A 100,472-nucleotide genomic window follows, 5' to 3' on the forward strand; every position below is an offset into this window, starting at 1 on the left:
GCCGTGGGCGGGTTTCCCGACTTGAGGCGACTGTCGTCGGGTTTCCCGACTTGTAGCAAGTGGCGTGGATTTAGGGGGATCTCAAAATATTTGATACATCACTAAGGACTTTTCAAACATCCTCTTAAGTGTCCCAATGCATTTGGGACTTCTTTTGACGAAATGTTAACAGAAAATATGCTAAAACTTAAAAATCAAATTAATTTTTGGCTTGTGATAACAACATCATAAATTAATGTCCCTATAAAAAAGCTGGTACTATTTATATGTAAGCCTGTATAGAATAGTACCTTCATCTAGCAAGGATTTCAGGCAGATGATTCTGTGCATTTTCATACAGAATTTGTATGAGGACATTGATTTATGTTTATGTTCAGTATAAACAACTGTTAAATTCGCTTTATAGCAGAACTATATCCTGCAAAAACAGTTTTCAAGTAATATACTGACATCCTTTATCAAACACCGTATTACGCGCTTTTATATATTAAGCGTTGTTGCAAGAGAAGGTATGGACAGTTTGGTTTCTGCCTACAAAAAGAACAGTCAAATTATTGGTGTCTTGCCCAGGGAAGTACCTCTTACAATGTAATTTTGTACCCCCAAAATCTATATTTGCAGTTTGTTCTTCATCATTTATAGCTTGTCCCCCAGATAGAAGCTGCTGCTCTTTTGGAGATAACACCATAAGCAATTCAGTTGCAATACATTGGTCTGACATAGTTGCTTACCCTTTTAAGCTAGGTATCAGTGGGCTTAGAGCGTTCTAAACATTCGATCTAGTCGCTCTAAACTGCCCAACATGTGATTGAGATAACTTGATAATGAGTTATCTCTATTATTTAGAACGAATACTTCAAACAAAATATTCCAGAACTAGTCAATAATTTCGGACATTATTAAACAGCATCTAAAGTCTTATTCAGCTACCATCGCTTGCTCTTTCATCGCCGAGGAAACATTAAAACCTCACACGGTAATTAATTCTCCTCGCAGGACGGTGACTGCTTGTCCAGCAAGAAAGACGCGATCGCCCCCCGAATAGTTCACCTTCACTACACCACCACGGCTAGATGCTTGATAAGCTAAAAACTCATCTTTGTGCAGGCGATCACGCCAAAAGGGAGCAAGACAGCAATGGGCGGCTCCTGTAACTGGGTCTTCGTTAATGCCTAATCCTGGTGCAAAAAAGCGCGAGATGAAATCGTAATCTGAATCAGACTTGGCAAGGCTTGTAACTATAACATCAGAAATAGGTAAATTTTTTAATTGCTGGAAATTGGGCTGCATTTGCCGCACCAATTCTTCAGACTCTACTTCCACCAAATAGCCTAGGGAATTCTGCGAGACAGATTTGTAAGATACACCCAAGGCTTCGCTGAGTTCTGGCGGGGCGACTGTTGCTTGTGAGCGATTTGCAGGAAAATCCAGCTCAATCCATTCACCTTGCAGCTTGGCAATCAGTATTCCACTTTTAGTGTAGAAACGGGCAGCTTCATCAGATGATAGATGCCCCTCTGACCAAAGTACATGAGCACTAGCTAAGGTTGCGTGACCACAAAGCGGCACTTCCACCGTTGGCGTAAACCAACGCAGATTAAAGCCATCATCGTGTTTGACTAGAAAAGCAGTCTCAGATAAATTCATCTCCTGCGCCACGTTCTGCATCCAGCCATCATCTTGAGGTTCAGGCAAAACACATACAGCAGCAGGATTACCTGTGAAGTGTGTATTTGTGAAGGCATCAACCTGAGTAATAATTCGTCTCATAGGGGCACCCTGGAAGTTGAGGCAGCAAATTGGCGGCTTTGTATACTTATCATGAGTGCTTTAGAAATTTACACACGCAAAAGCAAATATTTACATACAGCCTTGCGGCTTAGTTGTTTGTATTGCCATGCCATCTTGCAACCTCCTGCATTAATGCATCGGCATACAATGCGATCGCATCGGCATACAATACGATTGCATCGACTTTTAGTCAAGCTTAAAAGTTAGTAATACATATTTTCCAGGTCTAGGTTCAATGTTAAGTACAAAAGAGAACTTGAGGATAAAAATTATCGGGGGCGTCTTAGCAGCTATTAACTTAGCGTTAATTTCTGGAGGATTAGTGAGTTGCGGTGTTAGAGAACAGCAGCCATTAGCTCCAATTGAGCGACAAAAACCAGAACAACAGCTTAACCAGAACGATAATGATGACGACGATGATGGCGATCGCAATGAACGCAACAATCGCAATGATGATGACAATGATGACGACGATAAAGACTAAATAACCTTTATTTTTTTGTTTGAGTTTCTATTTATGCTGATCCAAAACACCACTAATTCTTTCATCGATACCCTGCGTCACCGACGGCAACGACTAGCCAACCTCATTGATTTTCCAGCAATTATTTGGTCGGGAGGCAGCAGCCCGCGCAACTTTCCAGCAAATCGTTTTCCTTTGCGTGCTAGCAGTCATTTCCTCTATTTTGCGGGACTACCATTGTCAAATGTAGCCATTCGCTTAGAAGCGGGCAAGCTAGAACTATTCATGGATGATCCCCAGCCCAGCAGCGCCCTTTGGCATGGAGAAATGCCAACGCGTGACGAAATAGCCCAAAAGATGGGGGCAGATGGTGCTAGACCAATGGCAGAATTAGAATTGTGGCTAGAAGGTACAGCTACAATTGCCGTGCAGGAATCTGCTACTTGGACGCAGCAGTCGCAGCTATTAAATAGATGGGTTTTACCGCAAAGTCCTCCCCAAGGAATTGACTTGGAGTTAGCTAAGGCGATCACTTCTCTACGCCTCACCCACGATGATGCTGCTTTAGCTGAGTTGCGAAAAGCCGCTGCTGTTACTGTTGCAGCACACAAAGCCGGCATGGCAGCAACACCAAAAGCCAAACTAGAAGCAGAAGTTCGTGCAGCGATGGAAAGCGTCTTCATCGCTCAGAATATGACTACCTCCTACAACAGTATTGTCACTGTTCACGGCGAAGTTTTGCACAACGAGCATTATCACCACTCTCTGCAACCAGGTGACTTGCTACTTGCCGATGTTGGCGCTGAAACCGAGACAGGTTGGGCTGCTGATGTCACCCGTACTTGGCCTGTTTCTGGCAAGTTTTCATCTACCCAAAGAGAAATTTATAATGTTGTGTTGGCAGCTCACGATGCTTGTATTGCCAAGATATACCCCGGCGTGGAGTATGAGGATATTCATCTCTTGGCTGCCACAGTCATAGCCGAAGGTTTAATTGATTTAGGAATCTTACAAGGAAACGCTGAAGATTTGGTACAAATGGATGCCCACGCGCTGTTTTTCCCTCATGGTATCGGCCATCTACTGGGTTTAGATGTCCACGATATGGAAGATTTGGGCGATTTAGCAGGATATGAAGAAGGCCGTGAAAGGAGCGATCGCTTTGGCTTAGGCTACCTACGTTTAAATCGTCCCCTACGTCCGGGAATGTTAGTCACAATTGAGCCTGGTTATTATCAAGTACCAGCAATTTTAAATGATCCTAAACTGCGCTCAAAATATCAGAATGTAGTCAATTGGCAACGTTTATCTCAATTTGCCGACGTGCGCGGCATCCGCATCGAAGATGATGTTTTAGTTACTACAGAAGGGAGCGAAGTTTTAACAGCTGCATTACCGAATGATGCCAATACTATAGAAAATCTATCTAAAATCTAAAATCTAAAATTGGCGCGGTCAAAGGTGCGTACAGGACGACTCAAAAAGTTTATGAGTCTAAAAACTAATGATTAAGCATTTATTAAATGTTTGCTTAACTGTCTTAAGTGTCTTAACTGTCCTTGCATCTTTGCCATAATTATATGAAAATATCTGAGTGGAAAAAGCGCAGTAATTTTGCTGTTAAGCAACTGGGCTTCTAATCTATCTTTGCATTAAGTATTAAATAGTTAACAGTTTCAGTAAACAGTGAACAGTAAACAGTAAACAGTTGGGGATTTAAACCCGTCAGATAGTGCCTGCTACTAATCTACTTTGGGTTATTAGTTTTAAGTTAGAAGTTAGCGTCCCTTAGTGGTTTTCCTTAAACCCAATTATTTTGACTGATTACTGTTTACCGTTTACTGATAACTGTTAATTATGTGTATAAGGAAGTAAAAAAATGGATATTGATAACCTAGCTCAAATTTCCAAACGAGATTTGGAAATCATTCAACTACATCAGTTTCAACAACCCATCTTCTGTTGCAATGTCACTGCAATTGCCTATGCCTTTACCGCATTGGGGTATCTGACAACTGTTGATGAGATTTTTTATGCCACCCAACTGCCGATCGCATCGGTTTTAGATGATGGCATGACGTTAGCAGAAACCTATGACACCTGTCGAACTTACATTGAAAAAAAAGAATTACCGGTGTCCATTCGGGTGGAGCATTTTGATAAACCGAGTATGACGCTCGAAGCATTCATCCGTGAAGTTGAAGCCGCCGTTTGTGATGAAAATGATGTCCACATTCTTAACTTCAATACCCGTATTGCCCATGAAAATCCAAGTTTAGAAGGTGGTCACTTTTCTTTATTAGCAGACTATGACCCAGACACTCAAGAAATCACCATTGCAGATACAAATCCCAAACGGTATACCCGGTTTTGGAAGTGCCCAATTCAGCGTTTATATGCCGCTTGCGTCGATAAGGATTCTTCATCGAATCGCTCTCGTGGCATGATTGTGCTTCGCAGGCAGGAGAAAGCCAATCTAGCAGGTAACGGAGTAGTTCATCCAGCACAAATCGCCTTGAACACTCTCCATTCTGAAAACAGTTGAGCTTTCTCTACTATTAACTTTTGGATTTCTTGCTCTGCCAAAGTTTTTAGCTGATTATAAATAATAAAATATTCTGCACTCAATTCAGACTTATCAGTTAATGGTAGAGTTTTCGCAGGAAGTAAAAACTTATCTTCACCCCTTACTTCCATCCCGACAATCCGCAAATCTGCTTCAGGGTAATTCTCTGCTAATTGCTTAAATGAAATAGCGATCGCACGAGGGTCAACACCTTGGTTATGGTAGAGGTAGAGTGTATCGAAAATTGGCTTAATAAAATCACCAAACTCCCCGTCTGCAAACACCTCTTGGCGATTATTCGGTTTGCTGTATAGGTCAGGGTTTTCTCTATATGTTCATGCAACAATTAACCCAGATGGCGAAGTTAATTTACTTGTGGGCGAATCAATTAGCAAGTAATTAACTCCACAATATACTTCAATTTTATATTTACCAAAGCGTAGGCGTAGCCCGTACTTCTCTACGAGACCAAGGCGTAGCCTAGCTTCTTCGTAGGAGTACGACTTGGCTCAGTGACCATCGTAGACATTGCTCTTTTTCAACTCATTGCGGACTAATCAAGACAAACTCATCTAAAACTAAAGACACTACAATATTAGGCGAGTCCACATCCTCTACTTGAATCAGCCAGCGCTGACTTGCTTGGTTATCTGAGCGTGATTCTCGACTAAGAACTACGCCATATTTTCCAGCTACATAAGAAGGACTTAAAATCAATACTCTATCTCCTACTTGAATATCCTCTGAGTTTTGCAAGATGCCCCTGAAACTATAGGTTTTGATAAAGATGAAGCTTGCTGCTGTACTGCTAATTTTAAACAAAAATGAGCTGGTTAATAATCTTTTCTTAATCTACTTAAGTTAAAGACTTTTGCTGCAAGGGCTTCTGCGCCAAAGCACGAAGAATCGTTGGTGTTCTTCCAGCCCATGCATCCCTCGGTTTAGATAATTTATTTAGATAGGCTAAGAGCTAGCTATAATATATGAGTAATTTTTGTTGATATCCCGGTATAAGTCCCTGCAACTTGAGGCTTGTCATTACCCAAATTATTATCACAGTCCCAGAATGGTATCTACCGACATTACGCTTAGAACTTAAGTTCTAGGCTAATAGCAAAAGTCCACGTATGGACTGAAGTTTTTGCTGAGTTTACTTGAGCTATTAGCCTTGGAATTGATTCCAAGGCGGCATGTCATGGTAGCTCTATTAGGAGGGAGAAATTGGCAAAGCCAACGCAAATTCTGTTCCTCTATTCAACTCAGACTGACAAGTAATCTTGCCCCGATGTTTTTCTACTACAATTTGATAAGTAATTGCTAGACCCAAACCTGTACCAATACCTCTTGGTTTAGTTGTGAAAAACGATTCAAATATCTTGTTTTGATTCTCTGGTGTAATACCAAGACCATTATCTGCAATTCGCACCACCACCCAATCGTCGTTCCAGCGTTCTGTGGTGATGGTGATTTCGGGTAAAAATTGCGAATCGCCAGCAGACTTTTCCTCCATAGCATCGATCGCATTGCTCAACAAATTCATAAATACTTGGTAGAGTAAACCTGCATAGCCTGGAATCGCTGGAATATCCCCATATTTGCGAACAATGCTGATTCCTTTTTTCAAGCGATTGTTCAAAATTAGCAGTGTAGTATTGATACAAGCGTGTAGTTCTACCGGCTGGACTTCGCCCTCATTTAAACGCGAAAAATCTTTCAAGCTTCGGACAATCTCTCGCGTCCGGTCAGCGCCAACTGTCATTGAGTTAATGAGTTTTGGCAAATCAACTTCTAGAAACTCCAAATCAATTTCCTCAGCTAGAGTTTGCACAGCAGTGGGAGGCTGAGAAACTTCGGTTTTGTATGTTTGCAATAGTGCTAACAAGTCGTCAATATATATTTTTGCGTGTACGAGGTTCCCAGAAATAAAATTTACAGGATTATTAATTTCATGAGCGACGCCAGCAAGCATCCGTCCCAAACTGGACATTTTTTCACTTTGAATGAGTCGCGCTTGGGTTTCGGATTTTTGTTCTTCTAAAAGACGCTTTACTTGTTGAATTAGCTGGTTCAGAGAGCTAGCTAAAACGCCAATTTCATCTGTTGTGATTATAGGCGCTTGCAAATCAAAATTAGCTTCTTGGGTAACTCTTTGGGCAATATTTGTGACTGCATTAATAGGGCGAGCAATCATTTTACTGATATAAAAAGCCAGGATGGCAGCGATCGCCACTGACAACAGGATACTAATGATAATAATCCGAGCTTGCATTACCGCAGCCTGATTTTGGGCTGCATCAGCCTCTTCTTGGCGTTCTCGAACTGTTCTTGCAAGATCGGTTAATTCATGGGCAAAGTCATAAAACTTCAGTGCATCCTGACTTTGACTAAATTTCGAGATTAATTGCTGTGCTTTTGGCACTCCCTGCGGCTGTAAAATTAGTGGTGAAACTTGCTGATTCAGTACCCTGAGTTGTTGAAAATACACAGCTATTGTGCGATCGTGCTTGTTGAGTAGCGCTTGCAAATCCTTTTGCGAATTGATTTTACTAAATTCCAACGCCTGAGAAAGCAACGTTTCCGCTTCTACCAAATTATCCAGAGAATGAGAAGTTTTCTGCTGCAACACTTGCGGCTGCTGTAAAAAAGGCACTATTTCTTGCTGATGGATCTGTATTTCCAACAATTTACCTTGCAAATTACTTAACAAAGCCCCTTCTTCATCTGCGAGTATCATCTGTTGTCTGGCTCGTTGGAAATAGCGATCGCCAATTGCCAACCCTACTGTTGTTCCCAAAACTGCAATTCCCAAGGCAATAGTATACCCACAAACAATTTTTTGCCGAATACTAAGTTGATAGAACACTCGTTTAACCCAGTGAAAGTATCTTAATTTGAGTGTCGCAGTCATAGTAGGACTCGCAGTTCAACTTTTTCAGGAGGCAGGTTTTGATCAAAAACGAGAAATCCAGCCGAACGAGTTCAATAGTAAATTTTATACCAAGCGTGTTATCAGTTGATCAAAAATTGCTTGTGGCTACTCTGGTGAAAAACACTGAAGCTATTAAGATTAGAAGCATCTGCCCACTGAATACTCATTTATATTTGCTATCCATGCCTCTGTCGCGCATAGTAACGCTGGTTGTTGGTCTGATCCTCATTTTGGGGCTAAGTCTATGGCTGATTGATTCTCTCTCACGCCTCTACTGGCAGTTGTCCTATTCTCCACTGCTAGGCAATTTACTGCTGTTATTGCTGATTTTGCTCATAGGAGCCTTGGTTGCGGCTTTTGTGTATTATGTACTGGTGATTCAGGCTGGCGAAAAGCGATCGCGCCGCAACTCAAGACGAGTAACACCAGCGCAAATTCCCGCAGCCAAATCTGATGCGGCTTCTTCAACTCTTCAAGCTGTACGGCAACAAGTAGCGCAAATTCAAGATGAAGTAGCACGCCAAGCTTTATTAAGTCGATCACGGGAGATTGAAGTCAACTTAGCACGCGGTGAGATTCAAGTAGTGGTATTCGGTACGGGAAGTGCTGGCAAAACTTCCTTAGTCAATGCCGTTATGGGACGCATGGTAGGCCAAGTTGATGCACCAATGGGAACAACTCAAGCGGGAGAAACCTATTGTCTGCGGTTGAAGGGATTGGAACGCAAGATTTTAATTACGGATACGCCAGGGATTTTGGAAGCGGGGGTAGCGGGAACGGAACGGGAACAGCTAGCGCGGGAATTGGCAACGGAAGCAGATTTATTGTTATTTGTGGTGGATAATGACTTGCGACGATCAGAATATGAGCCGCTGCGGGGATTAGCGGAAATAGGTAAGCGATCGCTACTTGTGCTTAACAAAACGGACTTATACACAGATGAGGACAAAGAAGCTATCCTTGCTAGATTGCGTCAGCGGGTGCGGGGATTTATTGCCCCAAATGATGTAGTTGCGATCGCTGCTAATCCCCAATCTGCACAACTAGAAACTGGCGAAACCTTCCAACCAGAACCGGATATTGTCCCCATGCTGCGACGGATGGCGGCTATTTTACGCGCTGAGGGTGAAGATTTGGTTGCAGATAACATCCTGCTGCAATCTCTGCGGCTAGGAGACGAAGCGCGAAAACTCATTGATGGCCAGCGCCGCCGTCAAGCTGACAAAATTGTCGAGCGATTTCAGTGGATTGGTGCTGGTGTGGTATCAGTCACGCCTGTTCCTGTAGTAGATTTACTGGCTACTGCCGCCGTCAATGCTCAAATGGTTGTAGAAATTGGTAGAGTTTATGGCTGTGAGTTGAACATGGAACGGGGACGAGAATTAGCCCTTTCTTTAGCAAAAACCATTGCCAGTCTAGGGATAGTTAAGGGAGCAATTCAATTATTATCTACGGCTTTACAACTCAATGTTGCCACTTTTATTATTGGTAGAGCAATTCAAGGTGTAACGGCAGCTTATCTAACAAGAATTGCCGGGAAAAGTTTTATTGAATATTTTCGTCATGACCAAGATTGGGGCGATGGTGGGATGACAGAAGTAGTGCAACGACAGTTTCAAATTAATCGCAGAGATGAATTTATTAAAGCTTTTGTTCAGGAAGCGATCGCACGGGTAGTTAAGCCGTTAACAGATAGATCTGAGGTGATTGAACATGAAGAAGAAACCGAGAGTTAAGATATTATTATGTACATAGGTAAGAAGGTAAAAAGAAAACCGCTAAAAAATCATAGTTTTTGATATGACTCAAGCCTTAGCAAAACTAGTAACCTTTGATGAATTTATCCAATGGTATCCAGAGAATTCTGAGGTACATTACGAACTGCATGATGGGATAATTATTGAAATGCCAAAACCTACAGGTGAACACTCTGACATAGCTGGTTTTCTTATAGATGAATTTAACATAGCTATTAAAGAGTTGGGTAAACGTGGCGTTTGGAACATCCCTAAAGAATGTGTTGTGAAGCCTAATAGTGATAAATCTGGTTATGAACCAGACATTATTATTTTAAATCGTGAAAATATTCTTCAAGAGACTCGCTGGAAAACTGAATCAGTCATAGAGCACGGTAGCACTGTTAAATTAATTGTTGAAATTGCTAGTCAAAATTGGCGAGATGACTACTACAAAAAATACAGTGATTATGAGGAGATGGGCATAGCCGAGTATTGGATTGTTGACCACAGCGCAAAAGCAACTAAAAAACTTATTGGTAATCCTAAATTACCAACTATTTCAGTTTACCAACTAATTGAAGGGGAATATCAACTCACTCAATTCAGGGGAAATGAGCGCATTGTATCGCTAACATTCCCTAATTTTAATTTGACTGCTGAAGAGGTTTTTCAAGCTGGCTTGTAATCAAAAATAAAGTCTAATATTTTCGTAAGCGAGGCTCAACATCAGTTACAAAAACTCATCGAGCAATTTATCAAATCTCACAAGCCTGTCTCACTAGAGGTGAACATAGTAATGCTATTCTGATTACTGGAAAATATTGGTTTGCAATTTACTTATTATGTAAAAAAAGTTAAACATTGTGAGGTTACTTATGACTCAAACTCAAACAGCAACAAAAGTAGTAACCTTTGAGGAATTTATTCAATGGTATCCAGACAATTCCCCAGTACGTTACGAACTGCATAATGGAGTAATTATTGAGATGACGCCACCAGTCGGGAAACATGAAGAGATAAAAGGATTTTTGACTACTAAATTAGTCATTGAATACAGTGGATTAAACCTCCCTTACTTCATCCCGAACCAAGCAATAGTAAAACCTCCTGAAGGTGAATCAGGTTATTTACCAGATGTTTTAATCTTGAATCGTCCCTGTTTAACTTCAGAATCATTATGGACGAAATCTTCAACTATTACTCAAGGTAGTTCAATTCCTTTAGTGATTGAAGTTGTTAGCCAAAATTGGCGCGATGATTACTACAAAAAGCTTGCTGACTATGAGGAGATGGGGATTCCAGAATATTGGATTGTCGATTATGCCGCATTCGGTGCTAGAAAATTTATCGGCGATCCAAAAGTTCCTACTTTTTCACTTTATGAATTAATAGATGGAGAGTTTCAGGTTAGCCAATTTCGAGGTAATGACTGTATCGTATCTCCAACTTTCCCTGATTTGAAAATGACAGCTAACCAAATTTTTCAAGCAGGTGAAGTTATTGAAGATTAACTACTGACGCAGCTATAAAATGAGATGATAAGTATTTTTGCCTGTCTCTGGCAGTGTAATCAGCCGTCGATTAATCACATCGGGTTGTAATCCCAGTTCTTCAAGGGAAATTAAGCCCAGAAGCGAGTCTTCTCCTCCTGGTAACTCTGTGCAGGTGAATTCTCCGTGCCGTCCTCCTACTGTTAAACTTACTCGTTTAAAAAGTCTTGTTTTGCAAATTCCCGCAGCAGTTTTAACATCAATTTCACTGGCAAATGGTAAGCCTAACTGAGTAATAATATTCGCAGGTAGACAAAGACGAGTTGCTCCTGTATCAACTAAAACATTATTGAGAGTTATGGAGCGAATCTGTTCACTCTTAATAAATCCTCGTTCTGCTAAAATTTCATCAACTAAATTTGAGACAGTGATTGTAGTCGTGACAATTCCCATTTCTTGAGTAGATGTTATGGTCATGGTAAACTCCTGACTAATGGAGATTTGATAATGCGATCGCGCAGAGCACCTGCGGTAAGCGATCGCACCTTGTAATTCTAATCTTTACCCTAACCCACTCACTCGGATTGTACAGGCGATCGCCCAGATAAAATAATGAAACCCACAGAATCAAGTTTCATCTGAGGCTGACGAATTCCTTCTAAAATAGCTTCATTCAACCCACTCTCTAAATTCAATTCTTCAGCAACCGCATAATCCCAAGTTTGTCGGTTCAAACGCAGGCGTAATTGTTCGGCTCTGTTACCTAACTTCTTCTCAGCAACCTTAGCGCGTTGTTCGCACAAATCAATAAAATCAGGACGCTGGGAGAGCAATTCTAAAGATGTGCTACGCGCTTGATAGCAAAAATTTTGCCATTTACTAGCATCAACAAAATCATCAATAATTTTCAAGCGTCCCTTTGCTAAATTGTAATCCCAGTATTGACTACTGCTTCTATCTTTATAAGGAAGTTGCAGGATTTTCAAAAGATTTTCATCTTCAACAATGTACATTGGTTCATTGCGAGCATCAATAAAAATAGTTTCGACAATTGGTGGAAATAAAGCATCAGTACGTCGCTTCAAAATCTTAAATTTCGTATCATCTAGCTTTGACTTTGTTAAAATTTGCCTTGCAATTTCTAAATTTGCCTCGACTACATAATTGAATCGGAAACCAAACCACTCCATCCCTTCCCCAGAATCCCAAGATGTGTCAGTACGCCACATAGCAAAAGCTCTACCTCGGTCATCCCAATCTATATAGCTAAACAGCGCTTCTACCAATCCTTCTCCAATACGGAAGAGTTTGATATTAGAGTTCTGATTTGCCACGCGACGGTTATAAGTACCAAATTGCTCTGTATGATTAGCAAAACGACTTCTCAATTCATCCACTGGTAGCAAGGTACGTTTATTCGGTTGATAACGCCATGCTTCTGCTAAATTTGAGTTATCAACTGCCTGAAAATGCAAGGCGTCTTCAATCCAGCCTTCAATTGCTCGTTTAATTTCTAAATGACGAGCGTCATAATTATCTAATTCTTGAAAATATTGAGTAGCGTTTTCCTCTTGAGTATCAATTTCATCTAACGCATTTTGTTCGCTAATTTTTACTTGTTCTTCAGCGATTTCTTGTTGGATTTTTTCTATTATTTTTGATAGTCCAGTAGCACCTGATTGAAACATGGCTGCTTCTAATTCTGCCAATTTTGCATCAATATAAAACTGGAGACTAGCAATCGATTGATTGAAAATTCGCAACCCGTCTTTTAATAATCGATACCAAGCATCGTGGGGGCTATCGCTTATGTCTGCACCAACTAATACTGTAAACTCAACGTTTATAGTTCGACCAATTCGGTCAATTCTACCAATTCTTTGTTCTAAACGATTTGGCGACCAGGGAAGGTCAAAATGAATCATCCAATCAACAAATTGAAAGTTACGACCTTCTTCTCCAGAAGCATCACAAACGAGAATAAAGCAATTAGGGTTACTCTTAAACTGATTTAAGCTACTTTCAACTTGAGCGGGAGTTTGTTCTGATTTATGGCTAGCGATAGTTGCTGCACCAAAAGTATCAGATAAAGAGCGAATAATTTCTGCTCCAGTTTGCTCAAAACTAGTAAAGATGACAATTTTGGGCAAATAATCACCGGGAATAGGTCTTTGAATTCTCTGTTTTACCCGCTCGGACAATTGCTTAATATTACTGCGGAAAGATTGAAGTCCTAAAATTTCTGATAGGCGATAGAGGAGTATAATTTTTAGTAGCTCAATGCGATCGCCATCTTCCGAAGGCTGTTTAATAATCCCTAGCAACGATTCTAGAATTTTTTCTTCTTCTGGAAATTTCGCGGTTGTAGTCAAGGTACGGATATCATCTTCGCCAAACTCCCGAATCAAGCCAGTATGGCAAATACTGCTTAAACGGGCATTAATTAACTGTTCTAGAATACCTGACCAAGTACCAGAAGCTAAAAATAATAATCGGAAAATTCGTTGATACTGCTCTTGATTAGGAGCAGTGGTACGCCATTGTTCTATCAGTTCGTAAATATCAGGCGATCGCTCATCTAAATCATATTCTTCTTTGAGTGTAACATTGCGATCAAATATGACATCTTCCACAGAAGCCCTACGGTTACGAAGCATTCGACGATGAAGCCGATAGGTATCGCTGATGTGGGTGCGAATCTCTCGAACAATTTTATCTCGTTCAGTAGGAGGTGTTGCTGATGTTTGTAAACAATTTTGCAAATCTTGTATAAGATTTAACAAATATTGATCTTCTGCAAACAGATTTTGCAGTTGTTGAAGGTTAGTTTTTAAAACTGAAGGATTCGCGCCTTCCCTAAAAGAAAGGAGAACCTTACCAATTTCCTGGCGGCTTTCAACTCTAGCGCGAAAACCTGCTAAGTCTTCAAGTTTATAGGTTGTCGGGTCGAGCAGGTGCAGCATTGCCAAAAAATCTTGTTCGTGGTTGAGAACAGGCGTGGCGGATAATAAGAGTAAGCGATCGCTTCTATGAGCAAGATTTTTGTAAGTCTCAAAACGCTGGCGCACTGCTGCATCTTTAGAGGTTGCCATTGCCGCGATGTGGTGGGCTTCATCTAAAATTAAGAAGCCTACTTTGGCTTTCGGGTTGATTCTATGGACATCTTCAACCGGAAGCACTACCACCCGTTCGGGAAAATGGGACAGATAAAACTTATTTTCTAACTCAATCCGCCATTGTTGGAGCAAATGTTGCGGAACCAATACCACCGCACGTTTTTTTGGTTCATCGAGGAGGTATTGACGCAAAATCGCACCCGCTTCGATGGTTTTTCCTAGTCCCACCTCATCTGCTAGCAAATAGCGTTGAATTGGGTCTTCTAGGACGCGCCGCACAACTTCAACTTGGTGAGGATAAAGATTAATATTTGCCGAAATCAGTCCCGTCATTCCGCGACTAACAGCGCGTTGCTTAATTAAGCATTTGACAAAAGCCAATCTTCTATCGTGGAAATAGGGCGTTTCGTGACCCTTCATTGCTAAAGTTTCGATTGGGTCTACGATGGGTAGATTACAACGAACGTAAATTTCCTGCTCAACTGCGATCGCAGTTTTCTTATCAGGCAGGTCAATTTGATACTTTCTTCGATCTTCATCCCAATCGAAGACTCTGCCAATTATCCATGTGTCTTGAGTTCCCAAATTAATATAGCATCGAGTCTGAGCCTGAAGCCTGACTTTAAAGAGCGAATTTAAAGGTAAAGTTTTTTGTAGGCGTTGTCCTACTGAGCAGAAATACTCAATGATCGCATTATCATCAGATATTCCAGTAACTTTTCCTATCCCCAAATCGTTATTCTGGGACTGCACCAATGAACCAAGCTCAATCATAGATCCAGTCCTCTGAACACACTAATAAACATCATTACAGCAATAGCTACAGCCTTTCAGACTAGCTTGCTATGGAAATTTTGTAAATATATATAGATGATTAACTTACATCGCACTGAAAGTGGTAGCAAGCCCCTAGAAGCAGATAAGTATATTGGTTAATAGTACTTTTGATTATGATGATGATAATTTTGCTTCGGGTCAATAAAAAATCAACAAATAATATAGATATTTTCCACAGGCTCCAATCCCTAAACTCTAAAGGTTTACCGTTAAAACACTAACACTTATTGAAAGGCATTGCAGTTTTAGCTATTTGTTCTCCTAACAAATGCATTAATAGATTATCAACACTAAGAGATTTTTCAGTATTCCTTGCTTACTATCACCGATTGCTACAACCGTCTGAGGTTGTATAGAACAATAATTTTAGAATTTATTACTCAGCTACCAGCAACAGGTTTGGCATCTAGTACAATGTGATATGGCAAACCTACTTGTTTTTCTTGTCTAAATAACCTTTTAAACCGAAGCCACTTCCTAAACCACCTGCAAATATAATAAGTAACTTTAGTAACTCTTTATAAGTTTCTAAATCCTTATTTACTAAAAAAACAGTTAAAAATCCTAAAAATCCTAAAAAAATGACTATATTAATAAGAGTATATTTACGAGATGCTTGAGTATCAGCAAAAGCTCTTTCATCATCTTTCTCGACAATCTCAAGTATTTTTGAGATGTGAGATTCATTAATTTTTTCTTGAATTGGTGATATGAAAGATGTAGGCGATATCCGTTGCATTGAAAGAGTTGTCTGCACTATTCTCTTTAATTCTGGAGGTAAGGTTTCTAATTCATCAGGAGGATTTTGTAAATCTCCAGCTCGATCTGATTTTTTATTTTTATCATCTAAGCTTTCATTAGATTCAGAATTAGCACTAGACATTCTATCTGCTCCTTATCAGTCTAGCTGCTTTCAAAGCATAACTAATTTGTTCTATATCAGAATTATCTTCATCTATTAAAGACAACTTAGTTTGCAAAAACTGTACTAGCTTGCGTTCTAAAGTTTCTTGAACTATTTCTTCTACTTCATTTTCAATGAAAATAGAACAGGCATAGCAGACTAAATTTTCAAATGCCTTGTCGCTAATTTCTCCATTAGCGTGTAGATAAGAAAAGTAAGACAAAACACCTTTTAGCTTTTCTACATTCAAGGTAGTAAAGGTGGCTCTCTTGAATGATCCGCTTCCTTTTAACACTGAATTTGTTATTTTTGAAATTCCTCTACCTGCTGAAGACATAGTAACATTCTTTAACTCACAGAAGAATTTAGTGTATTACTATTAAAAGTACAATTATAATTATGTAAAATTTTGAACGTTGAAAATTAATTAATAAAACAATACTTATGTTTTAGTCAACTTTAAAATAAAACTATCACTACGAATATTATCACTAAGGTAGATTTTTGTCAATTCTTTGTCATGTGATTACTTAAATAATAACATTTATTAAAGCACGAATAGTTAATTTTGATATTTTTGTAAAGTTGCAGAAATTTTGTAATCGATAGCACAGGAAGTATCAATTGGTATAATGCATAAGTTAAAAACAGTGCCAAATATTGAAAAATTTTATACCTATGCCTAATTAATATTCAGCGTTTTAAAAATAATAAAATACTATTCTTGCTAAAGAAAAATACTTAAGAAACAAAGTTTGCATTCAAGGAGTCCATACTCTAGTACGTCACAGCGGAAATCAACATAGCATCTGACAAAATATCAAAAGCCCAAGATACAAGGTTTTTTGACATTTTGACATTTAAACTTAGAATTCCGCGTTTGGAAAGCATCTCGTAAGAGAAGCGACACCTAGTATTTTATTTCTAAGGTATTCCGGAAACACGGAGTAATGCTAGGAAAACTAATATAAAGGCTTACTAAGTAACCAGCTCATGAACCACCACATGATCGGTAAAGTATTACAAGGGCGTTATCAAATTGTTCAAAACCTAGGTGCAGGGGTATTTGGACAAACATATATTGCCATAGACATAGATTACCCAGGAAACCCTAAATGCGTTGTTAAACAGCTCAAGGTTAGCAGTTCCCATTCCAGCTATTTAGATACTCTGAGATTACGGTTTCTGACTGAAACTGAAACTCTCAAGCGTCTGGGAAGTCATCACCAAATTCCTGAATTCATCGCTTGCTTTGAAGAACACGAACGATTCTACTTAGTGCAAGAGTGTATTGAAGGACATGCGTTAACTGCGGAATTACCCATTAAGCAAGGGTGGGGAAGTTTGTGGGATGAGAGCGAAGTTATTAAATTTTTAAAAGATGTTTTAACTATTCTAGAATTTGTTCACTCTCAAGGTGTCATCCATTGCGATATCAAACCAGAAAACTTGGTCAGACGTGCTTGTGACGGAAAGTTAGTTTTAATTGATTTTGGCTCAATCCAGCCAATTGATTTTGGCATTGATGCAGAATTACCTATTTACAAGATTCCTGTTACCTCATTGGGTTACATACCGCCAGAGCAATTTATTGGTCAAACACAGCCAAACAGTGATATTTATGCTTTGGGTATGATTGCTATCCAGGCTTTAACGGGTATGGAACCGCTGCAATTAAAAATAGACCCCTATACTAATGAGATGGTCTGGCGTTCTCAAAACACACCAATCGGTGATTATCTAGCTGCTGTTCTCAGCCAAATGATTCGCTACGATTGGCAAAACCGTTTCCAATCTGTGGGTGAAGTACTACGGGTACTCAAGCACATGGAATGGGAAAAGCCACAACAAATAGTAGAAGTACCGTATCAACTTTCTTTAGAAGTAACTGTTGAGGATGATAATTCTCACCAATATCCCGTATCTGGGAAATCTTCACCGTTATTAACAGGAATGAAAGTCGGACTTGCAGCTAATTCTTTGTTGATGGGATTTAGTGTATATTCCTTAGTTAATAGCTCGCCAGCATATTCAGAAACAGAAACTTTATATAAAGCCACAGAAGAATATCAATCGGGGGATTTGCAAGAGGCGATCGCACTGGTAAAATCAATCTCATCTCAAAGTAATGTTTATCCAGAAGCTCAAGCCACAATCGAAGAATGGCAGCAGCAATGGCAACTAGCTGCACAGCAATACCAATTAGCTGAAACAGCCTCAAATGAAGGTAGATGGTCAGATGTACTTCGTGTTGCTCCTAAAGTTCCAGATATTTTATATTGGCAATCCAAAACAGATAAACTAGTGCAGCAAGCACACGCCAAAATTGAAGCTCAGACACAAGATTTATTAGCAAAAGCGTATGAAAGTGCTGGGGGAAGAGATTTTTCCACTGCATTAGCATATCTGCGTCAAATTCCTCAAGAAAGTTCTGCTGGCGCTTTAGTTCAAAAAAAGTTGGCTGAGTATCATGAGAAACGGCAGATTAGAGCAGCTTATTTTTTACATAGAGCCTATAAGCAAGCATCTATTAGTGATTTTAATGGTGCTGTGCAATTTTTAGGAAAGATTCCTAAAGATACTCCAGTTTATGCTCAAGCTCAAGTCAAATTAAATGAGTATACTCAAAAGCAACGCTTGTTAGCTAAGAGTGAAAAGATGGGATTAAGAACTGTATCTTCTACACAAAGAAAAAGTTCTTTAGTTTCTAACAATTCAGCTACTAGGATGGAAAAACTTCGGGTAGGAAGTAATCTGCAAGAAGTAAATATCCGGTAGTTGTAGAGACGTTGCATTGCAACGTCTCTACAGTGGTAATTATGGTGGATTGGTAGGATTAGGACTGGGTACAGTTGGTACGATCGCAGGCTGTGATTTATCGGCTTGTTGTTGACTTTGGGTTTTATTGCGAGCGTCTATTGCTTGTTGGTAATCAGGCTTGTATTTAATTGCTTGGTCATAAGATGCGATCGCATCTTGATATCGGTTTAAAATAAATAAGGCATTGCCTCTACTATACCAGCTTTCGTAATGGTCTGGTTTATAACGAACTGCCCGATTATAAGATGCGATCGCATCTTCGTATTTCTGTAAATTGTATTGTGAATTCCCCAGATTGTACCAAAGTTGATAATCGTTTCGTTTGATTGCTGCTGCTTTATTATAAGCTTCCACTGCTGCTTGATAGCGTTGGGTTTGATGTAGCGACCAACCAATATTATACCACGCTTGATAATTTCTCGGATTGTATTTAATTACTTGATTAAACGATTCAATTGCTTCTGGATAACGTTGCAAGTTTAATAGTATATTACCTCGCGACAGCCAAGCTTGATAATAATTTGGTTTGTATTGCACTGCTTTATCATAAGCCGTAAAAGCATCTTGATAACGCTGTAAATTAACTAGGGAATTCCCAAGATTATACCAGGCTTGATCGTAGTCTGGTTTTAATTCCACGACTTTATCATAGGCAGCGATCGCATCTTTATATCGCTTTAAATTTTGCAAAGCTAATCCTTTTTTGTACCAAGCTTCGTAATCATCTGGATTCAGCTCAATCGCTTGATCATAAGATTTAATTGCTTCGTCATATTGGTTTAAATTACTTAAAGCTTCACCTTTAGCATTCCAAATTTCTGAGTTGTCATCTTTAAGTTGTATTGCTCTATCAAAAGAGGCGATCGCTTCTTGATATCGCTGTAACATACCCAATACATAGCCTCGCCCTATCCAAGCTTCTAAATAATCAGGCTGAATTTGAATCGCTTTATCGTATGCTGCTAGAGCTTCTTTGTATTGTTTTAATTTATAAAGCGTTTTACCTTGACCATTCCATCCTTGAGCATAATCTGGTCTGACATTAACTGCTTTTTCATATACTGTTAGCGCGTCTTGATAGCGTTGCAAATCAAAAAGCGTATTGCCTTGATTAGATAATGCTATAGCGTTGTTTGAATTGATATGATTAAAAATAAAGATTGATGCTATACCGCTGACGCCGATTAAACATATTGATAATAAAAACTTCGCCAATACACCTTTTTGAGGTTTATAGTTTTTGATATTTTTTGCTGGAGAGATAGGGGTCAATGCTATTGTCCCTAGAGGTGGTTGTGCTAACTCTTTCAGCGCTTGTAATGCCACTTTTGCTGAAGGGTAGCGTTGTCGAAAATCGTAGCACACCATTTTATCTAAAAATTGAGCAAATTCTGGTGTGACTGTGGTCTGATTGTGCCAGATAAATTCATTAGTATCAGGATCTTTTGCTATTTCTTCGGGAGCTAATCCTGTGAGAGCTTGAATAGCAATTATCCCCACAGCATAGATATCACTGCTAAATTTTGGCGAACCCTGAGCTTGTTCTCCAGGAATATATCCAGGAGTACCTATAGCAACAGTAGATTTGGGTTGTCCTTGGGGAGTAATTACTTGGGTAGTAATTTGTTTAACTGCACCAAAATCAATTAAAATCAATTTGCCATCTAACTGGCGTCTAAGAATATTTCGCGGATTAACATCGCGGTGAATTACGTTTTGTTGATGAACAAATTCTAAGATTGTCAAAATCTCTTGTAAAAATGAAATTACCTCGTCTGAATTTAGACTTTTTCCTGGCGTTAATTCTTGACTTAAATCATGGCCTTCAATGAATTCTTGAACGAGGTAAAATTCTGCATCTTCCTCAAAGTAAGCTAAAAGTTGGGGAATGCGATCGTGAATACCTAATCTGTATAAAACTTGCGCTTCTGTATCAAATAAACGCCTAGCTGTCTCCAAAGTCACTGGATCACTTGCTTGAGGCTTGAGTTTCTTCACAACACATTGAGGTGAACCAGGCAATTGAGTATCATAAGCGACAAAAGTTTCACCAAAACCCCCACCTCCCAAGTGACTAATAATTTGGTATCTTCCAACAAGTGTGTTTCCCAGCATCTCGTTTGCCTAGTTAAGTGCGATGCGATCTGATTCCGATCTTGCCACACGTTAGGCAGAAGAGGAGGAAGGAAGAGGGGGGAGCGAATATATTAGTGAAAGATTGTCATAAAGGCACTTATTTCGCCGCGCTACTTATATCAAATGCTGATAAATAGTTGAGTGAGGCGATCGCACCCAACTTCCCAAATCTTCAACTGTGCGTAGGCTGTAACCACCGCAAGCATCGCCCCCTAACTTAATCACAGTGTCGCCACAAGTTCCTTTAAGCGATCGTGTCCATCTCGGAATACTGGCCAACCATCTCCCACCAGCACCGCTTCCACCTGACTTAGTTGGGCCAACCTGCGAACAGAAGCAACTGCCTCTTCTCGATTCAGCAACTTGTCATCTGGCAAAATCGTTAAGCTACCTGCTTTGCGTGCTCGCACTAAATCCCCCGTAATCAAGGTTGTTTCCTCCAGCAGTAGAGCTAGTTCACCGGGAGTTTTAGAACCTTGGAGTTCAATTACCTGGAGTCCTGGTACTAATTCTTCACCATCAGAGAGCCAGCGATCGCAAAATACAGGGAAACAATCTTTTTCTCCCACAGGGCCAGCTATCTTAGCATAAGTTTGATCGGCAATTTCTTTAGCTGCTCTGACATGCTCGGAGTTAGTTAGTACAATCCAAACCACACCACCGAGGGATTTCAGGTGGTTCCAATCATGGTTTGATAGGGCTACTGGATCAATCAAGATGTTGCCATCGGGACGAATCCAGGCAATGCCATTGAAATCAATATTTCTTGCCGGATTGAAATTAGACCAGCCATAGAGATCGGGACGGTGCAGAGATTTCATGATGATTTGGGATTAGTACTTTCATAGTTGACTATTAATCTCAATAATTCAGTATATAGACTAACGGTTACATTCCGTCTAAATCTGGAATTTGAGTATACTACGATAAATCTATCGATATTAGAGTTATTATCAAAATTACGTAAATTCTCAGATAACACTGACTTAAACTACAGTCAAACCTGTAACCGTCTTAACCTCACTCTCTTCTCTTTGTGCCTTTGCGCCTCTGCGCCTCTGCATGAAACATCATCCCAATTTATCCAACATGAAACACCCATAAACACATATCTTCTACAACTGACAAGGAGAAACTATGGCAACTTACAACAACATTTTGCAAGCAATTGGCAGAACTCCATTAGTCAGACTTAACAAAATTACCGAAGACATACACTCAACTATTTACGCCAAAGTAGAATATCTCAATCCTGGCGGGAGTACCAAAGACAGAATTGCCCTAACCATGATTGAAGCCGCAGAAAAAACAGGTCAACTGCAACCAGGTGGCACAATTATTGAAGCTACCGCAGGCAACACAGGTGTAGGACTCGCATTAATTGCAGCCGTCAAAAAATATCGCTGCATTTTTGTAATGCCTGATAAAATGAGCCAAGATAAAATCAACCTGCTCAAAGCTTATGGTGCAGAAGTAGTTGTTACCCCTACATCTGTAGCGCCTGACTCACCAGAAAGTTATAACGGTGTAGCAGAAAGACTTGCCAAAGAAATACCAGGAGCTTATAGACCAAATCAATTTGAAAATCCGCATAATCCTTTAGCCCATTATTTAACAACAGGCCCAGAAATCTGGTCAGATAGTAATGGTGAAATTGATGTTTTTGTTGCAGGTATGGGAACAGGCGGCACAATTTCAGGAGTTGCCAAATATCTCAAAGAGCAAAATCCAAATATAGTAATTGTTGGTGCAGATCCAGAAGGTTCAATTCTTTCTGGTGACGCTCCAAAATCTTACAAAGTTGAGGGGATTGGTGAAGACTTTATTCCTAAAACTTTTAATCGGCAAATAGTCGATGAAATGGTTCGGGTTAGTGATAAAGAGTCTTTTAATATGGCTCGTCGTCTTGCACGAGAAGAAGGCTTATTAGTGGGAGGTTCCTGTGGTACAGCAGTAGCCGCCGCCTTAAAATATGCAGCCCGATTATCTCAGCCCAAGTATATTGTAGTGTTATTACCAGATACAGGAAGAAACTACATTAATAAAATCTACTCCGATGTTTGGATGCAGGAAAATGGTTTTTGGGAAGGAAAAACAGTAAGAGCCATAAAGATTGGCGAAATTTTGGCTCAGAAAACTGATTTTCCCTCTATTGTTGCTGTTAGTCCCCGTGACACTTTGACCAAAGCCACAAGTTATCTGCAAAAGCTGAATATATCCCAGTTACCTGTAATTGATAACAACCACGTAGTCGGAAGTCTCAATGAAGCTTCTTTGATGAAATTCCTCCATGATGGTATCAATTTTTCTAATCAGGAAGTTTCCGCAGTTATGGGTAAACCGCTACCAATTCTTGATGAAGAAGTCGAGGTTTCCGAAGCTTATCGAGTGCTTTTGTCGGGAACAACAGCGATTATTATTACACGGTATAGTGTCCCAATTGGATTAATTACTAGAGCCGATTTAATTAGATATTGGATTATTCAAACCCAAGAAGAAGTAAGAGAAAACAATGGAATTTGAAACTAGAGCAATTCATGAAGGGCAGCAACCAGATCCCCAGACAGGTGCAGTAATTGTTCCCATTTATTTAACTTCTACATACCAGCAAGATGCCATAGGCCAGCATAAAGGATATGAATATTCTCGCACTGGAAACCCTACTCGCACAGCTTTAGAAGAGGCTTTAGCCTCAATTGAAAATGGTAAATTTGGCTTAGCATTTGCTTCTGGTTTAGCTGCTACCACAACTGTATTAAGTCTACTGAAAAGTGGCGACCATATTGTGGCTGGTGATGACTTATATGGTGGTACTTATCGTTTACTAGAGCGGGTTGTGAAAAACTGGGGAGTGAATACTACTTATGTAGATATTGATCACATTGCTGATTTTGAAACTGCTATTCAGCCAAATACCAAGTTGATTTGGATTGAAACTCCCACCAACCCACTATTAAAAATTATCGACATTGCAGCACTGACAAATATTGCCCGTAAACACAATATCATTTTAGTAGTTGATAATACCTTTGCTAGCCCTTACTTTCAAAGACCGTTAGATTTAGGCGCTGATATTGTAGTTCACAGTACGACTAAATATCTTGGCGGACACAGCGATATTATTGGTGGTGCAGTTGTCACCTCTAACGAGCAACTATACACTGAACTAAAGTTTTATCAAAACGCGATCGGAGCAATTCCCAGTCCCTTCGATAGCTGGTTAGTACTGCGAGGTATTAAAACTTTAGCTATAAGAATGCGCGAACATGAAAAAAATGCTTTATTTCTAGCTAAATTTTTAGAAAAGCATCCAAAAGTTGAAAGAATTTATTATCCAGGTTTGCCCAGTCATGAACAACATCAACTAGCACAAGAGCAAATGTCTGGCTTTGGGGGGATGATAAGTTTGGAATTAAAAGGTGGTTTTGCTGAGGTGGAAAGATTCGCTTCCCGACTCAAGTTATTTTTGCTGGCTGAAAGTTTAGGAGGGGTAGAATCGCTGCTTTGCTATCCGGCAAAAATGACCCACGGTTCTCTACCAGAAGCGGAAAGGCTCAAACGTGGAATTAAGGATAATTTAGTCCGTCTTTCAGTGGGAATTGAGAATTCGCTCGATTTACAAACTGATTTAGAAAATGCTCTATCTTCAAGTTAATAGAAGTTCATAAATTATTATGTCTAGCAATCCTTTGTTAAAAAAATAAGACATAATTCCTGAGTAAGAAATAAGCCTAAATTTTGCTCCCCAAGTTAAAAGCTTACCATCTGAAAAAATCCCTACTTCATTAGGGGAGTTTGTAAGCCTTAATGTGTAAGAATTTCCGCTAAAAAGGGACTAAGTTTATGTGAGATTAGTTCTAATTTCCGGTAAATATATCGGGATAGTAGGCTTATAAATCTGGGATAAAAAATACTATTGACTCCTTAAAAAGATAGGACTAGTGTTGTAAGTAGTCCTTCCAAGGACACTCTTTATGCATCAAAAAATCAGGAGGTATTTCCTATGATGATGATGATGACCGAATCCATGACTACCGAAATGCAAACTTGCATGAATGCTTGCATGGAATGTCACAAAATGTGCATGGAAACTATGGCTTACTGCATGAGTAAAGGCGGTAAGTATATGGACATGAGCATGATGAGCATGATGCGCGATTGTTCAGAAATGTGCATGATGTGTATGAACATGATGATGGGTGGTTCTGAGTTCATGGGACGCACTTGTATGCTTTGTGCAGAAATGTGCGATCGCTGTGCAATGGTTTGTGAAAAAATGAGCGATGACCCCAAGATGATGGAATGCGCCGCCGCTTGCCGTAAGTGTGCAGAATCTTGCAAATCTATGCAAATGATGCCTGCTTAATTCCACTACTACCCAGCAGAAGTTTCTCTGCAACCTAATATTCAAGCGCTCAGGCTCATCGGGTCTGGGCGCTTGAAGTTTATAGCCATTGGTTCCAAGCCAAAGCGCTAAGAAAAAATTCTAATTCATACTCAAATTTAGCAAGAGTGCGATCGCTTTTAGTTTTTCGCTCAATTTTTGCACAAGTGACATCTACAGAAGTGCATAACTTGCACTGACACAAAGCAGGCATCTATGAAATACTAATCCTGCTGATGTCTTATGGCTAAAGACAGATGAAACACCTAAAATCCCGTTCCCAAGACCTGCGGAGTTTGTTTGAAAACAATATCACAATTGAATATGTGGCAGAACCCTTGAAAGCTGTGCCAGATGATGCTGAAGTGTCAGAAGTGCTGTATTGGATGCGCGTACAGGATTTTGATGTTATTGGTCTGGAGACGGGAGATACTATTAGTGGCTATGTTGAACGCTCCAGTTTAATGCAAGCCAAATCTGGCAAGTGTAGAGATTATCAACGGGTGTTTCATCCCAAAGAACTCATTGCTATTTCCACTCCATTAATGAAATTGCTACCCATCCTACAACAAACTCCTCGATTGTTTGTCTTGGATTGTAATCAGGTGAGTGGGATTGTTACCTGTGGCGACTTGCAAAAAGCACCCGCGCGGATGCTGCTGTTTGGCTTAGTAACCTTGCTAGAGATGAATTTGCTGCGGCTAGTGCGGCTTTATTATCCCCAAGATTCTTGGCAGCAAGTCCTGAAACCTGAGCGGTTAAGAGTAGCCCAACGCCTATGGCAAGAGAGTCAGGAAAGAAACGAAGCAACAGATTTGTTAGATTACTTACAATTTTGCGATAAGAGAGAGTTGGTTTTAAATCAACCAGAACTTCTCCAGCAACTTGGGTTGAAGTCTAAGAGGTTTGGCGAACGCTTTCTCAAATCTGCCGAACAGTTGCGAAACCGATTGGCTCATGCTCAAAGTTTAGTTAGTGGTTCTTCTTGGATAGAGTTGATTTCCTTAGCAGAGGCAATGGAAACACTGTTAATCCGCTGTGAAGAAATTGAGTGAATGGTTGGTGACTGCAACTATTGATGCTTCTATAACCAAGTTACCAAGTTCGCTGCTGTAAAAATCAAATTGAATAAATATTCTGGCATAACTAGCTTTTTGAATAATGTATAGATAAAAGCTGGAAAATTATTCTGTTTAATCTCTTTTTTTAGTTGACATAATTTTCAAAGTTAGAATTTTTGAATTTTCCTACATGTATTCTACTTGTACTACTGCTTGAAGTTTTGAACATGAGTTAAATTATCTAACTAATCAAAGTAATATATTTTCTTCAACTAAAGAATGAATCTGATGTAAGTCAAAAGCTAGAAATTTAGTATATTTGTTTCTAACTTTAGGAGAGTTTAATCTCTAGAAAATATGTATAGAACTAAAAGCATAGGTATTACACATCTATCTGTTTTCCAAGCGTGTGTGTAACACCTGTGTTGTGAAATTGAGGAAACGATTATGTCAGATCAAGTCATCAAATCAGACTTACTTGTGGAGTTATCCGCAGACGAACAGCAGGTTGTAGCTGGAGGAAAATATTACGGCGGTTTTTATGGCGGTCGTGGATTCTATGGCGGTCGTGGATTCTATGGTCGTGGATTCTATGGCGGTCGTGGATTCTATGGCGGTCGTGGATTCTATGGCGGTCGTGGTTTTTACTAAGTTAATACAGTTCGCAAACTAGTAGCCTTGTAGTTCAAAGTCTAAAATTAGCAAGGCAACGAGAAGACTGATATAACTCGCTCAAGCTAAATTAGTCTTGGGCAAGTTTATCAGTCTTCTATGTTCTCTTAAAGCATCAAATGAAAGGTCTGTAGACAATAAAGTAAACCGCTACTGATAGCACTTATTTTTCTGCATTACTTTACTTCAAATACAAATAGTTTTGACTAACTGACAAGCAGCTATCTTACAGTTTAACTAAAGACGATCGCAGTAATTTTATATCCATCAAGTTATTTCTCAAGATGGAAATGCTATTTATAGTAATCCTATTCTATTTGTGAAAGTTGCAAGACTTCAAAAACTCAGTTTTTTTAGTTTCAATGAACCATTTTATCGAAAAATTACATTAAATTTAAATTTACAGGCTTATATAAAGCTCTTTACTAGTAAATACTTGAGCAAGCTATCACCAGTAAGAGTTTGTAAACAAGCGTAAAATATTTAAACAATAAAAATACGATTGCTCATTATATTCAAGAAAATATTTCATTCAACTTAAGATAGTATTCGGCATCAACCAAAAGCTAGAGATTTAGCATATTTGTTTCTAACTTTAGGAGAGTTTAATCTCTAGGAAATATGTCTAGAACTAAAAGCGTAGGTATTGCACACCTCAACTAAATTAGTTGTACAGATGTGTGTAACATCTATGTACTGAATTGAGGTCAATAATTATGTCAGATCAAGTCATCAAATCCGATTTGCTTGTAGACTTACCCACAGAAGAACAGCAGCTTCTATCTGGAGGTCGCTGGGGCGGCTGGCGCGGTGGCTGGCGCGGCGGCTGGCGCGGACGCCGTTGGGGTGGCGGCTGGCGCGGACGCCGTTGGGGCCGCCGCGGCTGGTGGTAAGACACCAAAGCCTACAGATTAGCTAGTCTTGTAGTTTCAATGTTGTAATTAGCGGGGGAGGAGATGACTTGCATAACTCGCTTAATACAAATCAAGTTTTGAGAGAGTTTGTACAGTCTTCTTTGTTTTCTCAAGACGTTTAATAAACTAACGACTGAGAAACAAGAAAGGAAACCTATATAATTAGTGCCTACCTTTCTACTTCGCCCGCATTAATGAGAAAATGACTTTAGTTAATTGAAAAATAAATTTTCTACGTCAGACTTTAAAAGTGTAAACATACTATAGAATCATTCTTGAAATGCGTAACCCCCAAAGCTTCAAGCATGGGGATTAATGATGAAAAATTATGCCTATAGTTTTTCCGAGTTTATTACTGCTAATCGCTCCCAAATCCAATCTTGTAAAATCGGATTTACCAACTCAGGAGCTTCATCTTGGGGGCAATGCCCCACTCCTTCTAGGGGAATAAACTTGAGTACTTGCGGAAAATTGGCTAATTCTCTCCCTAACTCAACTGGTTCCCAAGGGTCAGCTGTTCCCCACAAGAGAATCGCGGGACAAGATAGCTGTGGTAAAAGGTCTTCTGGTAATGGCCCTGTAGAATAACCAGTAAAAGCAAGAAACACAGCCACAGCACCGGGATCACTTGCTGGTGACATGAGAATATCTACCAACTCATCTGTTACTACTTCAGCATTAGCATAGGCTTTTAGTAGAATCTTCCGTACTGTTTTCGGTTTAGCAACTTGATTGAAAAAGAACTTGCCAAGTGGTTTGATAGATAACAGACGTTGCAACAAAGGTGCTCCAACACGACGATACCAAGGTAGAGTTGCTCGTTTGCGATCGTGTAATAGCCGTAGAGAACAGTTGAGCAAAGCAATTCCTAAAGCAATATCAGGATTGGTTACTGCGGCTTGCATGACTACAATACAGCCAATAGAGTTTCCCACTAAAAAAGCTGGCTCACCCACGACTTCGCGGCAAAAATCTGCTACTTGCTGTCCCCAAGTTTCCAGTGTGTAGGTAATTTCTTCACCCGGTTGAGGTTTAGCTGAAGCACCAAAACCAATCAAATCAATAGAATAAACACGGCAGTTTTCTGCTAATACAGGTATATTTTTCCGCCAATGCCACCAACAAGCACCAAAGCCATGCACCAGAACAACAGCTGGCCCAGTAGTTCCTTGGGTTTGATAGCAGATAGGGAAATCTTGCCAAATCCAGGTGTTTGTGGAAGCAAGTGTCGTTTTTGAACTAGAGGTTGTCATGAGGAATTTGATGAATACAATGTTATGAATAAGAGGCTTAGACTTGAGTGACTTGCTTTAAGTATCACTATTTTTATTTTGATGAAATTTTTTAAAACTTTAAAATCATAAGTAGTGCACTCTCTGGATCTTATTAGACATGCTCCCCGATAGTATCTAGGCGGTTAGCACCAGCATCAGCTAACAGTTTAATCCACTATGGATTTTCATCCATTCTCTGAGATGATGTCAATATTAGGAATCACAATTCCTGTAATCTGAACCAGATTTATGCCATGTTGGCACAAATTTATAATCTTGTGATGTCATTCATAGGCTTAAATATTGCTGCTAATGATAATACTTCATATATGGTAATTTTATTTATTATTATGTAGCAATAACTGCCTATATCAGTTCTAAAAAAGCAGTCTAAATACTATTTTTGACACATCCTTATACGTAGAAGTTACAATAAAGACCTAGGCTCGGAAAGTGGTTGCCAGATTCGTTTTTGCAGCCATTAGCTGATTGTGGACACTTGTCAAAGCCGCAGTATCTTAAAGCTCAAAATATTCAAAGATACTCAACAAACATTAAATAAGTGAATTAATAATAGCAAGTTTGTGATTGTTGGAGATTGGCAATACAGTATTATTACGGCAATTCATGAAAAATATTGTAAAGGCGACATAAATAAATATTTACAGTTGGGCAAACCGATGCTGTCAGTAACTTACCTATGAGAATGAAATCTCAATTTGTAACCAGTTTTGTGTAATACAGCGAATTATAGATATAGGTTTATTAACGCTACAAATTGATGCTCATGCGATTTGTCAATAACAACTGGTTTAATTAAATAAAAATAACTAGCGACGTTGCGATCAAAGACAATTACCCAACCGCATCATCAAAAATATGATGAATTTGTACCAGTAGTAGATTCAGTAGTTTCACAATTTACGGTAGCCAAATTGATTTATAAAATTATTATATCAAGCATCGGCAAAGGGATGGTTTGCATCTGGAAACTGACGCTAAATTTGACAATAAGCTAAAACACATCTAAATTACACAATTACTCATGGGGCTGTCTTTTGTCATTGGTCATTTGTCTCTAAATTACAAATGACTAATGACAGTTTCAACCAAAGAATGTGCAACTTGGACGCACATTAGCTTATTTTGTTTGTCCCTAGTTCCTTCGAGCCAGAGAAGATGACTATACTAGAAGCAATTGGTACTCCTGTTGGGGGCTACGCACCAGATTTTGAATTGCCAGGAATTGACAATCAAGTACATCATCTCAGCCGTTATCTCAACAAGTTCCGTGCAATTGGCGTTGTTTTCATGTGCAACCACTGTCCTTATGTACAGTTGTATCTAGACAGCCTAAAAAATATTCAAGCGGAATTTGCTCAAAGTGGTTTCACACTAATTGGCATGAATGGTAGTGATGGTAATCATGACCCTAGAGAAAGCTTTGAAAATATGAAAGCTTTTGCCGAGCGTTATCAATTGAATTTCCCTTACCTGTGGGATTCAACTCAAGATGTGACTCGCAGCTTTGGTGCTACAAAAACACCAATGGCATTCTTAATAGATAGTGATGGTATAGTTCGCTACAAAGGTCAAATTGCCGCTCATCGTCAAAATGCTTCAGCTCAGGCAGAGGATTATCTGAGAACCGCGATCGCCTCTCTGTTTCAAGGTCAAGAAATACATCTACCACAGACAGAACCTAATGGTTCTGTATTGATCTGGCGTAACTAGACATAGATAGTCCCTGTAACTGCTATCTTAAATTGGAGGCAATTGCAACTTTTTTGATAAAGCGTAACTTCATGGGAACGAATTACCGACGGGTTTTACTCAAACTGAGCGGTGAAGCCTTAATGGGCAACATGGGCTATGGCATTGATCCAGAAGTGGTGAAAGAAATAGCCCAAGAAGTGGAAGAGGTGGTAGCCACTGGCGTTCAGATCGCCATCGTCGTTGGCGGCGGCAATATTTTTCGTGGCGTCAAAGCGGCGTCGGCGGGGATGGACAGGGCAACCGCTGACTACATTGGGATGATTGCCACGGTAATGAATGCCATGACGCTGCAAGATTCGCTGGAACGAATAGGAGTACAGACGCGGGTACAAACCGCGATCGCTATGCAAGAATTAGCGGAACCGTACATACGTCGTCGTGCCATCCGTCATCTTGAAAAAGGACGGGTGGTAATTTTTGGTGCTGGATCTGGAAATCCCTTCTTTACTACAGACACCACTGCTGCCTTAAGAGCAGCAGAAATTGATGCCGAAGTGATTTTTAAAGCCACCAAGGTGGACGGTGTGTACGATGCTGACCCCCATATTCATCCTGATGCCAAACGTTTTACCAGCCTCACCTACGCGCACGTTTTGGCTAAAGATTTGCGGGTAATGGATAGTACTGCGATTGCCTTATGTAAAGAAAATAATATCCCAATTCTTGTATTTGACTTAACGGTGCGAGGTAATATCCACCGTGCAGTCATGGGAGAATCCATCGGCACTCTTGTGGGAGGTTCTTGTGAAATTAGCTGAAGCTGAAAGTACGATGCAAAAGACCGTTGAGGCAACTCAGCGAGCTTTTAATACAATTCGCACTGGTCGCGCCAATGCGAGTCTACTAGATAAAGTATTGGTGGACTACTACGGTTCGCCTACACCCCTGAAGTCACTGGCAAATATTAGCACGCCAGATGCCACGACAATCTTGATTCAGCCCTATGATCGCAGCAGCTTGAATCTGGTCGAAAAGGCTATTTCTCTTTCGGATGTGGGATTAACCCCTAGCAATGACGGTTCTGTAATTCGGCTGAATATTCCGCCCTTAACCAGCGATCGCCGTAAAGAATTTGTCAAAATGGCTGCTAAGTATGCTGAAGAGGGTCGTGTTGCTATTCGCAACATCCGTCGTGATGCTATAGACGCCATTCGCAAACAGGAAAAAAATGCTGAAATTCCTGAAGATGAAGCACGAGACTTGCAGGACAAACTGCAAAAACTAACAAACAAGTACACCGCCAGAATAGACGAATTGCTGGCAGAAAAAGAAAAAGACATTACAACAGTCTAAAATGTGTAGATTTCTATACAAAGGATAGTAGAAGTTATGAGGGCTGAAATACTACATATTTCAGCCCTCATGCTTTCTGAAGATATTTACTAAAAATTTATAAAAGTCGCAAACATTTACTTAAAAATTTGTAAACAGTCGAAGTAAGGAATTGTATTGTGGTAGCGATCGCATAAGATAAATGATGGAAATGAAATTAACGAATATATTGAAATTCAGCTCAATAAAAAGCAAATTTGCAGCAAAAAAGCCTAAATAATCCAGTTAAATTAAATCTCATTTAATTAAAGCAGAGGTTTTACATCCAAATATTTACTATAAAAATAGCTAAATATTTAACCAAGTAAAACAGAATGCTATAGAATTTTCAGCAGTAAATTTTAAAATCAGTTAAAGTCTGGTCAGGATACATCTTTGTAGAGTACAGAGATACACTGGAAGATCAACTCATTCAGGAGCAAAAATTCAGCCCTATGTACGACTGCATCATCATCGGTGCTGGGCCCTCTGGTGGAACAGCTGCATATCATTTAGCCAAACAGGGTCGTTCAGTATTAGTTTTAGAAAAAGAATCCCTACCAAGATACAAACCTTGTGGTGGTGGTGTATCGCCAGCGATCGCCCAATGGTTTGACTTTGACTTTAGTCCAGCGATTTCTTTGAAAGCAGACTCCCTGCGCTTTACCTGGAAATTGGGCGACCCCGTAGAAGCGAAAATCGCCACTAAAGAACCAGTTTGGATGGTGCGACGAGATGTTTTTGACCATTTCCTAGTGCAGCAAGCGCAGAAGCAAGGGGCCCAATTACAAGATAATACGGAAGTCACTGGCATTGAGTTTAAAAGCGATTATTGGCAAGTTAATACAGCCAATGGCCCGGTTACAGGACGCTACTTAATTGCTGCTGATGGAGCCAAGGGGCCAATGGCAAAATGGCTAGGCTTCAAAGAACGTAAACGCCGCCTAGCAGGAGCTTTAGAAGCAGAAGTTCCTGCGGCTGTGCAAGACAAATCTACAATTCACTTTGAGTTTGGCTTGGTGAAAAACGGCTACATCTGGAATTTCCCGAAAGCTGAAGGTTATTCAATTGGTGTCGGTACTTTCATCGGCGGCGAACCCCAGGACTTCAAAAAGATTTTAGATGAGTACGCCCGATCATTTAATGTAGATGTCAAAACTAGTAAGCAGTACGGTCATCCGATTTGCCTGTGGGATGGCAATCAAAAGTTGCATACTCAAAATGCAGTCTTAGCAGGGGAAGCTGCTTGCGTAGTTGACCCCATGACAGCAGAAGGCATTCGCCCTTCAATTTTTAGTGGTTTGCTTGCAGCCGGAGCCATTAATGAGGCTCTTTCTGGTGATATTAACGCTTTAGAAAAATACAGCGATGCTATTAATGAACAATGGGGCAGTGAAATGGCTTGGGCACAAAAATTAGCTGGAGCATTCTATCGCTTTCCTGGCATTGGCTACAAAGTTGGTGTCAAGCGCCCCTCCGGTGCTCAGATTATGGGTAAGATCCTGTGTGGTGAACTGCGCTACGGCGATGTTGCGGGTCGCGCCTTGAAGCGTTTAATTCCTGGTTTTGGGGGCTAGGCTAGCACCGTTACCTTGCAAGGAACAGGGAATTAAAAATTACCAAAGTTCAGATGTCAGGTGACAAGCAGCTCTAACTTCTATCAATATCCAAAAACCTTTGATTCCAGGCTTTTAGGCTGTTTTGAATAGTAACTTTCTTTCCGCCATACTCTACTAATCATTAGTTGTAAATAAATCTAAGGTGCGTCAAGTAATCACTAACGCACCCTTACCTTTATAACTTAAAAGAAGTGGTAGGCTCAACACGAAGTCTTTAAATAAATGCCCTCAACCCAAATTATTTAATTTTGTACAAATCTAAAACCCACTTTATAGTTTGTCCTCTAACTCGCATAACACGGAAATTAGGAGGCAGAAGTTAAGACAAATTTTTGGAGGGGTTTCAGAAAAATACCTAAAATTTTATCAACTTCCTTAATGTAGTATTCAACTGAGTCGATGTAAACTACATTCTGTTCTAGTGTTAGAAACCTCCAGTTGGTTCCACTAGTTACCACTCCGTAGATTAGTTCAATATTATTTCCGGCTCTTTGATTAAATATCTGAGCAGCAAGCATTGTTGCAGTGCATTGTCCTAGCCCTGCAACAATATTCTCGTTTTTTGCTTCAATTATTGTTACCACCGGAACACTAATAAAATACTGCTCTCCAGATGCGCTGAGGATGAAGTCACAAAAACCAGAGAGTCCTTGAGCAGGATCAACATTGAACTCTGTACCGGAGAATAAGCTGATCCGGTAATTCAACTGTCGCCTTACCTCAGACAAAATAGGAGCGATCAAGAACTCAGAACGGGCTTTTTCGCTGTTGATAGCAGTTGCCAAAGTGAGGTTTTCATCCAGCAACCGCTTCAGCAATTCAGAAGGTTGCACCCCAGCTACAGTAACAAATAAATTGCGTGTTTCTTCCAGAGTTAAGCCAAATGCATTTCTTACTTTGGCGAGACTAAAATCACTGTATGCCATAGACTTATGCTCCTGCTCTATGTTAATTGGGTATTGCTTCTCTATCCTTGCAATCAATCTATTTCTATTACCAATACAGTTCGGTTAAAAATCGCCATCATCCTTAAGGGTGCAGATAACTGCGTGAACAAAGCCTACGCCTGTTTGACACCTATTTCCATAACCTGACGTCTATGTACCAACTCAAATTAAATACAACCAAAGAATTACTCCAGTTCCCAGTACACAAATAATTCCTGCCAAGCCGGCTAGAGGTTTTTTGTTCTTACCTGTGAACCACTCGGAGACTTTAGCCGTGTAAGTAACCAGTTCTGCTGTGTCTATGGTAGCGATCGCCCATACCCATCCAGCGTGCAACCCCCAAGCTAAGCCCAAATTGCCGCGATCAACAAACCGTGCTAACACCAACACCATTCCCATCAACCACAATCCAGGAACTTGAGGTATGGTTTCACTTCGCTCCCAAATCAGGTGTAGAACAGCAAAAATTAAGCTAGAAATTGTTGCTGCTATCCAAATTGAGTAATCCTGCGCTAATTCACTAAACAGGAAACCACGAAAAATCAACTCTTCAATACCACCGACTAACAAAGCTATCAATAAAATCGGTAGCAAGATGGGTGGTACTAACTTGATATTCGACCATTGAAAAGAACACCAACCCAGCCCAAATTGTCCACTAAACACAATAACTAGGCTTAGTACCCCCAAACCAAAACCTAGTACTAAAGAACCTAGCATTGAAAAATTGGCAACACCGTAATTTGAGAAAGACGTATTAGTTAGCCAACTAATTCCCCAGAGAATCAGGGGAGCTAATAAATAGAGTGACACAAGGAACGGCAACTTTTGCTCTGGCTGTAAAGGTTTGGTGGGTTGCCAATTGAGCTTAAATGCTGAAACTACTGCTATTGGCAACCAACACCCTACCCAGAAAGTGAAAAATACCATTACTACAACTAGTGCTGGTGCATTTTCCATAAATGCCAGTAAGGTATTGACTAAAGGTTCAAAAAGCGTTATCAAAACAGACAAAAAAAACACGATAGACTTCTTGCAAAATAGATTTCTTGGTTATTAATCAAGAATCTACTAAAATTTGTGAATTCCGCAAGGGGTCTAATCGTATTTTCTGCTAAAGCAAAATTTTTAAAAGAGAACTATCCATTTCCTGTAAAGGTCAGGATAAGTTATCAAGCATTCACCTTCAACTTATCCTTACCATCAGAAAAATTTACTCCTCCTCTTCAAAATCTTCATCGTCTGATTCATCGGAGTCTATATCCAGTGACGTTTCTTTTTTATCACTTTCACCAAGTTGAATCAAGTGAATATGCTTGTATCCTAGTCTAATTTCAAACTCATCTCCAGGCTTTAAGCCCATTGCTTTGGTATAGGTGGCACCAATAACAATTTGACCGTTTTGATGAACGCTAACCCGATATGTCGGTTCACGACCCCGACCATCTTTAGGTGCTTCTGGACTCAGAGGAATTCCTCTAGCCGATAGTAAAGCGTCATAAAAATCTGTGAGATTGACGCGAACCTGGTTATTCTTAGTAACAGTGTAATAGCCGCACTGCTTTGCTCTTTCTCGTCGTGGTAAAGTGGAAAGTTCTTTTACTTTAGCAAGTAGTGCTTTTCCGGTTAATGGCGCAGTTGCAGTTTCAGTCATTATGCTCAAATTTTCCTTACTCTCTCCAAACTGATAAACAATGTCGTTTCATGCCAGTAGTTGGCTTTTTAGCATCTGCATAGAGCTTATCGAAACCCTAGGGTGAAGGGTTAATTCCTGCTGATAGAAGACACAAGCACCTCTATTATGGTTGTCCACAATAGATTAGAAGTCACAGTTATCACAGATATTTATTTCGGTGATTTTACGGCACTTTTAACCATCATTCGCCATCGGAAATTAAATTATTTTCTCTTTTGGCGCTACTGTAGCGGCGTAACTTGAAGCCACCTTTACGAATTGGATGAGTTCTACTACAAATAAGTCGTAGACCCAAGCAATTGCAGGTTTTTCACTTTTAGTGCTTGCCTTTCTTGCCCTCAAATTGTAGATTTTTCCCTACTCGTCCTCTCAAGCTTAGGACAGCATAGTGTTTGAATAGGGTACTACGGGCATACACCCTTTTGTTCTGCCAGTAGAGACATGAATTTACTTGTCTCTACACTACGAATAAACAAAGCAGTAGTAGCCGCATAAGCGCGGCTATTGATTCTGGTTTTGCTACTTCGTAATTTTATATTAAATACTAGCATGGACTAATAATAGCAAAATTGTTGTTTAATTTTGAATTAAAGTTGCAGATAAACTTTTATATAAATCCCTGGACTTAAGAAGGGAAAAAGTGGTGAGGATTTTCCTCCCGCTGCATTGCCTAGTGAGTATTGTAGGATGGCTTTTATAAAAGTTCATCTAATTTAGAGGAGTAGTTTTGTCCAATGAGTTAAATCCAAGATTTTCTTGATTGAGAGTAGACAAAAAGCGAAAAGTCTCACACATCCGGGGTTCCCAGCGCAAGAACTTTTCTTTGAAAGCAGTCAGACAATTCTGAACGTCCATCTATAGGAAGAATAAATCTTCCTATATCTACTTGGTGCTTTATTGCCACCACTAGATGTTAATATCCGCTTTAACACTTCTATATAACCAAAAAATTCCTGATTCGCCACAGCTTAAGAGATTTTTCCTGCCAGGGCTGCTAAACTCAAGTTGACATCAAGATGCAGTGATAACCTAATATGTATGTATTTAATTTAAATATTTTCGCTAATTCGGGGATGAATCCAAGTCTGGCTACAGATGAAGTCTCTCTTCGATACACTCCTAAATATGTAAATTAAATGCGAAACCACAATAACCTCTTTAGTTTTTGGGTGTAGAGCTTGAGATAAATGTTGCCTACTGGGCTATTACAACTAAAATTTTAATGGTTATCCTTAAATTAGAATCAGTAGCCTTTTCATCATCAGCCTATTAACACCTGGCATTGAATAAAGGGCAACACAGAGTAAAGTATCACTCATTTTTTCACCATCACCTGCCTTTACTCATGATCTCTAGGGCAGATGAGGAAATTTTAAGACTTTGGCTGGTAGCAATGGAAGTTATTTTTAAAGTCATTCGGCAACAAGAAAATTCCTCTCCTGTTGTGCAAACTTACCTTTTAGATGCCGAATCTGGCAATACAATCCTAGATTGTCTCAATCGGATTAAGTGGGAGCAAGATGGAACATTAGCGTTTCGCAAAAATTGTCGCAATACGATTTGTGGTAGCTGTGCTATGCGAATCAATGGACGTTCAGCTTTAGCTTGCAAAGAAAATATTGGTAGTGAACTTGCTAGATTACAACAGATATTATCATTAGCAAGTAAAGCAAGTACCATTCCAGAAATCACGGTGGCTCCTTTAGGTAATATGCCCGTGATTAAAGATTTGGTTGTGGATATGAGCAGTTTTTGGAATAATTTAGAAGCAGTAGCTCCTTATGTGAGTACAGCCGCGCGACAAGTGCCAGAAAGGGAGTTTTTGCAAACACCACTAGAGCGATCGCAACTCGATCAAACTGGCAACTGTATTATGTGCGGTGCTTGCTACTCTGAGTGCAATGCCCGTGAAGTAAATCCAGATTTCGTTGGGCCCCACGCCCTAGCTAAAGCTTACCGGATGGTAGCAGATTCCCGCGATAGTGACACTGAAAATCGCTTAGAAAGCTACAACGAAGGCACTAAAGGAGTGTGGGGTTGCACTCGTTGTTTGTACTGCGACTCAGTTTGTCCAATGGAAGTCGCACCTCTAGAACAAATCACTAAAATTAAACAAGAAATCCTCACACATAAACAAGCCGACGACAGTCGCTCAATTCGCCACCGTAAAGTATTAATAGACTTAGTTAAAGAAGGTGGTTGGATTGATGAACGTCAGTTTGGTTTACAAGTTGTCGGTAACTACTTTCGAGATCTCAAAGGATTACTTAGTCTTGCACCCCTGGGTTTCAGGATGTTATGTCGAGGTAAATTTCCCATGTCATTTGAACCTTCCCAAGGAACGCAACAAGTGCGGTTGCTAATCGAATCTGTGCAGCAAGAAGAGAGACTAGAGACAAAGAATTAGGGATTGGGTATTGGGGACTGGGTATTAGGTATTGTATTGTTTGCTGGGGATTTAAGTATTGGGTATTGAGTCTTAAAGATTAGATATTTTAGGTATTGGTAAACTCTTCCCCAATCACTAGTACCCAATTCCCAGTCCCCAGCCCCCAATCACTAACTTCAACGCGGTTCTTGAGGAACATTTAACGGTTGTCCAGAACGGTTATACACTAAAATATCCCACTGCCCGTTATTGCTAGATTCAAAAGCAATCCTACTACCATCAGCGCTAATTGTAGGGTTGCGAACTTCTGATTGCAGGTTAGTAGTTAAATTACGTGATTGGCGTGTTTCCTGGTCGTAGAGAAAAATAGCTGATCGCCCTTGACGACTAGCAGCAAACACAATATAACGACCATTTTCAGAAACACTCGGATGAGTTGCGATCGTATCCAAGGAGTTTAAACCTGGCAAATCAACCAAATTACGAGTTACCGTATCAAACATATAAACATCTTGACTACCACGTCGGTCGGAAATAAAAACAATGTATCTCCTAGAAATTTGAGGTTCTAACTCCGAAGCTAGACTGTTAAGACCCCTACCCCCCGGATCAAAGGAATAATTCAACAGGCGAGGGTAGCCAAAACATCCACTCAGCAAACCTGAGCATATAAATGTAGGAATAAAAATAAAGGGTTTCATATATCAATCATCAGTCAAGAGTCAAAAGTCAAGGGTCAAGAGTCATTAGTCATTAGTCATTGGTCAATTGTAATTTTTCTTCTCCTGCTTCCCCTGCTTCCCCTGCTTCCCCTGCTTCCCCTGCTTCCCCTGCTCCCCCTGCTCCCCGGTCACTGAGCGGAGCCGTAAAGCCTGCGGCATAGCTACGCTTAGGGCGCAGCCTCAAAGTAGAGAAGTGCTGCTTCCCCTGCTCCCCCTCTCCTACGGCGGCGAACTAACAGTTGCACCGTTAGGAATATCTAACTCTATATTCGGCCCCCGGTCTAGTACTTCAATATCCCACTGACCACGGCTGGCGGTTTCAAAGACAACATAACGTCCATCTGGGCTGATATTAGGTTTTCTTACCCAGCCGCGATAAGTTGGGGTGAGGATTTGCGACTGTTGCGTAGCGCGATCATAAAGCGCCACTACTGGTCTACCTTGGTCACTAGTAATATAAGCAATGTAACGCCCGGTATAGCTCAAACTTGGACTTTCAGCAATTGTTTCTGGTCGGTTTAAGCCCGGTATGCGAATCAACCTTTGCTCCTCCAAGTTGTACAGCAGCAGTTGATGATTACCATTTCGATTAGATACAAACGCTAAAAAGCGCCCATTTCCACTCAAACCAGGTTGCTCCTCGGTGTAGCGACTGTTGAGGGAAGTAGGCCCTACAGGAATATTATTAGAATTACAAGCTATAAGTAAACTTATCAAGCTAAAAACCAGGCTCCAATGAATTGGTCTTTGGAGCCAAAATGTAGACGTAAATTTTTTCACCTCAACTGTGTTCCGTCGTCTCTCAGTCTCCCTGCACCCTGGCTATTTTAGACATTATCAAAATCGGTTGAATTATCTGGCTCCTCATTTGGCTTTTCAATCGGGTTGTAGGGTACATACTCAGTTGGTATCGCCTCATCATCTTCGCGCCCTCTTCGAGAAGACGAGTCAGTTGGCGGACGACGCCTTTTTGGTCTGGTAGGAGCAACATCGTCTTCGCGACTTTCTGGTCGCTGGGGCCCGTTATTGCTACGACGAGAAGGTTTTCTAACTTCCCCGCCTGAACTGTCCCAATCATCAACTTCCCTAGAAGAACCCCAATTCTCCTCTTCAAAGCTATCAGAAGTACGATTTACTGGACGCCCAGAATTACGCCGACGCCCTCTATCCCCGGCTTCTGTACTTTCGTTGCCTTTGCGGCGTTCTGGACGACGGGGAGATTGATCCTCGTAGTAGTTATCACGAGATGAAATTTCATCCCTGCTAGCCCGAATCCGGGGACGTATAGGGCGCTCCTCTTCTTCATAAGGCAGTGGCTCAAAATCATCTTCCATCTCGGCCTGATACTTTCTACGATCATTGTACGAATAGCGATCGCTTACTGGTCTGTCTTCGTCCACAATCGGAGTATTGCGCTTAGCTTGCTGAGTAGCTATACTCCGCAAACGAATACTTTCAACAGCAAAAAATACAGTTGTGCCGACTAAAAGCAATTGACCAAATTGTAAAATTGGGTCTAGTCGCCACCCTTGAAAGATGAGAATGAAACCACAAAGTAAGCCCACTGCGGCAAAAAAGATATCTTGATCTCTTGACAGTTCGGGACGCACAGTGCGAAGAAAATACAGTGCTGCCCCAGCCACAGCCAGGAAAATTCCTAGAATACTGGCTGAGTTTGCCCCAAAATTTACCTGAGCCAGAACACTGGCTGAGTTCAGCCCAAAATTTATCATTGCTGTTTTCCCAATATCAAATCTATGTTAGCGAGTCACAATTAAAATCACTACTCTAATTAGGCGCAATATATTGAAGCTTCAAAGCATCTGGTAAAGAAGCTCTGAAGCTGTCCACCGAAAGCTAAAAAAGCCGATGTGTGTCAACTACAACCGCCCTTAAAGGGAAAAATTGCTGCGCTTGGTGCAATTAGATAAATAGCTGACAGACAATCGGGTATGAGAGTCCAAGCGACTCCGCCAAACATTATGAACGCTGGATTTTATCTTTCTGGCTAATGAAAATTAGACCAACTGTAGCAGGGATAACTACAATTGCAGCACCAAAAACCAAACTCCAAAGAAAATTTGCTAAAGAAGGCGTCATAGTTCTCAACCTTTTTTTACACACTTCATAATAATTCTAATGGTGTATCACTTTCTTGAGAAGCCTCTGAGCACAAGCGACCAAACTTGATAACCGTCATCACAAATCATTGTTAATCCGTATTAGGGATTGAAATAAAATAATAAAGGGAGTGCTTTACAAAGCTTAAAATTTTCTGGCGATGCCGTTCGCCCAAGTTCTTCCTTTATTCACAGATAGTTACTCAAGCTGATGACTGGTGCTAACCTGACTACTTGGATTCTCGGCCCTGTATTGGGACTAATGACGTTTTTGTTTATTTTTCGCATAATTCTCACTTGGTATCCCCAAGTGGATCTGAATCGTTTGCCCTTTAATTTAATAGCTTGGCCCACTGAACCCTTTTTAGTACCGATGCGAAAGCTAGTACCACCCATAGGTGGAGTGGACATTACTCCTATTATTTGGGTTGGTATCTTCAGTCTGGTGCGAGAAATTTTGCTAGGTCAACAAGGTTTGCTGACCATGATGTCTCGTGTAAGTTAGAGATTGGGGACTGAGTATTAGGGAGCAGCTATCAAGTATTGTATTAGTTGCTAGGTATTTAAGTATTAGGTCTTAAAGATTGGATATTTTAGGTATTAGGAAAATCTTTCCCAGTCCCCAATCCCCAATCCCCATTGCCCCTTATCCCCAGAGGGGGCCCCGAGTTCCCCAGTCCCCAGTCCTTAACTATTCATCTCCTGCACAAAATTGGTATAAATATTACCCTGTAAAAACTGTGGTGTTTCCATAATTTTTTGATGAAACGGGATGGTAGTAGGAAGTCCCGTGATGGCACACTCCCGCAGTGCGCGTTTCATCCGGTTAATGGCGGTTAGTCGGTCTGGGCCCCAAACTATTAACTTGCCAATCAGGGAGTCGTAGTAGGGCGGGATTTGGTAATCTGTGTAAACATGAGAATCAATTCGGACACCAGGGCCGCCAGGAGGGAGATAGCCACTGATACGTCCAGGGGAAGGGCGAAAGTCATGGTCAGGGTCTTCGGCATTGATTCGGCATTCGATCGCATGACCCTGCAAAACTACTTGATCTTGGGTAAGCTTAAGTTTTTCTCCTTGAGCAATTCGGATTTGCTCAACAACCAAGTCTACCCCTGTAATCATCTCTGTTACTGGATGCTCTACTTGAATCCGGGTATTCATTTCCATAAAGTAGAATTTTCCGGATCTATCTAAGAGAAACTCAATAGTTCCCGCCCCAGTGTAGTTGATAAACTGGGCAGCTTTGACAGCAGCTTGTCCCATTTTGTCTCGCAGGTCAGAATCGAGAGCAGGGCTAGGGGCTTCTTCAAGTAGCTTTTGATTGCGACGTTGAATCGAGCAATCTCTTTCACCTAAGTGAATGACATTACCGTAGTTATCCGCCAAAATTTGAAATTCAATGTGGCGCGGACGTTCAATAAATTTTTCTATATAAACGCCAGAATTGCCAAAAGCTGCTCCCGCTTCACCTTGGGCTGCCATAAATAGTTTGACAAATTCGCTTTCAGCACGTACCAGACGCATACCCCGTCCACCGCCACCCGCTGTGGCTTTGATCATTACTGGATAGCCAATATCCTTAGCAAAGGCTAATCCTTCTTGCTCAGACTCTACTAACCCCTCGCTACCTGGTACAGTTGGCACTCCAGCCTTTTGCATGGTTTCTTTCGCAGTGGATTTATCCCCCATCCGCCTTATGGCTTCTGGAGTTGGGCCAATAAAGGCAATATGATGGTCAGCACAAATTTCTGCAAACCGAGCATTTTCTGCCAAAAAGCCATAACCAGGATGAATGGCGCTGGCATTGCGCGTCAATGCGGCAGCAATAATATTGGGAATATTCAAATAACTTTTACTGCTGGCAGGTTCGCCAATGCAAACCGCTTCATCAGCAAGTTGGACGTGGAGAGCATTACGGTCAACAGTGGAGTGAATCGCAACCGTCGCAATTCCCATTTCTTCACAGGCGCGAAGAATGCGAAGGGCAATTTCTCCCCGATTGGCAATTAATATTTTGTCAAACTTCATTTTCTAGTTTCGATATCAGTACCAGTAGATTGTCATTTTCTTCCATCCAATTTGAAATAAAACTGCCGTTATATTTCAAATTATGACAGGAGATTTCCAACCTTCATCTTCAGCAGAGTATAGGATCGGGCTTGCTGCCTCTACGGGTCTTAACTAGAGTAGCAACATTGCTGCTATCAAGCTTTGCCAGTTTCCCAAACTAGCCTGTTGCGATCGCAACAATGAAACTGCTAGCGCCAAATCTAGAAGATTTTACGCTCGTGCCGAATCCAAGGAAGCGATGTACCATGCCTCTACCCCTTTAAATATCACTTGTGCCGCTGCTAAATTTCTGTTAGTCTGATATCCGCTTTCAGAAAATTTGTGAAACCGTACACTTAAATTTTTGGGAACTTGAACTTAGATATCACCTTACTATAATTATCCTGATATGCTATATTCTGTATTTAGACAATCCATGCGGATGTGGCGGAATTGGTATACGCGCACGTTTGAGGGGCGTGTGCCTTTGGCTTGCGAGTTCGAGTCTCGCCATCCGCATTGTTTAAATATTAGTCAAAAGTCAATAGTCAAGGGTTAAAATACCTGAGACTGTTGACTTTTAACTTTTAACCTAGACTTAGCTCTGAATTTTTATGCTTTTATAGAAATAGGTGAAGTTTTGTAAAAAGCATTGACTACTACTTTTACGCCGACAAACAACTTAATACTTCCAGCAGCTTGGCATCGCCTCACTCCAATTTGGCAAGGTGGGGAGGTAGTGATTCAACAAGGTCTGCCTCACACTCAGCTGGCACCGACTTGGCAAATGCTACTTTTAGGCGACGGCTCGCCAACAAGACACTTAGAATTGCTGACAGGCAAGCCGACAGAAGTAGATGTCATTGACATGTCATTAATTGGCATGGATTTAGATGATGCTCCTGATTTAATTCAAGCTGTCCCAGGGCCGCGACTACGGCGACAAGTGTGGCTGCGTACCCCCTCTGGTCAGCGATTAGCTTATGCAACCTCGTGGTGGGAAGCTAGTCATGTAGATGAGTATCTACAAAATCGCTCATTACCAATTTGGGCGAGTTTAGCCCGTCTCCGCACAGAGTTGTATCGAGATGTCCAAGGAATTTACTACGGTTACTCAGATGCACTACAGTCAGGTTTTGATGAAACTGGGCCTTTTTGGGGTCGCCACTATTTATTTTGGCATCATGGACAGCCACTAACTTTAATCTATGAAGTTTTCTCGCCTTATTTAACCAAATATTTGGGGCCTATGCAGATGAGTATCGTTAATGCATCGGCATAGTGCCACTTAAATTAATTAACAATTGCAAAATGTTTATTATCAAGCAGCCTAGCCATTTCGTTTTACCTTAATGTTAATACGGCAAGCAGAGGAGCAGGGTAAGCAAGAGGTCTAATAATTAACGACAAATGACAAAGCGCAAAGTCTGAGCGCTGGCTTGCGACGCTCAGACGCCAGTGACGCTCCTGCGTCGCTACCGCTACGCTAACGCACAAGTCTCTTAACCCGCTTAAAGAATGGCTCAACTTTGTAACAGAGGACAAATGACCTTGACTCCTGTTTGCTCAAACTTAAAATTAATGACTTGCAACTTTATCAACTTAGGTTATATCCTCAGAGTGCTTGGAATGAAGCACTTCACTCTTGGAGAATTTTCGGCAGAGGTAACTGTCCAAGAAAATTATCCTGCAAAATTCAACACAGCGTGTTAAAAAAGGTAACTAACCATGAAAACACTGCTTTTGAGACAGTAGGGAAGTTTTATTCCTGAAGTATCATCACATTCAGGGTAGAGAAATTTATGTAATTAGCTGCCCTAGCTAATGGGCAACCTTTTGGTTGAATCAACCAATCAGGCAAGTAATTAAGTTTGCAAGTATGAGGTATAGGTTTCAATGGCACTGCCTATTGTGTCTGTTCCGATGAAGAAAAAAAAGAAACCATCTCTGGTGTTAACGCTCTCGTCTGCTGGGTTATTGATTGGTGCAGGGAGTGCAGCATACTGGTTATTAACTCAGGGACAGCCATCTTTTAGAGATTTGCCAGTAGGTGCAAATATTATTCCTCAAGATGCCCTGTTTACGGTTTCTTTAACAACAGATCCCAGGCAGTGGCAAAAATTGCGGGAGTTTGGGACAAAAGAAACCCAAGCAGAACTGGATAAAAATTTAGTGCAGTTGCGCGATCGCTTTCTGACTAACAATGGTTATGACTTCCAAAAAGATATCGCTCCTTGGGTAGGTGATGAAATCACAATCGCAATTCTTGCCCCTCAAGCAGCGAATCAACCTGTACCTAAACCAATTGCTACTGATGGAGATGCCGCTAGCAGTCAGCAATCGATGGTAATGGTGCTGCCAGTAAAAAGTCAAGAAATAGCCAAAAACATTTTGGCACAACCCAAAACTCTCAAACAAGGCAAATGGGTTGACCGCACATATCAAGGGATCGCCATCAAACAAAATGAGGGACAATCTGGGGAAAACTTCTCAGCCGCATTACTAGAAGGGCGGTTCCTAGTCATCACCGATAATCCCCAAGCCACAGAAAGAGCAATCGATGCCTATAAAAGTAAAACATCTCTAGCGAGAATTGGGGGCTTTGCCGAAAATTTCCCGAAAATCACCAACTACCAACCTTTTGCCCAGTTTTACGTCAATGTGCCAACAGCAGCAAAAATAGCTGCGGCTTCTCCAAATCGCCATTTACCTGCTCAAGTTCTAGCTCAACTTCAGAATAACCAAGGTTTAGCAGGGACAGTTACCTTGGAATCAGAAGGAATCCGCCTAAAAGGCGTTTCTTGGCTCAACCCCAATAGTCAGCGTTTACTAGCGGTGGAAAACAAAGCTGGAAAAATGCAAAGCCGCGTACCAGCAGAAACCTTGATGATGCTGTCTGGCGGTAACTTACAACGATTGTGGGGAGACTATGTGTTAACATCCCAAGGAAATCCCCTCTCACCAATATCACCAGAACAACTGCGCGGTGGAGTAAAATCTCTGACCAATCTAGATTTAGATCAGGATTTACTCAGCTGGATGAAAGGCGAGTTTGCCGTCTCAATAATTCCAACTACCCAAAAAGAAGGTTCATCAGAGGATTTTCGTGCAGGTTTAGTGGTTATGGTACAGGCAAGTAATCGCGAATCAGCAGAAGCATCTTTACAAAAGCTGGATGATGTCATGAAAAATCAATATCAATTCCAGATCCAACCAGGGAAAGTTGCAGGCCAACCCATTATTAACTGGATTGCACCCTATGGTACACTAACCGCAACCCACGGCTGGTTAGATGAAAATGTCGCTTTCTTAGTTGTGGGCGCTCCCATCTCCGGTAAAATTCTTCCCAAACCCAGCAACCCACTAGCTAATACTCTGCCTTTCCAACAAACAGTTCCTAAAGAACCCAATCCCACAAATGGTCAATTTTTCCTGGATGTGGAACGAACTGCGAAAAATTTTCCCCTCCCAACTCTGACCCCCAATCAACAACCTTTACTAGCAGCAACACGTTCAATTGGGGTGACATCTGCTGTCAGCGACAACCGTAGTAACCGCTACGATATTTTTTTTACACTCAAGAAAGCTGGCAAACCAGCTGCTTTGCCTAGTCCAGTCAGTAGTTCTCTGCCAACTACTACACCATCTGTAACTAAATCACCGTAACATCATTGAGATAGGGGAGATGAAGGATTAGGAAGTAATAAATGTAGTTCAATCAATGCAAAAATGCTGTAATGCTGTAATAATTTATATCTTCTTCCTTATCACCTTCATGCCATTTCCCCTTTCCCATGTCCCATCGCCCTCTAAGCAGATAGGATCATAACAGTCAGAATCCATATTTTAACGAATTTACTGGGGAGAACACTTTATGAATCTGGTTGTACTCCAGAACTGGCTGGACAACGCCTCCTTTGCCATATTATTCCTCACAATGCTGGTGTATTGGGGAGGGGCAGCTTTTCCGAATCTGCCTTATCTAGCCGCTTTGGGGACAGCTGGGATGGCGATCGCTAATTTGTGCATAGCCACCCTATTAGGGGCACGATGGATAGAAGCTGGTTATTTTCCCTTGAGTAATCTGTATGAATCCCTGTTTTTCTTAACTTGGGGAATTACCACTATCCATCTAATTGCCGAAAATACCAGCCGTAGCCGCTTAGTAGGAGTTGTGACAGCCCCCGTGGCAATGGCGATCGCTGCTTTTGCTACCTTGACACTACCATCCCAAATGCAAGTGTCAGAACCCTTAGTACCTGCCTTGAAGTCAAATTGGCTGATGATGCATGTCAGTGTGATGATGTTGAGTTATGCTGCTTTGATGGTGGGTTCTCTATTAGCGATCGCTTTTCTCATTGTCACTCGCGGTCAAAATATCCAGCTACAAGGCAGTTCTGTAGGTACTGGTGGCTATCGCAGCAACGGTTATCGCTTGCACAAAGCAGCCGAATTAATTTCTCAACCATCAACACCCCCTGTCGAAAATAATGGCTTTGCTCGTAATGAGCGCAATAACAACGGTAACGGTAACGCTAGTACTGCTGTTTTAAATTTAGTAACTGCCCCTGAGTCTCAAGTGCTCGCATCTGTCGAACCCCTTTCACCCCAGCGCCTTAGCCTCGCCGAAACCCTTGATAATATTAGCTACCGCGTCATCGGGCTGGGATTTCCTCTGTTAACTATTGGCATTATTGCCGGTGGCGTTTGGGCAAATGAAGCTTGGGGTTCTTACTGGAGTTGGGATCCCAAAGAAACCTGGGCATTAATCACCTGGTTAGTATTCGCCGCTTACCTCCACTCCAGAATTACTCGCGGTTGGCAAGGGCGTCGTCCCGCAATTTTAGCTGCCACTGGCTTTGTTGTCGTTTGGGTGTGCTATCTGGGTGTAAATCTTTTAGGTAAAGGTTTACATTCTTACGGTTGGTTTTTCTAAGAACCTCATCCTTTCCCTCTCTCCACGGACAAAGAGGGGGAAAGCAGCACTAAATCTTTAAAATCATCATTTTATTTCGGATGAGCTGCTATGTCTGTAGAAGCTATAGATTTAGTGATCGGAGATTTTTATGAGAGATGGATTCGAGAGACTCAATCACGATGAAGTTGTGTCTATAGAAGCAGACACTTTTAATAAACTAGATATTGCTAAAACTTTCAAAGTTCGTGATTTAATTACAGCGATTAAGGAATACATTGGAGCAGAAGGGACAACTGAAGCAAATCTGTATACTCAAGGATTAAATTGTGAAGTTTTGCAATTTAGTACCGAGGGATGGAAAAAAGGAAAAGTTAGACTTGCTTTAGAATTTTGTCTTGACGAACCTGAATCACCACTTGATGAAATTCATCAACAACTCAAACAAGTGGAAAACCTATAGCGGTTCTCACCTCAGTGATACCGTTTCACCTTAAAATTAATACAGAGTTTTTTCTTTTAATCCTTTTATTCAGAATACTCGGAAAGTGACAGAAGAGGGATAAGTACTAAGCATTACTAGCACTATTAACGAGTTTCTCCCCTTTTAACATCCGCGCCGCAGCTTCAAGTAGAGCTTCCTCTAGGTAAGGCTTAGTAAAGTAGCCACTAGCACCGAGTTGAACTGCCATTTGTCTGTGCTTATCTGCACCCCGCGAGGTGAGCATAGCGATCGGCAGGTGGTTGAGGTTTGAGTCTTTCTGGATGCGAGATAATAACTCTAGACCATCGCAACGGGGCATCTCAATGTCGCAAAATACGATATCGCAAGGCAGACCAGAGCGGAGTTTATCCCAAGCTTCTTGGCCATCACGTGCCTGTTCTACGCGATAACCTGCTTTGTTAAACGTCAGGGAGAGCAACTCTCGGACTGTAATTGAGTCATCCACAATCAGGACAGTTGGGTCAATCTTCACAGCAGGTGGGTCTATAGGAGTCGCTTTCTGTTGCCAAGAACTGCCACCAGCTTGTGTAGAAATCCGTCCTTGGAAGATGTCAATTATTTCCAGCACGTCAGCAATGGGCATAATACGACCATCACCTAGGACTGTAGCACCAGCTACACCAATAGGTTTAGGCGCTGGCCCTTCAAATTGCTTAATTACAATTTCTTGTTCGCTCAGCACAAGATCAATTTGTAAGGCAATTAGAGTACTGGCCGATCGCACCACGATCACAGAAACCATGTCATCATCTCGATTACCACCGTAGACATTACCACGGCTAATCTGGCGATTAAAGGTTAAAAGTTCCTTCAGGGGTCGGAATGGCAGCAGTGTATCACGCCAGGAAATAAACGATTCCCCATTGGCATTATGCTGAATATTTTTGAGTGGTATGTCTAGCGTATCTTCTACACCGTCCATAGGGAATGCAATACGCGCTTTATCGGAAACGCAGCAAAGGGCTTTACAAATACTCAGGGTTAACGGTAAACGGATAGTGAAAGTCGTTCCCTTGCCGAGAGTGGAATCGGTGTTAACTGTTCCGCGAATTTCGCTAATCTCAGAGCGAACTACATCCATTCCCACACCTCGACCAGAAATTTCATCTGCCTGGTCTTTGATCGTAAAACCAGATTGAAACAGCAGGTCGTAGACTTCTACGCGAGAAATAGTTTTTGCCTGAGCTTCTGTAATCATGCCAATCTTCACTGCCTTGGACTTAACTCGTTCTGAATCGATACCTGCACCGTCATCGCCTACAGAAATGATGGTTTGGTTGCCTTGGTGAAAGGCGCGAATGGTGATGATTCCTACGGGTGGTTTACCGATAGCTTGTCGTTCGTCTGGCGTTTCAATACCGTGAGCGATCGCATTATTGAGCATGTGAGTCAGCGGATCGGTCAGATGATCTAAAATCATTTTGTCAATTAAAGTATCGCCACCCTCAATCACCAACTCCACTTGTTTACCACACTTGATGGCGTTGTCACGCACTCCTCGTCGCCAACGATCAATAGTTTGGGCAAAAGGAACCATTCGTGCTCTTGTTAGCCCCTCTTGTAGCTGGGTAGTTACTTGGCGGAATTGCCGCGCCACTCGTTCGGTTTCTTCGGTAACAAAGTCAATATCACTTGCCGACTCACGCACCCGGACAATGCGTTCAATCATCTGCTGGGAAAGTGTATGGAAAGGAGTAAAGCGATCCATTTCTAGCTCGCTAAAACCTCTGTCCGAATTGGAGTCCTGGGATGAGATGCCAGAGTCTTTGGTTTTGCGACCAGCTAAAAGAGAGGCTTCCAGTAGCGATCGCTCATATAACTCCTGCATCCTCGCCCCTACATCTGAGAGTTGTTGCACCTGAATCAGCAAGTTATCTAGTGCCTGTCGTAGCCGTTCATGATCCTGCTCTAAGGTATTGCGATTTACCACCATCTCCCCAACTAAATTGCTCATATCATCCAGTTGCTTGACTGGAACCTTCATTGTTTCTTCAAATCTTGCAGCACGACGAGTAGAGGGGCGTGGAGTTTTGCCTGTATTCGATTTTACAATTGATGAGTGGGATATCGTTTGATCCGCTTCTGCCAGCAACTTTTCCAAATCACCAAATTCATCCTCTATGCGCGGTAATGAAACGGTGTTGACAGATGGTATTAAGACGGGTTGAGTTCTGAAGGACTGCTGATAACTAGATATGGCTGCTGTTTCATCATTGTCCTCACCTAGCAATGCTTCCAAGGCAGCAAAATCCATTTCTGGTATAGAGGTAGCATTGAGGCTGGGTGCTACTTCCTGTCCAAGTAATGCTTCCAAATCGGCGAATTCATCTAATGCAGGGATGTCATTTTTTAAAGCAGCTGCTTCAGTTGATGTCACCTGTAATTCTTCAATTGAGGTAACAATAGCATTCTCTGCCTCATTTACTATTGCAGGTTCGTTTGTCTCTTCTGAATCCCATACATGCTCAGAAAAATCTGCTTCGAGATTTTCATCAGTTTCTAGATTTAACTCATTTAAGTCTGCTACTATCGGTTCTTGAATAACTGTTTGTGTAAAATCATTGACGACTTGCGAGTCAACGTTTGCTGTGTTTTCTAAATTTTCTATTGATTCTTCTTGGTTCGTAGCTGCTGAAAAAGATAAATCATTCTCTATATTATCTGTAGTCTCAATTTGGATATAAGTGAGGTCAGCTACATCCTCAGACAGCAGTTGTGAATTTTCATCTGTGTTGTCATCGAAAGTCTCGAACAAATTGCTTGGCTGCGTCTGTGATGATGCTAAGTCTGAAATTTCTCCAAAACTTATATCTAAAGAAGCTGCTGTAAAAGACAAATCATTCTCTATATTATCTGTAGTCTCAATTTGGATATAAGTGAGGTCAGCTACATCCTCAGACAGCAGTTGTGAATTTTCATCTGTGTTGTCATCGAAAGTATCAGAACTAATTTCCAGATCAGTAAATGCTTTGAGAGAATCTACAGATGATATCTCTGTGGACTGATTGGTAAATTCTGGTATAACATCCAAAGCTTCTGGTTCTTGCGACAAGCTGCGAATCTCTTTAGGAGTTACTGACTCTCTAAGACTTGCTAACTCTGTGCGATCGCTGCTTTCCAGTGCGGAGGGCTGTACGCTGTCTTCTCTTGTGGGAGAAGCTGAGTTATTTGATGCTAAATCCTCAAATAAATCATCTTCAGCATCTAAAGAAAACAGCATATCTTGCTGCTGTCGCTGCTGGAAAGTGATATCAAAATCTTCTAGATCAAAGCTAGCTGGTATGGATTGCTGACTGTCGGCAAAAATGTCGTTAGCCGCCGTAGAAAACAAACTCTCCTCTAGCGCCTTTGCCACATCTTGCTCAACTACAGAATCGAATTCATGCTGCTGTTCTGCTGTAATTTCCGGGTTCCAGAAGGTGCTTAAGTCATCCTCTGAGTAAGAAAGCTCAGATGGTGTTATCGAAGGAGTATCAAATAGATCGCTCAGTTCTAACTCACCTTTAGACGGTAGTGTATATTCTTCTGTTTGAGTAAATAGATTTTCTAAAGACAAGCCTGGCTCAGACAAGGTAGGTGATTCTATATAGTCATTAGGGGTAATTTCCTCTACCCAATCCGCATGTCCCGTTTCTAAAAATAATTCATCAAAACTATTTTGTTGGTTGGTGGATAGTTCTATGCTGGCGATCGTCTCAACCACAGGTTGATTTACTTCGCTTGCAAGCAGTGGTTCATCATCTAGTGCTTGTAACAATAAATCTTCAATCACTTCATTTTCATTGGCACTATTTCGAGTCTCCGCTGGAAATTGTTCTAAGTCACCAGAAATTTCCGTAAATTCTTGTAAAATATCTGAAGGGGAAGCGTCTAAATTTATATTAAAAGTTGCAATATTGCTAAACTCTACGGTTGTAGATGGTGTTTGTTGATTTTGTGATTCTTGATTTTCTTTGTCTAAGAAGTTGTCACCAAATAATAAGGATAAGTCTTCTGTCTGAATTGTGGTTGTTGGATGCTGCTCGTTACTTGAGTCTTCATCAAACGAGAGTAAATCTGATAAATCGCTATCAGCATCCTCATTTTCAATGTCACTGTGACTGAAGTTAATTCCTAATTCATTGGTAGCAACAATCTCTAAAATTTCCTCTTGTTGCCAGGTTTCATCTAGATCGGGAGTTTCACCTTCAAATAAATCGGCAAGCGTATTTAATTCAGCTATGCCTACCTCTGGCCCATTGGGGTCAATATTACTATTAAGCGGATGTATCTCATCTTCATGAGCGGACAAGGAGTTAATAGAAAGATTAGTCTGAGTAGCAACGTTTTCCGATGTTGCTTGTAATTCAACAGAGGCATCTTCTTCAAAGACATTGGCGTAGCGATCGCCTGTATCCTCATCAAGGTTAAGTTGCTCTGTTAGCTCAGATAAGCTAGTTATGCTGTCTTGTAGTGGCATAACTGTAGGTGGTGCTAACTGCTCGGCGTGATCAGTAGTATCGAATGTGTTAACAAATAAAATTGGCTCTGGCGTAATTGATAGTTCTGTCAAAACCGCAGACTGTTCATCAGCTAAATCAGGAGTAATTTCTAGCAACTCAATTTCTGCAAGGCTTAAAAGCACTTCTAGTTGCTGACTAATGACAATTTCGGCTTCCCTACCTTGTAGGACTAATTCCTGAGCTTGTTTGATTTCGGTAATGACGATTTTAGCTAAAGTCAAATAAGTGTTTTCCGAATTGCCGATCGCACTAGCCGCTGCTTGACACAAACCACACCAATTGGACAAATTCTGGGCTGCGCCGAGTCTAACTAACTGATGACAGCATTGCTGAAGATTTTGCCGTGTTTCGGGTGTTGTTGTTTGCTTAAACAGTTGCAACATTTCCCGTAGTGTTTGTAGCACATGGGCTTGAAACTCGCTCAAACTATCAGTTGTTGCTGCTGCTGGCGATAGCGCCGATTCGCCGTGTCCGCTAGCGTTTGACTGCCCTAGCGTTTTCTCCTTTGAAGACGCGATCGCGAATGAAGAATTCACCTCTTGAGGTGCTACCGAGAAGGATATATCTGTAGATTCTTTCCGAGCATCTTCTGGCAAACTGGGAATATCTCGCCGCAGAAAAAGTTCTGTGAGTGTGCTGAGGTTATCTGTGGAAGCTGAATGTTTTTCCGGTGCAGTAGTACTACTTGCTACACTATTACCTTGCTCTACGAGTAATTCCAAATGCTGATTTAGCCATTGAAAAACCGGCTCGGTTTCTGACATGAGAGTATTAGCCGCATCTTCTGACAGACCAAACGGCCCACTTAAATGCTCTAAGAGCACTTTTAAAGTATCAGACACACCGAGAAATAAAGACTCTAGCTTTTCGTCAACCTTAACTGGATGCTCTTTAAGAACTTTAAAACAATCTTCCAGACGGTGGGACGTGTGCTGAATACTAGTCAGACCAAGCATCGCCGCTCCTCCTTTAATGGAGTGAGCTGCCCGGAAGACTTCGTTAATCATTTCCGGGTCGTTTAGGGTACTCTCAAGATTCAGCAACCCCTGTTCAATTGTATTCAGGTGGTCTCTGGCTTCTTCAATAAAGTAGCCCAAAATCCGCTGTTGTTGTTCCGGCAGCATAGTTTTTTAATCAAGAGTCAAGGGTCAACAGGAGCCAGTCATTTGCAAAGAGAAGTCGGAGCAACGACTTCCGGCGTAAAGCCCTTCGGGCATGGCTTCACTTAGCGCGCAGCGTCTCTGAAAGAGACTCTATTCGGGATTCTCCCCTTTAATTGAACAGGCGTTCAACACTCAAAGGTCAATAGTCAATAGTAAACAATTTGAACTTTGGACTATTGACTAATTACCTGGTTTCCATAGTTTCCACTCGGAAACGTTCAACAGAGGCAATCAAGTCGCGGGATACACCTACTAAGTTTTGTAGAGCACCAGAAACTCGTTGTGCTTCTTGGGAAGTTTCTTGGGCTGTGAGTTCCACTGATTGCATTACGTGAGCAACGGCGCGGGAGGTTTCCGTTTGTTCCACAGTATCGGTGGTAATTGAGCGCACAAGAATGTCAATACGATTTGCTACTTGAATAATATTTTCCAGCGATCGCTTAGCTTCTTCTGCTAATTTTGTGCCTTTAATTACCTGTTGTGTACCTTCTTCCATCGCGGTCATCACGGAGCCTGTTTCGCTTTGGATTTGCATCACAATTTGTTCAATTTCCTTCAAGGATTTGGCAGATTTGTCTGCTAGCTGGCGCACTTCATCTGCCACGATTGCAAATCCGCGTCCAGCTTCTCCTGCCCTTGCCGCCTCAATACTCGCATTAAGTGCCAGCAAGTTAGTTCTAGAAGCAATCTGGGAAATCAATGCCACAATTTTAGAAATTTCTTGCGAAGATTCCGCCAGTCTTTTGACTTTCCGGGTGGTTTCGGCTACAGTTTCTCGAATTTCTAGAATACCCGCTACAGTATTTTCTACTGCTTCCCCACCTTTAAGGGCAATAGTACTAGCATCGCGAGCAACGGTTTCAGCTTCCCGCGCCGCCTCTGCTACCCGCTGAATCGAGTCGGTCATCACCTGTACAGAATTAAGCGTGACTGCCAACTCTTCTGCTTGCCGCAAGGCATCACTAGATAAGGCTCTAGCAAACGTTTCAGAATTAGTTGCACCTTTTGTTACTTCCTTAGCTGCCACTTTTACCTGTTGTACAATATCCCGCAGGTTTTGAATTGTCAGGTTAAAGGCGTCGGCTACGGCTCCTAGTACGTCGGCTGTCACCTCAGCTTGAACTGTTAAATCCCCTCTAGCGGCTCCTTCCACATCGTCCAACAGACGAATTACCTGACGTTGCAGGTTTTCTTTGGCTTCCTCTTGTTCATCGGCTTTACGTTGAGCTTCATTTGTGGTGGTGAAGATTACACGCGCCATTTCATTAAAGCCCGTGGCTAAGTGCCCAAATTCATCTTCAGAATATACTGTAGCTTGAGCATTGAGATTGCCTTGGCGTACAGCATCAAACTGATTTTGCAAATCCTGGGTTGTGCGCCGAATTTGCTTGAGTGTAAGAGTCCCCATAAAGCCTGCGGTCGCAAAACCTGCAAGTCCTGCTGCTAGTGACATTGCCCAGCCTGTGTTCCGCACTGATTCTCGTTGTTGTGCTGGGGAAAATGTCGTGGCTACAAAGCTGACCGTGGCTACAACCAGTGCTGAGACAATACCTACACTCCCAGCGATTAACCATTGTTTTCTTTCGATAGGAGCATTTTCTAATGGCGCTAACAAACCCTGCTCGACCGTAACATTGGGTTCTATCTTCGAGGCATCTGTTTGAGTAAAAACGGGGACTGCTTCATGTGCACCAGTGATTGTGAACAGTTCTTCTTCGCGATCGCTAGCTGCATTACTTGAAGTAGGCTCCACGGCTTTACTGCGTAGGCTGCCATTGGTTTCTAACGCACCAGAATGCATTGCCACATCAGCGAAGTCAGAATCTCCTCCTATCAGGTCAAATCCCGGAATATTCCCTAGATCGTCAAATTCTTCAAAGTCGTCTAAAAATTCTATATTGCTCTTAGAATTTTCTCTAGTTAGTACACTGTTTGTATCTTCATCAGAGGTAAATTCCTCTGAGCCAAAAGTAGACTCAAATGCTTCAATATCAAAACTTTCATCGTCATCAAAGTTATTTTTAGCTATGAGTTCACCCGATTTAATCTGCTTTTCTTCTTGGGCAAAATTGCTGTTAAAAGATGAAGATAACTCTGCTTGGTTTGGCTGTAATACTTCCGAAACTACAACTTCCTTCTGTTGCAACCAATTATTTGATTCGGTTTGAGACAAATCATCTGGACTGTTATATTCCAACTTGTTTGCTAATATTGAGCCATTTTTGAGATCCCTTTCGACGATCAATAAAGTTTCATCCCCTAAACTACTTTTTTTAAATTCCAAGTTTTCAACACTAGACTCTTGAGATCTGGACTCAATCAATAAATCAGGGAAGTTTTTCTGGCTATTGCTAGTTTGTAGATTGGCTGAGTCAAAAGGTGAATAATTACTGCTATTATTGTCAATTGCAGAATTTTCGTTAGTTAAATGTGCATCAATTTCCAGTAAATTACTATTCACTACTGGTTCTTCAAGACTAGCTTCTGAGATATCTTCTTGCCAGAAAGCGGGTAGCTCTAATTCTGCTTGCCCATCCCAATTGCTGCCATTCAACTCTTGCTGCTGTAGTTGTTGACTCAAGTCAAAAGGATCTTTAGTCTCATCAACAGTTGTGGAAGAATCTAATGTTTTGCCAAATTCAATACTGTCTGTTGGTATGTCAAATGGACTGTCCAAGGATAACTCTTCTAGTGCATTCACACCTTGTTGATGTTCCCCAAAGGATTTTAAATCAAGGCTACTGCTATCAAACTCCTCACTATTACCCAAATCTGAAAATTCTTGTTCACTAGATAATAGAGAAAGAGAATCAGAAATCTCTATAGGATTGATTTGCTCTTGATCTGCGGATGTATCAATCTGACTACCTAATGATTGTAGGTGTTGATTAATATTTTCAAGTCCATTATTGGCAAAACCAATGATTTCTTGCTCGTTAGTCAAATGCAATACCTGTTGATATTCTTCTCGTGCTACATTGTACTCCTGCAAAACATAGTAGATGTGACCCCGTAACAAACGAGAGTTAGGGTCATTTGGTAAACTTTGCACCACTTGGTCAACTAAAGTAGCGGCAACTTCATAGTTCCTTTGAACATAGGCTGTCATTGCCTGCTGATAAGTTGGCTCGTAATCATCTATACTTGCTGCCATTTCCTCCTCCCAATTTCATCCTGCCCACCGCGCACTCCGCAAAATTGCCATTTGATCGAGTAGTCGTAGACACTGATTTTTTCTAGTATCTAATAACCACTCTCCGCGCAAAAAGGGAGCCATAGTATCTGGAATATTAGTTGGTGGCATGAGATGCTGTATATCCAGCCAGTCCATGCCACCAATTTCCTCGACTGCTAAACCCACTATTGTGTCTTGCTCCTCAATGGCAATCACCGGAATTTCAGCTCTATCTGTGTTTAATGCACTTGCTTCTCCAAGAAATTGACCCAAATCAGCTACCCAAATAACTCGACCTCGTAAATTTAGAGTACCCAAAAGTAAAGGAGAAGCATTAGGAATCGGAGTGATTCTATCGGGACTCAGTTCAATTACCTCCCGGATGCCAGTTGCTTGTAGTGCAAACTCCTGATGCGAGGGAATGTAAAATCTCAAATGTAACTCACCTTCAGGACTTTCTACTTGTAATTCAGGACGAAAGTGGTCTTGACCACTACCACTTAAAAAGTCCGGTTTGCTGACCATATTGTTTTCATCCTTATCCTCGCAGCAGTTGTTTGACTGTTCCCACCAATTCGGTTGGTTGAAACGGTTTGGCTATGTAGGCGTCTGCACCTTGTTTCATGCCCCAGTAGCGATCAAATTCTTCGCCTTTAGAAGAACACATCACCACAGGAACATTTTGGGTTTTCGGATCTGACTTTAACCGACGACAAACTTCGTAGCCGTTCATCCGGGGCATGACAATATCCAATACCACTAAATCGGGAGGTGCGCTTTGAATTGCCTCTAATGCTTCTAATCCATCACTGGCATGGGTGACTGTTAGGCCAGTTGCTTTCAGGAGGTCTGTAATCATCTCCCTTTGCGCGATACTGTCTTCCACAATCAGAACTGTACTCATAAATGTCTATCTACCTCCTGATGTAGAGGTTCCTATTTGGAACATTCCCTGATTCTCCTGCAATCATTTAGTGTATAAATTAATTTTATTTTTTCACTAAGTTACTGAATATTGATGTTTCACTGGGTTTGCTGATTCTGTGATAACATTTTTTACCTCATTTTTTATTAGATCAACAAGTCTTAGATCTCGTTTATACCTATATACAAGACTCTTTATTGATATATTTCTCTATGAGCATTAGTAACTCAGTGTCTGTAAATGGTTTTGTCAAATAATCTGTTGCCCCGACCATACTAGCCCTGACTCGATCAATAAATCCATCTTTACCAGTAAGCATGATAATTGGTACAAGCCGAAATACTGTTGAGTGTCGCAGCATGGCGCAAATTTCGTACCCTTCCAATTGCGGCATCGTGATATCACACAAAATTAAATCCGGCTTGAGTTGAAAAACGAGACTGAGAGCCTCTAAGGGATTTGTGAGGGAGATTACCTCATACCCTTGTGGTTGCAAGATAGACTCTATAGTTTCACCGATAGCGATCGCATCGTCAATACATACTATCCGCTTGCGATGATTTACTTCCAATCTATCTTTTGTGTAGTTTTCTTGCTTAAGTGTAATTGAATATACTAGTTGTAGCCAATTTTGTTGCACGTATGGATATATTGCCTTGGCAACTGTCAGAATATCTCGGTTAAGATGGCGAGCCAATTGACGCAGGGATGTTTTACCATCTGTCCAATGCTGTAACTTATTTAATGTTGCTGCTGGGAGTGAGGAGCGTAGCCGAACTTGGTCAGCCAACACTGGTAGTTGCTCAGGAGATTGAATGTGTGGATATAGCTGCTTCCACTCTTGTACTTGCTTCGTAATTTTAGTAACTAGTGGAGCAATCTCCAAAGTGTTTAATTGTGGGGTAAGTGCCGCACCCTGATGGAAAATGAAATTACCTTGGTGCAAACTCAGCAGGTCAAAGAGGGTTTCATGCACCAAGCCGTGGATGATACTACCAGCTATCTTCGGTTGAATTATATTTCGTTCTAAGAGTGCCCAAATATATGCATATTCTGGCGCGTTTGTTGATGATAGGGAGGCAAGTTGTATTTCTTCAAGTCGCGTCTCAACTCGGTAATGATGTAAATAATCGCCAATTCGGGATAAACGACTTTCGCCTTCTTGGCAATAGATAATTTGACCGTTGAGGAAAAAGACGAACCAGGACTTTTGTTTAGGGCGATATCTCAGAGATTCTCCATCCAGTTTGTTGCTCTGGTGAGAGCTAGGGGCTTCTACCAATAGTTGTCCAGTTCGCTGTCCTAACTCAATCAATTGCAAGATACTGCAAATATCAATTTCATTTAAATTTCCCTGCATTTAGCTAAAAGGTGCTCCTTGTAATCCTGTTGACATTTTTATTAATTCTGCGCCTTAATTTTTCCATGCTTCAAGCAGACGTATTAGGTATTGATTATGAGGTATTAGAAAGATTTTTCTCTAATCCCTTGCCTTGATCGGGAGACATATTAAGCTATAAACATTAAACTTTCGTAATACCCTTTGGTAAAGCTAGTGTTAACACGGAAGTCATCATCACTATCATCAGTACAAAATATAAAGGCGCGACCAAATCGCCCTTATAAATATCAAGACGTAATATCTCACGTCTATAAATAGTTTTGTCTGTCTTCCCTCAACTTAGGTTCAGTGAGACAAGTTAACAGAATTATCTAAGGTATATTCCAAAACACGAGTTTAAGTGCATCAACAAGGACTAACGGTGTGCTGTATTTAGCAGAAGTACAAAAGCAGAAAGGCGGCTTACTCGGTGGTGGTTCTAAAACTGAACTGAAACTGCTAGCTTGTCAGCGGACTGACCAAAATTGGAATACTGTGTCGGAAGAAGTAATTACAGCTGAAGACGCAAGCAAACTAAATGATGGTGCACTGGTGCTAGTTGAAATGAATCCGAATCGTCAAATACAACGGATTCAAGAAGCAGGGCGGCCGCTAGTGAATATTTTGCAGAATTTTTCTCGCCAGTTGGAAAAATTTAAGCTCAAGGAAGATGAGATTGACCAGTGGAAACAATCTTTAACATTTCAGGCGCAAGAGTTGAATCGCCGTGAAATGGACATGGAAGTACGCTCGGAACAACTGCAAGAACTGGAGGGTGAGTTGCAACGCCTGGAGGAGCAAAAACAGGTGGTTGACACATCCCGCGAGGAGATTGAACGTTTGCAAGTAGAAATTGAGCGTAACCGCCAGGAACTCGAAGGAGCTTGGGAGCATTTACGAGGTGAGCAGCGCCGTCTGGAGGAGCGTCAAGCGGATTTCCAACAGGGGACGGTTTTGGATGAGGATCAAAGTCGGGTAATGAGTGAGTTACTTGATCGCTTGTCTAGTCGTGTTGCTCCTACGGAAACTGTAAGGGAACATCTCCATCTGGCTTTTGAATTGGTTGAAAGCCAGCAAGCTACGCTTAACCCACACTGGCAACAACTGGAGCAGCAAAAAACTGTAGCTGCTCAACAGCAAGAGGAAGTAGAGCGTTTGTTGCAAACATTTGGCGATCGCCAAAACACATGGCAACAGGCACAAAATTCTTTAGCGCAGCAAACAGCCCAGTTGCAAGTAGATACAGCAAATCTTACCAACAAGCAAGAGTGTGCTCGGATACTTAAGGAACAGTTACGAAATCAGGAAGATTTATACCAGCAGATTCACTCCTTGGCTGCAACATCGGGTGATGTAGTTCTCGGTCAGCAAGCTGATGTGGAAGTTTTGCAGAACATGCCTTTAGAAGAACTGCAAAAGATAGTGCAAGATTTACAGTATAAGTTAGAAATAGACGCTAGTTTTGTTCATGATCAAGAACAAGAACTGACATATAAGCAAGAAACTATAGAAGAACTGCAAAATAAATTAAATCACGCATCTGACCATGACCACATTAATTTAGAAATGGAACTAGCGGATGAAAAAGACCTCTATCAAATGTTAAACGAAACTTTGGTGGGACAACGCCGCAATATGCTACAGCGACAGAAGTTTCTCAAGCAACACCAAGCTGTTCTGCTACGACGGCAAGGACATACTGTTGCTAATGAAGAAGAGGGTAACAAAATTAATTTAGAACCGATTCTATTACAAGTTGAAACCCAGCGACAACAACATTCACAGGAAATACAAAAGCTGGAACGTGAGATTGAGCAGATGCGTAGTGGTATTGAGCTAGCGCAGGGAATGATTGAAAATCAAATCCACGATTTAGAGGAGAAGCGCCAGGAGCTAACAGCGATCGAGGAGAATTTGCTGTCTCTGCGAACAGCAACCGCCCAATGCTGGAGTCGGGTAAATCTTTATCAAGAAGCACTACAACCAATTCAGGATTCCTTAGACGGATTACGGCATAAACTGCAAGGAATTGGGGAATCTTTGGCTCAAGTTCAAGAAACTGGTGATTATCAACTCCAGACGATCACCCAGATGCGTCATACTTTACAGAGTTTAATGTCTCAACCAGAATTGCTCGCCTCTTAACAAGTTCTGGGGCTTTGGTGAGACAAGAGGCTTAAGCCCCAGGGCAAACGCATGTGTGACTCGTGAGTATAGTTAGGCACATGACTATCAAACTATTTGACTGGTAAGTGTCACATCAGTGTCATCGAGGATAATTTAAAATTTGACCAGCAAAACTGAATTTCAAAAACTAGCAGACTCCTTCACGCTGCTTATTGTCTGTGTCTAACCAAGTCTGCAATTGCCTCAACGAGGTTGGCTGGATCGACTGGCTTCGGAATATGCCGTTGAAAACCTGCTAAAATTGCCTGTTGATAGTCAATTTCTCCAGCATAGGCAGTCAGGGCGATCGCCGGAATCTTTCCACCCTGCTCTGGTGGTAATGCTCTCACTTGTCGCACCAGCATATAGCCATCTACCTCTGGCATTCCAATATCACTGAGCAACACATCTGGCTTAGAGTTGGCTAAAGCCAATAGTGCATCTTCTGCTGAGGCAACTGTGATCACATTTGCTTTATACTGCTCGATTAGAAAGCCAACAAACTCCCGTGTATCGGCATCATCATCTACGACTAAAACCTGGATACCAGTCAAATCCAAAGCTGGCTCAGACAGTCTACTATCCTGATTAGTTTGGGCTGAAGTTGGCATCAGCGGCAGTCTCATGGTAAAGGTTGTCCCCTGCCCTTCTCCTGGACTCTCTGCTTGAACGGTTCCGCCATGCAGTTCGACTAAGTGATGAACGATCGCCAGTCCTAATCCCAGCCCTCCAAATTTTCGAGTTGTAGCACCATCTTCTTGGCGGAAGTAGTCAAATACATAAGGCAGGAAGTCCGGGCGGATGCCTTTACCTGTATCGCTGACGCTAATCTGGGCAAAACAGCCAAGGCGTTCTAATCGGATGTCCACTTGTCCCCCCACATCGGTGAACTTGACGGCGTTCGAGAGGAGATTCCAAATCACCTGCTGTATTCGGTTTGAGTCGCCTGAAATCTGGAATTTGGGATTTTGCGTTCGCGTAGCATGTCGGAGACAAAAGTTGCCATAGTGAAGCGTTAGCGAGTCAGAAGCTCCTACGTCGCTAACGCTATCGCTATCGAGCGTTAGAGGGCTGCCCTGTGTAGCAAACTTTCCAAGACGGCTCTGAGATTTTAGATTACCAGGTTGCTCGTCACTGTTGGGAGATTTGGGGCTGACATCAACATTGTTCAATCCCAAATCTAAAATCGTAAATCGTAAATCGATTGACTTGGCTTGAGCTGCTAGTCGTACTGTTTCTATTGCGGCTTGAATCGTTGTTACTAGATCGATCGGGGAAACATTCAGGCTAAGTTTGCCTCGTAGAATTCGGGAGACATCGAGCAAGTCTTCAATCAGTTCGGACTGCAACTTGGCATTGCGTTCGATGACAGTTAAGGCTTGAGCCGTCTTAGCTTCGTCAAGCTTGCCTGTTTTGAGTAGCTTTGACCAACCGAGGATCGGATTGAGAGGCGATCGTAATTCATGCGACAAGACTGCTAAGAATTCATCCTTAATCCGGTTGGCGGCTTGAGCTTCTTCCCGTGCTTGCTGTTCTGCCCCAAGTAGGCGCTCTCGTTCGAGTTCGGCTTGTTTGCGAGCGCTAATATCTGCTAGAAAAACTGACAGTCCACTGGACGAAGGATAAATCCGATGATCGTGCCAACAATTCCAAGGTGCGTAAAAATACTCAAACTGGAGCGGTGTTTGTTCAGTTATTGCCCGATGGAATTGCACATAAGCATCGGTGTCAACGGCAGATGGAAACAACTCCCATACGTTTTGCTCAAGAATTTCTTCTCGCTGCATTCCCACCATTTTACAGTAGCGATCGTTGACGTAGGTGAAATTCCAGTTGCGATCAAGAGCATAAAAGCCATCCCGAATGCTTGACAAAACCGTTTCAACCTGCTGTTTTGCCGTTTCTGCTTCCAGTCGTAACGCCTGCTCCCGTTGCGTTGCTTCCCGCCGCAATTGCGCCAGTTTTAAGGTCGCCTCCACTCGTGCTAGCAGTTCACGCGCCGAAAACGGCTTAATCAGATAGTCATCGGCTCCCGCTGCCAGTCCTTCAATGCGAGCCTCTTTTCCAGCTCGTGCAGACAGCATGATAATCGGTACTTCCCTAATTTGTGGATCGGAGCGAATCGCTTGCAGCAAGCCAAACCCATCAAGGTTGGGCATCATCACGTCCGTCAAAACCAAATCTGGAACCTGCTGATGGATAGCAGACAGAGCCGCAACTCCATCCGACACGGCTACCACCTCATATTGCTGGCTTAGCAACCGCCTGACGTAATCGCGCATATCTGCATTGTCGTCTGCTAAAATAATTCGAGCAGAGGAAAATAATTTGCTTCGCACAGATGCAGAGCTTTGCTCTCCATCGCTGAAAACAGTTACTTGTTGATCTGTTTGCGAAAGCCAACGGAAGGCTTCTTCCAGGTAGGGATTCGCGCCCAATGCCGTTGAAGCTATGCGAGTCGCACCGATGCGGTCTTGAGGCAAATGAGCTGTTCCTGTTGGGATGGAGATGTTGAAGCAGGAGCCTGCCCCCTCGACGCTGGTGACGTTGATGGAGCCTTGATGCAGCTTGACCAATTCCTGCACCAAAGATAGCCCAATGCCCGATCCTTCAATACTGCGCCCCTGTGAGCCTTTTACCCGATGAAACCGCTCAAACAAATGTGGCAATTCTGCGGCGGGAATGCCAATCCCGGTATCTCGCACCACTAACTCAATGTGGTCGCTCTGCCACTGCAAGCTGACTGAAATTTCTCCTGCAAAGGTGAACTTGAAGGCATTCGACAACAGGTTGAAAACAATCTTCTCCCACATTTCCCGATCAATATACACATCAGGCATGGGTGGACAATCTACAACCAGCCGCAGGTTTGCCCGTTTGATCGCCGAGCGAAACACCGATGCTAATTCTGCGGTAAAAGTGGCTAAATCTGTGGGTTCATAGGATGCCTGCACTCGTCCGGCTTCAATGCGGGAAAAATCGAGTAAGGTATTGACTAACTTCAACAGCCGTAAACCGTTGCGCTGCACTAACTGTAATTGTTCGCGTTCTTCGGCTGGAATGGTGCCACTCAGGTTGGTGATCGCCTCTTCTAAAGGAGACAGCATTAAGGTGAGCGGTGTCCGAAATTCGTGGCTGACATTACTAAAGAAGACTGTTTTGGCGCGATCAAGTTCTGCCAGTGCTGCACTTCGTGCCGCTTCGCTAACGGCTCGTTGGCGCTCCTCCTCGTAGGAGCGGGCATTGGCGATGGCCATGGCAATTTGTCCGGTTAGCTGATTGAAGAAGTCGCGGTAGGTATCGTCGAGTCTCCGACGGGGGCTAGCGACAGCAACAAGCACTCCGGTGACTCTGCCTTGCCCAGCGGCAGTGATCGGCAGTACCATCGCCTCTTGGGGTGGCTCAGTCCAAGGGCTGCCAGGGAGTTTTCCGAAGCGTGACACTAGGTCATTGATCGCTTGCGATCGGGCGGTACGAGCAGCGAGGGCGATCGCCCAACCATCATTGCTATTCTCCTCAGCAAGATCCACTATCTCAGGACTCACAAAGCTATCTAAAGCAAACTCAGTACCACCACAGAGGCGGGCATGTTTTCCATCTGAGTCAATCAGGTAGAGGAACGCCAAAGGAATGTCAGCTGGATCAGACTTGAGCGCCGCTACCGTTGACGCGCACGCTTCTTCGGTAGTCTTGGAAGTTCCGGTTCTGAATGCTACTTCGCGCAGCAGTCGAGCGCGGCGATCATTCAAAACGCGGTATGTGGTTTCAGTAACAATGTTAAAAACTCCATCAATTACATCTCCCTGTCCCTGAATCGGGTTGAAAGTATACTCAAAGAAGCACTCTTCAGTGTATCCAAATCGATGCATCGACAACAGTTCGTCATTATGAAAGATGCCCTCGCCCGTCGCTAGAACGCTTGCAAGCTCCGGGCCAATATCGTCCCAAATTTCCGACCAAACCTCACGAGCGGGGCGACCCAATGACCAAGGATGCTTGTTACCAATGATCGGTCGCCAAGCATCGTTGTAGAGTAGTAAGCAGTCCCATCCCCAGTAGATGGCGATCGGGAAGCGGGAGTTGAGGCAAATACTCAGCGCTGATCGTAAGCTTTGGGGCCAAGTTTCAATTGCACCCAGCGACGTTTGCGACCAGTCGAGCGATCGCATCCGCATTGCCATCTCACTGTTGCCTGTAAAAAGCTGTTCGGCTGCTTGACGATCCTGGGTCATATTCTTCCTCTACTCCACCCACATAACCGGGCGATTGCTTTCACTAACTCCTCTAGCTCCATAGGTTTTGTGATGTCTTGGAACCCCGATTGGAGTGCTTTTCGCTGATCGAATTCTCCAGCATCAGCAGTTAGCGCGATCGCCATCGTCACCTGTTCTAAAACTAGGTCAAGGAAGCCTTTGTAGTCATCGTCCAGCGTCCGTCTGGGACTGATGCCCACAATCAAAGCTGACCAATCGGGCGTTCGCGAAGCGTCTTTGAAGGAGTCTCGCATCAACACTGCCATCTCACCACCGCCAACAAAGATATCTTCAGGAGTTGCTTTCCTATCTGGAGACATCGGCTCTACTCCTCATTCTGGAAAGTATTTAGAGAGTAGGTCTTGGCCGCGCTCACGCAACGCTTCCTTTGGTGAATTGCTCATCTGAGTAAGCAGACTGACAACCTTTTCCATAGCCAAGGGCGAGGGCTGCGATCGCCCGTTTTCCCAACGATTGATAGTTGGGAATGTCACACCTAACTTAGCAGCAAATTTCTCCTGGGTTAGCCCCATCTCTTGCCGAAGTTCTCGAATGAGCTTGCCAATCTCCGGTTGTTTAGCTGTAAGCACTTTATTGCACTATTTTTATATCCCACAGTCGAACATAAGTCACATTTTATAAAATTTTATATATCAAAAGGATGATTTCAAACAAATCCAGTCACCTTCTACTTGAGCGATCGCACCACCAGGAAATGGATCAGTTTGCGAACGATTTGGCGCTATAATCAACGCCGTTAATTTTTCAATATGTTCAAAACTGGGCGCATCAGGAAGTATCTGCTGCAATACCTGACGTATGACGCGACGTTGCAAAGCCAGTGGTGCTGTCTGCAATACCCGACGATTTAACCTTAAGGGAACCACAGGAGTAAAGGAATCTCTTTCATGCTCTATACTCATCGCCTTTTCCCGTAACTCGTGGGCAGCTTTTTCTAAATATTCCACTTCCGCTTGGAGAAGTTCTGCGGTTTGGGCTAAGGCTGATTCTACTTGGGGGTTGAAATTCGCTTGCAAATACGGTATTAACTCTTGGCGGATGCGGTTGCGGGCGTATTGCAAATCTTGATTAGTGGAATCTTCCCAAACTGGTAGTTGAAAATCTTGACAAAATTTCTCTGTTTGTAACCGAGTTATTTCTAAAAGTGGACGCGCTAATATAACATCCGCAGTTAATGGGCGTTGCCAAGTCAGGGCTTGCAAACCGTCAGCGCCAGTACCGCGAATTAAGTTGTAAAGGAGAGTTTCGGCGCGATCGCTGGCTGTGTGTCCTGTAACTATGTATTGGTAATTATTTACTTGGGCGATCGCACTTAAAGCTTGATATCGCCAATTGCGTGCAGCAGCTTCACTAGTTAAAGACTGATTAGCTGTTTCTAAATAAAATGATACATCCCAAGTCTTAGCTAATTTTTCTACATGATTAGCATTCGCTTGGGAGTCAGAACGCCAACGATGATCGCAGTGTGCAATACCTAGATGCCATTCCCATTTTGGTTGTAAATCTAACAATAACTTTATTAAACACAGAGAATCTTGTCCACCGGAAACAGCTACTAATAGCCGCTGTTTGTGCTCAAATAAATGGCGCGATCGGATGGTGCGATGTATTTTTGCATGTAAAGAAGTCCATGTCATTTTGGTTTTTTAAACACGAATAGACGCAGATAATTTTCTATTTTATAAAAAGGCGTCGGGAAAACCTATTCCTTCTAGAGATGGGATGAAAGATGCCTTTTTAGGTCGTTGACGGTTAACAGTTAACAGTTAACTGTCAACGTGAAATCCCATCCACTATTAGGGGTGGGATGAGCTTAACGATGTCCATCTGTATTAGTAAATTGAAATTTAGGATTTGCAACTCGTCAAGATGCTAATCTTATTTTACAAAATATTTGATACACAAACATAGGGATAAAAGTACGTGTACTCATATAGCCCATTCATTTGTTGCAAAGATTTTTGGAAATGGGATGAGAAGCGTTTGCGCTCTAAATATTGTCTTGCACTTGCCGTAGTCTTATTCCCTTTTTTCCTATCTCTCCGAAGTTCTGAGCGGAGGAAGCCTCCGCTCAGACTTCTCTCTGTTTCATCTATTACTAATGTAATTGCACGACCATCTAATTGTTTTTTCAACTTATTTAATCTTCTTTGTTTTAATTTATCTACTGACCAATCTAAATTTGCTAAGAAATGGTGTCATGATTGTGCCGAATTTATACTTACTACCTTCGCTATCTCTGGTAACGATTTTCTTTTTATCGTTGATATTATCCCCAGGTGTAAATATTTGAAGCACTTATCATTCCTTACTTCTTTAAATAAGTCTTTATACTCTGCACATATTCATCTATGATACCAACTGTTGGATGAGGCTCTCTTGCCAAATGTTTGAGAATTTGTAATTCTACATCCATTGCCCTACTTACCTGAAGAGAGTTTTTTTTTAATCCTTTTATTCAGAGTACTCGGAAAGTGACAGAAGAGGGATAAGTTATTTCTTAGTTTGCGTCAATTTTATCTGTAACGCTCCTACTTTTGTACCAATACGGTTCAGTTAAGGGTTATTGGTGTAGATAATTGGTATATTAAGACACGATAAATCGCGTCTCTACATGAGGGTTTTGGGCTTATCTGAACTATATTGACTTTTGTACCGCTAACTTATTACTCTAATGTTGATTAATATCAACTCTCAAAGCAAGACCAAATTTTTCTAACAATTCTAAGGGAATATCTGGAAGATTAATAAGCATATCATTCCATGTATTGAAGGCTTGTAAAGCTTCCACAACTATTGGCAGTGGCTCCCAGAAAATATTTTGAAAGTTTGCTTCTTGGGGAAATTGAATTTTAAAAGCTAATTGTTCTTTTGAGGGGACAAATTGAGCGTCAACATTTTGACGATTTCTCCTTGCATCAATCCGATACCAACCTATTTCGGGTAAGTATACTGCATTCAAACCATGTAAGCTATAAAGTTCACCATTGTCATGAAGACGCAATCTCTGATAACAAAAGCCTGCTGGAACACCATTCGCTCTGAGTAGTGCTGCTAGCAAATGGCTCTTTGCATAACAATAACCTGTTTTGTATTTGAGTACATCTGAAGCTCGACAGGTTACAGGATTCATTTGGTAGTCATAGCTATGATAAATTTTATCGCGTACCCACTCAAAACAAGCTTTTGCGATCGCCTCTGATGTTTGATGTCTTGATGCAATTTTTTTTGCAAGTTTTAGAACTGTAGGATGTTGCCAGTTAATAACTTCACTCACTTGCAGATATTCTTCCATATTGCTTGTTTCCTAAAAAGCATTGCATCCAGAATACAAAACTCTAGCCTACTCAACAACAAGAAACTGGTATTTGGCATGATGGCAAGGTTAAATTTATACTTAATTAATCATTAATACTGTAGTAGTATCACTTAATACTTAACAGTAGCCTAAAAAATACTATTTCTAACTAAAATTTCTTGTGGAATGACGCACCATTAACAAAATAGTCATCACATGCACATATAACTAGATCTGAAAATGTGCTGATTTGAAAAATTAAAGATTTTTCTCATAGATTTGGCAAGCGTTTGACTCAAGTATTGGGTCTATCTTTATAGTATGAAAGAAGCACTTTTGACCTGAGACTATGCCATACTCTGAAAAACGTCTAAGTTACCCATCTTGCCGCAAGAGTAATCAAGTTGATAACTACCACGGTACTTTAGTTGCAGATCCCTACCGTTGGTTAGAAGATCCCGAATCTGAAGAAACAAAGACTTGGATTGAGGCACAAAATAAAGTTACTTTTGGCTACCTGAGTGAAATTCCTGTAAGGGAAAAAATTAAACAGCGCCTCACTAAACTTTGGGATTATGAAAAATATGGTATCCCATTTAAAGAAGGCGAATCTCTACAAGACGGTTCCACCAAACGCTATTTTTATTTCAAAAACGACGGACTACAAAATCAAAGCGTTCTCTACACCTTAGAAACCCTAGACGCCGAACCCAGAGTTTTACTCGACCCCAACAAACTTTCAGAAGATGGCACTGTTGCTCTTGCGGGATTATCTATTAGTGAAGATGGTAAACTTTTAGCATACGGTCTATCGACCTCTGGTTCTGATTGGCAAGAGTGGAAAGTGCGCGATGTTGAAACTGGTGAAGACTTGGAAGATCACCTGAAGTGGATTAAATTTTCTGGTGCATCTTGGACACATGATCATCAAGGTTTTTTCTACAGTCGTTATGATGAGCCAAATGAAAAAACTCAATTAGAAGATGTTAACTATTATCAAAAACTCTACTATCATCAACTGAGTAAAACCCAATCAGAAGATGTACTAATTTACCATCGTCCTGACCAGAAAGAATGGGGTTTTAGTGGAGATGTTACGGAAGATGGACGTTATCTAATCATCTCAGTTTGGCTGGGAACTGACCCAAAAAATTTGGTTTTCTACAAAGATTTAACTAACCCTAATGCTGAAGTGGTAGAACTAGTTAATCAGTTTGAGGCAGATTACAGTTTTATCGATAATGATGATAGCGTCTTCTATTTCCGCACAGATTTAAATGCGCCACGAGGACGAGTTATTGCTATTGATACCAAAAACCCAGCGTCAGCAAATTGGCAAGAAATCATTCCTCAATCAGCAGAAACTTTGGAAAGCGTTGGCATACTTAATAACCAATTTGTTGCTGATTATCTTCAAGATGCTTATACCCAAATCAAAATTTTTGATCTCAAAGGGGCATTCATACGCGAGGTCAAATTACCCGGAATCGGCTCTGCGGGTGGGTTTGGTGGCAAGCGTGATGATACTGAGACTTTTTATAGTTTCACCAGCTTTACTACACCAGGAACTATTTATCGCTACAACATGGTGACAGGAAAAAGTGAGGTTTTTCGTCAACCAAAGGTAGATTTTAATCCTGATGACTACGAAACCAAACAAGTCTTTTATCACAGCAAAGATGGCACTCAAATGCCAATGTTTATTACCCACAAAAAAGGCATTCAATTGGATGGAAATAACCCCACATATCTTTATGCTTATGGTGGTTTTAATGCTTCAATGACACCTAGTTTTTCTGTGAGTCTTTTGGTATGGCTAGAGATGGGTGGTGTCTATGCTATGCCCAATATCCGTGGTGGGGGCGAGTACGGTGAAGAATGGCATCAAGCAGGAATGAAAGAGAAAAAACAGAATGTTTTTGATGACTTTATTGCCGCAGCTGAGTGGTTGATTGCCAATAAGTACACAAAACCTGCAAAACTGGCGATCGCAGGTGGTAGTAATGGCGGTTTATTAGTCGGTGCTTGCATGACTCAGCGCCCTGATTTGTTTGGTGCAGCTTTGCCAGCAGTGGGCGTGATGGATATGTTGCGCTTCCACAAATTTACCATCGGCTGGGCTTGGACTTCCGAATATGGTTCGCCGGATAATCCAGAAGACTTTAAAACGCTTTATGCGTATTCGCCACTGCACAATATCAAGCCAGGGACAGCTTACCCAGCAACCTTGATTACCACAGCCGATCATGACGATCGCGTTGTCCCTGCTCATAGTTTCAAATTTGCCGCAGCTTTGCAAGCCGCTCAAACAGGTGATGCACCAACGCTAATTAGAATTGAGACGAAGGCGGGGCATGGTGCAGGTAAACCCACAGCTAAGATTATCGAGGAAGCATCAGACAAGTGGGCTTTTTTAGTGCGTACTTTGGATGTTGAAGTTTAGACGAATGTAACTGATTTTTCCACGCAAAGACGCAGAGGCACAAAGTTTTTTATTAGCGGCTTGGCATCTTTGCGTGAGATTTTCGTTATTAATAATTGAAAAGCTCTGCAATTAGAGAGGCAGATAAGTATTTATAAGATGAGTTAAGATTAAATCAACTATTTCAAGCAAATATTAACTATGAAATGGGAAGAAGTTTGTGAAAATAAACAGTTAAAAGATTTACCCTTCAAAATCGAATTAAATAAATGGGGTCAAATCGTAATGAGTCCAGTAAAAATTAAACATTCTTTTTATCAAGGAAGAATCCAACGTTTATTATAATCTTTTTTGAACACAGGAGAAGTAATGCCAGAATGTGCTATTAACACATCAGATGGGGTGAAAGTTGCTGATGTTGTCTGGTGTTCAGAGGAACGATTTGCTCAAATTGAAGATGAAGTATTAGCGTCTATTGCACCAGAAATTTGTATAGAAGTTAAATCCAGTGGGAACACTTTGGACGAGGTTGAATTTAAAAAAATTTATATTTAGAATCTCAAACTGTTGAAGTATGGTTATGTAATGAACAAGATCAAATTAAATTTTATAACAAACAAGGTCAATTAGTGTAATCTTTGTTAGTTCCTAACTTTCCTAAGCAAATTAAACGGTAATTAAAGTTATGCCATTCTTTTAAGTATGAAAAGAGGATGAAACAGAGCGATCGCTGGAATTAAAATCATTAAGGTTTTTAGTAACACCAAGCGTATTGTGCTATGTTTCCCCTATTTCTCGAAGATAAGCAGGTCGAGGTATAAGTTGTCTAACAAGTGCGGCGTCAGCTGTCCAAAATTCCGCAGATGTACTTTCAACGCAAGCAAGAAAAGCTGCATCATAAAGGGTAGATAATCCATATTGCTCTGCAATTTCCCAGCTTTTTGTCCGAATTGCTTCTTCTTCAATGTAATCAATAGGAAGTTCGCAGAAATCCTCAAAAAAACCTTGTGCTTCCTCTGTAGTAATGACTCCTATCTGGGTTTTCTTCCGCAGCACAGACCCTACTTCTACCCAACTAAAAGCTGGAGCGACTAAGCGTATACTTAGGCTCAATGCCTCTGCTACTAAGGTTCTGGCTTGGGATTGATAAACTTCTGGTACAAGGTAGGGAATCCAAACACTGGTATCTAGGCACAAAACTCTAGTCATGTCGCCCCGCATCCTCTCTAAGACTACGAATTAGATCTGTAGAGGCTGATTGTATCCCGATTTTAGCCTTGACAGTTTCGCTGCGGGCAATAATTCGTTGATGAGCAGCCCATCCCCGGCGACGGCGCACCTCATGTTCTAAAGCCTCAACTATTAAATCATTAAATGATTCGCTGCCTTGCTTGAGTTTCCTGGCTTTGGCAAGTAGATCAGCAGGAAAACGGATTGTTAGAGCTTCGCGTTCCATAGCAGGAAATATAACTAAAATATTGATACCACTTATTGTAACTATTTTTTGATTATGAAGCGATAGGAAACGAACGCTGCTATGTCGCTATCTTGAATGTATGCAGCAGCAACCGTGGTGTTTCCAACCGGATTGAAACTTGAGACATGACTTAGCATTAAATAATTACCAGTTGATAAAGGCGATCGCTCATTAAACTAATAGGTGGGAAAACCTGTGGCAATAAGTTGCTGAGCTACTTCTGGGCTTTTGCTCTAGTTACTTGCTTAGCCAGATACCAAATTAAAAATGAGGGTTTTGCATTTCTTCTTTAATTAAGTTTCATCAAATTGAATTTCGCATTGCTTATGAAGCTACGCTTATATATGCTTATCGGGCTTTTACTCAGTCTTCTCCTAAGTGTTGTGCCCTTCTCGGGCACTTTCACCAATGCTGCAACACCAACAGCGGTCGCACCCGTGTCTGCTCCCTCGTTCACCCAAGGTGTGCAAAAAACAGTGCTGGACAACGGCTTAACAGTGCTAACCAAGGAAGTCCATACCGCTCCGGTGGTGAGTGTGCAAGTTTGGTATAAAGTAGGCTCACGTAATGAAGGAGCCGGGATGAATGGCATCTCTCACCAATTAGAGCATTTAATGTTTAAAGGCACTACTGACCGTCCCGTGCAGTTTGGACGGCTATTTAGTGCGTTGGGTAGTCAATTCAATGCTTTTACCAGCTATGACGAAACAGCCTACTTTGGTACAGTACAGAAAGATAAACTCGAAGCACTGCTGACTTTGGAAGCTGATCGTATGGAAAACGCGTTGATTGGCCCTGATCAGCTAACAAGTGAGAAGCGAGTGGTGATCTCAGAGTTACAAGGGTATCAAAATTTTCCCAATATCCGTCTGAGTGAAGCAGTGATGCGAAGCGCTTTTCCTAATAGAGCCTACGGTTTACCTGTGGGGGGTACAAAAGCTGATGTAGAAAAATTCACTCTAGAGCAGGTACAGAATTATTACCAAACCTACTACAGTCCAGATAATGCCACTTTGGTGATTACAGGAGATTTTGCCACAACACCCGTCCTCAAAGCTGTTAAAGAAACTTACGGGAAGTTGCCAAAACGAGCCAAAACGGCTGCGGCTAAAAATTCTATTCCGGTGACTGCGCCTACCTCTGTTGTTCAGAAAGCGCCTATAGTTTTGAAGCAACCCGGAAGTGCAGCACTATTGCAAACCGTTTATCCGCTACCAGATATTAAACACCCTGATGTACCTGCGATCGATGTGATGGATGCCATCCTTACAGGTGGACGTAGTTCCAGGCTTTATCAGGCTTTGGTGGAATCTGGACTCGCTAGTTCAGTTAGTGGCGGTGCTGCTGAACTCATTGAACCGGGTTGGTATGAGATTAATGCTACGGCGGCTCCAGGTCAAGAGTTAGCAAAAATTGCTCAGGTACTCCAGCAATCTTTGACAAAATTCCAACAACAGCCAGTAACCCTAGAAGAATTAAACCGGGCGAAGACGCAACTACAAGCCTCATTTATATTGGGTAATCAAGACATCACCAGTCAGGCAAGTCAACTGGGGTATAACCAAACCATCACCGGAGACTATCGTTTTATTGAACAGTATTTGGCTGCGATCGCCAAAGTCACCCCTGCACAGATACAACGAGTTGCGAAAACTTACTTGAATCCAGCTAAACAAACTATCGGCTTCTTTGAGCCAACCCAACCAGATGGTAAACCAGGGACTTCTAATGTTGGTTCTGGTCGGACTGTGGAAAACTTCAGCCCCGGTAAACCTGTAGACCCAGCGGAACTGGCAAAATACCTACCACCCGCCACATCAGCTACAGATTCCAATAAAAAATCATTACCTGAACAGTTCACTCTGGCAAATGGCTTGCGAGTTCTGTTATTACCAGACAAAAGCGTTCCCACCATTAACCTCAGCGGACAAATTGACGCTGGTAGTGAATTTGATGGCAATCAAAAAGCCGGATTAGCAAATCTGACTGCTAACAACTTAATGAATGGAACGCAGACTAAGAATGCTCTCACCCTAGCAAAAACCTTAGAAGACCGAGGAGCTGGTCTAGATTTCAGTGCTAGCCGCGAAGGAGTCAGCATTAGCGGTCAGGGACTTTCGACGAATCTGCCAATATTGATTCAAACCCTGGGTGATGTAGTCAGAAATGCTACTTTGCCAGATGACCAGTTGGAACTGAGTCGTCAGCGAGCATTAACCAGTCTCAAAGTCCAGTTAGATGACCCCAGTGGACTGGGACGAAGAGTATTCCAGCAGGCTATTTACCCAGAAAGTCATCCGTTCTACAGCTTTCCTACAGTTGAGAGTTTAAAGAGCATTACTCGTGATGATTTGCTCAGCTTCTACAAGGAACACTACCGACCCGACACCACAACGATCGCTTTAGTGGGAGACTTTGATCCAGTTAAGGTAAAAGCGTTGCTAAATCAGGAGTTCGGCAAATGGCAAGCTACAGGTAAGCCACCTGTTCTTAATGTACCTACAGTACCATTGCCGCAAACTTTGACACGTTTAAACAAAGTGATTCCCGGTAAAGCAGAGGCCGTTACTTACATCGGCTATAACGGCATTTCTCGGAAAGACCCGCGTTTTTATGCAGCACTAGTACTGAATCAGATTTTGGGTGGCGATACCTTGTCCAGCCGCTTGGGTACGGAGGTACGCGATCGCCAAGGTCTAACCTATGGGATCTACAGTGGATTTTCAGCGGGAATCAATCCTGGCCCATTCTTGATCCAAATGCAGACTGCTCCAGGAGATGCCCCTCAAGCGATCGCCAGCACCCTTGCTTTACTCAAACAGTTGCGTGAGCAAGGAGTAACTGAGACAGAATTGAATACAGCAAAACGCTCAATTAGCAACAGCTACCCCGTAGATTTAGCTAATCCTAGTAATGTATCTAGCATCATTTTGGATAATGCTGTCTTGGGACTGTCACGAGCAGAAATCCAAGAGTTTCCCAAGCGTATTCAAGCAGTGACTATGACTCAGGTGCAGCAGACAATCCAAGATTTAATTAGACCGGAAAATCTGGTGATTGTTACAGCTGGGCCAGGAGATACTCTACCCAAGGGCAGCTAATTATTTCGCCCAAAGAAAGGCGCAAAGAAACCTTTGCGTCTTTGTCTTGAAAAGTGACGCTTCTGCGTCAGAAACCTCCGCATCCTACGGGTTGCTACAGACTTTTCGCTGTCTTGAAAAGTTTCCTGCCGTTCGCGTTAGCGTCTCGTAAGAGAGGGAAACCCTCCCGCAGAACTTTTCCCTATTGGCGGCATATAGAAAGAGAGTTATCTTAGAGGGTGTTTTAAAAGTGTTTCGCTGTGACTTTAAGCACTTTTAGATCCCCCCTAACCCACGCCAGTCGCTCATGGGGAGCCACCCCCTTGCGGAGGTTCTCTGCGTTGTGGGGAGTGGCGTGGAAACCCCCTTGGCGCAGCCTCAAAGTAGAGAAGACCGCGCTGGCTACCCTTTCTAAGTGGGGAACCGGAATCAAAGTCCCCCTTGTCAAGGGGAGCGACTGTGTTGGGGAGACAGCGCCGTGGGCGGGTTTCCCGACTTGAGGCGACTGTCGTCGGGTTTCCCGACTTGTAGCAAGTGGCGTGGATTTAGAGGGATCTAGAACTTTTGATACCGACAAGAGGACTTTTTAAACATCCTCTTAGATTAGACCACGGATAACAAACAATTTGTTGATACTTAATGAGGCGGGTATTGCCTGCCGTTTTATGAAAGGAGATTTTTAATGACATATTCACAAACTACTTGGACTGAGCAAATATATAGATATGCAGAACATCTTTATTGGACACCTCAAGAATTAAATAAGTCAAATGAAAATACATATCCAGAAATTTTTAATAAATTGAGAAAACGAGAAGTTCCGCTAAATATAATTTTTAATATTTTCATGGATGTTGTATCAACGAAAATAAAAAATCGCATTATAAATCGTTTTTTTGATTTAGAAGTATCACAAATTGTAATTGAAGATAATATTGAGTTTGTTGATAGTCTAAATTTATATGAAAAATTATGTGGATTTGAATTTATTCAACCAGATATGGTATTTGAATCAGAAACATCAAGGTTTTTAGTAGAGTTAAAAATTCAATCATCAAAATTATCGCTTCAACAAGTATATAAATATTTATTTTTACATGGATTTATTTTTACATGGACTGTGGCAATATAAAACAGAAACAAGAAAAACACCATATATACTTTTATTAACTGAAAATAATATTGATAAACAATGGGAAGCAGAAGAACGTAAATTAATTTTTACAAACAAAAAAGATATAGAGGATTTATATAGTTACATATGCACAAACGATTTTTCAAATCAAATTAGTAAGGGTGCTTCACTAACTCATATTCATAATGATGTAAAACAAATTATTAATCAAGTTAGAATAGGTTGGTCTAATTGGCAGTCAGTGGGAGAGATTTTAAACCAAGAGTTGAACTCTTTGAACAAAACAAACTTAAGTGATGGAGAAGAAGTTGTAAAGAGATTATTAGATGGCTTTCTTATCGAGCTTAGTCGCCGTCAACTGTGGAAATTTAATGGCTGAATTTAAATATAGTGTCCTACAAATTGACAGCTGTTTTCAATTAAATAGACCACAGGCGTAGGGGCACAATATATTGTGCCCCTACAATAAAATTCCTGTCTTTTGGCTCATTTTCAAGATAGAGCTAATGCTGCTTTTGAACTTTCTTTTTCAGTCTCAAAGCGATTATAGAAGTGCTAAATAAAAGCACTCCAGCAACAGAAGAAGGTTCTGGAACAGGTTCAGACTCTACAAAACGCACACGGATATCTTCATCAACAACTGTCAGCACGCTTTCTTGATTAAACTTTTGCAAGTACGCTCCAATAATTTGATTAATAGAAGTTTCGTTATCTAAAGTATCTTCAAAGATAAAGCTGATAACCTTTGAGGGTTCTTCAATAATGGTTCCCGTGCTGTTTTGGAATTGCCCATTGGCATCGAAAATTGTTAAGCCGGCTGGAAAAAGCGGGGTAATCACACTATCAACAAAAGCTTGAAACTCACTTTCGGATACCTCTCCACCTCCCGGAATGTTGCGCCCAAAAAATAAATCTGCTTGGATTAGTTCTGGAATTGGGCTGTTGTCAATTAGATCATCGCCTAAACCGAAGCTAACCTTTACATCTTGATTGGCTGCAACCAAAACACTTTCTTGATTAAATTGTTGGCGATACGCCGCTACAATTTCGTTAACTGCGGTTTCATTGCTCAAGCCGTCTTCTAAAAGTAGGGTGACAACCTTCGAGGGTTCTTCGATAATGGTTCCAGTGCTGTTCAGGAATTGCCCATTGCCATCAAAAATCGTTAAGCCGGCTGGGAAACGAGGGGTAATCACACTGTCAACAAACGTCTGAAACTTGCTCTGAGATACTTCTCCACCTCCAGGAATATTACGCCCAAAAAATAATTCTGTTTGGATAAACTTGGGAACTGAACTGTTGTTAAATAAATCCTCATCTGAACTGAAGCTAACCGTTAGCTCGTCTTTGTTTACTACTTGCAAAACACTTTCTTGGTTGAACTGCTTGCGGTACGTCTTGACAATCTCACTAATAGAAACTTCGTTTGCGAAAGTGTCTTCTCGGAAGAGAGTAACAACTTTGGTACGTTCTTCAATGAGTCTTCCTGTACTATCCAGGAATTGCCCATTGCTATTTAAAATAGTTAATCCGGCTGGAAAACGAGGGGTAATTACATCGTCAATAAACGTCTGAAACTCGCTCTCGGATACCTCTCCATCTCCAGCAATATTGCGTCCAAAAAATAAATCTTCCTGAATCAGGGAAAATGCTCTGGCTTTAGGTAATTCTACTGCGATCGCCAGAGAAATGGTGGCACTAGTGGCTAAAGCTGTAGTAATTTTGTGAAAAATATTTTTTTTAGGCATAGCTGTAATGCTCCCAAGTTTATGAACTAAATCCTTGAGATTTAGCTCATGTAGGTAGGTACTCAATCAATATGAATACTTTTTTGCACTACAGTGAGAATACTTTAGTTATCCAAAAAAGCTAGTGTTTACACTAGAGTTCATAAAATCTTTAAACAGAATTTACAGTTTACTCATTTTTATGTTCTCCAAAAATGCATGAGATATAGCAACTATCAAGCCATTCAAAGCTGAATTTAAATTTACTTGCACTGCAAAGTTTAGATTAGGAAATATAGAGACGACATGAGCGATCGCACCGAAGATAGTAGATATTAATAAATTTTCTTCTTCAGAAAAAACCCCATCAAAATAGAATTTTGGGGATACACATCACAAGTAGAGACGTTGCATTGCAACGTCTCTACATCAAATTTCCTGTACACAAGAATGAAACAGCCCTGTGAATTATTTTTCAATGAACACTAAATTTTCCGGCTCAGTAGTTAGCTTGATATTCTGACCCTCGACTTTAACCACGAAGTCGAACCCAGTAATATGGCCTTCTGGGAGAATTACCAAGCGATCGTTGAGTGATTCAAGGTAATTTGAAAATCCGTCTAGAGCTACACTGCCATCATTGATTGCAAGATAGCCGAGGAGTCTACGAAATAGTTTTGGTAGAATGACAACACTCTCAGTAATGGTTTCTAATTCTTCTAAGATAAAACCCTTTTTAGTCTTGTCTTCTGCCCATAAACCTTTATTTTCCTGACGAACTTTTTCGGTGACACTGGCCAATTGCTGGCGAATGTCAGGATATAACTTTGAGTAAAAAGTAGGATAAGCGAACCCTTTAGCCAAAAGATGATAATTGGCGCTTTTTTTGAGTAACGATTTATCTAAATAGATGTTACTACCATCCTCTTGATCTGAATTACCTTTGAAGGCAAAAGCTATAGCTCTGCCGTAGATGTCTGCAAATCGAGTAAGTATAAAACCAGGCACTTCTTCTGGTTCTGCCGTAGTAACTACTTCATTATCATTACGGGTAATCTTTTTAAAACCCAAGAATTTCAGCAACTCGCTGGCTGCACTATGAGCAAATTCCAGTGGTTGGTGCTGCATACCTATACCTCCTCTAGCCTGGAAGTGTGTTTCCAAAGTATCAATGCTATCCAAACGTAGTTGTACACCTCCGGCGCGGTTAGGACTGACTCGTGTCGGCAATTTCTCCCACAGCTTGGGGTTGTTGGGATAGAAGCGGATCGAATCGCCATCAGGTGCGGCTTTGATGACTCTAAAGTTGCCTTGGATTAGATTTAGTCCCATGTACTCAAAAAAATATTGCTAAAATTTTGGAATTTTAGGAAGTTGGAGGATTATCCCATAGAAGATACTTCCTATGAGTGGGAAGTATCTGTATATGGAATTTAGGGCGTTCACTAAACAACCCCTTCTCAAAATTGGATGTAGAGGCGTGATTTTTGCATATTGTCTGCCGCAGGCTTTTCCGTAAGGTAGAGTAGCTATTGCAGCAGTATTTGCGTTGATCTAAAAACAAGAAGCACCTTTTCATCCGAGTAAGTTTTAGGAGGCATTTCTAGAAATAGTTCAACGTGAGCCTCCCTTAGATACCAGATTGAAGTCCAAAGTGTAAAAGCCGATTTGGTCAGGAACCCTAGAGAATCTACCTGTGCGATGACCTCTAGATAATTCATTCAGCACTTTGTTTTTGATCTCTCTAATTTCCTCAGAATCTAGTTTTCCATAAATTCCAGCGATAACTTCCGCAACGCTGAAAACTCTGCCGGGATTTTGTTCCAGAAGAGATGTGATAGCGTCAATCAAAAATTGACCCTCAAATGCTCTGAGCATCGGTACTACTTTTGTCTTCGGAGGTACAAAAGATTTCTTCTTTTTGTGTTTGATACTTCTAGCAGAACCATTGCCGTTACTTGGAATTATCAAGCTTAAATCCAGAGTGTAACAACCTGGTTCTTCGGGAACAGCTACCCAGGCGTTTCTTTCTCTTCCTTGGGTAAGGGAAGATTGAACTCTACCTTTAACTACTTTGAAGAGATTGGACTCTAATTCACCGTAAAGCGATCGCACGATGAAATCTATATGACACACAGTCCCAATATATTCTTGCAAGAGCTGTTTTATTGCTTCCATCCGAGACAAAGCTTCATACTGGGGTAGCATTGGAACTTCCGCTACCTTTGCTGAGTTATCGCTACTCTCTGAAGGTGTCTCTATGACTGGCGATGTATTTGGCGGTTGACTTTCTTCTGTATCAACAGAAGAACTTTCTATCTCAAAGTTGTCTGAGTCTTTGAGTTCCGACTCTATAGACTCGACTAAGTTGATTTGGGAGGTATCATCAGGCGGTGATAGAAATAGTAGCGAGCCTTCTTGGGAAAGTTTTGAAGTCTCATCAATCGCCGCAAGTCTGGATATCTGGTTACTGGCATTTGAAAAAGACCAGTTAGACAACAACGCTTCTACATGGTCGAGCTGCGATCGCGCTTGCACAAATAGGCGTTCGTACTCTTCTGTAAGGCGAGCATAGTAGTCTCTTAATTCCAAGAGTGGAGACAGAAATGTGCCTGGAGGTGGTTCTAATTGTCCTTTTGGTGTCATAAAACTTCAATCAATTTAAATCGGTATCACTTTTATAAGACATTGGTCTAGGTTTAGCCTTGTGAGCTGTTGGTTGGGATTTTTTTGGCACTTGGGGAGGGCGACATGTCTCACAATATAAAGGTCGCGGCCCAAAAGTTTCGCGCTTTGTAGCCTCATTACACTCTTTACAGACAAAGTTGAAAACACGAGTGTGAATCTGTCTTTTGTGCGCCCTGACAGTATATTCCCTAACATCAATGAGTTTACTTGCCATAATCAGGAATTGTGAATTTCCGTCGTATCAATGTCCTATCAATATAGCTATTCAAGCAAATGAAACTGCATCAGTGTGTGTTTACGTGGAAGTTTTATTCAAATCAATGAATTTGACGCCAACCACAAAATACAGTATTGCTTGGTAGAGCAACATGAGAGTTACTCATCGGCTATCCCTTCAGCATATACTTCGCGTTCAGCACACACTACCACCATCTTATAGCGATTGATTGGGTAAACAATTCTTACTCCTAATGCTTATTAATAGCTGTTTTTGCCTAACGCTATGCACCTAGATGCAGAGTGGTTAGCCTTTGATTAGCACAAAATCCCTAATCATCATGCTAGTAATGTAACTCAATAGACTTCTGCAAAAAGTCGGTTAAGAAGGCAAGGGAAGGGTTAAAAAGATTGATTCCTTTTCCCCTTAACCATTACCCTTTTCCCCCTCTAATTACTACATCTAGCATTGACTTTAACTAGAGAAAGCAAGCACAAATTGGTTTAACTGGATAAGACTACTCTTCTACAACAGTGTCTTGAAGACCTTTGAGAGGTACTTAAACAGATTGTAGAAATCTTACCAAAGTATTCGCACTTCAACCCCTAATTTTGATTTATTGGGATGAATTTTATGTGTGACGATGTAGGTGTAAGCGATTTTCATCGCTGTCATTTGGAAAGTTAGGGATTAGGAAGTGCGGGATTTTTCACTTCCGATTCATGTGATTGGCAAATCAAGTCATTTCCAATGGCTCTAATTGCCCATCATAAAAATACCCCACCCCTTAACCTAACCCCTCTTCCCTGTGGTAGAGGGGTATCCATTAGCAAAGCTATTTCCGTCGTAAATTGACATCTTGTACCAATCTTGGCTAGCACAAAAGTGATTAAGTATTGCATATATTCTTTCGGACTAGCGATCGCCATATCTTCAGTTTCTAAGCGACCCGCTTTTTAGTGTTCATAATATTTGGAAATTTTGGACAATTTCAGGACTTACGCACTCAGATCCCCCAACCCCCTTAAAAAGGGGGCTTTAGAAGTTCCCCCCTTTTTAAGGGGAGATCTAGGTTTCAGGATTCAGTGCGTAAGTTCTAAATTTTTGTAATGTAAATTTAGCATAAATCGAATTCCAGACAAGCAACATTGTATCTATCTACTCACGTCTTTAAAACAGCTAAGTTAATAACTCCTGTCTCCTACTCATGGAGATTATTAATAAATATACACTTTATATACGGAGAGAAAAGATGCCTGATTTTGCTAAATTAAGTCGGTTAACTCAGTTAATGACTTTTGTCGCTTGTGGTTCTATTTTGACTTCAGTTTCTATTAATACAGACCAATCCTCGGTCTTCGCACAAGAAATGAAGTCCACTCCTACTCCCTTGGTGATATCTCAAAATCGTCGTGGCTATCAGCGTGATACACGCAGACTCAGAGCTGAGTCAGGGCCAGATGATAGAGGACGTTGGCGATTTTATAAGCCGGAAGATGTTTCGCGGGATGCCATGCAAGCTCAAGGTTGCACTGATGTTGGCACTGGGGGAGCAAATTGGCGCTGTCCACGTTCCACCATCAGGGTAGAAGTGGATGATAATAGACGGGATAATGACAGGCGTGACTACGGGCATGATACACAGAGACTCAGAGCTGAGTCAGGGCCAGATGACAGGGGACGTTGGCGATTTTACAAACCGGAAGATGTCTCGCGGGATGCCATGCAAGCTCAAGGTTGCACTGATGTTGGCACTGGGGGAGCGAATTGGCGCTGTCCACGTTCCACCATCAGGGTAGAAGTGGATGATAATAGGCGGGATAATGACAGGCGTGATAATAATAGGCGTCGTGACTACGGGCGTGATACACGCAGACTCAGAGCGGAATCAGGGCCAGATAACAGAAGGCGTTGGCGCTTTTATAAGCCGGGAGATGTCTCGCCAGATGCCATGCAAGCTCAAGGTTGCACCAATGTTGGCACTGGGGGAGCGAATTGGCGCTGTCCGCGTCCCACTATTAGGGTAGAAGTAGATAATAGGGATGATTAGAATTTGGAGTGTTCTATACGAGCGAACCTAGTTTGACTACAAGGGTTTTCAATTGAATAGACCACACGCGTAGGGGCACAATATATTGTGCCCCTACAAACGATTGGCTGATTATTTGTTATCCACAAAATCGGCATCAATTACATCATCACTGCGATCGCTTTGCTGTTCTCCACCCGCAGAACTCGCTGCTTGAGCATAGACAGCGCTACCCACTTGCATCAGAGCTTGTTGCAACTCATTGGTCAGAGATTTAATGCGATCAAATTTATCTTGGTTAATCGCCTCCCGCAAATCTGCTGTTAACCCTTCAACTCGACTTCTATCACTAGCACTCACCTTATCACCCAAATCTCTGAGTTGTTTCTCAGCCTGATAAACTAGGGAGTCTGCTAGGTTCTTGGTATCGATTTGTTCACGCCGTTTTTTGTCTTCTTCTGCGTGAGTTTGTGCATCTTTGACCATGCGTTCTACATCTCGCTTATCGAGAGTGGAAGCACCTGTAATCGAAATCGACTGCTGTTTACCTGTGGCTTTATCTCTGGCCGTCACAGAGAGAATACCGTTAGCATCAATATCGAAAGTCACTTCGATTTGCGGTACACCCCTAGGCGCTGGCGGAATTCCATCGAGGCGGAAGTTGCCCAGACTTTTGTTGTCTTGAGCTAATTCTCGTTCACCTTGGAGAACATGGACTTCTACGTTTGCTTGACCATCGGCTGCTGTAGAGAAGATTTCAGATTTTTTGACGGGGATGGTGGTGTTACGGCTAATAATCTTGGTCATTACACTGCCAAGAGTCTCCACACCCAAAGACAAGGGGGTGACATCCAGCAGTAAGATATCTTTCACTTCGCCCGCCAAAACACCCGCTTGAATAGCAGCACCAACAGCTACAACTTCATCTGGGTTAACGCCTTGGTTGGGATCTTTACCCGTTATTCGCCGCACTAATTCTTGAACGGCGGGGATGCGAGTAGAACCACCAACCAACACAACTTCATCCAGTTCAGCGTTAGTAAGTTTAGCGTCTTGCAGTGCTTGTTGCACTGGCTTGCGGCAACGGTCAAACAGATCTGAACACATTTCCTCGAATTTAGCCCGTGTTAACGTCATATCAAGGTGTTTTGGGCCTTCTTGAGTAGCAGTGATAAAGGGGAGGTTGATATTGGTTTGAGTGGCGCTCGAAAGTTCGATTTTGGCTTTTTCTGCGGCTTCGGTCAGTCTTTGTAAAGCTTGCTTATCTTTACGCAAGTCAATACCTTCGTTGCGCTGAAACTCATTAGCTAGCCAATCCACAATCTTCTTATCAAAGTCGTCACCACCCAAGTGAGTGTCGCCACTGGTGGATTTTACTTCAAATACACCATCACCTACTTCCAAAATAGAAACGTCAAAGGTTCCACCACCAAGGTCAAAAACCAAGATGGTTTCATTTTGCTTTTTATCTAGGCCGTATGCAAGGGCTGCTGCTGTGGGTTCGTTGATAATGCGGAGGACTTCTAAACCGGCAATTTTTCCTGCATCTTTGGTGGCTTGCCGTTGAGAATCGTTGAAGTAAGCAGGAACCGTGATTACTGCTTGGGTAACTTTTTGTCCCAAATATTTGCTAGCATCATCAACCAACTTCCGTAAAACTTGAGCAGAAATTTCTTCGGGAGCAAATTGTTTACCTTCTGCGGGACAGTCGAGTTTAACATTACCGTTGCTGTCACGTAGAATTTTGTAAGAAACTTCTGTAGCTTCATGAGTAACTTCTTCGTATTTGCGCCCAATGAAACGTTTAACAGAATAAAAGGTATTTTCTGGGTTCATTACTGCTTGGCGTCTAGCAATTTGACCTACCAAGCGTTCGCCGGTTTTGGTATAAGCCACAACAGAGGGAGTGATGCGCTGTCCCTCAGCGTTGGCGATTACCATAGGTTGCCCACCTTCTATGACAGCAACACAAGAGTTTGTCGTTCCTAAATCAATTCCAACTACTTTTGCCATATATCTTCCTCTTCAGCTTGAGCAATTGTGGCGCTGAGGAAAAAATAGGATTGACAGGAATTTATTAGATTAAAAATTGCACTGCCAATCCTGTTTACTTTCGGCTTGAGATTAACTCAAGCAACAAAATTAACCGAGATTAACTTTAACCGCTTTGTGTTTTTCTGATTCAGCTTTCGGTAAGTTCAAGCAGAGAATACCATTTTTGTATTCAGCTTGTACTTTGTCGTTTTGAATTAAAGAAGGTAGCGGAATTACTCGCTGGAATTTACCATAACGGAATTCAGATCGAGTTACACCGTTTTCTTCTGTCTTGGATTCATATTTCCGCTCACCACTAATAGAAACTGATTCAGGAGTTGCTTCTATGCTTACATCTTTTGCTTCCAGACCAGGTACTTCTAGTCTCAAGTGAATTGCATCTTCAGTTTCTTTAATTTCGGCAGCAGGAATGAAGCTAAATCCAGTCCTGTCGTCACCATCAGTTGATACTAACCTGTCAAACAGGCGATTCATTTGCCGCTGTAAAGTGTCAATTTCTCGGAATGGGTCTAAACGTTCAATTTCTCGGAATGGTTCTAAGCGTTCAATATCTCGAAATGGATTCCAACGCATCAGTGCCATATCTATCACCTCTAAGATTCAATGTTGGGTTTCTAGGAGGCTTAATTTCAAGCTTTGTAGCTTTACTGACAACCAGTGTAGTTTTTTCAAGCAATATTCAATTTTTAAAAGCTCAATTTAAGCTTCCTAGTTATCACATTAGGTCAACGTTAAATTTCAGTAGGTTCGGTTTTATGGCAATGAGCGATCGCAATAACCGTACTCTATCAAAAGCGTTACAATTCTTGATAAAATTTGTTTAGATCAGTATTGTTTACAACTTGCGCTCAAACTCATCTGCTTTTGCTCATATTCAGTCTAAATAATAGGGTTTTCTATTAGTAATTGTCTCTCCAGTACAATTAAAAAACATGTAAATAACAGGAGCACCCCGAAGGGTTAAAGGAGAAGGGTTGTGAGTTCCTTTTCCCTTTACCCCTTAATTTTTACCCTGATTTTTGCAAGAAGTCTATGATTCAGATTGATATAATGCTGACCACTTTTAATGAATTTCATAGACTAAATTAAATACAGATGAAAGGTCAATCAAGCTCAACCTGAGTATCTTCTTTATTTAAACTGACATTTGATTTGATGTCTGTTCTTGCTTTCAGCGGTAAGCAAATCGTAAAAGTTGCGCCCTGACTTGTGGCGCTGCTGGCTGTAATGCTGCCATGATGAGCTTCGACAATGCGCTTGGCGATCGCTAATCCCAAACCGTTGCTAGTGCCTTTACGAGAGGGATCTGTTGTATAAAACTGCTCAAAAATCCGGGGCAAATCGCTTTCACTGATGCCCTTTCCCTGGTCTTGAATTTTAATTACTGCTTGTTTCCCTTCAGTGAATCCAGAAATAAAGACCTGAGAATCGGGTATTGAATGTTTGATTGCATTATCTAGCACATTTAAAACAGCCTGTAATAACCGTTCTGGATCGCCTTGTAGTTTGAGATCAGCCACGTTGACGCGCACAGAGACACCAATAGCCTGCATTCGAGGTTCCATCGCACTGACAGCACGATTAATTAAACCCTGAAGTGAGAATATTTGCTGTTCGAGTTGAGTAACTCCTGCTTCTAGGCGTCCTAGATCGAGTAGGTCATGAATCAGTCGAGATAAGCGTTTGATTTCGTTCTCGATAGTTTGGAAAAAGCGATCGCGTAATTGGGGTTCTTCGTATGCGCCACTTTTAAGTGCATCTACCGTTACCTGAACGTTACTGATGGGCGTGCGAAGTTCGTGGGAGACATTGGCCAAAAAAGCCCTACGCTCCTGGTCTAGCGAAGCTAACCTTTCACTCATCCGGTTAAGCTCCGCCGCCAACTGATCTAACTCATTGTTCTCACGGATAACAAGCTTATCGCCAAAATGGCCACTGCCTAAGCGAATCGCAAAATTCCGCATAGTTTCAATCGGTTTGGAAAGACTGCGAGCCAGACGAGTACTGATCAGCGCACATACCAAGATTGTCAATGCCAAAGTTCCCAAAACACTCCAAATCACCCTAGCAAACTGACGTTGAAGCTGATCTAGAGTCATAGACATTCGCAGCACACCCAATAATTGACCATTACGCCAAATTGGTCTAGCAATGTAGAGGCGATCTTGCGTTGATAAAACCCCTTTTGCAACTCCCTGTGCTGGACGATTTTGCAAAGCTTCCCACATTCCAGAAACTTCATACCAGTTTGTAACCTGTGTGTCTCGCTGTGGGTCAGAAGTAGCTAGCAGAAAACCTTTTTGATTAAAAATCCGAAGCGTCACAGTTTGTGGTGCTCCATATCGCTGCACCAGCACTTTTACCCGTTCAAGATTGTTTGCTTCTAAAGCATCTGCTGCACTCTCACTCAGGGCAGTTGTCCAGTTTTCCAAATCTGCTAGGCGTGTTCGCATAAAGTATGCATGAAATGACCACAGGATATAACCTGCCATCAAGGTGGTTCCTAAAGTTGTCAGCAGTAGGTAAGTGGCTAGCAGTTTGGCATGAATAGAATTTAATTTGATCCGAAGCAACCAGCCCATCTTTATAAACTAATCCTTACGACGACGTAACACTGCTTTGATGCGTGCTAGCAGTTCACGGGTGTTGAATGGCTTGGTGACATAATCATCTGCTCCCGCTTCCAAGCCCCAAATTTTATCAATATCTTGATCTTTTGCTGTCAGCATAACAATGGGAACATCCGAAAAGGCCCGAATTCGCCAACAGACCTCCATGCCGCCAACTTCTGGCAGCATTAGGTCTAGCAAAATTACATCTGGTACTTGCTTATGAAACTGTTTTATAGCATCATGCCCATCTGCTGCTGATGTCACTGTATAGCCTTCTTTTTGCAGGGTGTAGGTGAGGCTTTCGCGTAGAGGTGCTTCATCATCCACCAATAAGATGTGTGGCATTTTACATTTAGTTATTAACTCCTGATTATAGCGTCTCAAGCATTCGTTTTTCTGGCATCCTTCTGAAGATGCAAAGTGTGTTATTTGTGCCTAGTATTTGAAAGAACTTTGTGAGCGCATTCCTGCACATCCTGGCGATCGCAAGTGGAACTATCCTAAAGCTTGCTCAACTGGACATCATATTTATAATTCTTGATCAACTACTTGAGAATCTAACTTACCATTACCATCTTGTAATTCAGCTAGCTGTCTCAGTGAACCGCCAATGCTGCGAGGCTTGGGGACTTCGCCTTTACCAGATGGCCATCCTTCACGCTGACGCGAGCGATCGCCGTCTGTATCTTCGGTTTGGTCGTGGAATAAAATTTGTCTGGTGGGAAAGGGTAAGTCGATGCCGTTTTCGACTAACTTTTTCTTGATTGCAGAAATCACCTTGTCCCGCGAATCCAAATCATCCGCCCGGCGCGGCGGATTGATCCACCACCGCACGCGGATATTAACGCTACTTTCAGCAAGTTCCATTACCAATACATCAGGAGCCGGGTCTTGTAATACAACATCTACGCTATGCAGTGCTTCCAGCATCAACTGCTTTGTCCAGTCGATGTCATCTCCGTAGCCAATGCCGACATCGTACTCTAGTCTGCGGCTCTCAAAGGCGGTGTTTACAGTCACCGAATTTGTAAACAGTTCGGAGTTAGGAATTACAATTCGGCGACCGTCATAGGTTCTGATAGTCGTAGCGCGTGTCTGGATATTTTCTACCGTACCCTCAAAGCCTTTGAAAACAATTTGATCATCGATTTGAAACGGCTCCGTCAGTAGAATTAAAATGCCAGCTAAGAAGTTTTGGAGAATGTCCCGAAAAGCAAAACCGATCGCCACCCCACTAATTCCCAGCAGTTGCACTAAATCGGCTACCTGAAGTGAGGGAATGACAATAGACAGGGAGATAAACAGCCCGATAAGAACTGTGATACCTTGAGCTAATCTACCCAGCACCATTCCCAAATTGCGAGCGTGGCGACGATTGCGGGTCAAGCGTTTCACTACTTGCTTAATTTGTCTGCCAACAAAGAAAAAAATTGCAAAGACAATCAATCCCAGTACAATATTGGGCAGCAGAGTAACAAAATCCCTAACCATTGTCTGCACCTTGTCCCAAAGTACCGATATCTCTGCATTCATCCAACTTCCTCGAATATCAATCCTTGCTGATGATAATTAAAAATAAGCGGCTTGAAATCTATCTGAAGTCTTTAAATTGGTGTTTTACAAGAGAGATTACAGCCAAAATTTAACGATTTGCTGATCTTGATCTCCTCACCCGCCAGAGAATTCATTCTCTGGCTAATAGCGAAAGTATACTTTAGTAGACTCAGGATTTTGGACGATATGATTGATTGTGAGTCTCTTTTGGGAGGCTTTAACAAGCGCGATCGCTTTGTGAACAATTCCAGCTAAATTCCGCAGCTAAGAGAAGAGATTAATGTATTTTCTGAATCATCATAATTGAATGTGCTCAAAAATATTGTGATCCGATTATTGAGCAATACGGTATCTTTGTGGTTGTTTTGTCACAAGTTTTTGGGTATAAACTCTACATTGACAGATTAGCTGATATATGCGTTATTAATATTGTTTAATTAAGGCTTACTAATAAAGCTCAGTCGGATGAAAATCTCTTGAAGCGATCGCGCCTTGTTAATAACAGCTTGTAGTCAGCTTGAGCTTGAGTAACTTTCGCTTTGGCAGAGTGTGCTATATCATCTTTGATAGTATTGATTTTGCATACAACTGTTTTTAAATTAATCTCAGCTTGCTGAAGTTTAATTTGAGACTCAAGCCGAACTCTGATCTTCTTGTCCTCTCATCTCTGTCAATGGAGATAGTAGTTAGCCTCTAGAGATATATCCAGTTTTTATGCAGTCCTTTTCATGTCATTCCATTGAAACTTGTACATACACCATGATCCCAGGTATTATCACATCCAAGTATCGTGGATGATGACTTCATCTTCAACCTGTTTAACAAATTTGACAGATTTTCAATATGGAGTTTTAAAAATGTACGACAAAGATGATATAAAGACAATGATTGATGGCATGAGTCTATCTGGTGTGTTAGAGATACTTTCTCAAGTCTGTTACGAGAAAGCTGAACATCTAAGAACCAATTGGCAAGATCCTGACACTGCTAGAGCCTGGGAAAAAGTTGCCAGAGCTGTAGGAAAAATCAAGATAAAAACAGATTTATATTAACTGGGTACTTAAATTTCAAATCTCGTGAGCTATCACATAGGGGGTTTTCTGACATTTTGGGGTAAAAGCTGAGACTATTACCCCAATTATGCTCTCAGCTTCTTCTCAAGAGTTCATAACACGAATAAAAAAGCATTTTAGCAACTAACAAATATTACTCAAGAGATCAGACTAAGGTCATGGTAGCTTAATAATAAATATCCTCTAGGCAGCCAGTACTGAGCTAGCTGTCTAGTGGATTTCCTCCGTAATTGATTACGGCAACTAAGGAGGCAATATTATCATGGCAAAAAATCCTAAAGATCAACATCCTCTAGATGTTACAAAAGATTTTCAATCTCTAGATGGTATACAGGTTCTTGTAGTAGATGATAATGCCGATAGTCTGTTCTTAACTACCTGTATTCTTGAAAGCTATGGTAGTCGGGTAATCACAGCAACATCAGCTTTACAAGCTCTTGAAGCAATCAAACAATTCAAATTTGATATTTTCATTTTTGATATCGCCATGCCAGAAATGGATGGATTTTCCTTAATCAGCAAAGTTAGAGAGATAACGCTCTCAGAAAAACAACAGATTCCAGCTATTGCCTTAACTGCTTTAGGTTCTGAAGAAGGTTACAGCCTTGCTCTCACATCTGGTTTTCAAAGCTACGTGAATAAGCCTGTAGAACCCACTCTTTTAGTAGCAGAGATCACAAAACTTATTAATCAGAGTTCTGCGTTTAACAATGGGAAACAATAGGAATATTCACTTTTGCATTAGCGCTACCCCCAGGTCACGCTAGTTGGTCGAGCGGTTGCGGCGAGGGTACAGGAGTAGGGGGAGCAGAGGAAGAAAAATTACAATTGACTAATGACTAATGACTCTTAACCCTTGACAAACTTTCTAAATTGTAAGATTGAAGCGATCGCTCCAGAATTATTGAGGCATTCTGAAGTATGTTAATCCTCAGCCGTTAGTCGAATCAGAAACTCAATATCAATGTGCCAACTGCTCGGAATGAACTGCAATGTTCCAACGGATATTTGCTTTTCTTTTGAAGGGTTCTCTGCACGGGGAGGAAAAACGGATGACCATAGCGATGGTTGGGGCATTGCTTTCTTTGAAGGAAAGGGATGTCGAATGTTTTTGGATGCCCAACCTTCTGTTGCTTCTCCAGTAGCAGAGTTTGTCCGAAGCTATCCCATCCACTCGACCCATGTAATTGCTCATATCCGCAAAGCTACTCAAGGTGAAGTTGCCCTACACAATTGTCACCCTTTTCGCAGGGAATTGTGGGGTAAGTATTGGGTGTTTGCCCACAATGGAAATTTGCCAGATTTTCAACCGAAAAACATGGGCTTTTACCAAGCCGTGGGTAACACCGATAGTGAAAAAGCATTCTGCTTGATGCTGGAAACTTTACGCCAACGCTTTCCTGATGGTGAGCCTACCATCAAGGAACTGTACTTAGTCTTATGGGAAATTACTGAGCTAATTGCTTCAGCAGGCGTATTTAACTACCTATTGTCAGATGGGGAACACTTTTTTGCTTACTGTTCAACCAAGCTCTGCTACATTGTGCGTCAAGCACCTTTTGCCGCTGCTCACTTGATTGACCAAGACATGACCGTAGATTTTCGAGAGTTGACTACTGAGTATGATCGCGTTGCCGTCATTGCCACTACTCCTCTCACGGATAACGAAGTTTGGACGCCAATCCCACTGGGAGAACTACTAGTATTTCAGGACGGTTTGCCCTTGAAATTTGCATAAATTAAAAGGAGTCAGAAGTCAGAATAAATTTACCTATGGCGGTTCAAATAAGACAATTTACGCAACCCATAAACTCTGTAGAGACGTTGCATTGCAACGTCTCTACTATTTTTGCTAGATCGCTTCCCTAGTATCATTCTTTGAGACATCTACCGCTCAATTGTGATAACAATTTGATACTTGAAGCTTTTAACGGTTTTAACCATCAAACTGGTGGTAGAATCTCCATATTCTCTATCGAGAATGTGCTGTTATCCTCTGGCGTTTGCGATCGGATACCTGCAATCATCTATTACCATAAACAGTATATAACTGTATTCCCATCAATTAGCTGTAGTTTTAGAGGAGAATATGAGATGACTTTGTGGCAGCGCCCACTGAAAAGATTCCAAGCGATGTCTCACGACAAGCTGCTAGCCTACGGCAACGCCAAAGGCGAACGCATCTACGCTGAACAGAGAACACGGTTCAGACTGAATTCGCTTAAAAGCTTTGTATCGCTCTTTGTAGTAGGAGCCGTTTTGAGTGTGGCACTCGCCGCCTGTGGTGAAAATGCCAGTAATTCGACTACTGAAGCCCCTGCGGCTAGCCCTGTTGCTGCCAACAAACAGAATGTTGAACTAACGCTGGTTTCCTTTGCTGTCACTAAAGCAGCTCACGAAGCCATCATTCCTAAATTTGTAGAGCAGTGGAAGAAAGAACATAATCAAACCGTTAGCTTCAGGCAAAGCTATGGTGGCTCTGGTTCCCAAACTCGTGCTGTTATCGATGGTTTAGAAGCAGATATTGTCCACTTAGCATTAGCTGGAGACACCCAAAAGATTGAGAAGGCTGGATTAATTCAGCCAGGATGGGAGAAAGAAGTTCCCAATAATGGCATTGTCTCCAAATCTGTGGCGGCGCTAATAACCCGTCCAGGTAATCCTAAAGGCATCAAGACCTGGGAAGATTTGGTGAAAGGTGATGTAAAACTGATTACAGCTGACCCCAAAACATCAGGTATTGCTAGGTGGAATTTCCTAGCGTTGTGGAATTCCGTGATTAAAACCGGCGGAGATGAAGCTAAAGCTACTGAATATGTGACTAAAGTTTACAATAATGTGCCAATTCTGACTAAGGATGCGCGAGAAGCGACTGACACCTTTGCCAAGCAAGGTCAGGGAGATGTCTTAATTAATTACGAAAACGAAGTTCTCTTGGCACAGCAAAAGGGCGAGAAAGTTGATTATGTCGTTCCTGAAGTGAATATATCTATTGACAATCCGATCGCTGTGGTAGACACAAATGTCGATAAGCACGGCAACCGCGAAGTTGCTGAAGGTTTTGTTAAATTCCTTTATACCCCAGAAGCACAGCAAGAGTTTGTCAAGTTAGGATTTCGACCCGCAAATGAGGAAATAGCCCAAACTAAAGCAGCTACAGATAAATTTCCCAAAGTGAAAACTCTGGGTACAGTTCAGGACTTTGGCGGTTGGGAAGCAATTGATCAGAAGTTCTTTGTAGATGGGGGTATGTTTGACAAGATTCAAGCCCAAAGGAAACGGTAATTAGTTATTAGTTGATAGTCAGTCGTTACTGTTAGTAGAAAAAATAACTGACTATTAACTACCAAAAGAAAAATTTTTGTGAGTTTGAAATTTTGAATTCTTGACTATGACTTTATCTCCTTCTATAGAAATTGACCGTAAAACTCCAGCTTGGAAGGCATTTATTCATCAGTTGTTGCACCTTCCCTGGACATGGCGAATTACTCTAGGATATCTAACAGTAATGTTGTTTATCCCCATAGTTGCCATGTTCCTCAAAGCGAGTACGGAACCTCCGGCGAGATTTTGGGCGATCGCAACCAGTGATATCGCGCTAGCAACATACAATGTCACTTTTGTCACATCAATTCTAGCGGCTTTGATCAATGGGATTTTTGGTACTTTGATTGCTTGGGTTTTAGTTCGCTATGACTTTCCTCTGAAACGCTTAATTGATGCCACCGTAGATTTACCCTTTGCACTGCCAACGTCGGTAGCAGGGTTAACACTGGCAACAGTTTACAGTGATAACGGCTGGATTGGTTCGCTACTAGCACCTCTAGGAATTAAAGTATCTTTCACTCGTTTGGGGGTATGGGTTGCAATGGTATTTATTTCACTGCCTTTCGTAGTGAGAACAGTGCAACCTGTGCTTCAGGAAATGGAACATGAAATTGAAGAAGCCTCCTGGTGTCTGGGTGCTTCTCAATGGCAGACCTTCTGGAAAGTGATTTTGCCGCCATTATTTCCGACAATTTTGACTGGTGTTGCTTTGGGTTTCTCCCGTGCAGTTGGGGAGTATGGTTCAACGGTAATTATCTCTTCCAATACGCCTTTCCAAGATTTAATCGCACCCGTACTAATTTTCCAACGCTTAGAGCAGTATGACTATTCTGGTGCAACTGTAATTGGTGTGGTTCTACTGGCAATTTCATTAGTGCTATTACTGGCAATTAATTTCTTACAAGCATGGGCAAGGCGATATGACAGTAAATGAGCCAAGTTTTCACTCATCTGGGTCTAATACAGGTACAGTAAAGCCAAAACAGCAGAAAAGTTGGGTTCCAACACTTTTGATTGGTATAGCAGTTGTCTATTTAGCTTTAGTTCAATACATCCCTGCACTCAACGTTTTTTTTCAAGCCTTTAGAAAGGGAGTTGGGCCGTTTTTATCTAACCTGACACACCCCGCCTTTCTGCATGCAGCCGGACTGACGCTGTTACTGGCTTTGATTGCTTTACCTGTGAATACAGTATTTGGACTTTGTGCAGCTTGGGCGATCGCTCGCCATAAGTTTCCCGGACGCGCCGTAGTTCTAAGTATTATTGACTTGCCCTTTTCTATATCGCCCGTAGTTGCAGGATTGATGATTGTACTCCTCTACGGACGAAATGGATGGTTTGGGCCTTGGCTCCAGGCACATGATATCAAGATTATCTTTGCCTTTCCAGGCATGGTGCTAGCTACGGCATTTGTGAGTATGCCTTTTGTCGCCAGGGAAGTAATTCCTGTTTTAGAAGAGTTTGGTAAAGATCAAGAAGAAGCTGCTAAGACCCTAGGTGCAAACGATTGGCAGATCTTCTGGCGTGTTACTTTGCCTAGTATCCGCTGGGGTTTACTCTACGGCTTAATTTTGACTAATGCCAGAGCAATGGGTGAGTTCGGAGCGGTTTCAGTAGTATCTGGCAATATTGCTGGCCAAACTCAGAGCTTACCACTGTTTGTAGAAGACGCTTATAAACAGTATGAAACTGAAGCTGCTTTCTCTGCGGCTGTCTTGTTGGCTCTATTAGCAGTAGTGACTTTAGTGCTGAAGGAGATTTTAGAACGAAAAACTCGGATTAAAGATGTTGAATAGATTGGGGACTGGGGATTAAGAACTGGGGATTAAAAATTAAATTATTGCTAATACTCAATACTCAATCCTCATTATCCAGTTTTTATCAAAGGCGTTTGCTCAAACGGTTGATTTAAAAATATGGCTAGCGACAACGATACACTTACCAATCAAAGAATTCGAGTCAGGATTCCCAAAGACTATCACCAAGAACCTGTGATTTCTCGCCTGGTGTCTGACTATGGTCTGACTGTTAACATTACTGCGGCAATTCTAGGAGCTAATGCTGTTGGGGATGGTTGGTTTGACCTTGATATTCAAGGAACAAATAAACAAATTCACAATGGACTGACATATCTTCATGACTTAGAACTTGAAGTCTGGGATAACACCAAAATAGCTGATTGGTAAAATCATTTTCCACCCATAGTTATAACAAACAAATTCTTCTCATTGCAGTAAAACTGTCAAATTTACTATGGTTTTCAAAGAATTTTCAATAGCACTCGTAGTTTTTCTTCTACTTTAAACGGTGGTTGTTGGTAGTTGATAGTTTTATATTCTGGTGTCACGCTCCAATCATACCGTTGCAGCAACGTTGCCAAAAAAATCTTCATCTCCATCTTGGCAAACTCCATACCAATGCATATATGTTCGCCACCGCCAAAACCAATTAAAGCAAAGGGATCTTTTTTATCCTCTTCGCGGGGAGATGCAAAGCGTTCTGGGTCAAACCGTTCTGGGTTAGTATAAATTTCTGGTAAGCGGTGCGTTAATCCTTGAGCAATAATAATCACCCAACCAGGAGGAATGCGATAGCCTGCATATTCAATTTCTTTCACAACTCCCCGCAATAGTATTACACCTGCGGGATTGTAAAGGCGTTCTATTTCTTTTAAAAAGTAAGTCATTTGGTTAAGTTGTTTGAGGTGTCCCAAGTTCAAAGGTTCATCTCCTACAACTTCTGTTAGTTCTTGACGGAGTTTATCGCGCCATTGCGAATATCTTGCTAATTCAACCATTGCCCATGTTAGGGATGTGGCAGTAGTAAAATGTGCTGCATTTAGCAAGTGTATCAGTTCGTCTATGATTTGTGATTGGGCTAAAGCATTACCCTCTTCATCCACTGCTGCAAGAAACAATCCTAATACGTCACAAGACTCCTTTAAGTTGCCTTGCATTTGGCGATCGCTAATAATATTTTGTAAGAAGGCTTTAAGTTGACGACGAGCTTTCTGGGAGCGACCATATTTTGTAAATGGTAAATCTAACCGTAATAACGTTAATGCTCCCTGCATCAAATTGTTATACAACTGTTCAACTTGTTCAATTTGATTTTGTAGCTGAACACCCAATAATAGACGAATCCCAATTCGTAATGCTAGCTGGTTAAATTCATTTTTAATAGCAATTGTACTGTGTGCCGCCCAGTTTTCTAGACAGTTGTTAACTTCAATTTGCATAATATCAAAGTAATTAGCAATGGCTTTCCCGTGAAACGCCGGAGCTATTAAGCGACGGGTACAGCGATGTTCTTCTTCATCTTGAAGCATCATAGGACGACCGAAAATATGTTCCATAGCCGGTTTCCATCCTAAGTAAGAAGATACATGGTCGGCTTTTTCTTGTAAAATTAATTTATTTGCTTCTGTCCCTACCAAAACTGCATGTTTGGTTCCTAAAATGCTGGTTTTGAAAACAGGGCCGTATTGCTCGTAGTTCTTTGCTAATCCCCATCCTTGGGTAGCAAATAATCGGAGAGTCTCGCCTAAAATGGGTAGCCCAAAGTTACCGGGCATTTCCTCTGCTGATTTGAGTTGTGACATTTTTTTTAGATTCCCTTCACTTCAGATTCCCGACTTCTTAAAGAAGTCGGGAATCTGAAGTAAGTTTAGTACTGACAAGATAATCTTGTCTCGCGCAATCTTCCGAAAACTAGCGCAATCTTCCGAAAAATTCAAAGTGCTTTCTTAAATATTTGAGGAGTGACGCCGATATATTTACGAAAAACCTTAGCAAAATGACTTTGGCTTTGAAATCCTACTAATTGAGAAACTTGTATAACTGATAATTCTTGTGTTAGTAAATATTTTGCTCTCTCAACCCGGCATTTAGTGACATACTGGTGAGGTGCTATTCCTGTTGATTGTTTAAACAAACTAGCAAAATAATGGGGACTCATTTGGACGACCGCAGCAATTTCTGCCAATGATAAATTTTGGTCTAAGTTATCGTTAATATAGGCGATCGCTTCTTTTAATTTATGTTTTGGTAATCCACCAGTATATTCTCTAATAATGGATTTATGTGTCGAATAGCGTTTTAACAAATGCACCGCCAACATATTTGCTGCTGATTCTAGATAGAGATAACTATCAAATCCATTAGTCTCTATTTCTTGCTTGAGTGTCAGCCCAATTTGTTGAATCAGTGGGTCGTGAGTTTGCAACTGTTGTACAATTTCAACTACATCAGCATCTACTGACTCGTAAGCAACACGAGTAATCATTGTTGGTTCAATACCGATGTGAATAAACCCTAAGTCCTGCTCAAATTGTACTGCTGGAGATATTTGGTGAGCCGGAAAAATTCCTACATCGGTTGCTGCATAGGATTTGCTTTGCCAGTGTCCGTTAATTTTTAATTTTGCTTGAAACTCTTTACTGTAAATAGTAACAATGTGCTGAAAAGGAGATGTCTCAGGAAGTTTATAATTAGATTGGCGATGATAGGCAAAATAAAAACCATTCCAACCAGCCACCGGGGTAGAGATAATTAAAGGTTTGGGAAGGAATTGTTTTAATTTATCTGGTTGGGCGGCATTAATTCTAAAAGCTTGCTGTGTTTGCATTACCCACTCACGCTAAAGATTTTTAATTATTAAATTAAGCTGTTATGTATTTTAATTGCATATTTACTCATGAGAGTAGTCATTTGTCATTTGTTATTAATTATTCTCTCCTCTTACCCCTCTTATATGTAATCACCATATTCTTGATTGAGATTATGGTGTTTGCTCTTGCTATTTCATCTAGATACCTGTACTATCTATTACCAAACCATAAAATACTATATCTTGAGCGATAAACTGTAGATTTTAGATAGGTGATATAGAGTCAGTATGTGACTAGATATCTGCAATAGATGGAAACGTACCTCATTGAAAGGGATTAGGGATTGGGTATTTTATTTATTCACCTTGTCCCCCAGTCCCCAGTCCCCAGTCCCCAGTCCCCATTCCCCAGTCCCCATTCCCCAGTCCCCATTCC

Annotated in this window: 81 protein-coding genes, 1 tRNA gene and 1 pseudogene; 38 read left to right on the plus strand and 45 right to left on the minus strand. The window is 41.6% G+C overall.

The window, feature by feature from the left end:
• Window positions 1-969: 969 nt before the first annotated feature.
• Window positions 970-1,770: a PhzF family phenazine biosynthesis protein gene (locus tag FNW02_RS22885; RefSeq protein ID WP_191759794.1), complete on the minus strand. Its 801-nt coding sequence runs from the start codon at window positions 1,768-1,770 to the stop codon at window positions 970-972.
• A 256-nt stretch (window positions 1,771-2,026) separates the two neighbouring features.
• On the opposite strand from FNW02_RS22885, the gene FNW02_RS22890 reads away from it, so the two are divergent.
• From FNW02_RS22890 to FNW02_RS22900, 3 genes are all read left to right on the plus strand, one after another.
• Window positions 2,027-2,275, plus strand: a complete 249-nt coding sequence (locus tag FNW02_RS22890) for a hypothetical protein (RefSeq protein ID WP_191759795.1) — start codon at window positions 2,027-2,029, stop codon at window positions 2,273-2,275.
• 33 nt (window positions 2,276-2,308) lie between these two features.
• Entirely contained in the window at window positions 2,309-3,691 is a 1,383-nt protein-coding gene (locus FNW02_RS22895) for an aminopeptidase P family protein (RefSeq protein WP_191759796.1), read from the plus strand.
• Between the two features lie 442 nt (window positions 3,692-4,133).
• Window positions 4,134-4,799, plus strand: coding sequence for a phytochelatin synthase family protein (locus FNW02_RS22900; RefSeq protein WP_191759797.1), 666 nt, complete (start codon window positions 4,134-4,136; stop codon window positions 4,797-4,799).
• Here FNW02_RS22900 and FNW02_RS22905 read toward each other — a convergent pair.
• The 3 genes from FNW02_RS22905 to FNW02_RS22915 form a co-directional block, all read right to left on the minus strand.
• Entirely contained in the window at window positions 4,751-5,104 is a 354-nt protein-coding gene (locus tag FNW02_RS22905) for a hypothetical protein (protein ID WP_225225848.1), read from the minus strand. The genes FNW02_RS22900 and FNW02_RS22905 overlap by 49 nt on opposite strands.
• Window positions 5,105-5,363: 259 nt before the next feature.
• Window positions 5,364-5,576 carry a hypothetical protein gene (locus FNW02_RS22910; protein WP_191759798.1) on the minus strand — a complete coding sequence of 71 codons (213 nt, stop codon included), beginning with the start codon at window positions 5,574-5,576 and terminating at the stop codon, window positions 5,364-5,366.
• A 451-nt stretch (window positions 5,577-6,027) separates the two neighbouring features.
• Window positions 6,028-7,728 carry a sensor histidine kinase gene (locus FNW02_RS22915; RefSeq protein ID WP_191759799.1) on the minus strand — a complete coding sequence of 567 codons (1,701 nt, stop codon included), beginning with the start codon at window positions 7,726-7,728 and terminating at the stop codon, window positions 6,028-6,030.
• A gap of 203 nt (window positions 7,729-7,931) precedes the next feature.
• Here FNW02_RS22915 and FNW02_RS22920 point away from each other — a divergent pair, with 203 nt between their 5' ends.
• The 3 genes from FNW02_RS22920 to FNW02_RS22930 all read left to right on the plus strand — a co-directional run bounded on the left by FNW02_RS22920 (window position 7,932) and on the right by FNW02_RS22930 (window position 10,999).
• Entirely contained in the window at window positions 7,932-9,485 is a 1,554-nt protein-coding gene (locus FNW02_RS22920) for a YcjF family protein (RefSeq protein WP_191759800.1), read from the plus strand.
• Window positions 9,486-9,549: 64 nt separating this feature from the next.
• Window positions 9,550-10,173: a Uma2 family endonuclease gene (locus tag FNW02_RS22925; RefSeq protein WP_191759801.1), complete on the plus strand. Its 624-nt coding sequence runs from the start codon at window positions 9,550-9,552 to the stop codon at window positions 10,171-10,173.
• Window positions 10,174-10,363: 190 nt separating this feature from the next.
• The gene (locus FNW02_RS22930) at window positions 10,364-10,999 is read left to right on the plus strand and encodes a Uma2 family endonuclease (protein ID WP_191759802.1); all 636 of its coding nucleotides are present in this window, start codon (window positions 10,364-10,366) and stop codon (window positions 10,997-10,999) included.
• Between the two features lie 12 nt (window positions 11,000-11,011).
• Here FNW02_RS22930 and FNW02_RS22935 read toward each other — a convergent pair whose 3' ends face one another.
• The 4 genes from FNW02_RS22935 to FNW02_RS22950 form a co-directional block, all read right to left on the minus strand.
• The gene (locus FNW02_RS22935) at window positions 11,012-11,455 is read right to left on the minus strand and encodes a retroviral-like aspartic protease family protein (RefSeq protein WP_191759803.1); all 444 of its coding nucleotides are present in this window, start codon (window positions 11,453-11,455) and stop codon (window positions 11,012-11,014) included.
• A 98-nt stretch (window positions 11,456-11,553) separates the two neighbouring features.
• Entirely contained in the window at window positions 11,554-14,868 is a 3,315-nt protein-coding gene (gene dpdE, locus FNW02_RS22940) for a protein DpdE (protein ID WP_191759804.1), read from the minus strand.
• 493 nt (window positions 14,869-15,361) lie between these two features.
• Window positions 15,362-15,814 (minus strand): hypothetical protein, encoded by a 453-nt coding sequence (locus FNW02_RS22945; protein WP_191759805.1) that lies wholly within the window; start codon window positions 15,812-15,814, stop codon window positions 15,362-15,364.
• 1 nt (window position 15,815) lies between these two features.
• Window positions 15,816-16,172: a hypothetical protein gene (locus tag FNW02_RS22950; RefSeq protein ID WP_191759806.1), complete on the minus strand. Its 357-nt coding sequence runs from the start codon at window positions 16,170-16,172 to the stop codon at window positions 15,816-15,818.
• A 656-nt stretch (window positions 16,173-16,828) separates the two neighbouring features.
• Here FNW02_RS22950 and FNW02_RS22955 point away from each other — a divergent pair.
• The gene (locus tag FNW02_RS22955) at window positions 16,829-18,613 is read left to right on the plus strand and encodes a serine/threonine-protein kinase (RefSeq protein WP_191759807.1); all 1,785 of its coding nucleotides are present in this window, start codon (window positions 16,829-16,831) and stop codon (window positions 18,611-18,613) included.
• A gap of 39 nt (window positions 18,614-18,652) precedes the next feature.
• Here the strand turns inward: FNW02_RS22955 and FNW02_RS22960 are convergent, their stop codons facing one another.
• Together FNW02_RS22960 and FNW02_RS22965 are read right to left on the minus strand one after the other, a co-directional pair.
• The gene (locus FNW02_RS22960; protein WP_191759808.1) at window positions 18,653-20,770 is read right to left on the minus strand and encodes a tetratricopeptide repeat protein; all 2,118 of its coding nucleotides are present in this window, start codon (window positions 20,768-20,770) and stop codon (window positions 18,653-18,655) included.
• 242 nt (window positions 20,771-21,012) lie between these two features.
• Window positions 21,013-21,612, minus strand: a complete 600-nt coding sequence (locus FNW02_RS22965) for an MBL fold metallo-hydrolase (RefSeq protein WP_191759809.1) — start codon at window positions 21,610-21,612, stop codon at window positions 21,013-21,015.
• Between the two features lie 316 nt (window positions 21,613-21,928).
• On the opposite strand from FNW02_RS22965, the gene FNW02_RS22970 reads away from it, so the two are divergent.
• The 3 genes from FNW02_RS22970 to FNW02_RS22980 all read left to right on the plus strand — a co-directional run bounded on the left by FNW02_RS22970 (window position 21,929) and on the right by FNW02_RS22980 (window position 25,157).
• Window positions 21,929-23,314, plus strand: a complete 1,386-nt coding sequence (locus FNW02_RS22970) for a cystathionine beta-synthase (protein WP_191759810.1) — start codon at window positions 21,929-21,931, stop codon at window positions 23,312-23,314.
• The gene (locus FNW02_RS22975) at window positions 23,304-24,446 is read left to right on the plus strand and encodes a cystathionine gamma-synthase (RefSeq protein WP_191759811.1); all 1,143 of its coding nucleotides are present in this window, start codon (window positions 23,304-23,306) and stop codon (window positions 24,444-24,446) included. The genes FNW02_RS22970 and FNW02_RS22975 overlap by 11 nt, the downstream gene beginning before the upstream one ends.
• Before the next feature lie 348 nt (window positions 24,447-24,794).
• The gene (locus FNW02_RS22980; protein ID WP_191759812.1) at window positions 24,795-25,157 is read left to right on the plus strand and encodes a four-helix bundle copper-binding protein; all 363 of its coding nucleotides are present in this window, start codon (window positions 24,795-24,797) and stop codon (window positions 25,155-25,157) included.
• A 79-nt stretch (window positions 25,158-25,236) separates the two neighbouring features.
• Here FNW02_RS22980 and FNW02_RS22985 read toward each other — a convergent pair whose 3' ends face one another.
• Entirely contained in the window at window positions 25,237-25,389 is a 153-nt protein-coding gene (locus FNW02_RS22985; RefSeq protein ID WP_191759813.1) for a hypothetical protein, read from the minus strand.
• A 43-nt stretch (window positions 25,390-25,432) separates the two neighbouring features.
• Here FNW02_RS22985 and FNW02_RS22990 point away from each other — a divergent pair, with 43 nt between their 5' ends.
• The 3 genes from FNW02_RS22990 to FNW02_RS23000 all read left to right on the plus strand — a co-directional run bounded on the left by FNW02_RS22990 (window position 25,433) and on the right by FNW02_RS23000 (window position 27,801).
• On the plus strand, window positions 25,433-26,230 hold the full coding sequence (locus FNW02_RS22990; protein WP_191759814.1) for a hypothetical protein: 798 nt from the start codon (window positions 25,433-25,435) through the stop codon (window positions 26,228-26,230).
• A gap of 453 nt (window positions 26,231-26,683) precedes the next feature.
• The gene (locus FNW02_RS22995; RefSeq protein WP_191759815.1) at window positions 26,684-26,887 is read left to right on the plus strand and encodes a hypothetical protein; all 204 of its coding nucleotides are present in this window, start codon (window positions 26,684-26,686) and stop codon (window positions 26,885-26,887) included.
• Between the two features lie 737 nt (window positions 26,888-27,624).
• Window positions 27,625-27,801: a hypothetical protein gene (locus tag FNW02_RS23000; protein ID WP_191759816.1), complete on the plus strand. Its 177-nt coding sequence runs from the start codon at window positions 27,625-27,627 to the stop codon at window positions 27,799-27,801.
• 353 nt (window positions 27,802-28,154) lie between these two features.
• Here the strand turns inward: FNW02_RS23000 and FNW02_RS23005 are convergent, their stop codons facing one another.
• Complete coding sequence (locus tag FNW02_RS23005; protein ID WP_191759817.1) at window positions 28,155-29,075, minus strand: alpha/beta fold hydrolase; 921 nt, start codon at window positions 29,073-29,075, stop codon at window positions 28,155-28,157.
• Between the two features lie 1,200 nt (window positions 29,076-30,275).
• On the opposite strand from FNW02_RS23005, the gene FNW02_RS23010 reads away from it, so the two are divergent.
• The 4 genes from FNW02_RS23010 (at window position 30,276) to FNW02_RS23025 (ending at window position 33,760) form a co-directional block, all read left to right on the plus strand.
• Complete coding sequence (locus FNW02_RS23010; RefSeq protein WP_191759818.1) at window positions 30,276-30,830, plus strand: thioredoxin family protein; 555 nt, start codon at window positions 30,276-30,278, stop codon at window positions 30,828-30,830.
• 71 nt (window positions 30,831-30,901) lie between these two features.
• Window positions 30,902-31,630 (plus strand): UMP kinase, encoded by a 729-nt coding sequence (pyrH, locus tag FNW02_RS23015; RefSeq protein ID WP_191759819.1) that lies wholly within the window; start codon window positions 30,902-30,904, stop codon window positions 31,628-31,630.
• Window positions 31,617-32,165, plus strand: a complete 549-nt coding sequence (gene frr, locus FNW02_RS23020; protein ID WP_191759820.1) for a ribosome recycling factor — start codon at window positions 31,617-31,619, stop codon at window positions 32,163-32,165. The genes pyrH and frr overlap by 14 nt, the downstream gene beginning before the upstream one ends.
• Window positions 32,166-32,638: 473 nt before the next feature.
• Window positions 32,639-33,760 (plus strand): geranylgeranyl reductase family protein, encoded by a 1,122-nt coding sequence (locus FNW02_RS23025; protein ID WP_191759821.1) that lies wholly within the window; start codon window positions 32,639-32,641, stop codon window positions 33,758-33,760.
• A gap of 347 nt (window positions 33,761-34,107) precedes the next feature.
• On the opposite strand, the gene FNW02_RS23030 is transcribed toward FNW02_RS23025, so the two are convergent.
• From FNW02_RS23030 to FNW02_RS23040, 3 genes are all read right to left on the minus strand, one after another.
• Complete coding sequence (locus FNW02_RS23030; protein ID WP_191759822.1) at window positions 34,108-34,728, minus strand: hypothetical protein; 621 nt, start codon at window positions 34,726-34,728, stop codon at window positions 34,108-34,110.
• Between the two features lie 183 nt (window positions 34,729-34,911).
• Window positions 34,912-35,772 (minus strand): CPBP family intramembrane glutamic endopeptidase, encoded by an 861-nt coding sequence (locus FNW02_RS23035; RefSeq protein ID WP_348535433.1) that lies wholly within the window; start codon window positions 35,770-35,772, stop codon window positions 34,912-34,914.
• Window positions 35,773-35,962: 190 nt separating this feature from the next.
• Window positions 35,963-36,403 carry an AbrB family transcriptional regulator gene (locus tag FNW02_RS23040; RefSeq protein WP_191759824.1) on the minus strand — a complete coding sequence of 147 codons (441 nt, stop codon included), beginning with the start codon at window positions 36,401-36,403 and terminating at the stop codon, window positions 35,963-35,965.
• A gap of 1,435 nt (window positions 36,404-37,838) precedes the next feature.
• Here FNW02_RS23040 and FNW02_RS23045 point away from each other — a divergent pair.
• Window positions 37,839-38,852, plus strand: coding sequence for a succinate dehydrogenase/fumarate reductase iron-sulfur subunit (locus FNW02_RS23045; protein ID WP_191759867.1), 1,014 nt, complete (start codon window positions 37,839-37,841; stop codon window positions 38,850-38,852).
• A gap of 158 nt (window positions 38,853-39,010) precedes the next feature.
• Here FNW02_RS23045 and FNW02_RS23050 read toward each other — a convergent pair whose 3' ends face one another.
• From FNW02_RS23050 to psbX, 5 genes are all read right to left on the minus strand, one after another.
• On the minus strand, window positions 39,011-39,535 hold the full coding sequence (locus FNW02_RS23050) for a TolB family protein (RefSeq protein WP_191759825.1): 525 nt from the start codon (window positions 39,533-39,535) through the stop codon (window positions 39,011-39,013).
• A gap of 52 nt (window positions 39,536-39,587) precedes the next feature.
• The gene (locus tag FNW02_RS23055; RefSeq protein WP_191759869.1) at window positions 39,588-39,740 is read right to left on the minus strand and encodes a hypothetical protein; all 153 of its coding nucleotides are present in this window, start codon (window positions 39,738-39,740) and stop codon (window positions 39,588-39,590) included.
• A gap of 35 nt (window positions 39,741-39,775) precedes the next feature.
• Entirely contained in the window at window positions 39,776-40,336 is a 561-nt protein-coding gene (locus FNW02_RS23060; RefSeq protein ID WP_191759826.1) for a PD40 domain-containing protein, read from the minus strand.
• 47 nt (window positions 40,337-40,383) lie between these two features.
• The gene (locus tag FNW02_RS23065; RefSeq protein WP_191759827.1) at window positions 40,384-41,289 is read right to left on the minus strand and encodes a Ycf66 family protein; all 906 of its coding nucleotides are present in this window, start codon (window positions 41,287-41,289) and stop codon (window positions 40,384-40,386) included.
• Window positions 41,290-41,536: 247 nt separating this feature from the next.
• On the minus strand, window positions 41,537-41,656 hold the full coding sequence (gene psbX / locus FNW02_RS23070; RefSeq protein WP_162397338.1) for a photosystem II reaction center X protein: 120 nt from the start codon (window positions 41,654-41,656) through the stop codon (window positions 41,537-41,539).
• Window positions 41,657-41,887: 231 nt separating this feature from the next.
• On the opposite strand from psbX, the gene FNW02_RS23075 reads away from it, so the two are divergent.
• Window positions 41,888-42,181, plus strand: coding sequence for a YggT family protein (locus FNW02_RS23075; RefSeq protein WP_191759828.1), 294 nt, complete (start codon window positions 41,888-41,890; stop codon window positions 42,179-42,181).
• A 182-nt stretch (window positions 42,182-42,363) separates the two neighbouring features.
• Here the strand turns inward: FNW02_RS23075 and accC are convergent, their stop codons facing one another.
• Complete coding sequence (gene accC / locus FNW02_RS23080; RefSeq protein ID WP_191759829.1) at window positions 42,364-43,707, minus strand: acetyl-CoA carboxylase biotin carboxylase subunit; 1,344 nt, start codon at window positions 43,705-43,707, stop codon at window positions 42,364-42,366.
• 459 nt (window positions 43,708-44,166) lie between these two features.
• On the opposite strand from accC, the gene FNW02_RS23085 reads away from it, so the two are divergent.
• The 5 genes from FNW02_RS23085 (at window position 44,167) to FNW02_RS23105 (ending at window position 49,106) form a co-directional block, all read left to right on the plus strand.
• A tRNA-Leu gene (locus FNW02_RS23085) sits at window positions 44,167-44,247 on the plus strand.
• A gap of 133 nt (window positions 44,248-44,380) precedes the next feature.
• Complete coding sequence (locus tag FNW02_RS23090; RefSeq protein WP_191759830.1) at window positions 44,381-45,010, plus strand: chorismate lyase; 630 nt, start codon at window positions 44,381-44,383, stop codon at window positions 45,008-45,010.
• Between the two features lie 614 nt (window positions 45,011-45,624).
• The gene (locus tag FNW02_RS23095; RefSeq protein ID WP_191759831.1) at window positions 45,625-47,394 is read left to right on the plus strand and encodes a DUF3352 domain-containing protein; all 1,770 of its coding nucleotides are present in this window, start codon (window positions 45,625-45,627) and stop codon (window positions 47,392-47,394) included.
• Between the two features lie 208 nt (window positions 47,395-47,602).
• Complete coding sequence (ccsB, locus tag FNW02_RS23100) at window positions 47,603-48,664, plus strand: c-type cytochrome biogenesis protein CcsB (protein ID WP_191759832.1); 1,062 nt, start codon at window positions 47,603-47,605, stop codon at window positions 48,662-48,664.
• 130 nt (window positions 48,665-48,794) lie between these two features.
• Window positions 48,795-49,106 (plus strand): KGK domain-containing protein, encoded by a 312-nt coding sequence (locus FNW02_RS23105; protein WP_191759833.1) that lies wholly within the window; start codon window positions 48,795-48,797, stop codon window positions 49,104-49,106.
• 106 nt (window positions 49,107-49,212) lie between these two features.
• Here FNW02_RS23105 and FNW02_RS23110 read toward each other — a convergent pair whose 3' ends face one another.
• The 5 genes from FNW02_RS23110 to FNW02_RS23130 all read right to left on the minus strand — a co-directional run bounded on the left by FNW02_RS23110 (window position 49,213) and on the right by FNW02_RS23130 (window position 60,273).
• A complete protein-coding gene (locus tag FNW02_RS23110) occupies window positions 49,213-54,774 on the minus strand; it encodes a hybrid sensor histidine kinase/response regulator (RefSeq protein ID WP_191759834.1) in 5,562 nt (1,853 codons plus the stop codon).
• A gap of 223 nt (window positions 54,775-54,997) precedes the next feature.
• Entirely contained in the window at window positions 54,998-57,967 is a 2,970-nt protein-coding gene (locus FNW02_RS23115; RefSeq protein WP_191759835.1) for a methyl-accepting chemotaxis protein, read from the minus strand.
• Between the two features lie 15 nt (window positions 57,968-57,982).
• The gene (locus FNW02_RS23120) at window positions 57,983-58,513 is read right to left on the minus strand and encodes a chemotaxis protein CheW (protein WP_191759836.1); all 531 of its coding nucleotides are present in this window, start codon (window positions 58,511-58,513) and stop codon (window positions 57,983-57,985) included.
• 13 nt (window positions 58,514-58,526) lie between these two features.
• Window positions 58,527-58,892, minus strand: a complete 366-nt coding sequence (locus FNW02_RS23125; protein ID WP_191759837.1) for a response regulator transcription factor — start codon at window positions 58,890-58,892, stop codon at window positions 58,527-58,529.
• Between the two features lie 199 nt (window positions 58,893-59,091).
• A complete protein-coding gene (locus FNW02_RS23130; protein ID WP_191759838.1) occupies window positions 59,092-60,273 on the minus strand; it encodes a response regulator in 1,182 nt (393 codons plus the stop codon).
• 405 nt (window positions 60,274-60,678) lie between these two features.
• Between FNW02_RS23130 and hmpF the strand changes: the two genes are divergently transcribed.
• Entirely contained in the window at window positions 60,679-62,439 is a 1,761-nt protein-coding gene (hmpF, locus tag FNW02_RS23135) for a pilus motility taxis protein HmpF (protein WP_191759839.1), read from the plus strand.
• Window positions 62,440-62,630: 191 nt separating this feature from the next.
• On the opposite strand, the gene FNW02_RS23140 is transcribed toward hmpF, so the two are convergent.
• The 6 genes and pseudogenes from FNW02_RS23140 to FNW02_RS23165 all read right to left on the minus strand — a co-directional run bounded on the left by FNW02_RS23140 (window position 62,631) and on the right by FNW02_RS23165 (window position 70,029).
• Window positions 62,631-66,692: an ATP-binding protein gene (locus FNW02_RS23140; protein WP_191759840.1), complete on the minus strand. Its 4,062-nt coding sequence runs from the start codon at window positions 66,690-66,692 to the stop codon at window positions 62,631-62,633.
• Window positions 66,689-67,033 carry a response regulator gene (locus FNW02_RS23145; protein WP_191759841.1) on the minus strand — a complete coding sequence of 115 codons (345 nt, stop codon included), beginning with the start codon at window positions 67,031-67,033 and terminating at the stop codon, window positions 66,689-66,691. Before FNW02_RS23145 ends, FNW02_RS23140 begins: the two co-directional genes overlap by 4 nt.
• A gap of 12 nt (window positions 67,034-67,045) precedes the next feature.
• Complete coding sequence (locus FNW02_RS23150; RefSeq protein WP_348535434.1) at window positions 67,046-67,303, minus strand: helix-turn-helix domain-containing protein; 258 nt, start codon at window positions 67,301-67,303, stop codon at window positions 67,046-67,048.
• A 63-nt stretch (window positions 67,304-67,366) separates the two neighbouring features.
• Window positions 67,367-68,371 (minus strand): tRNA lysidine(34) synthetase TilS, encoded by a 1,005-nt coding sequence (tilS, locus tag FNW02_RS23155; RefSeq protein WP_191759842.1) that lies wholly within the window; start codon window positions 68,369-68,371, stop codon window positions 67,367-67,369.
• Between the two features lie 354 nt (window positions 68,372-68,725).
• A pseudogene (locus FNW02_RS23160) lies at window positions 68,726-69,150 on the minus strand (transposase); the annotation flags it as partial.
• 255 nt (window positions 69,151-69,405) lie between these two features.
• Entirely contained in the window at window positions 69,406-70,029 is a 624-nt protein-coding gene (locus tag FNW02_RS23165) for a transglutaminase-like domain-containing protein (RefSeq protein ID WP_191759843.1), read from the minus strand.
• A 352-nt stretch (window positions 70,030-70,381) separates the two neighbouring features.
• Between FNW02_RS23165 and FNW02_RS23170 the strand changes: the two genes are divergently transcribed.
• A complete protein-coding gene (locus FNW02_RS23170) occupies window positions 70,382-72,475 on the plus strand; it encodes a prolyl oligopeptidase family serine peptidase (RefSeq protein ID WP_191759844.1) in 2,094 nt (697 codons plus the stop codon).
• 348 nt (window positions 72,476-72,823) lie between these two features.
• The gene (locus FNW02_RS38875) at window positions 72,824-73,009 is read left to right on the plus strand and encodes a Uma2 family endonuclease (RefSeq protein WP_225225849.1); all 186 of its coding nucleotides are present in this window, start codon (window positions 72,824-72,826) and stop codon (window positions 73,007-73,009) included.
• Between the two features lie 222 nt (window positions 73,010-73,231).
• Here FNW02_RS38875 and FNW02_RS23180 read toward each other — a convergent pair whose 3' ends face one another.
• Both FNW02_RS23180 and FNW02_RS23185 read right to left on the minus strand, forming a co-directional pair.
• Window positions 73,232-73,663 carry a type II toxin-antitoxin system VapC family toxin gene (locus FNW02_RS23180; RefSeq protein WP_191759845.1) on the minus strand — a complete coding sequence of 144 codons (432 nt, stop codon included), beginning with the start codon at window positions 73,661-73,663 and terminating at the stop codon, window positions 73,232-73,234.
• Window positions 73,656-73,910: a YlcI/YnfO family protein gene (locus FNW02_RS23185; protein ID WP_191759846.1), complete on the minus strand. Its 255-nt coding sequence runs from the start codon at window positions 73,908-73,910 to the stop codon at window positions 73,656-73,658. Before FNW02_RS23185 ends, FNW02_RS23180 begins: the two co-directional genes overlap by 8 nt.
• A 365-nt stretch (window positions 73,911-74,275) precedes the next feature.
• On the opposite strand from FNW02_RS23185, the gene FNW02_RS23190 reads away from it, so the two are divergent.
• The 3 genes from FNW02_RS23190 to FNW02_RS23200 all read left to right on the plus strand — a co-directional run bounded on the left by FNW02_RS23190 (window position 74,276) and on the right by FNW02_RS23200 (window position 78,525).
• Window positions 74,276-77,032 carry a M16 family metallopeptidase gene (locus tag FNW02_RS23190; RefSeq protein ID WP_225225854.1) on the plus strand — a complete coding sequence of 919 codons (2,757 nt, stop codon included), beginning with the start codon at window positions 74,276-74,278 and terminating at the stop codon, window positions 77,030-77,032.
• Window positions 77,033-77,693: 661 nt separating this feature from the next.
• The gene (locus FNW02_RS23195) at window positions 77,694-78,143 is read left to right on the plus strand and encodes a hypothetical protein (RefSeq protein ID WP_191759848.1); all 450 of its coding nucleotides are present in this window, start codon (window positions 77,694-77,696) and stop codon (window positions 78,141-78,143) included.
• Window positions 78,109-78,525 carry a hypothetical protein gene (locus FNW02_RS23200; RefSeq protein WP_191759849.1) on the plus strand — a complete coding sequence of 139 codons (417 nt, stop codon included), beginning with the start codon at window positions 78,109-78,111 and terminating at the stop codon, window positions 78,523-78,525. Before FNW02_RS23195 ends, FNW02_RS23200 begins: the two co-directional genes overlap by 35 nt.
• Window positions 78,526-78,649: 124 nt before the next feature.
• On the opposite strand, the gene FNW02_RS23205 is transcribed toward FNW02_RS23200, so the two are convergent.
• From FNW02_RS23205 to FNW02_RS38880, 4 genes are all read right to left on the minus strand, one after another.
• Window positions 78,650-79,894, minus strand: a complete 1,245-nt coding sequence (locus tag FNW02_RS23205; protein ID WP_191759850.1) for a DUF3574 domain-containing protein — start codon at window positions 79,892-79,894, stop codon at window positions 78,650-78,652.
• Between the two features lie 447 nt (window positions 79,895-80,341).
• Window positions 80,342-81,205, minus strand: coding sequence for a nuclease (locus FNW02_RS23210; protein ID WP_191759851.1), 864 nt, complete (start codon window positions 81,203-81,205; stop codon window positions 80,342-80,344).
• A 282-nt stretch (window positions 81,206-81,487) separates the two neighbouring features.
• On the minus strand, window positions 81,488-82,519 hold the full coding sequence (locus FNW02_RS23215; RefSeq protein ID WP_191759852.1) for a hypothetical protein: 1,032 nt from the start codon (window positions 82,517-82,519) through the stop codon (window positions 81,488-81,490).
• A gap of 10 nt (window positions 82,520-82,529) precedes the next feature.
• Entirely contained in the window at window positions 82,530-82,775 is a 246-nt protein-coding gene (locus FNW02_RS38880; RefSeq protein WP_225225850.1) for a hypothetical protein, read from the minus strand.
• A 1,255-nt stretch (window positions 82,776-84,030) separates the two neighbouring features.
• On the opposite strand from FNW02_RS38880, the gene FNW02_RS23220 reads away from it, so the two are divergent.
• The gene (locus tag FNW02_RS23220) at window positions 84,031-84,828 is read left to right on the plus strand and encodes a hypothetical protein (RefSeq protein ID WP_191759853.1); all 798 of its coding nucleotides are present in this window, start codon (window positions 84,031-84,033) and stop codon (window positions 84,826-84,828) included.
• Window positions 84,829-84,939: 111 nt separating this feature from the next.
• On the opposite strand, the gene dnaK is transcribed toward FNW02_RS23220, so the two are convergent.
• From dnaK to FNW02_RS23245, 5 genes are all read right to left on the minus strand, one after another.
• The gene (dnaK, locus tag FNW02_RS23225) at window positions 84,940-86,820 is read right to left on the minus strand and encodes a molecular chaperone DnaK (protein ID WP_191759854.1); all 1,881 of its coding nucleotides are present in this window, start codon (window positions 86,818-86,820) and stop codon (window positions 84,940-84,942) included.
• Between the two features lie 129 nt (window positions 86,821-86,949).
• Window positions 86,950-87,444, minus strand: a complete 495-nt coding sequence (locus tag FNW02_RS23230; protein WP_191759855.1) for an Hsp20/alpha crystallin family protein — start codon at window positions 87,442-87,444, stop codon at window positions 86,950-86,952.
• Between the two features lie 521 nt (window positions 87,445-87,965).
• Window positions 87,966-89,444, minus strand: a complete 1,479-nt coding sequence (locus FNW02_RS23235; protein ID WP_191759856.1) for a sensor histidine kinase — start codon at window positions 89,442-89,444, stop codon at window positions 87,966-87,968.
• 9 nt (window positions 89,445-89,453) lie between these two features.
• Window positions 89,454-89,819 carry a response regulator transcription factor gene (locus FNW02_RS23240; protein WP_191759857.1) on the minus strand — a complete coding sequence of 122 codons (366 nt, stop codon included), beginning with the start codon at window positions 89,817-89,819 and terminating at the stop codon, window positions 89,454-89,456.
• Window positions 89,820-90,002: 183 nt separating this feature from the next.
• Window positions 90,003-91,007: a mechanosensitive ion channel family protein gene (locus FNW02_RS23245; protein ID WP_191759858.1), complete on the minus strand. Its 1,005-nt coding sequence runs from the start codon at window positions 91,005-91,007 to the stop codon at window positions 90,003-90,005.
• Window positions 91,008-91,885: 878 nt separating this feature from the next.
• Here FNW02_RS23245 and FNW02_RS23250 point away from each other — a divergent pair.
• The 7 genes from FNW02_RS23250 (at window position 91,886) to FNW02_RS23280 (ending at window position 97,614) form a co-directional block, all read left to right on the plus strand.
• On the plus strand, window positions 91,886-92,080 hold the full coding sequence (locus FNW02_RS23250; RefSeq protein WP_162397429.1) for a hypothetical protein: 195 nt from the start codon (window positions 91,886-91,888) through the stop codon (window positions 92,078-92,080).
• A 283-nt stretch (window positions 92,081-92,363) separates the two neighbouring features.
• Entirely contained in the window at window positions 92,364-92,825 is a 462-nt protein-coding gene (locus FNW02_RS23255) for a response regulator (RefSeq protein ID WP_191759859.1), read from the plus strand.
• Window positions 92,826-93,065: 240 nt separating this feature from the next.
• On the plus strand, window positions 93,066-93,839 hold the full coding sequence (locus tag FNW02_RS23260) for a class II glutamine amidotransferase (protein WP_191759860.1): 774 nt from the start codon (window positions 93,066-93,068) through the stop codon (window positions 93,837-93,839).
• Between the two features lie 356 nt (window positions 93,840-94,195).
• A complete protein-coding gene (locus FNW02_RS23265; protein ID WP_191759861.1) occupies window positions 94,196-95,386 on the plus strand; it encodes a sulfate ABC transporter substrate-binding protein in 1,191 nt (396 codons plus the stop codon).
• Window positions 95,387-95,492: 106 nt separating this feature from the next.
• The gene (cysT, locus tag FNW02_RS23270; protein ID WP_191759862.1) at window positions 95,493-96,362 is read left to right on the plus strand and encodes a sulfate ABC transporter permease subunit CysT; all 870 of its coding nucleotides are present in this window, start codon (window positions 95,493-95,495) and stop codon (window positions 96,360-96,362) included.
• Complete coding sequence (gene cysW, locus FNW02_RS23275; protein ID WP_191759863.1) at window positions 96,349-97,224, plus strand: sulfate ABC transporter permease subunit CysW; 876 nt, start codon at window positions 96,349-96,351, stop codon at window positions 97,222-97,224. The genes cysT and cysW overlap by 14 nt, the downstream gene beginning before the upstream one ends.
• A 120-nt stretch (window positions 97,225-97,344) precedes the next feature.
• Window positions 97,345-97,614 (plus strand): NIL domain-containing protein, encoded by a 270-nt coding sequence (locus tag FNW02_RS23280; RefSeq protein ID WP_191759864.1) that lies wholly within the window; start codon window positions 97,345-97,347, stop codon window positions 97,612-97,614.
• A gap of 74 nt (window positions 97,615-97,688) precedes the next feature.
• Here the strand turns inward: FNW02_RS23280 and FNW02_RS23285 are convergent, their stop codons facing one another.
• Together FNW02_RS23285 and FNW02_RS23290 are read right to left on the minus strand one after the other, a co-directional pair.
• Window positions 97,689-99,029 (minus strand): cytochrome P450, encoded by a 1,341-nt coding sequence (locus tag FNW02_RS23285; RefSeq protein WP_191759865.1) that lies wholly within the window; start codon window positions 99,027-99,029, stop codon window positions 97,689-97,691.
• Between the two features lie 131 nt (window positions 99,030-99,160).
• Window positions 99,161-100,054, minus strand: coding sequence for an AraC family transcriptional regulator (locus FNW02_RS23290; protein WP_191759866.1), 894 nt, complete (start codon window positions 100,052-100,054; stop codon window positions 99,161-99,163).
• Window positions 100,055-100,472 lie beyond the last annotated feature (418 nt).

The organism is Komarekiella delphini-convector SJRDD-AB1, from assembly GCF_014831675.1.
GTDB lineage: Bacteria > Cyanobacteriota > Cyanobacteriia > Cyanobacteriales > Nostocaceae > Komarekiella.

Excerpts from the sequence above, each read along its gene's own strand:
- FNW02_RS22885 (WP_191759794.1), bottom strand. The coding sequence starts at position 1,770 with ATGAGACGAATTATTACTCAGGTTGATGCCTTCACAAATACACACTTC.
- FNW02_RS22890 (WP_191759795.1), top strand. The coding sequence starts at position 2,027 with ATGTTAAGTACAAAAGAGAACTTGAGGATAAAAATTATCGGGGGCGTC.
- FNW02_RS22895 (WP_191759796.1), top strand. The coding sequence starts at position 2,309 with ATGCTGATCCAAAACACCACTAATTCTTTCATCGATACCCTGCGTCAC.
- FNW02_RS22900 (WP_191759797.1), top strand. The coding sequence starts at position 4,134 with ATGGATATTGATAACCTAGCTCAAATTTCCAAACGAGATTTGGAAATC.
- FNW02_RS22915 (WP_191759799.1), bottom strand. The coding sequence starts at position 7,728 with ATGACTGCGACACTCAAATTAAGATACTTTCACTGGGTTAAACGAGTG.
- FNW02_RS22920 (WP_191759800.1), top strand. The coding sequence starts at position 7,932 with ATGCCTCTGTCGCGCATAGTAACGCTGGTTGTTGGTCTGATCCTCATT.
- FNW02_RS22925 (WP_191759801.1), top strand. The coding sequence starts at position 9,550 with ATGACTCAAGCCTTAGCAAAACTAGTAACCTTTGATGAATTTATCCAA.
- FNW02_RS22930 (WP_191759802.1), top strand. The coding sequence starts at position 10,364 with ATGACTCAAACTCAAACAGCAACAAAAGTAGTAACCTTTGAGGAATTT.
- FNW02_RS22935 (WP_191759803.1), bottom strand. The coding sequence starts at position 11,455 with ATGACCATAACATCTACTCAAGAAATGGGAATTGTCACGACTACAATC.
- dpdE (WP_191759804.1), bottom strand. The coding sequence starts at position 14,868 with ATGATTGAGCTTGGTTCATTGGTGCAGTCCCAGAATAACGATTTGGGG.
- FNW02_RS22945 (WP_191759805.1), bottom strand. The coding sequence starts at position 15,814 with ATGTCTAGTGCTAATTCTGAATCTAATGAAAGCTTAGATGATAAAAAT.
- FNW02_RS22950 (WP_191759806.1), bottom strand. The coding sequence starts at position 16,172 with ATGTCTTCAGCAGGTAGAGGAATTTCAAAAATAACAAATTCAGTGTTA.
- FNW02_RS22955 (WP_191759807.1), top strand. The coding sequence starts at position 16,829 with ATGAACCACCACATGATCGGTAAAGTATTACAAGGGCGTTATCAAATT.
- FNW02_RS22960 (WP_191759808.1), bottom strand. The coding sequence starts at position 20,770 with ATGCTGGGAAACACACTTGTTGGAAGATACCAAATTATTAGTCACTTG.
- FNW02_RS22965 (WP_191759809.1), bottom strand. The coding sequence starts at position 21,612 with ATGAAATCTCTGCACCGTCCCGATCTCTATGGCTGGTCTAATTTCAAT.
- FNW02_RS22970 (WP_191759810.1), top strand. The coding sequence starts at position 21,929 with ATGGCAACTTACAACAACATTTTGCAAGCAATTGGCAGAACTCCATTA.
- FNW02_RS22975 (WP_191759811.1), top strand. The coding sequence starts at position 23,304 with ATGGAATTTGAAACTAGAGCAATTCATGAAGGGCAGCAACCAGATCCC.
- FNW02_RS22980 (WP_191759812.1), top strand. The coding sequence starts at position 24,795 with ATGATGATGATGATGACCGAATCCATGACTACCGAAATGCAAACTTGC.
- FNW02_RS22985 (WP_191759813.1), bottom strand. The coding sequence starts at position 25,389 with ATGCCTGCTTTGTGTCAGTGCAAGTTATGCACTTCTGTAGATGTCACT.
- FNW02_RS22990 (WP_191759814.1), top strand. The coding sequence starts at position 25,433 with ATGAAACACCTAAAATCCCGTTCCCAAGACCTGCGGAGTTTGTTTGAA.
- FNW02_RS22995 (WP_191759815.1), top strand. The coding sequence starts at position 26,684 with ATGTCAGATCAAGTCATCAAATCAGACTTACTTGTGGAGTTATCCGCA.
- FNW02_RS23000 (WP_191759816.1), top strand. The coding sequence starts at position 27,625 with ATGTCAGATCAAGTCATCAAATCCGATTTGCTTGTAGACTTACCCACA.
- FNW02_RS23005 (WP_191759817.1), bottom strand. The coding sequence starts at position 29,075 with ATGACAACCTCTAGTTCAAAAACGACACTTGCTTCCACAAACACCTGG.
- FNW02_RS23010 (WP_191759818.1), top strand. The coding sequence starts at position 30,276 with ATGACTATACTAGAAGCAATTGGTACTCCTGTTGGGGGCTACGCACCA.
- pyrH (WP_191759819.1), top strand. The coding sequence starts at position 30,902 with ATGGGAACGAATTACCGACGGGTTTTACTCAAACTGAGCGGTGAAGCC.
- FNW02_RS23025 (WP_191759821.1), top strand. The coding sequence starts at position 32,639 with ATGTACGACTGCATCATCATCGGTGCTGGGCCCTCTGGTGGAACAGCT.
- FNW02_RS23030 (WP_191759822.1), bottom strand. The coding sequence starts at position 34,728 with ATGGCATACAGTGATTTTAGTCTCGCCAAAGTAAGAAATGCATTTGGC.
- FNW02_RS23040 (WP_191759824.1), bottom strand. The coding sequence starts at position 36,403 with ATGACTGAAACTGCAACTGCGCCATTAACCGGAAAAGCACTACTTGCT.
- FNW02_RS23045 (WP_191759867.1), top strand. The coding sequence starts at position 37,839 with ATGGAAGTTATTTTTAAAGTCATTCGGCAACAAGAAAATTCCTCTCCT.
- FNW02_RS23050 (WP_191759825.1), bottom strand. The coding sequence starts at position 39,535 with ATGAAACCCTTTATTTTTATTCCTACATTTATATGCTCAGGTTTGCTG.
- FNW02_RS23065 (WP_191759827.1), bottom strand. The coding sequence starts at position 41,289 with ATGATAAATTTTGGGCTGAACTCAGCCAGTGTTCTGGCTCAGGTAAAT.
- psbX (WP_162397338.1), bottom strand. The coding sequence starts at position 41,656 with ATGACGCCTTCTTTAGCAAATTTTCTTTGGAGTTTGGTTTTTGGTGCT.
- FNW02_RS23075 (WP_191759828.1), top strand. The coding sequence starts at position 41,888 with ATGACTGGTGCTAACCTGACTACTTGGATTCTCGGCCCTGTATTGGGA.
- accC (WP_191759829.1), bottom strand. The coding sequence starts at position 43,707 with ATGAAGTTTGACAAAATATTAATTGCCAATCGGGGAGAAATTGCCCTT.
- FNW02_RS23095 (WP_191759831.1), top strand. The coding sequence starts at position 45,625 with ATGGCACTGCCTATTGTGTCTGTTCCGATGAAGAAAAAAAAGAAACCA.
- ccsB (WP_191759832.1), top strand. The coding sequence starts at position 47,603 with ATGAATCTGGTTGTACTCCAGAACTGGCTGGACAACGCCTCCTTTGCC.
- FNW02_RS23105 (WP_191759833.1), top strand. The coding sequence starts at position 48,795 with ATGAGAGATGGATTCGAGAGACTCAATCACGATGAAGTTGTGTCTATA.
- FNW02_RS23110 (WP_191759834.1), bottom strand. The coding sequence starts at position 54,774 with ATGCTGCCGGAACAACAACAGCGGATTTTGGGCTACTTTATTGAAGAA.
- FNW02_RS23115 (WP_191759835.1), bottom strand. The coding sequence starts at position 57,967 with ATGGCAGCAAGTATAGATGATTACGAGCCAACTTATCAGCAGGCAATG.
- FNW02_RS23120 (WP_191759836.1), bottom strand. The coding sequence starts at position 58,513 with ATGGTCAGCAAACCGGACTTTTTAAGTGGTAGTGGTCAAGACCACTTT.
- FNW02_RS23125 (WP_191759837.1), bottom strand. The coding sequence starts at position 58,892 with ATGAGTACAGTTCTGATTGTGGAAGACAGTATCGCGCAAAGGGAGATG.
- FNW02_RS23130 (WP_191759838.1), bottom strand. The coding sequence starts at position 60,273 with ATGCAGGGAAATTTAAATGAAATTGATATTTGCAGTATCTTGCAATTG.
- FNW02_RS23140 (WP_191759840.1), bottom strand. The coding sequence starts at position 66,692 with ATGACCCAGGATCGTCAAGCAGCCGAACAGCTTTTTACAGGCAACAGT.
- FNW02_RS23145 (WP_191759841.1), bottom strand. The coding sequence starts at position 67,033 with ATGTCTCCAGATAGGAAAGCAACTCCTGAAGATATCTTTGTTGGCGGT.
- tilS (WP_191759842.1), bottom strand. The coding sequence starts at position 68,371 with ATGACATGGACTTCTTTACATGCAAAAATACATCGCACCATCCGATCG.
- FNW02_RS23165 (WP_191759843.1), bottom strand. The coding sequence starts at position 70,029 with ATGGAAGAATATCTGCAAGTGAGTGAAGTTATTAACTGGCAACATCCT.
- FNW02_RS23170 (WP_191759844.1), top strand. The coding sequence starts at position 70,382 with ATGCCATACTCTGAAAAACGTCTAAGTTACCCATCTTGCCGCAAGAGT.
- FNW02_RS38875 (WP_225225849.1), top strand. The coding sequence starts at position 72,824 with ATGCCAGAATGTGCTATTAACACATCAGATGGGGTGAAAGTTGCTGAT.
- FNW02_RS23180 (WP_191759845.1), bottom strand. The coding sequence starts at position 73,663 with ATGACTAGAGTTTTGTGCCTAGATACCAGTGTTTGGATTCCCTACCTT.
- FNW02_RS23185 (WP_191759846.1), bottom strand. The coding sequence starts at position 73,910 with ATGGAACGCGAAGCTCTAACAATCCGTTTTCCTGCTGATCTACTTGCC.
- FNW02_RS23190 (WP_225225854.1), top strand. The coding sequence starts at position 74,276 with ATGCTTATCGGGCTTTTACTCAGTCTTCTCCTAAGTGTTGTGCCCTTC.
- FNW02_RS23195 (WP_191759848.1), top strand. The coding sequence starts at position 77,694 with ATGACATATTCACAAACTACTTGGACTGAGCAAATATATAGATATGCA.
- FNW02_RS23200 (WP_191759849.1), top strand. The coding sequence starts at position 78,109 with ATGGATTTATTTTTACATGGACTGTGGCAATATAAAACAGAAACAAGA.
- FNW02_RS23205 (WP_191759850.1), bottom strand. The coding sequence starts at position 79,894 with ATGCCTAAAAAAAATATTTTTCACAAAATTACTACAGCTTTAGCCACT.
- FNW02_RS23210 (WP_191759851.1), bottom strand. The coding sequence starts at position 81,205 with ATGGGACTAAATCTAATCCAAGGCAACTTTAGAGTCATCAAAGCCGCA.
- FNW02_RS23215 (WP_191759852.1), bottom strand. The coding sequence starts at position 82,519 with ATGACACCAAAAGGACAATTAGAACCACCTCCAGGCACATTTCTGTCT.
- FNW02_RS38880 (WP_225225850.1), bottom strand. The coding sequence starts at position 82,775 with ATGGCAAGTAAACTCATTGATGTTAGGGAATATACTGTCAGGGCGCAC.
- FNW02_RS23220 (WP_191759853.1), top strand. The coding sequence starts at position 84,031 with ATGCCTGATTTTGCTAAATTAAGTCGGTTAACTCAGTTAATGACTTTT.
- dnaK (WP_191759854.1), bottom strand. The coding sequence starts at position 86,820 with ATGGCAAAAGTAGTTGGAATTGATTTAGGAACGACAAACTCTTGTGTT.
- FNW02_RS23230 (WP_191759855.1), bottom strand. The coding sequence starts at position 87,444 with ATGGCACTGATGCGTTGGAATCCATTTCGAGATATTGAACGCTTAGAA.
- FNW02_RS23235 (WP_191759856.1), bottom strand. The coding sequence starts at position 89,444 with ATGGGCTGGTTGCTTCGGATCAAATTAAATTCTATTCATGCCAAACTG.
- FNW02_RS23240 (WP_191759857.1), bottom strand. The coding sequence starts at position 89,819 with ATGCCACACATCTTATTGGTGGATGATGAAGCACCTCTACGCGAAAGC.
- FNW02_RS23245 (WP_191759858.1), bottom strand. The coding sequence starts at position 91,007 with ATGAATGCAGAGATATCGGTACTTTGGGACAAGGTGCAGACAATGGTT.
- FNW02_RS23250 (WP_162397429.1), top strand. The coding sequence starts at position 91,886 with ATGTACGACAAAGATGATATAAAGACAATGATTGATGGCATGAGTCTA.
- FNW02_RS23255 (WP_191759859.1), top strand. The coding sequence starts at position 92,364 with ATGGCAAAAAATCCTAAAGATCAACATCCTCTAGATGTTACAAAAGAT.
- FNW02_RS23260 (WP_191759860.1), top strand. The coding sequence starts at position 93,066 with ATGTGCCAACTGCTCGGAATGAACTGCAATGTTCCAACGGATATTTGC.
- FNW02_RS23265 (WP_191759861.1), top strand. The coding sequence starts at position 94,196 with ATGACTTTGTGGCAGCGCCCACTGAAAAGATTCCAAGCGATGTCTCAC.
- cysT (WP_191759862.1), top strand. The coding sequence starts at position 95,493 with ATGACTTTATCTCCTTCTATAGAAATTGACCGTAAAACTCCAGCTTGG.
- cysW (WP_191759863.1), top strand. The coding sequence starts at position 96,349 with ATGACAGTAAATGAGCCAAGTTTTCACTCATCTGGGTCTAATACAGGT.
- FNW02_RS23280 (WP_191759864.1), top strand. The coding sequence starts at position 97,345 with ATGGCTAGCGACAACGATACACTTACCAATCAAAGAATTCGAGTCAGG.
- FNW02_RS23285 (WP_191759865.1), bottom strand. The coding sequence starts at position 99,029 with ATGTCACAACTCAAATCAGCAGAGGAAATGCCCGGTAACTTTGGGCTA.
- FNW02_RS23290 (WP_191759866.1), bottom strand. The coding sequence starts at position 100,054 with ATGCAAACACAGCAAGCTTTTAGAATTAATGCCGCCCAACCAGATAAA.